The sequence below is a fragment of the Novosphingobium sp. genome (genome assembly GCF_036803765.1).
Classification (GTDB): domain Bacteria; phylum Pseudomonadota; class Alphaproteobacteria; order Sphingomonadales; family Sphingomonadaceae; genus Novosphingobium.
Window position 1 is genome coordinate 170,488 of the sequence record NZ_DAIRTS010000001.1, and the last position, 92,555, is coordinate 263,042.

76 protein-coding genes and 4 tRNA genes (1 of these 80 running past the window's edge) are annotated in these 92,555 nt (G+C 68.4%); 46 read left to right on the plus strand and 34 right to left on the minus strand.

Annotated elements, in window-relative coordinates:
- A protein-coding gene (locus V7Q48_RS00730) for a citrate synthase (RefSeq protein WP_333835666.1) crosses the window boundary here: on the minus strand, positions 1 to 563 show its 5' end (the start). 724 nt of this gene lie to the left of the window's left edge; only the first 563 of its 1,287 coding nucleotides appear in the window; the start codon lies at positions 561 to 563; its stop codon lies beyond the left edge, outside the window.
- A 44-nt stretch (positions 564 to 607) separates the two neighbouring features.
- Positions 608 to 2,086, minus strand: a complete 1,479-nt coding sequence (gene gltX, locus V7Q48_RS00735; RefSeq protein ID WP_333835667.1) for a glutamate--tRNA ligase — start codon at positions 2,084 to 2,086, stop codon at positions 608 to 610.
- A 245-nt stretch (positions 2,087 to 2,331) separates the two neighbouring features.
- Between gltX and V7Q48_RS00740 the strand changes: the two genes are divergently transcribed.
- On the plus strand, positions 2,332 to 4,398 hold the full coding sequence (locus tag V7Q48_RS00740) for a ComEC/Rec2 family competence protein (protein ID WP_333835668.1): 2,067 nt from the start codon (positions 2,332 to 2,334) through the stop codon (positions 4,396 to 4,398).
- Positions 4,399 to 4,506: 108 nt separating this feature from the next.
- On the opposite strand, the gene lexA is transcribed toward V7Q48_RS00740, so the two are convergent.
- Genes lexA through V7Q48_RS00785 form a run of 9 tightly spaced genes read right to left on the minus strand, consistent with a single transcriptional unit; the run spans position 4,507 to position 13,299 of the window.
- Entirely contained in the window at positions 4,507 to 5,208 is a 702-nt protein-coding gene (gene lexA / locus V7Q48_RS00745; protein WP_333835669.1) for a transcriptional repressor LexA, read from the minus strand.
- A 57-nt stretch (positions 5,209 to 5,265) separates the two neighbouring features.
- A complete protein-coding gene (locus V7Q48_RS00750) occupies positions 5,266 to 6,477 on the minus strand; it encodes a molybdopterin molybdotransferase MoeA (RefSeq protein WP_333835670.1) in 1,212 nt (403 codons plus the stop codon).
- Positions 6,474 to 6,947, minus strand: coding sequence for a cyclic pyranopterin monophosphate synthase MoaC (gene moaC, locus V7Q48_RS00755; protein ID WP_333835671.1), 474 nt, complete (start codon positions 6,945 to 6,947; stop codon positions 6,474 to 6,476). The genes V7Q48_RS00750 and moaC overlap by 4 nt, the downstream gene beginning before the upstream one ends.
- On the minus strand, positions 6,944 to 7,390 hold the full coding sequence (locus tag V7Q48_RS00760; RefSeq protein ID WP_333835672.1) for a reverse transcriptase-like protein: 447 nt from the start codon (positions 7,388 to 7,390) through the stop codon (positions 6,944 to 6,946). The genes moaC and V7Q48_RS00760 overlap by 4 nt, the downstream gene beginning before the upstream one ends.
- 12 nt (positions 7,391 to 7,402) lie before the next feature.
- Positions 7,403 to 8,188, minus strand: coding sequence for an indole-3-glycerol phosphate synthase TrpC (gene trpC, locus V7Q48_RS00765; RefSeq protein ID WP_333835673.1), 786 nt, complete (start codon positions 8,186 to 8,188; stop codon positions 7,403 to 7,405).
- A 9-nt stretch (positions 8,189 to 8,197) separates the two neighbouring features.
- Positions 8,198 to 9,196: an anthranilate phosphoribosyltransferase gene (gene trpD, locus V7Q48_RS00770; RefSeq protein WP_333835674.1), complete on the minus strand. Its 999-nt coding sequence runs from the start codon at positions 9,194 to 9,196 to the stop codon at positions 8,198 to 8,200.
- Entirely contained in the window at positions 9,193 to 9,777 is a 585-nt protein-coding gene (locus tag V7Q48_RS00775) for an anthranilate synthase component II (RefSeq protein WP_333835675.1), read from the minus strand. The genes trpD and V7Q48_RS00775 overlap by 4 nt, the downstream gene beginning before the upstream one ends.
- An 11-nt stretch (positions 9,778 to 9,788) precedes the next feature.
- Entirely contained in the window at positions 9,789 to 11,327 is a 1,539-nt protein-coding gene (gene trpE, locus V7Q48_RS00780) for an anthranilate synthase component I (protein WP_333835676.1), read from the minus strand.
- Positions 11,328 to 11,331: 4 nt separating this feature from the next.
- A complete protein-coding gene (locus tag V7Q48_RS00785; protein WP_333835677.1) occupies positions 11,332 to 13,299 on the minus strand; it encodes a peptidyl-prolyl cis-trans isomerase in 1,968 nt (655 codons plus the stop codon).
- A gap of 304 nt (positions 13,300 to 13,603) precedes the next feature.
- Here V7Q48_RS00785 and tpiA point away from each other — a divergent pair, with 304 nt between their 5' ends.
- The 3 genes from tpiA to V7Q48_RS00800 all read left to right on the plus strand — a co-directional run bounded on the left by tpiA (position 13,604) and on the right by V7Q48_RS00800 (position 16,692).
- Positions 13,604 to 14,374: a triose-phosphate isomerase gene (gene tpiA, locus V7Q48_RS00790; protein ID WP_333835678.1), complete on the plus strand. Its 771-nt coding sequence runs from the start codon at positions 13,604 to 13,606 to the stop codon at positions 14,372 to 14,374.
- A gap of 85 nt (positions 14,375 to 14,459) precedes the next feature.
- Positions 14,460 to 14,858: a preprotein translocase subunit SecG gene (gene secG / locus V7Q48_RS00795; RefSeq protein WP_333835679.1), complete on the plus strand. Its 399-nt coding sequence runs from the start codon at positions 14,460 to 14,462 to the stop codon at positions 14,856 to 14,858.
- A gap of 202 nt (positions 14,859 to 15,060) precedes the next feature.
- Positions 15,061 to 16,692, plus strand: a complete 1,632-nt coding sequence (locus V7Q48_RS00800; RefSeq protein WP_333835680.1) for a CTP synthase — start codon at positions 15,061 to 15,063, stop codon at positions 16,690 to 16,692.
- Between the two features lie 55 nt (positions 16,693 to 16,747).
- Here V7Q48_RS00800 and V7Q48_RS00805 read toward each other — a convergent pair whose 3' ends face one another.
- On the minus strand, positions 16,748 to 17,050 hold the full coding sequence (locus V7Q48_RS00805; protein ID WP_333835681.1) for a chorismate mutase: 303 nt from the start codon (positions 17,048 to 17,050) through the stop codon (positions 16,748 to 16,750).
- Between the two features lie 104 nt (positions 17,051 to 17,154).
- On the opposite strand from V7Q48_RS00805, the gene V7Q48_RS00810 reads away from it, so the two are divergent.
- Positions 17,155 to 18,168, plus strand: coding sequence for a polyprenyl synthetase family protein (locus V7Q48_RS00810; protein WP_333835682.1), 1,014 nt, complete (start codon positions 17,155 to 17,157; stop codon positions 18,166 to 18,168).
- Between the two features lie 45 nt (positions 18,169 to 18,213).
- Here V7Q48_RS00810 and V7Q48_RS00815 read toward each other — a convergent pair whose 3' ends face one another.
- On the minus strand, positions 18,214 to 18,426 hold the full coding sequence (locus tag V7Q48_RS00815; protein WP_333835683.1) for a hypothetical protein: 213 nt from the start codon (positions 18,424 to 18,426) through the stop codon (positions 18,214 to 18,216).
- Between the two features lie 150 nt (positions 18,427 to 18,576).
- Between V7Q48_RS00815 and hrpB the strand changes: the two genes are divergently transcribed.
- On the plus strand, positions 18,577 to 21,060 hold the full coding sequence (gene hrpB, locus V7Q48_RS00820; protein ID WP_333835684.1) for an ATP-dependent helicase HrpB: 2,484 nt from the start codon (positions 18,577 to 18,579) through the stop codon (positions 21,058 to 21,060).
- A gap of 3 nt (positions 21,061 to 21,063) precedes the next feature.
- Here the strand turns inward: hrpB and V7Q48_RS00825 are convergent, their stop codons facing one another.
- The 6 genes from V7Q48_RS00825 to V7Q48_RS00850 all read right to left on the minus strand — a co-directional run bounded on the left by V7Q48_RS00825 (position 21,064) and on the right by V7Q48_RS00850 (position 26,703).
- Positions 21,064 to 22,827 carry a cation:proton antiporter domain-containing protein gene (locus V7Q48_RS00825; protein ID WP_333835685.1) on the minus strand — a complete coding sequence of 588 codons (1,764 nt, stop codon included), beginning with the start codon at positions 22,825 to 22,827 and terminating at the stop codon, positions 21,064 to 21,066.
- Between the two features lie 101 nt (positions 22,828 to 22,928).
- The gene (locus V7Q48_RS00830; protein ID WP_333835686.1) at positions 22,929 to 23,807 is read right to left on the minus strand and encodes a helix-turn-helix domain-containing protein; all 879 of its coding nucleotides are present in this window, start codon (positions 23,805 to 23,807) and stop codon (positions 22,929 to 22,931) included.
- Positions 23,808 to 23,855: 48 nt separating this feature from the next.
- Positions 23,856 to 23,931: transfer RNA gene (locus V7Q48_RS00835), tRNA-Thr, on the minus strand.
- A gap of 21 nt (positions 23,932 to 23,952) precedes the next feature.
- A complete protein-coding gene (locus V7Q48_RS00840) occupies positions 23,953 to 24,822 on the minus strand; it encodes a hypothetical protein (RefSeq protein WP_333835687.1) in 870 nt (289 codons plus the stop codon).
- Positions 24,823 to 24,970: 148 nt separating this feature from the next.
- A complete protein-coding gene (locus V7Q48_RS00845; RefSeq protein WP_333835688.1) occupies positions 24,971 to 26,296 on the minus strand; it encodes a replication-associated recombination protein A in 1,326 nt (441 codons plus the stop codon).
- Between the two features lie 146 nt (positions 26,297 to 26,442).
- Positions 26,443 to 26,703: a hypothetical protein gene (locus tag V7Q48_RS00850; protein WP_333835689.1), complete on the minus strand. Its 261-nt coding sequence runs from the start codon at positions 26,701 to 26,703 to the stop codon at positions 26,443 to 26,445.
- 39 nt (positions 26,704 to 26,742) lie between these two features.
- Between V7Q48_RS00850 and V7Q48_RS00855 the strand changes: the two genes are divergently transcribed.
- Positions 26,743 to 27,207, plus strand: coding sequence for a PadR family transcriptional regulator (locus V7Q48_RS00855; protein ID WP_333835690.1), 465 nt, complete (start codon positions 26,743 to 26,745; stop codon positions 27,205 to 27,207).
- Positions 27,208 to 27,326: 119 nt separating this feature from the next.
- Here the strand turns inward: V7Q48_RS00855 and V7Q48_RS00860 are convergent, their stop codons facing one another.
- Positions 27,327 to 28,091, minus strand: a complete 765-nt coding sequence (locus V7Q48_RS00860) for an OmpW/AlkL family protein (RefSeq protein WP_333835691.1) — start codon at positions 28,089 to 28,091, stop codon at positions 27,327 to 27,329.
- 276 nt (positions 28,092 to 28,367) lie between these two features.
- On the opposite strand from V7Q48_RS00860, the gene ccoN reads away from it, so the two are divergent.
- From ccoN to hemN, 10 genes are read left to right on the plus strand one after another with little or no spacing between them, the layout of a single operon-like run.
- Complete coding sequence (gene ccoN, locus V7Q48_RS00865) at positions 28,368 to 30,026, plus strand: cytochrome-c oxidase, cbb3-type subunit I (protein WP_333835692.1); 1,659 nt, start codon at positions 28,368 to 28,370, stop codon at positions 30,024 to 30,026.
- 17 nt (positions 30,027 to 30,043) lie between these two features.
- Positions 30,044 to 30,790 carry a cytochrome-c oxidase, cbb3-type subunit II gene (gene ccoO / locus V7Q48_RS00870; RefSeq protein ID WP_333835693.1) on the plus strand — a complete coding sequence of 249 codons (747 nt, stop codon included), beginning with the start codon at positions 30,044 to 30,046 and terminating at the stop codon, positions 30,788 to 30,790.
- Positions 30,787 to 30,948 carry a cbb3-type cytochrome c oxidase subunit 3 gene (locus tag V7Q48_RS00875; protein WP_333835694.1) on the plus strand — a complete coding sequence of 54 codons (162 nt, stop codon included), beginning with the start codon at positions 30,787 to 30,789 and terminating at the stop codon, positions 30,946 to 30,948. Before ccoO ends, V7Q48_RS00875 begins: the two co-directional genes overlap by 4 nt.
- Positions 30,941 to 31,873 (plus strand): cytochrome-c oxidase, cbb3-type subunit III, encoded by a 933-nt coding sequence (ccoP, locus tag V7Q48_RS00880; RefSeq protein ID WP_333835695.1) that lies wholly within the window; start codon positions 30,941 to 30,943, stop codon positions 31,871 to 31,873. The genes V7Q48_RS00875 and ccoP overlap by 8 nt, the downstream gene beginning before the upstream one ends.
- Before the next feature lie 8 nt (positions 31,874 to 31,881).
- Positions 31,882 to 33,393, plus strand: a complete 1,512-nt coding sequence (gene ccoG, locus V7Q48_RS00885; protein WP_333835696.1) for a cytochrome c oxidase accessory protein CcoG — start codon at positions 31,882 to 31,884, stop codon at positions 33,391 to 33,393.
- Positions 33,394 to 33,407: 14 nt separating this feature from the next.
- Positions 33,408 to 33,875 carry a FixH family protein gene (locus tag V7Q48_RS00890; RefSeq protein WP_333835697.1) on the plus strand — a complete coding sequence of 156 codons (468 nt, stop codon included), beginning with the start codon at positions 33,408 to 33,410 and terminating at the stop codon, positions 33,873 to 33,875.
- Positions 33,872 to 36,028, plus strand: coding sequence for a heavy metal translocating P-type ATPase (locus tag V7Q48_RS00895; protein ID WP_333835698.1), 2,157 nt, complete (start codon positions 33,872 to 33,874; stop codon positions 36,026 to 36,028). Before V7Q48_RS00890 ends, V7Q48_RS00895 begins: the two co-directional genes overlap by 4 nt.
- Complete coding sequence (gene ccoS, locus V7Q48_RS00900; protein WP_333835699.1) at positions 36,025 to 36,180, plus strand: cbb3-type cytochrome oxidase assembly protein CcoS; 156 nt, start codon at positions 36,025 to 36,027, stop codon at positions 36,178 to 36,180. Before V7Q48_RS00895 ends, ccoS begins: the two co-directional genes overlap by 4 nt.
- Positions 36,177 to 36,491: a hypothetical protein gene (locus V7Q48_RS00905; protein WP_333835700.1), complete on the plus strand. Its 315-nt coding sequence runs from the start codon at positions 36,177 to 36,179 to the stop codon at positions 36,489 to 36,491. The genes ccoS and V7Q48_RS00905 overlap by 4 nt, the downstream gene beginning before the upstream one ends.
- Positions 36,475 to 37,902, plus strand: a complete 1,428-nt coding sequence (gene hemN / locus V7Q48_RS00910; protein ID WP_333835701.1) for an oxygen-independent coproporphyrinogen III oxidase — start codon at positions 36,475 to 36,477, stop codon at positions 37,900 to 37,902. Before V7Q48_RS00905 ends, hemN begins: the two co-directional genes overlap by 17 nt.
- A gap of 201 nt (positions 37,903 to 38,103) precedes the next feature.
- On the opposite strand, the gene chrA is transcribed toward hemN, so the two are convergent.
- Complete coding sequence (gene chrA, locus V7Q48_RS00915; protein ID WP_333835702.1) at positions 38,104 to 39,417, minus strand: chromate efflux transporter; 1,314 nt, start codon at positions 39,415 to 39,417, stop codon at positions 38,104 to 38,106.
- A gap of 296 nt (positions 39,418 to 39,713) precedes the next feature.
- On the opposite strand from chrA, the gene eda reads away from it, so the two are divergent.
- The gene (gene eda, locus V7Q48_RS00920) at positions 39,714 to 40,331 is read left to right on the plus strand and encodes a bifunctional 4-hydroxy-2-oxoglutarate aldolase/2-dehydro-3-deoxy-phosphogluconate aldolase (protein WP_333835703.1); all 618 of its coding nucleotides are present in this window, start codon (positions 39,714 to 39,716) and stop codon (positions 40,329 to 40,331) included.
- A gap of 67 nt (positions 40,332 to 40,398) precedes the next feature.
- On the plus strand, positions 40,399 to 43,185 hold the full coding sequence (locus V7Q48_RS00925; RefSeq protein WP_333835704.1) for a phosphoenolpyruvate carboxylase: 2,787 nt from the start codon (positions 40,399 to 40,401) through the stop codon (positions 43,183 to 43,185).
- A 27-nt stretch (positions 43,186 to 43,212) separates the two neighbouring features.
- Here the strand turns inward: V7Q48_RS00925 and V7Q48_RS00930 are convergent, their stop codons facing one another.
- A complete protein-coding gene (locus tag V7Q48_RS00930) occupies positions 43,213 to 44,118 on the minus strand; it encodes a LysR family transcriptional regulator (protein WP_333835705.1) in 906 nt (301 codons plus the stop codon).
- Between the two features lie 164 nt (positions 44,119 to 44,282).
- Between V7Q48_RS00930 and V7Q48_RS00935 the strand changes: the two genes are divergently transcribed.
- A complete protein-coding gene (locus V7Q48_RS00935; protein WP_333835753.1) occupies positions 44,283 to 45,452 on the plus strand; it encodes an MFS transporter in 1,170 nt (389 codons plus the stop codon).
- A 34-nt stretch (positions 45,453 to 45,486) separates the two neighbouring features.
- Here the strand turns inward: V7Q48_RS00935 and V7Q48_RS00940 are convergent.
- The 5 genes from V7Q48_RS00940 to V7Q48_RS00960 all read right to left on the minus strand — a co-directional run bounded on the left by V7Q48_RS00940 (position 45,487) and on the right by V7Q48_RS00960 (position 49,697).
- Positions 45,487 to 45,563 (minus strand) — tRNA-Pro (locus V7Q48_RS00940).
- A gap of 57 nt (positions 45,564 to 45,620) precedes the next feature.
- Positions 45,621 to 46,430 carry a GNAT family N-acetyltransferase gene (locus tag V7Q48_RS00945; protein WP_333835706.1) on the minus strand — a complete coding sequence of 270 codons (810 nt, stop codon included), beginning with the start codon at positions 46,428 to 46,430 and terminating at the stop codon, positions 45,621 to 45,623.
- A 186-nt stretch (positions 46,431 to 46,616) separates the two neighbouring features.
- Positions 46,617 to 46,692: transfer RNA gene (locus tag V7Q48_RS00950), tRNA-Ile, on the minus strand.
- Between the two features lie 72 nt (positions 46,693 to 46,764).
- Positions 46,765 to 47,760, minus strand: a complete 996-nt coding sequence (locus V7Q48_RS00955) for a polysaccharide deacetylase family protein (RefSeq protein ID WP_333835707.1) — start codon at positions 47,758 to 47,760, stop codon at positions 46,765 to 46,767.
- Complete coding sequence (locus V7Q48_RS00960; RefSeq protein WP_333835708.1) at positions 47,757 to 49,697, minus strand: histidine kinase dimerization/phospho-acceptor domain-containing protein; 1,941 nt, start codon at positions 49,695 to 49,697, stop codon at positions 47,757 to 47,759. The genes V7Q48_RS00955 and V7Q48_RS00960 overlap by 4 nt, the downstream gene beginning before the upstream one ends.
- Before the next feature lie 321 nt (positions 49,698 to 50,018).
- Between V7Q48_RS00960 and V7Q48_RS00965 the strand changes: the two genes are divergently transcribed.
- Complete coding sequence (locus V7Q48_RS00965; RefSeq protein WP_333835709.1) at positions 50,019 to 50,486, plus strand: Lrp/AsnC family transcriptional regulator; 468 nt, start codon at positions 50,019 to 50,021, stop codon at positions 50,484 to 50,486.
- Positions 50,487 to 50,565: 79 nt separating this feature from the next.
- Here V7Q48_RS00965 and V7Q48_RS00970 read toward each other — a convergent pair whose 3' ends face one another.
- Positions 50,566 to 51,030: an Hsp20 family protein gene (locus tag V7Q48_RS00970; RefSeq protein ID WP_333835710.1), complete on the minus strand. Its 465-nt coding sequence runs from the start codon at positions 51,028 to 51,030 to the stop codon at positions 50,566 to 50,568.
- A 192-nt stretch (positions 51,031 to 51,222) separates the two neighbouring features.
- On the opposite strand from V7Q48_RS00970, the gene grxC reads away from it, so the two are divergent.
- The 4 genes from grxC to V7Q48_RS00990 all read left to right on the plus strand — a co-directional run bounded on the left by grxC (position 51,223) and on the right by V7Q48_RS00990 (position 53,004).
- On the plus strand, positions 51,223 to 51,498 hold the full coding sequence (grxC, locus tag V7Q48_RS00975) for a glutaredoxin 3 (RefSeq protein WP_333835711.1): 276 nt from the start codon (positions 51,223 to 51,225) through the stop codon (positions 51,496 to 51,498).
- Positions 51,495 to 52,364 carry a carbon-nitrogen hydrolase family protein gene (locus tag V7Q48_RS00980; RefSeq protein WP_333835712.1) on the plus strand — a complete coding sequence of 290 codons (870 nt, stop codon included), beginning with the start codon at positions 51,495 to 51,497 and terminating at the stop codon, positions 52,362 to 52,364. The genes grxC and V7Q48_RS00980 overlap by 4 nt, the downstream gene beginning before the upstream one ends.
- A complete protein-coding gene (locus tag V7Q48_RS00985; RefSeq protein ID WP_333835713.1) occupies positions 52,361 to 52,870 on the plus strand; it encodes a DUF1178 family protein in 510 nt (169 codons plus the stop codon). The genes V7Q48_RS00980 and V7Q48_RS00985 overlap by 4 nt, the downstream gene beginning before the upstream one ends.
- Before the next feature lie 57 nt (positions 52,871 to 52,927).
- Positions 52,928 to 53,004 (plus strand) — tRNA-Arg (locus V7Q48_RS00990).
- Positions 53,005 to 53,048: 44 nt separating this feature from the next.
- Here V7Q48_RS00990 and V7Q48_RS00995 read toward each other — a convergent pair.
- Positions 53,049 to 55,352, minus strand: a complete 2,304-nt coding sequence (locus V7Q48_RS00995) for an FdhF/YdeP family oxidoreductase (RefSeq protein ID WP_333835714.1) — start codon at positions 55,350 to 55,352, stop codon at positions 53,049 to 53,051.
- A gap of 304 nt (positions 55,353 to 55,656) precedes the next feature.
- Between V7Q48_RS00995 and V7Q48_RS01000 the strand changes: the two genes are divergently transcribed.
- From V7Q48_RS01000 to V7Q48_RS01045, 10 genes are all read left to right on the plus strand, one after another.
- Positions 55,657 to 57,339 carry a M28 family peptidase gene (locus V7Q48_RS01000; RefSeq protein WP_333835715.1) on the plus strand — a complete coding sequence of 561 codons (1,683 nt, stop codon included), beginning with the start codon at positions 55,657 to 55,659 and terminating at the stop codon, positions 57,337 to 57,339.
- A gap of 265 nt (positions 57,340 to 57,604) precedes the next feature.
- Entirely contained in the window at positions 57,605 to 60,592 is a 2,988-nt protein-coding gene (locus V7Q48_RS01005; protein WP_333835716.1) for a TonB-dependent receptor, read from the plus strand.
- 135 nt (positions 60,593 to 60,727) lie between these two features.
- Positions 60,728 to 62,290, plus strand: coding sequence for a tryptophan halogenase family protein (locus V7Q48_RS01010; RefSeq protein ID WP_333835717.1), 1,563 nt, complete (start codon positions 60,728 to 60,730; stop codon positions 62,288 to 62,290).
- Positions 62,287 to 63,000 (plus strand): SapC family protein, encoded by a 714-nt coding sequence (locus tag V7Q48_RS01015; RefSeq protein ID WP_333835718.1) that lies wholly within the window; start codon positions 62,287 to 62,289, stop codon positions 62,998 to 63,000. The genes V7Q48_RS01010 and V7Q48_RS01015 overlap by 4 nt, the downstream gene beginning before the upstream one ends.
- Positions 62,993 to 64,018, plus strand: a complete 1,026-nt coding sequence (locus V7Q48_RS01020; RefSeq protein WP_333835719.1) for a cupin-like domain-containing protein — start codon at positions 62,993 to 62,995, stop codon at positions 64,016 to 64,018. Before V7Q48_RS01015 ends, V7Q48_RS01020 begins: the two co-directional genes overlap by 8 nt.
- On the plus strand, positions 64,015 to 65,544 hold the full coding sequence (locus V7Q48_RS01025; RefSeq protein ID WP_333835720.1) for a tryptophan halogenase family protein: 1,530 nt from the start codon (positions 64,015 to 64,017) through the stop codon (positions 65,542 to 65,544). The genes V7Q48_RS01020 and V7Q48_RS01025 overlap by 4 nt, the downstream gene beginning before the upstream one ends.
- The gene (locus V7Q48_RS01030) at positions 65,541 to 66,509 is read left to right on the plus strand and encodes a glycoside hydrolase family 16 protein (RefSeq protein WP_333835721.1); all 969 of its coding nucleotides are present in this window, start codon (positions 65,541 to 65,543) and stop codon (positions 66,507 to 66,509) included. The genes V7Q48_RS01025 and V7Q48_RS01030 overlap by 4 nt, the downstream gene beginning before the upstream one ends.
- Positions 66,510 to 66,515: 6 nt before the next feature.
- Entirely contained in the window at positions 66,516 to 67,592 is a 1,077-nt protein-coding gene (locus tag V7Q48_RS01035; protein WP_333835722.1) for a LacI family DNA-binding transcriptional regulator, read from the plus strand.
- Positions 67,582 to 68,817, plus strand: a complete 1,236-nt coding sequence (locus tag V7Q48_RS01040) for an MFS transporter (protein WP_333835723.1) — start codon at positions 67,582 to 67,584, stop codon at positions 68,815 to 68,817. Before V7Q48_RS01035 ends, V7Q48_RS01040 begins: the two co-directional genes overlap by 11 nt.
- Before the next feature lie 106 nt (positions 68,818 to 68,923).
- Positions 68,924 to 71,350, plus strand: coding sequence for a glycoside hydrolase family 3 protein (locus V7Q48_RS01045; protein WP_333835724.1), 2,427 nt, complete (start codon positions 68,924 to 68,926; stop codon positions 71,348 to 71,350).
- A gap of 78 nt (positions 71,351 to 71,428) precedes the next feature.
- On the opposite strand, the gene V7Q48_RS01050 is transcribed toward V7Q48_RS01045, so the two are convergent.
- The 3 genes from V7Q48_RS01050 to V7Q48_RS01060 are packed head-to-tail and all read right to left on the minus strand — an operon-like array spanning position 71,429 to position 74,714.
- Positions 71,429 to 72,109, minus strand: coding sequence for a hypothetical protein (locus V7Q48_RS01050; RefSeq protein WP_333835725.1), 681 nt, complete (start codon positions 72,107 to 72,109; stop codon positions 71,429 to 71,431).
- Positions 72,100 to 72,696, minus strand: coding sequence for a TadE/TadG family type IV pilus assembly protein (locus V7Q48_RS01055; protein ID WP_333835726.1), 597 nt, complete (start codon positions 72,694 to 72,696; stop codon positions 72,100 to 72,102). Before V7Q48_RS01055 ends, V7Q48_RS01050 begins: the two co-directional genes overlap by 10 nt.
- Positions 72,693 to 74,714 (minus strand): TadE/TadG family type IV pilus assembly protein, encoded by a 2,022-nt coding sequence (locus V7Q48_RS01060; protein ID WP_333835727.1) that lies wholly within the window; start codon positions 74,712 to 74,714, stop codon positions 72,693 to 72,695. Before V7Q48_RS01060 ends, V7Q48_RS01055 begins: the two co-directional genes overlap by 4 nt.
- Positions 74,715 to 75,084: 370 nt before the next feature.
- Between V7Q48_RS01060 and V7Q48_RS01065 the strand changes: the two genes are divergently transcribed.
- The 3 genes from V7Q48_RS01065 to folE all read left to right on the plus strand — a co-directional run bounded on the left by V7Q48_RS01065 (position 75,085) and on the right by folE (position 77,673).
- Positions 75,085 to 75,402 (plus strand): FtsB family cell division protein, encoded by a 318-nt coding sequence (locus V7Q48_RS01065; RefSeq protein WP_333835728.1) that lies wholly within the window; start codon positions 75,085 to 75,087, stop codon positions 75,400 to 75,402.
- Positions 75,403 to 75,508: 106 nt separating this feature from the next.
- A complete protein-coding gene (locus V7Q48_RS01070; protein WP_333835729.1) occupies positions 75,509 to 77,050 on the plus strand; it encodes a phospholipase D-like domain-containing protein in 1,542 nt (513 codons plus the stop codon).
- Positions 77,047 to 77,673 (plus strand): GTP cyclohydrolase I FolE, encoded by a 627-nt coding sequence (folE, locus tag V7Q48_RS01075; protein ID WP_333835730.1) that lies wholly within the window; start codon positions 77,047 to 77,049, stop codon positions 77,671 to 77,673. Before V7Q48_RS01070 ends, folE begins: the two co-directional genes overlap by 4 nt.
- A 62-nt stretch (positions 77,674 to 77,735) precedes the next feature.
- On the opposite strand, the gene V7Q48_RS01080 is transcribed toward folE, so the two are convergent.
- Entirely contained in the window at positions 77,736 to 78,215 is a 480-nt protein-coding gene (locus V7Q48_RS01080) for a peroxiredoxin (protein ID WP_333835731.1), read from the minus strand.
- Positions 78,216 to 78,485: 270 nt separating this feature from the next.
- On the opposite strand from V7Q48_RS01080, the gene ahcY reads away from it, so the two are divergent.
- The 8 genes from ahcY to trxA all read left to right on the plus strand — a co-directional run bounded on the left by ahcY (position 78,486) and on the right by trxA (position 91,615).
- Positions 78,486 to 79,892 carry an adenosylhomocysteinase gene (ahcY, locus tag V7Q48_RS01085; protein WP_333835732.1) on the plus strand — a complete coding sequence of 469 codons (1,407 nt, stop codon included), beginning with the start codon at positions 78,486 to 78,488 and terminating at the stop codon, positions 79,890 to 79,892.
- Between the two features lie 166 nt (positions 79,893 to 80,058).
- Positions 80,059 to 82,401 carry a sensor histidine kinase gene (locus tag V7Q48_RS01090; protein WP_333835733.1) on the plus strand — a complete coding sequence of 781 codons (2,343 nt, stop codon included), beginning with the start codon at positions 80,059 to 80,061 and terminating at the stop codon, positions 82,399 to 82,401.
- A gap of 64 nt (positions 82,402 to 82,465) precedes the next feature.
- Positions 82,466 to 82,912, plus strand: a complete 447-nt coding sequence (tsaE, locus tag V7Q48_RS01095; protein WP_333835734.1) for a tRNA (adenosine(37)-N6)-threonylcarbamoyltransferase complex ATPase subunit type 1 TsaE — start codon at positions 82,466 to 82,468, stop codon at positions 82,910 to 82,912.
- Entirely contained in the window at positions 82,909 to 83,901 is a 993-nt protein-coding gene (locus V7Q48_RS01100; RefSeq protein ID WP_333835735.1) for an aminoglycoside phosphotransferase family protein, read from the plus strand. The genes tsaE and V7Q48_RS01100 overlap by 4 nt, the downstream gene beginning before the upstream one ends.
- Positions 83,898 to 84,641 (plus strand): nucleotidyltransferase family protein, encoded by a 744-nt coding sequence (locus V7Q48_RS01105; RefSeq protein WP_333835736.1) that lies wholly within the window; start codon positions 83,898 to 83,900, stop codon positions 84,639 to 84,641. The genes V7Q48_RS01100 and V7Q48_RS01105 overlap by 4 nt, the downstream gene beginning before the upstream one ends.
- A gap of 13 nt (positions 84,642 to 84,654) precedes the next feature.
- Positions 84,655 to 87,663 (plus strand): double-strand break repair protein AddB, encoded by a 3,009-nt coding sequence (addB, locus tag V7Q48_RS01110; RefSeq protein ID WP_333835737.1) that lies wholly within the window; start codon positions 84,655 to 84,657, stop codon positions 87,661 to 87,663.
- Entirely contained in the window at positions 87,660 to 91,163 is a 3,504-nt protein-coding gene (addA, locus tag V7Q48_RS01115; protein ID WP_333835738.1) for a double-strand break repair helicase AddA, read from the plus strand. The genes addB and addA overlap by 4 nt, the downstream gene beginning before the upstream one ends.
- A gap of 131 nt (positions 91,164 to 91,294) precedes the next feature.
- Positions 91,295 to 91,615 carry a thioredoxin gene (trxA, locus tag V7Q48_RS01120; protein WP_333835739.1) on the plus strand — a complete coding sequence of 107 codons (321 nt, stop codon included), beginning with the start codon at positions 91,295 to 91,297 and terminating at the stop codon, positions 91,613 to 91,615.
- A 155-nt stretch (positions 91,616 to 91,770) separates the two neighbouring features.
- On the opposite strand, the gene V7Q48_RS01125 is transcribed toward trxA, so the two are convergent.
- The coding region (locus tag V7Q48_RS01125) for a methyltransferase domain-containing protein (protein ID WP_333835740.1) at positions 91,771 to 92,555 on the minus strand (785 nt) is incomplete at its 5' end.

A 92,555-nucleotide genomic window follows, 5' to 3' on the forward strand; every position in this document is an offset into this window, starting at 1 on the left:
GGGTAGAGGAACGGCTGGCCGACCGAATACTTGTACGCCATCGCCGCGATCGTGGGGATCTTGGCGATCAGGCGGTGCGAGCTGATCGTGCGGTTCTGCGGATCGGCGATGTCGGTCGAATCGTGATAGAACGCCGACAGCGCGCCGACGACGCCGCACATCACCGCCATCGGGTGCGCGTCACGACGGAAGCCGCTGTAGAACTTGGTCAGCTGCTCGTGCACCATGGTGTGGCGCGTGATCGTCCGGGTGAACGATTCCAGCTCCTCGCCGTTCGGCAGTTCGCCGTTAAGCAGCAGGTAGCTGACTTCCATGAAGCTCGAATGCTCGGCCAGCTGGCCGATCGGATAGCCACGATGCAGCAGGACGCCTTCGTCACCATCGATGTAGGTGATCGCGCTGTCGCAGCTGGCGGTCGAGGTGAAGCCCGGGTCGTAAGTGAACTTGCCGGTCTGGCCATAGAGCTTGCGGATGTCGATCACATCCGGGCCGATGGTGCCGCTCTTGACCGGAAGCTCGACGGTCTTGCCGTCGGTGGCCAAAGTAGCCTGATTGTCGCTCACGCTAGGCTCTCCTGTTACAAAATTGGTCGTGTCGTTGCTCGCCGTCATCCGGCGGCGTGGTCCTGCAGGCGGGCCAGCGCTTCCTCCTTGCCGAGGAGCGCCAGCACGTCGAAAATTCCGGGCGAGGTGGTCTGGCCGGTGAGTGCCGCACGCAGCGGCTGGGCGATCTTGCCAAGGCCCACGCCCAGTTCCTCGGCCATCGGCTTCACCGTGGCCTCGAGCGCGTCGGGTGTCCATTCGGGTGCATCCGCAAGACGGGCGACCACTTTGGCAAGAATTGCCCGCGCGTCGTGGGTCAGCAGGTTGGCGGCCTTCTCGTCGAGCGGCAGCGGCCGCTGCGCAAAGAGGAACACGGCACCCTTCGCCAGTTCATTGACGTCGGCGGCTCGTACCTTGAGGACGGGCATCGCCTTGGCCAGCTTGGCCTCGTCCACCGCCGGCACCAGCGCGGCGAGCCGGGGCGCCACGAGGCTGGCGAGCCGTGCATCGTCCGCCTCGCGGATGTAGTGGCCGTTGAGATTGAGCAGCTTCTTGAGGTCGAAGCGCGAGGCGCCCTTGTTGACATCGGCGATGTCGAACCATTCGATCGCCTGCTCGCGGCTGATGATTTCCTCGTCGCCATGGCCCCAGCCGAGGCGCAGCAGGTAATTGAACACTGCCTCGGGCAGCAGGCCCATGTCGTCGCGATAGGCATCGACACCCAGCGCGCCGTGGCGCTTGGACAGCTTGGCCCCGTCGGCACCGTGGATCAGCGGGATATGGCCATAGACCGGGTCGGGCCAGCCACCCTCGATCGCGTCCATCGCGCGGATCACCACCAGCTGGCGGAAGGCGTTGTTGATATGATCATCGCCGCGGATCACGTGGGTGACCCCCATGTCGTGGTCGTCGACCACCACCGCGAGCATGTAAGTCGGCGTGCCGTCGCTGCGCAGAATGATGAAATCGTCGATCTCGACGTTTTGCACCGTGATCGTGCCCTGGACGGCATCGTCGATCACCGTCTGGCCGTCGCGCGGCGACTTGACGCGGATCACGTAACCGCGGTCGGCGGGCCAAGTGTCGGGCGTGGCATCGCGCCATTCGCTGTCGAGGCGGAACGGGCGGCGTTCTTCCTGCGCCTTGGCGCGTCGCTCGGCCAGTTCTTCCTGGGTGAGGTAGCAGCGATAGGCATGGCCGGCGGCGAGCAACTGGTGCGCGACTTCGGCGTGGCGGTCCGAACGGGCGAACTGCATCACGGGTTCTTCGTCGCCGCCGAGGCCGAGCCAGTTCAGGCCGTCGAAGATCGCGTCGATCGCGGCATCGGTCGAGCGGGCGCGATCGGTATCCTCGATGCGCAGCAGATAGGTGCCACCATGATGGCGGGCATAGAGCCAGTTGAACAGCGCGGTGCGCGCGCCACCGATGTGGAGGAAGCCGGTGGGCGAGGGGGCAAAGCGTGTGACGACACGCGCCGCAGGCCGGTTGCCGGCGTCCGTTGCCGGGTTCGATCCTGCAGAAACGGTATCAGTCTCGCTTGCCATCGACGGCGCATTCCTTCCAGTTTCGGCGCATGGCCGGCTTTCCTGCAGCCCCCACATCCACTCGTGCGGACGACCTCGGCAGCCCCGCTGCGGGGGCGCAAGAGACCGGTCCTGATTGGGGACTGGTCGGGCTGTCGCGGCATTGGGCCAAACCTTTGCATTTGTCCAGCATGCTCGCGCATGCGAATGCGTGGCTCGAGCAACGCGGGACTGAACGTGGACCTTGGCTAAGTGTTTCCTTTGTCGTGGGAATCTCTGCATGGTTCGCCCTGCCGGGACTATACCAATGGCTGGCCTTCCTCGCCCTTTTGGCCGCAATTATGCTGCTGGTGCTGCCATTGGACCGGGATGGCCGACTCGCCCACCTGCGACTGGCCGTTCTGGGCGTGGGACTGATGGCATTTTCCGGCTGCGGGACGATCTGGATCAAGTCGGAATTGCTGGGAACGCCGCCCATCCCGCGGCCGATGGTCACGGTTGTCGAAGGCGTCATTACCGGGCGCGACGTCCGCCAGGCGGACGGCATCGTGCGCCTGGTCATCGCCACGCGGCTACGGATCGAAGCCCAGGGGGCGCCGGGGAGGGGGCATACGACACACCGTGCGCCAGCGCTCTTTCGCGACGGCTCGGTGCGCGTGAACCTTCCGCTCGAGCGGGATAATCCGCTGCTCACCGATGGCGCCCATGTCCGCCTGACCACCCGCCTGATGCCGCCAGCGCCGCCGATGGTGCCGGGCGCTTTCGACTTTGCGCGCACAGCCTGGTTTTCGGGCCTGATGGCGACGGGGAGCGTGACGGGTCCGGTGTCAATCCTGACGCCGCCGCCGCCCGGCACGACGCTGGACGCCGTGCGACAGAGGCTGGCAGACCATATTCGCACGCAACTGGCCGGCACCCCCGGCGCCATTGCCGCGGCCTTCGCCAGCGGGGACCGGGGCAGCATCGCCAAGGCCGACGAAGATGCCATGCGCGATGCCGGGCTCACGCATCTTCTGTCGATCAGCGGGCTTCACGTCAGTGCCGTGGTCGGTGCCGTCTATTTGATCGTCTCGCGGATGATAGCTTTGGTGCCATTTCTGGCGTTGCGGCTGCGCGTGCCGCTGGTGGCAGCGGCGGCGGGAGCTTTGGCTGGCGTTGCCTACACACTGCTGACCGGCGCCGAAGTACCGACGATCCGGTCGTGTCTCGGTGCCTTGCTCGTGCTGGCGGCGCTGGCGCTCGGCCGCGATCCGCTTTCGCTGCGCATGCTTGCCGTCGCCGCCTTCGTCGTCATGCTGTTCTGGCCCGAGGCGGTCGCGGGGCCGAGCTTCCAGATGAGCTTCGGCTCCGTCATGGCGATCATCGCGTTCGACGGCTCGGCGCCGGTGCGGCGCTTCCTCGATCATCCCGAGGAAGGCACCGTCATGCGCCTGGCGCGGCACCTTGCCATGGTGCTGGCGACCGGCCTCGTCATCGAACTGGCGCTGATGCCGATGGGGCTGTTCCATTTCCATCGCGCCGGCCTCTATGGGGCAGGGGCCAATGTCGTCGCGATCCCGCTGACCACCTTCGTCACGATGCCATTGATTGCGCTGGCGCTGCTGCTCGACCTCGCCGGCTGCGGGGCGCCTGCCTGGTGGGCGGTGGGCCGATCGCTCGATGCATTGCTGTGGCTTGCTCACGCGACTGCGCGCCAGCCGGGGGCGGTGACCTTGCTGCCGGGAATGCCCGCCTGGGTGTTCGGACTGTTTGTCGGTGGGTTGCTCTGGCTTGCGCTCTGGTCGGGGCGCGTCAGGCTCTGGGGCCTGTTGCCGGTCGCCGTCGCCACGCTCCTGGCCATTGTGCAGCCGGTGCCCGATATCCTCGTTACCGGAGACGGGCACCATGTGGCCCTGACGGGGCTGGGGAACGACCTGGTGATGCTACGGAGCACCCGCAGCGACTACACGCCCGACACGCTGCAGGAGACCGCAGGCCTGTCCGGCATCGTGCGGCCCATCGAAGAATGGCCCGGGGCGCGGTGCAATGCCGATTTCTGCCGGGCGATTTTGCTGCGCGGCGGGCGAACCTGGACGGTCCTGATGACCCGCAGCCGCGACTTGGCCGACTTTCCGGGCATGATCCGCGCTTGCGCCCAAGCCGACATCGTGATTGCCGACCGCACTCTGCCGCGCCGCTGCCAGCCGCGGTGGTTCAAGGCCGATCGTGCGCTGTTGCGGCGGACCGGCGGCATGGCGGTCTATCTGGCGTCGGGGCGGGTGGAGACGGTGGCCGACGCCGAGGGCGAACATGGCTGGTTTGGTGGTGGGAGGATCGGGCGCGGGGTGCCGTAGGTTGATTGGCGCGGACGCTCGAGGCGAGCGCCTTGCCCGTTACCCCTCCACCACCCGCTTTTGCGGGTGGTCCCCTCCCCACAGGGTGGGGAGGATCTGGGGGAGGGCTTAGTGGTAGCGGCGCAGGAGGCCGGCGAGCTTGCCTTGCACTTCGACTTCGTTGGCGTCGTAATACTGCGGGTCGTACGCGGCATTTGCGGGGTCAAGCCGCACGCGGCCTTTTTCGTGGCGCAGGTACTTCAACGTGGCTTCTTCCCCGCGGACCAGCGCGACGACGATCTCGCCATCGCGGGCGGTGTTGGTGCGGCGGACCAGCGCGAAATCGCCGTCGAGGATGCCGGCATCAACCATCGAGTCCCCGGACACTTCGAGCGCGTAATGCTCGCCGGCGCCGAGCAGCGCGGCGGGAACCGGCAGGATGGCGTTGGTCTCCATCGCCTCGATCGGAGCACCGGCGGCGATGCGGCCGTGCAGCGGGATCTCGACCACGTCGTTGGCAGCACGCGGCGCGGCACTGGGCGTCGGGGCCGGTGCGGCCGCACGGGCGGCAACGGTACGCGCCCCGTCGACACGGGCCGGTGCTTTGGCGCCGAGACTTTCCGGCTCCCGAATGACTTCCAGCGCGCGTGCGCGGTTGGGCAGGCGACGGATGAAGCCACGCTCCTCGAGCGCGGAAATCAGACGGTGCACGCCAGACTTGGACTTGAGGTCCAGCGCTTCCTTCATTTCCTCGAAAGACGGCGAGATGCCGGAATCATCCAGGCGGGTCTGGATGAACGAGAGCAGTTCGTGCTGCTTGCGCGTCAGCATTCGCAAGTCTCCTTTGGCGAACGAATGCGGAACGAATAAGCAACTAAACCGAACGCGTCAAGCAAATGCGCCGAAATCGAGCAGATAGATCGGTACTTCGCTCGATTTCGGACGAGCAGGGGCACCGGCCTCGCGGCGCACGAGGCAATTCGAGCGGGCGAGCGAGGACAACGCGCCGGAATCCTGCAGTGGATCGAGCGTGACGCGCGTGCCATCCCATTGCGCGCGCAGGAATTCGGTGCGCCCGCCACCGACCGGAAGATCGTGATCGAGGAGCGCCGACAAGGGGCTTTGCAGCGGCTGCGCGGCACCCAGCATCGCACGCAGCAACGGCAGCAGGAACAGCGTACCGGTCACGAAGGCCGAGGCGGGATTCCCGGGGAGGCCAAGGATGACCTGCCGATCGCGGCGGCCCACGAGCAGCGGCTTGCCCGGCTTGATCGCGACGCGCCAGAAATCGAGCGTGGCGCCGATCGCCTCGAGCGCGGGGCGGACAAGGTCATGGTCGCCGACCGAGGCGCCCCCGCTCGTCACCACGACATCGGCTTGGCGGACAGCGTCGAGCGCGGCGGTCAGTGCCTCCAGCGTGTCGGGCACGGGACCATGGCGGGTCACATCGACGGGCAGCGTTGCCGCCATGGCGGCAAGCATCGGGCCGTTGCTCGCGGGGATCTGGTGCGGCAGAAGCGGGTGGCCCGGAGCGCCGAGCTCGTCGCCGCTGTCGATCACTGCGACACGCAGCCGTCGGCGCACCGGCACATGCGCGTGGCCGGCGGCGATGGCGAGGGCGATCTGCGCGGGACCCAGTCGCGCTCCCGTGGCAATCAGCGGCTCCTGCACCGCGAAATCCATGCCCGCCGGGCGGATATGGCGGTCATGTGGAACCGGCGGGGTGCCGGTAAGAAGCAGCGTATCACCCTCGCGGCGCGCGTCTTCCTGGATCAGCACGGTGTCGGCACCGGCCGGAGTGGCGGCCCCGGTGCTGATGCGGACGGCCTCGCCCGACGCGACCGTGCCGTCGAAGGGATGGCCGGCTGCGCTTTCGCCAATGACATGCCAGGGTCCGGGCAGATCGGTGCTGCGCAGGGCATAGCCGTCCATCGCCGAGAGCGCGGTAGCAGGCTGGGTACGCGCCGCCACGACGGGCCCGGCCAGATAATGCCCGGCGCATTCGGCCGTCGCGCGATGCTCGATCGCGACCAGCGGTGCCTGCGCGATGAGACGGGCTTGCGCTGCCTCGAGCGGCAGGGGCGGGACGCGCCCGCTCATTCGGCGCGGACCCAGTCGCCCGACTTGCCGCCGCGCTTTTCGATGAGGCGGACGGCGTCGATCACCATGCCCTTGTCCACGGCCTTGGCCATGTCGTAGATCGTCAGCAGTGCCACGCTGGTCGCGGTCATCGCCTCCATTTCCACGCCGGTCTTGGCGGTAAGCGAGGCCGTGGCCGTGCATTCCACGCCTTCGTCCGTGAGGGTGAAGTCGACGCTCACGGCATCGAGCGCGAGCGGGTGGCACAGCGGAATGAGCTCACCGGTGCGCTTGGCCGCCATGATCCCGGCGATGCGCGCCGTTGCCAGGACATCCCCCTTGGGCACGGCCCCGTCGCGGATCGCGGCGCGGGCCGCGGCCGACATGCGGATCAGGCCGCGGGCGACGGCGACGCGCTGCGTCGGGGCCTTGGCGCCGACATCGACCATATGGGCATGGCCGCGGGCATCGAGATGGGTCAGTTCGCTCATGCCCCGCTCATGCCAGACCCGGGCTGCGTTGCAAGGGTGCCTGTGTGGAGGGGTTGCGGGGGCGCCAGGCCCGCCCGCAGGTATTCCAGCGCAATGCCCGCAAGGTTCTGCGACCGCCCGACATGGCGCAGGCGGACCCGCTCGAACCCCACGATGGCCTGCCGATAGCGTGCGAAGCAATCGGCGGTGGCGGGGTGGATCGTCGTCCGTCCCGCGATCTGGTCGAGCACGAAGGCGCTGTCCCCGCACAGGATCACGTCACGATCGCCAAGCGTCCGGGCCAGTGCGACGGCAGCCAGCAGCGCGCACCATTCCGCGCGGTTGCTGTCGCCCATGCCGGCTAGGGGATCGAACCAGGTCGCACCGCGCGTCACGACCGCGGTTTCCATGGCCCCCGGATTGGGCCGGCAGCCGCCGTCGAACCAGATCTTGCGCGCGGCCATGGCGCGAGGCCGTCAGCCGTTCAGCAGCGTGCGAGTTGCAGCCGCGACGTCGTCGTGCCGCATCAGGCTTTCGCCGACGAGAAACGTGCGCGCACAGGGGCTTAGGCGAACGAGATCGGCGTGATGATTGATGCCGCTTTCGGCCACCAGCAACGTACCCTCGGGCGCGAGCGGGGCGAGGCGTTCGGTGTTGCCGATGTCGGTGACGAAACGCTTGAGATCGCGGTTGTTGACGCCGATCAGGCGCGAGTGCAGCCGCGCCGCGCGCTCCATTTCGGCGGCGTCGTGAACCTCGACCAGCACGTCCATCCCGTGTTCGCGGGCGGCGGCCTCGATCTCGGCCATCTGTGCATCGTCGAGCGCGGCGACGATGATGAGGATGGCATCGGCGCCGATCGCGCGCGCCTCGGTTACCTGCCAGGGATCTACCATGAAATCCTTGCGCAGCACTGGCAGCGCGCACGCGGCGCGGGCGGCCACGAGATAGTCCTCGTGCCCCTGGAAATAGGGCGCGTCGGTCAGCACCGAGAGGCAGGCCGCGCCGCCCGCTTCATAGGCGCGGGCGTGCTCGGCCGGCTGGAAGTCGGGGCGGATCAGGCCCTTGGACGGGCTGGCCTTCTTGATCTCGGCGATCAGCGCGTAGCCATCGGCAGCGCGCGCGCGCAGCGCGGCCTCGAAACCGCGCGGGGCGGACCGCTGTGCAGCTTGCGCCGCCAGGTCGGCCAGCGAATGCGCGGCCTTGCGGGCTGCAACTTCGCCGCGCTTGGTGTCGCAGATTTCGGTGAGCTTGTCGGTCATCACGGCCCCTTATTGCAGCGCGTCGATCCAGCAGCGCAGCAGCGCAAAGGCCAGACCCTTGTCGATCGCCTCGGCCGCCTCCTCGACGCCCTCGTGCCAGTCTTCCACGGCGCCCGCGACGGTGAGGGCGGCAGCGGCGTTGAGCAGCACGGCATCGCGATAGGGGCCAGGCTCGCCCATCAGCAGCGCCTTGAGCGCGGCGGCGTTATGTGCGGCGTCACCGCCCCGGATCGCGTCGACGGGGGCTGCGGCAAGGCCGGCATCGGCCGCGGTCATCCGGTGGAGCAGCATGACATCGCCGTGGACGTCCGCCACCTCGTTGCCGCCGGCGAGGCTTAATTCGTCCAGGCCCTCGTCGCCCGAGACCACGAACGAGCGCGTCGTGCCAAGGCGCCGGATCGCGTCGGCATAGATTGGCACGTAGGCGGGCCGGGCAATGCCGACGAGCTGGCGACCGACGCGCGCCGGATTGGCGAGCGGCCCCATCAGGTTGAAGATCGTGCGGCGGCCGATGGCGCGGCGGATCGGCATGATCCGGGCCATGGCGGGATGGTGATGGCCGGCGAACAGGAAGCAGATGCCAAGATCCGCCAGCGTATGCTCCGCCGTCTCGACCGCGCGGTCGAGGTTCAGTCCCAGCGCCTCGAGCGTGTCGGCCGCGCCGGCCTTCGAACTGGCGGCGCGATTTCCGTGCTTGGCGACTGGCACGTCGCAGGCGGCAACCACGAGGCTGACTGCAGTCGAGACGTTAAGTGTGTGGTGCCCGTCGCCACCGGTGCCGCAGACGTCGATTGCGTCGTCCGGCGCATCGACCGCGATCATGCGGGCGCGCATGGCGCGCGCGGCGCCGGCGATCTCGGCAGCAGTCTCGCCGCGTTCCGACAGCGCGACGAGGAACGCAACGGTGTCGTCGTCGGCGACCTCGCCGTCGAGGATCGCGGCGAAGGCGGCCTCGGCGCTGGCTTCATCGAGGCCGGCCTCGTCGATCGACGGCAGGCTGGCACTCATGCCGGCAGCTTGGCGTCGATCCCGCACAGGCGCAGGAAATTGGCGATCATCGCGTGCCCGTGTTCGGTGGCGATGCTTTCAGGATGGAACTGGACGCCGTGGATCGGCAGCGTCTCGTGGCGGAAGCCCATGGTGTGGCCATCGTCGGACCGTGCATTGACGACGAGGCAGGACGGCACGTCCTCGACGACCAGCGAGTGATAGCGCGTGGCGGTAAACGGCGAGGGCAGGCCCGCGAACACCCCGGTGCCGTCGTGCGTCACCGGCGAGGTCTTGCCGTGCATCAACCCGCCGCGCACGACCTTGCCGCCGAAAAACTGGCCGATCGACTGGTGGCCAAGGCACACGCCGAGCAGCGGCACGCCTGCCTGCGCGGCCGCACCGACGAGATCGAGGCTGACGCCCGCCTCGTTCGGAGTGCAGGGGCCGGGCGAGAGGAGGAAGCCGCTTGCCCCCAGCGTCAGGGCTTCGGCTGCGGTGATCGCGTCGTTGCGCACGACTTTTACCTCGGCACCCAGTTCCATCACGTAGTGGACGAGGTTCCAGGTGAAGCTGTCGTAGTTGTCGATGACGAGGATCATGGAGGCGGGCCTTACTGTCCGAATTGCGGCTGCGCGGCGACGCGGATCGCCTCGCGTGCGGCGGCGAAGAGCGCACCCGACTTGTGCTCGCACTCGCGCTGCTCGGCGGCGGGGTCGCTGTCGGCGACGATGCCGGCGCCGGCCTGGACGTGCATCACGCCATCCTTGACCACGGCGGTGCGCAGCACGATGCAGCTGTCGACCGAGCCGTCGGGCGCGAAATAGCCGACGCCGCCGGCATAGGCGCCGCGCGTCTCGGGTTCGAGCTCCGCGATGATCTGGCAGGCGCGCACCTTGGGCGCGCCGCTGACCGTGCCCGCCGGGAAGCCCGCGAAAAGCGCATCAACCGAATCCGCGCGGGCGGTATCGAGCCGGCCGACCACGTTCGAGACGATGTGCATGACGTGGCTGTAGCGCTCGATCGTATAGCTCTCGGTGACCTTGACGCTGCCGGCGGCGGCGACGCGGCCGACGTCGTTGCGGCCGAGGTCGAGCAACATGAGGTGCTCGGCGCGTTCCTTGGGATCGGCGAGGAGGCTTGCCTCGTGCGCGCGGTCTTCCTCGGGCGTGGCGCCGCGCGGGCGGGTGCCGGCGATCGGGCGGATGGTCACTTCGCCATCGCGGATCCGCACGAGGATCTCGGGGCTGGAGCCGATCAAGCCGAAGCCTGGCATGTCGAGGAAGTAGAGGAACGGCGAGGGGTTGATGCGCCGGAGGGCACGATAGAGCGCCATCGGCGGGAGCGGGAAGGGCGCGGTGAAGCGCTGCGCCAGCACGACCTGGAAGATGTCGCCGGCGGTGATGTAGTCCTTGGCGCGCGCGACCATTTCGCCATAGCGGGCCGGGTCCATCACCGGCTCGCGGGCGAGGTCGACGGCCTCGGGCAGGCGCGGGTCGGCGGGCGCGGGACCCTGGAGACGGGCCAGCGCCGCGTCGATGCGGTCGGCGGCCTGAGCAACCAGCGCTACGGGCTCGCCCCCTTCGGCCCAGACCGGGGCGACGGCGGTCAACTCGTCCGACAGGCGATCGAACACCAGCAGCACGGTCGGACGCACGAACAGCATGTCGGGCAGCTCGAGCGGGCTTTGCGGCGCGCGCGGCAGGGTTTCGACCAGCCCGATGGTCTCGTAGCCGAAATAGCCCACAAGGCATGCAAGCGTCGGGGGCAGGCCCTGCGGCACGTCGATCCGGCAGCGTTCGACCAGCGCGCGCAGTTCGGCAAGGCTGTCACCGGCCAGCGGTGCGAAGGCCTCGCGGTCGGTCTGCCAGCTGGGATTGATCTGGGCGGCGGCGCCGGTTGCGCGGAAGACGAGATCGGGATCGAGGCCGAGCAGGCTGTAGCGCCCGCGCACTTCGCCGCCCTGCACCGATTCGAGCAGGAAGTCGCCGCGTTCGCCGGCCATGAGCTTGCGCGCGGCGCTGACCGGGGTCTCGCTGTCCGCGATCAGCTTGCGCCACACGAGCGCCGGCTTGCCGGCCGCAAGCGCGGCCAGGGCGGCGGAGCCGTTTTCCACAGACGGGCTGGCGGTGTCCGCGACGAGTCCGGTCATCGTCTTACTGGCCGCCGGCCTGGCCCCCGGCGAGCCGGGTGTTGAGTGCACGCAGCGCGGCTTCGTTACGGGTCACGCCGACTTCCTTGCGCATGGCGCCGCGCAGCTGCTCGGCCAGTTCGCGCCCGACGTCCTGGCCCATCTGCTGGCGCGCCTGGGCGAGGAAGGGATCGTTGGCGGCGATCTGTGCCGGGGTCACCGACTTGAGCGCGACGACATAGAACCCGGCGCGGTTGGGCGCCTCGAGCGGCTTGGCGGTACCCTTGGCCATGGCGAAGAGCAGGACTAGCGGCGGCGGCAACTGGCGGCCCGACTGCTGCATGGCGGCGAGCTGGTCGCGCGTCAGGCTGATCGGCTGGGCCGCGGGCAGGGCGAGCCCGAGGCCCTTGATGGCATCGGCCAGCGGCGTGCCCTTGGCGACGGCGGCAAGCACCTTGGCCGAGGCGTCCTTGGCGCGCGCGGCGCCCTGCTCGGTCGCATAGTCGCGCGCGACCACGTCCTTGATCTGGTCGAGCGGCGCGGGCGAGGCCGGGGTGATGCGGGCAACGTCGTAGATCGCGATGCGCTTGCCATCGGCGAGCGGTGCGACCTGCGCTTCGCCTTCACGCTCCATGCCGAAGGCGTTCTGCGTCAGCGCCAGCACGTCGGCCGAAGCCTTCTCGCCGGCCTTGCCGAAGATCGCGCCGTCCGAGGTGAGCGCCGGGGTGGTCACGACCTCGACGCCCTGCCCTTTGGCGACATCGGCGAGGCCGGTGTGATTCTCGAACTGCTCCTCAAGCTGGGCCGAGAGATCGAGCAGCGCGGCATGGCGCTTTTCCGCGGCGAGCGCGGTGGTGATCTCGGTGCGGGCCTGGTCGAGCGTCTTGCCCGGCTTGCGGGTCACGACATCGACGCGCACGACATGCCAGCCGAGGCCGCTCTTGGCGGGGGCGGCGAGTTTGCCCTGTGCAGTGGCGAAGACGGCGTCGGCCACGGCGGGCGAGGCCTGCGCGGCGAGCTTGTCGCGGGTGATGTCGGCGACCTTGCTGGTCGACAGGCCCTTGGCACGTACAGCGGCATCGAGTGCGGCACCGCCGGACACCTGGGCGGCCAGTTCGCGCGCTGCGGCCTCGGTCGGGACGACGACCTGCGTCACCGTGCGCATTTCGCTGGCGGCGTAGCTGTCGGCGTTTAGCTTGTAGCGCGCGGCGATTTCAGCCTCGGTGGGCGCGGCTACGGTCTTGAGGCCGGCCTCGTCGATGATCGCATAGCGCAGGACGCGACGTTCGGGCTGGCGGTAGCGTGCGGCGTTTGCCTTGTAATAGCTGGCGAGCACGGCGTCGGCCGGCTTGTCCTTGGGCGCGAAGGCCAGGCTCGGCAGGAAGCCGATCTCGCCGTCGCGCTTTTCCTTGAGCATCGCGGCATAGCGCGTGACGCCCGCGCCAGGCAGCGAGGCACCGATCGAGGCCGGGACCAGCACCTGACGCGCGATCAGGCCCTGGGCCAGGTCGGTGCGCACGGTGGTGTCGGTCAGGCCGCGCTGGGCGAGCAGAGCCTTGTAGGCGGTTTCGCTGAACTTGCCGTCGGGCCCCTGGAACGCGGGCTGCTTGGCGATCTCGCTGTCCACCAGCCGGTCACTGGCGCCCATGTCATGGGCGATGGCCCACTGCTGCATCGCAGTGCGATCGACCAGGCTGTCGAGCGCATCGTTCAGCACGTTCTGCGCCAGGAACTGCTGCATCGTCAGCGACGGGTTCGACTGGCGCTCCCGCTCGAACGCCGAGGTGATGATCCGGTAGAGGTCCGCCGAGGCGACTTGCCCGCGTCCGACCTTGGCGACCGTATCGCCGCCCGCGCTCTGGCCGAGGCGCAGGCCGGTGACGTCAGCGCCGGCAAAGGCGACGGCAAGGAGGCCGATGAACACGAGCGCGAACAGCGCGCCAAAGCGCGAGTGGATCAGTTTACGAAACAGCGAGAGCATGGATGCGATCAAATCCGCGATAGGGCCAAGGTCGCCTGCCTTAGGAGCCTTGGGCGCATCCCGCAATCCTTGCGCGTATGGCCATGCGCACAGGGCCGTGAGCCCAGGGGGGCAATCGACGGACGAAGCGCCGGGCGCTGCGCGCTTCGTCGCGAGCCGCTTGCGTTCCCCATGTGAAACGCCGCAAGGAAAAGCGCGCGGCGATTTTGCAATCTCGCCACAGCTTTGATACCGGCAACGCGACAACGGCCCACCGCTCCTGGCGGTACGAGGCCGGCGCAGGGACCAAGACAGGCACGAAGGGGCAAGGCCGACCATGGGGCAACGACCGTATATCGTCGGAAACTGGAAGATGCACGGCAGCCGGGCGATGCTGGCCGAGGCCCGCGCGATCGACCGTGCCGCCGCGCGTCATCCGCAGGTGGAGATCGCGCTGGCGCCGCCGTTTCCGCTGATCGGCGCGCTGCGCGAGGCGGTCTCGGGCATCGGCGTCGGCGGCCAGGATTGCCACACCGAAGTCAAGGGCGCGCACACGGGCAATGTCTCGGCCGCGATGCTGGCCGATATCGGTGCCGATTTCGTGATTCTCGGTCATAGCGAGCGTCGCCGCGACCACCGCGAGGACAATGCGCTGATCCGCGCCAAGGCCGAAACCGCGCTGGCGGCGGGGATCGGTGTCATCATCTGCGTCGGCGAGACGCTGGAAGAGCGTGACGGTGGTTCGGCCGAGGACGTCGTCGCGGCGCAGGTCGACGGCTCGCTGCCCACCGGCGATGCCGCGATCGAGGCCGTCCAGGCGGGCAAGGTCGCGATCGCCTACGAGCCGGTCTGGGCCATCGGCACCGGCCGCGTCGCCGATGTGGAAGACGTCGTCGCGATGCACGCCGTCGTCCGGGCGCGCCTGGTGGCGGCCTATGGCGAGGCTGGCGCACGTCCGCGCATTCTTTATGGCGGCTCGGTCAATGCCGGCAATGCGGCAGGCCTGCTGGGTGCTGAAGGCGTGGGCGGAGCGCTGGTGGGTGGCGCGAGCCTGACCGCGGACGCATTCCTGCCGATCGTGGCCGCAGCCGCCAACGGCGAGGAGTAAGCGCCGGGGGCCGCGTCCCCGCGTGCCTCTTGCTTATGGGCGATCTCGGCCCTAAGTGCGCCCCAACAGTTTCAGGCGGAACCTCATGTCGCTCTTTATCTTCCTCACCGTCGTCCAGGCGCTGATCGCAGCCGCGCTGGTCGGTGTGATTCTCATCCAGAAGTCCGAAGGCGGCGGCCTCGGCGTGGGCGGCAGCCCGGCTGGTTTCATGTCGGCGCGCGGCGCGGCGGACTTCCTGACGCGGGCTACCTCGATTCTCGCGGCGCTGTTCGTCGGGCTCAGCATCGTTCTGGCGGCTCTGGCCGTTGGCACGAGCGGGACGCGCACGATCGACACCTCGCTGCAGCGCACCGCCGATCCGCTGGCCGCCAGCCAGCCGGCGGCTCCTGCCGCGACTTCGCCCGCATCGGCGCCCACCGGCGCGGCGCTGCCGGCGTCGCCTGCCGCTCCGGCCGACCCGCTGCAGGGCGCCGCGAAGCAGTAACACCGTGAAAGCATGAAGCCAGGCGTTCCTGCCGCAGGGCAGGGGCGCCGGTTTTGTTTTACCCAACCTCCCACACCCTCGCCCGCGCCGGCTTAAAGCGCAGGCGCACGGTGCGGATCGTCGTTGCGCTGGCACCGGCCGTACGGAATCGTGCGGGCAACGCTTGCGTTCTCTCCCCTTCTGACGCTAAGGCCCAACTCCCATGGCGCGGTACATTTTCATCACCGGCGGCGTGGTTTCCTCGCTCGGCAAAGGTCTCATGGCGGCAAGCCTCGCGGCGCTGCTGCAGGCTCGTGGCTATCGGGTGCGGATCCGCAAGTTCGACCCCTATCTCAACGTCGATCCGGGCACGATGAGCCCGTACCAGCACGGCGAGGTCTTCGTGACCGACGACGGTGCGGAGACGGACCTCGACCTCGGGCACTACGAGCGTTTCACCGGCGTCTCGGCACGCCAGGCCGACAACATCACCTCTGGCCGCATCTACCGCGACATCATCGCCAAGGAGCGCCGCGGTGACTATCTCGGCGCGACGGTGCAGGTGATCCCGCACGTGACCGACGCGATCAAGGATTTCGCGCAGGCCGAGACCGACGACCTCGATTTCGTGCTGTGCGAGATCGGTGGCACGGTCGGCGACATCGAGAGCCTGCCCTTCATCGAGGCGCTGCGCCAGCTGCACAACGAGCTCGACCGCGACCAGACCTGCTTCGTCCACGTGACGCTGGTACCCTATATCGCGGCGGCAGGCGAGCTGAAGACCAAGCCGACCCAGCACTCGGTACGCGAGCTGACCGGGCTTGGCATCCAGCCCGACATCCTGCTGTGCCGCTGCGAAAAGCCGCTGCCCGACAACGAACGCGCCAAGATCGCGCAGTTCTGCAACGTGCGCAAATCGGCCGTGATCCCGGCGCTGGATGCCAAGAGCATCTATGCGGTGCCGCTGCAGTATCACGCCGAGGGGCTCGATTCCGAAGTGCTGCGCCACTTCGACATGACCGCGCCGCAGCCCGACCTTGCGGTGTGGGACGACATCGTCGATCGCCACCAGAACCCCGAGGGCGAAGTCACCATCGGCGTGGTCGGCAAGTATGTCGGCCTGCAGGACGCCTACAAGTCGCTCAACGAAGCGCTGGCGCACGGCGGCATGGCCAACCGCGTCAAGGTCAACGTCCGCTGGATCGACGCCGAACTGTTCGAGAAGGGCGACAGCGAGATCGCCGCACAGCTCGAGCCGATGCACGGCATTCTCGTGCCTGGCGGCTTCGGCGAGCGCGGGTCGGAAGGCAAGATCGCCAGCGTGCGCTTCGCGCGTGAACGCAACGTCCCCTTCTTCGGCATCTGCCTCGGCATGCAGATGGCCTGCATCGAGGGCGCGCGTAACACGGCCGGCATCGCCGAAGCCTCCTCGACCGAATTCGGCCCGACCAAGGAACCTGTCGTCGGCATCATCACCGAATGGATGACCGCCGAGGGCCTCGAAAAGCGCGAGGCCGGCGGTGACCTCGGCGGCACGATGCGCCTGGGCGCCTATCAGGCCGAGCTGGCCGGCAACAGCCACGTCGCCGCGATCTACGATGCGACCAGCATCAGTGAGCGGCATCGCCATCGCTACGAGGTCAACGTCGCCTATCGTGACGCGTTGGAGCAGGGCGGCCTGCGCTTCTCGGGCATGTCGCCCGATGGCCTGCTGCCCGAAATCGTCGAGCGGCCCGACCATGCGTTCTTCATCGGCGTGCAGTTCCACCCCGAGCTTAAGAGCCGTCCGTTCGAGCCGCACCCGCTGTTCAAGGGCTTCATCGCCGCTGCGGTGAAACAGGCGCGCCTGGTCTGACAAGGATCGCCCGCCCGGCAGCGCCTGAAAGCATGCTGCCGGGCCGGCTTGTGCCTCAGCGCGTTTCCTGTGCGCGCTGGTGGTGCCGGATCACTTCCTCGATGACGAAGCGCAGGAACTTCTCTGAAAATTCGGGATCGAGCCGGGCATCTTCGGCCAGCTTGCGCAGCCGGGCGATCTGGCGTTCCTCGCGGCCCGGATCGCTGGCGGGCAGCTGCTTGTCGGCTTTGTAGGCCCCGACGGCCTGGGTGATGCGGAAGCGCTCCGCCAGAATGTGGATCATCGCCGCGTCGATGTTGTCGATGCTCTGGCGATAGCCGGCCAGAACCGGGTCGGTGCCTTCGGCGGGTACGCTCATGCAGTTGATGCCTTTTGTCGAAGAGGGCCGCAATTGTCTCGCACTGCCGCTACCGCCCAACTTGCGACTTGCCAAGCCGTGCCCCACGCGCCAAGCGGGCAGCGATGACTGCAAGCCTCCACACGCTCCCCCGCAAGGCCGAACCCTCGCTGGCGCCGCTGATGGCGCTGGTGGCCGATGGCATGAACAGCGTCAACGCCGTGATCCTCGACCGGATGCAATCGCGCATTCCGTTGGTTCCCGCACTCGCCGGCCACCTCATCGGCGGCGGCGGCAAGCGCATGCGCCCGATGCTGACGCTCGCTGGCGCGGCGCTGCTGGGCTACGGTGGCAGCCGGCACTACAAGCTGGCCGCGGCGGTCGAATTCATCCACACCGCGACCCTGCTCCACGACGATGTGGTCGACGGGTCGGACCTGCGCCGCGGCAAGAAGACCGCCAACATCGTCTACGGCAATCCGGCCACCGTGCTGGTCGGCGATTTCCTGTTCAGCCGCAGCTTCGAGCTGATGGTCGAGGACGGCTCGCTGAAAGTCTTGCGAATCCTGTCGAATGCCTCGGCGGTGATCTCCGAAGGGGAAGTCGACCAGCTGGTCGCGCAGCGCCAGGTCGACACAACCGAGGAGCGCTATCTCTCGATCATCAACGCCAAGACGGCGGCGCTGTTCGCCGCGGCCTGCCGGATCGCCGCCGTGGTGGCCGAGCGGCCGGAGGCGGATGAACTCGCGCTCGATTCGTATGGTCGCTACCTCGGCATCGCGTTCCAGCTTGCCGACGATGCGATCGACTACGATTCGGATGCGTCCGAAATGGGCAAGGATCAGGGCGACGACTTCCGCGAGGGCAAGATGACCCTGCCGGTGATCCTCGCCTATGCCCGTGGCAGCGAGGACGAGCGCGCGTTCTGGCGCGATGCCATCGCCGGCAATCGCAATGGCGACGAAGATCTGGCGCATGCCATCGCGCTGATCCGCCGTCACGACGCCGTCAACGCCACGCGCGAACGGGCACGGCATTACGCACAGCGCGCCATCGATGCGATTGCCGGCTTCCCCAACAGCGAGGCCAAGGCAGCCATGACCGAGGCGGCTGAGTTTGCCGTAGCCCGGCGTTACTGACCAGGCAATCTGGGGCCGGGCAGCCTGGGGCGAGTCAGACCGGATCTAGGGCTGGAACAAGCGGACCAGGCCCGAGATCACCGACGAGCCGGCCAGCGGCCCCAGCAGCATCAGCAACAAGTTGAGCACGACGAACACCGCCAGCACGCCCTGGCGGCGTGGTGACAGCGTGGGTGCGGCCTTTGCGGGCGGTTCGTTGGGTGGCGGCGGCGGCCAGGGGTCTTTGAGGTCGAGGAACACGACAGGCTCTCCGGTCACTACCGGTCGCTTGGCCGGTATCTGCGCAAGATATCACGGAAAGATCGCTTGTGCAGGGGTCCTTATGGGCGGGGCCACCCATGCTTTGGTCCGGTTCGGACCTTCGCCGTCCGGTTGCGCAGAGGAAGCCTGCGCGCTTATGGCGGGCAGGTGACCAACCTGCCCATCCATGCCGTCCTGCCCGATCTTCTCGAAGCGCTTGCGCATCGCAACGGCGCGGTCCTGATCGCGCCGCCGGGCGCCGGCAAGACCACGGCGGTGGCGCCGGCCCTGCTCGATCAGCCATGGTGCAGCGGCAGCGTCATCGTGCTCTCGCCCCGGCGCGTCGCCGCGCGCGCTGCAGCCGAGCGTATGGCCCAGCTGCTGGGCGAGGAAGCCGGCGAGACGGTCGGCTATCTCACCCGCCTCGACAGCAAGCGATCGGCCCGCACCCGCGTTCTGGTGATGACCGAGGCGATCTTCGTCGCCACCATCCTTGGTGATCCCGAGTTGGCCGGCGTCTCGGCGGTGCTGTTCGACGAGGCGCACGAGCGCCATCTCGATTCCGATCTCGGCCTGGCCCTCGCGATCGAGGCGCAAGGGGTGCTGCGCGAGGATCTGCGCGTCGTGGTCATGTCGGCAACGCTCGACGGCGCGCGCTTTGCCGCGTTGATGGAAGGCGCACCGGTGATCGAGAGCGAGGGGCGCGCACACCCGCTGGCGATCCGCTGGATGGGTGCAAGCCTGCAGCTGCGTACCGAGCAGGCGGTCGCCAATGCCGTCGTCCAGGCCTGGAACGAGCAATCGGCCGATATCCTCGCCTTTTTGCCCGGCGTTCGCGATATCGACCGCACGGCGGATATCCTGGCCCAGCGGTTGCCGGGGGCGCTGGTCCTGCCGCTGCATGGACAGGTCGAGCCGGCCGGTCAGCGCGCCGCGATTCGCCGCGATCCCCAAGGGCGCCGCCGCGTGGTGCTCGCCACGGCAATCGCGGAAACCTCGCTCACGCTCGACGGGGTCGGCGTGGTCGTCGACGCGGGCCTGTCGCGCCGCGCCGAGTTCGACAAGGTGGCCGGGGTGACGCGGCTCGTCACCACGCGCGCCAGCCAGGCGGCGGCGGCACAGCGCGCCGGCCGCGCTGCGCGGCAGGGGCCGGGGGTAGCCTACCGCCTGTGGGAAGAAGCCGCGCATGCCGGCCGTCCCGCGTTCGACCCACCCGAGATGCTGACCAGCGACCTTGCTCCATTGGCGTTAACGCTCGCGCAGTGGGGCGCAGGCGATCCGGGGGCCATGGCGTGGATCGATGCTCCCCCAGCGCCGGCGATGGCGGCGGCGAAGGGCGGGCTGGTGGCGCTCGGTGCGCTCGATCCAGAGGGGCGCATCACCGCGCATGGCCGCGCCATGGCGCGTATGCCGATGGAGCCGGCGCTGGCGCACATGCTGTTGTTCGCGGCCGGGCATGGCGCTGCACCAGCGGCGGCGCGTCTGGCGCTGCTGCTGCAGGAACGCGGCCTCGGCGGCAGCGGCGAGGACCTCGCGCGCCGGCTCGAGCGCTGGGACCGCGAGCGCGGGGGCAGGGCGGATGCGTCGCGCAAGCTTGCCGCCCGCTGGGCTGCGTTGGCGAACAAGTCGTCGGCGGGTTTGGGGGCTGAGCCCGACGATGGGCGCCATGCCCAACGCAGCGGCTCACCCCCGCTCGCCGTTCTGCTGGCCGAGGCGTTCCCCGACCGCATCGCCCGCGCACGCGCTGCCAACGGCGAGGAATGGCTGTCCGCGGGCGGACGCGGATACCGGCTCGACCCCGCATCGCCGCTGGCCACCGCGCGCTGGCTGGTCATCGGCGATGCACAGGGCGAGGCGAAAGGCGCCCGGATCATGTCCGCGCTTGCGCTGGAACAAGGCGACGTGACGACTTGGCTCGCGCACCGCCTCGACCAGCGCCACGCGCTGACCTGGAACGCGCAGGAACGCCGGGTCGAAGCGCGCCTCGAGCGCCGCCTCGGCGCCATCGTGCTGACGCGCGTGCCTGATGCCAAGCCCGATCCGCTGGCCGTCGTCGCCTGCCTGCTCGACGTGGTGCGGCGCGAGGGGCTGCCTGCGCTTCCGCTTGGCCCCGCGGCGCAAGCCTTGCTGACGCGCGCCAGGTACGCAGGTCTCGAGGCGCTGGGCGAGGAAGCCTTGTTGGCCTCGCTCGACGAGTGGCTGGCGCCGCTGCTGACCGGCCGCCGTGATCTCGAGATCGCCGCCGGCCGGCTGCACGAGGCGCTGGAGAACCGGCTCGACTGGAACGAGCGTCAGCAGCTCGACCGCCTGGCCCCGGCGCAATACCGCTCGCCGGCCGGCACCGGCCACGCCATCGACTATGGCCACGAAGGCGGGCCGGCGGTCGAACTGCGCGTCCAGGCGCTGTTCGGACTGGATCGCCATCCGCAGATCGGCCAGCCACCGCGCCCGCTGTTGCTGTCGCTGACCTCACCCGCCGGGCGGCCGATCCAGACCACGGCGGATCTCCCCGCATTCTGGCGCGGATCGTGGCGCGACGTGGTCAAGGACATGAAGGGTCGCTACCCGCGCCACCGCTGGCCCGACCAGCCCTGGACCGAGGATCCCAGCCTCAAGACGCGCAATGCCTTCGAGGCGACGCGCAAGGGCTGACGGTCAGCTGGCCTGCGCGCCGGGGGAGTGCGGCACGGTGATGATGCGATCGCGCGCGGTGCGGATGTCGCCGCTCTCGATCTGCGCCTTCAAGCGCTCCTTGTCGCGCGCGCGGAACATGGCCTCGGCCCGGTTGATGGCCTCGTCGCTGACCCCGATGTCGTCGAGCGCGAGACGGGCCATGCGGATCGCCGATTCCATGACTTCGCGCACCACTGCGCGTGCGGGGCTGCCGCGCAGGCGTATGACCACGCGCCGGTCGAATGCGCGCACGAAGATCGAGGCGTCGGGGAAGGCGGTCTGCACGGCATCGAGCGTCGCCACGTCGAGCTGGTCGCCGTCGAGGCAGAACAGGATCAGCGCCGCTTCCTCCGCGCCGGCCTGACGCAGCAGGTCGAGCCGCGTGCCGTCCCCGAAATAGACCTTGGCGCCAAAGCTTTGCGCAACGTCGATCATCTCGACGTCGGTGTCGATCATCGTCACGGTCACTTCGTTGGCGAGCAGCATCTGCGCCACCGCCTGGCCGAAGCGGCCATAGCCGACGACGATGGCCTGGGCGTGATCGGCGACAGGGCCGGGGCGCTCGCCCTTGGCGGGCTTGACCGGATCGGCGCGCAGCGGCTTGGTCAGCGCCATCAGGAACGGCGTGGTGGCCATCGACAGCGTGACGATCGCGCCGAACAGGCTGGCGGCCTCGGGGGCGATGAGCTGGGCATGCTGCGCCTGTGCAAACAGCACGAACCCGAACTCGCCGCCCTGGCTGAGCAGCAGGCCGAGCGCCAGCGCACCGCGCCAGGTCATGCGGAAAGCCAGCCCGATCCCCATGATGACGGCGGTCTTCACCGCGACGAGCGCGGCGGCCATGCCGATCACGAACAGCGGGCGTTCGGCAATGGCGTGCAGGTCGATCATCATTCCCACCGCCAGGAAGAACAGCCCGAGCAGGATCGAGCGGAACGGTTCGACGTCGGCTTCGAGTTCGTGGCGATAGGGGCTGTCGGCCAGCATGACGCCGGCGATGAACGCACCGAGCGCGGTGGACAGGCCCAGCGCCTCCATCACCGCGGCCGAGGCCATGACCGTGAACAGCGCCGCGACGACGAACATCTCGCGCTCGCCAAGATTGCCGATCAGACGAAACAGCGGACGGATCACGTAGCGCCCCGCCAGGATGAGGCCGACGATGGCGGCCACGGTATAGACCGCCAGCAGCCATCCCGGCGGCCCGTTGGCATTGGCCGGATTGCGACTGAGCGCCGTGATCAGGGTGATCATCGGAATGATCGACAGATCCTGGAACAGCAGGATCGCGAAAGTCCGCTCGCCGAACGGGGTGCGCATCCGGCCCGAGGCCTGGAGCATCGGCAGCACCTGCGCGGTCGAGGACAGCGCCAACGGCAGGCCCAGCGCAACCGCGGCGACGAGGCTGAAATCGGTGCCGAAATTGATCACCGCGATGATCGCCGCCGCGCACAGCGACACCTGCAGCAGGCCAAGCCCCAGGATGTCACGCTTCATCCGCCACAGCCGCGACGGGTTCAACTCCAGCCCGACGAGGAACAGCAGCAGGGTGATCCCCAGCTCGGCGATGCCCAGCTTCTGCTCGGCCTCGCCGACCAGCCCCAGCACTTGCGGCCCGACCACGGCACCGGCGAGAAGATAGCCCAGCGTCGCACCCAGCCCGAGCCGGCGAAACACCAGCACGAACACCATGGCGAACCCGAGCAGGATGAAGCCGTCGTGCAGCATCGAGGGGGGATTGTTCATCCCCCCTGAGTCGCCGCTCCGTTGCAGTGCGTCAACCCGTCGCTGCGTATGACCCGTTGCTGCTTATGGGTTGCCACCCGATACCGTTTGGCAAGGACCTCTCAGTCGATGCGCTCGAACTGCGTTGTCTCGAGGCCGGGGAGGGCCGGGCCGCCCCAGATGATCGTCTCGGTCATCCGGCGCCGGTCGCGGCTGGCGGCATAGACCCGCGAGGATACCGTCTTGCCGGCCTTGCCCAGCGTCATCACCAGCGTTCCGGGCTCGGGCTGGCGGAGTGCCACGGTGTCAATGAAAGGCAGGGATCCGGCAATCGGCACCGGCACGCCGTCCGCCGCAGCATTGGACACACCGCGTTGCACCTGGCCATCGGCGCCGACGATCTCGACTTCGGTATTCCAGCGGTGCGCGGTGTCGAGGCGGAACGTGATCGTCACCCGCTGCGGGCGCTCGTCTGCCGGGATCCTGGCCGTGTCGAGTGCCCATCGCCCGACGAGGGGATCGGCCATGGCGTGTTGCGACGCGACGTTGTCAGCCGGGGCGGCCGGATGGTGGGCCGCAGGGTGAAGCCCGCCTCCGGTGGCGGTGGCGAGAAGGCCGGCAGCGGCCAGCGTTGCGATCAGGGTCATGGCGATCAGTCCTTTCCGATGGCGGCGCTCCTTCGTGGAGGGCCCGCTCGGATCAGGCACGCGCGGCGCCGGGGCAGACAGATCAGGATTTCTGGGACAGTTTTTCTGGGCCTCGACCAGCCGCGCCAGCTCGCGGCTGCTGCCGGCGCCGGTCTTGCGACGTGCTTCGCGCAGGCGCTCGTTGATCGAGGCTTCGGACCGGCCGAGATGCGCCGCGATCGACTTGATCGTATGGCCTGCGGTGAGAAGGTGCAGGATTTCCAGTTCCCTCTCGGTGAGGGAGGCCAGGGCGGCGGGCGCGATGTCCGGGGCAGGCATGGACCGTTCCCACCACAGGGCCCCGGCATCGTCCATCCCAAATTTCTTGGGGGTGTGCGACAAGCAGCGGTGGGTACGGGAAAATGGTGCCGGCTACAGGATTCGAACCCGTGGCCCCCTGATTACAAATCAGGTGCTCTACCAACTGAGCTAAGCCGGCGCCTTGTCGGAGCGCATAGCCTCAGCGGGCCCCGAACGTCCAGCCCTCCGTCGCAGCAATTTCGGGCGTCAGGCCATGAGGGTGCCAAAGCGCCTCGTCGTGGGCGACGCGGCGCAGCCAGGCGGCGGTGATCAGGGCGTCGCTCTGGTGATCGTCGATGGGGCCGTGATGGCGGAAAGGCGCGCTACCGAGGGCGGCGAGGGCGATGTCGAGTTCTTGGCCATCGCGGATCTTGGACCGGCTGGCGGGGCGGCCGGCGGCCATGGCGGCGATCGTGGTGTAGATTTCGCAGATCACGCTCCCGGTCTCGGGCAGCGGATCGATCGGCCAGACGGCAATGCTGGGTGGCAGGCGGTGAAGCAGGCGCATGCCGGTAAGGCTGGACTTGCCCACTTGCGCGGCGCCGACGAGATTGAAGTTGCTGTAGGGTCGGCAACCCATCGCTTCCTGCGCCCGTTCGCTCACGCGGAACCGCCCGCGCCCGCTGCCGAACCGGTCGCCGCAGCGCCCGCCGTGGCGGCGAAAATGGCGCGAGGCCTCGGGATGATCGACGAAAGCGCCGACGCCGAGATGCGGCTCGTCCGCACAGATCGCATCGACCAGCGCCCAGAGGCTGCGCGCATTGGCCGGGCTTTCCGGCCAGCCCGGGAAGAAGGCGCCGCAATCGGCAAAGGCGAGCGATTGGCCGAGGTCCATGCCGACGAGGCTGTCGGGCGGCAGGTCGTCGCACAGCCAGTCGAGCACTTCGGTTCGCGACCAGCGATGGCCGGGGCGTACCGGCTGGGGGGCCGCATCGCCGCGCGAACACTGGGCGAGCGCGATGCCCTTGTGGCGCTCGCCGGCTGCGCCCGACCAGTCGATCGCGACGAAGTGGGCGAAGCGGTGCTTCATGCGGGGAGTGTCGTAGCGGAGGGGAGGGGAAGGGGGCCTTGCCCCTCCACCACGCGCTGGGCGCGCGGTCCCCCTCCCCACCTGCGGTAGGGAGGATCGGGCAAGTCAGTGGCAGCGCGGTGCGGGCTGACGAAGGTGGCGGCTGTGCTCACGCCTCGTCGCGGCGTTCGCGGCGCTTGCGGTCCCACCATTCGAGGCGCTTGGCGATTTCGCGCTCGAAGCCGCGTTCGACCGGGCGGTAGAAGGTGCGCGGCCCCATTTCCTCGGGCCAGTAGTCCGCGCCCGAGAAACCGTCTTCGGCATCGTGGTCGTAGGCGTAGTCCTTGCCATAGCCGATGTCCTTCATCAGCTTGGTCGGCGCATTCAGGATGTGCGGCGGCGGGCTGAGCGAGCCGGTCTCGCGCGCCGCCTTCCAAGCCGATTTCATGCCCGCATAGGCGGCGTTCGACTTGGGCGCGGTGGCGCAATAGAGGCAGGCCTGGACGATCGCCAGTTCGCCCTCGGGCGAGCCGAGAAACTCGTAGGCGTCCTTGGCGGCGAGGCACTGCACCAGCGCCTGGGGGTCGGCGAGGCCGATGTCCTCGCTGGCGAAGCGCACCAGCCGGCGCAGCACGTAGAGCGGCTCCTCGCCCGCGACCAGCATGCGCGCCATGTAGTAGAGCGCGGCCTGCGGGTCCGACCCGCGCAGCGCCTTGTGCAGCGCAGAGATGAGGTTGTAGTGCCCGTCGCGGTCCTTGTCGTAGACCGCCACGCGCCGCATCAGGAATTTCGACAGGCCCTCGGGGTCGAGCGGCGCGGGCAGGTCGACGTCGAGCAGCGTCTCGACCTGGTTGAGAAGAAAGCGGCCGTCCCCGTCGGCCGAAGCGATCAAAGCCTCGCGCGCGGGTGGGGTGATCGGCAGGGTGAGGCCGGTCTCCTCCTCGGCGCGGCGGAGCAGCTCGCCCAGTGCTGCCGCGTCGAGGCGATGCAGGATCAGCACTTGTGCGCGGCTGAGCAAGGCGGCGTTGAGCGCGAAGCTGGGGTTCTCGGTCGTCGCGCCGACCAGCGTGATCGTGCCGTTTTCGACCACGGGAAGGAAGCCGTCCTGCTGCGCGCGGTTGAAGCGGTGGATTTCGTCCACGAACAGCAGCGTGCGCCGGCCGGCCAGCGCCATGGCATCGGCCTCGGCAAAGACCTTCTTGAGATCGGCCACGCCAGAGAAGATCGCGCTGATGGCGACAAAGCGCATGCCCACGGCATCGGCCAGCAACCGCGCGATCGAGGTCTTGCCGGTGCCCGGAGGCCCCCAGAGGATCATCGAAGAGAGCTTGCCCGCAGCGACCATGCGCCCGATCGCCCCTTCCGGGCCGGTGAGGTGATCTTGGCCAATGACGTCGGGCAGCGAGCGGGGACGCAGCCGGTCGGCCAGCGGGCCGTCGCTGCGCGCTGCCGGACGCGGCGTTTCCTGGGGAGTGGGCGCAAACAGGTCTGCCATGCAGCGTCAGATAAGATGCGCTGCGCCGATAATCCCGAAAATTTTGCGACGGGGCTTGTTTCGATGGCTCTAAGATATATCTTACTACTATCGAAACACGAGGTACAATCATGCGACATGGATACAACCGCCCTGAACGGGGCACTTTAGAACACAACGATGCCAGTCGGCAGGCCCGTCGGATGGCCCGGCATCTCGCCCGGATGACCGGACGTTTCGGAAACGGCGATGCCTTCGCCGGCGGCGGCCCCGGCTTTGGAGGCGGCTTTGGGAGCAGCTTCGGTGGCGGCTTCGGCGGAGGGCCCTTTGGCGGCGGGTTTGGCGGTGGGCCCTTCGGCGGCGGCCGTGGCGGACGCCATGGCGGTGGCCACGGCAGGGGCCATGGCGGCGGTCACGGCGACGGTCATGGTGGTGGCCCGGCAGGCCGTCGCGGTGGACGTGGCCGCATGTTCGCCGGTGGTGAATTGCGACTGCTGCTGCTCAGCCTGGTCGCCGAACAGGACCGCCACGGCTACGAACTCATCAAGGCGGTGGAAGAACTGACCGGCGGGCAATATGCCCCGAGCCCGGGCGTGGTCTATCCCACGCTGGCGCTGCTGGTCGACGAAGGCATGATCGCGGAAGCCGCAGGCGAGGGGGCGCGCAAGGCGTTCACCATTGCCGAGGCGGGGCGTACCGAACTGGCCGCGCGCGGCGAGGAATTGTCCGTCATCGTCGAGCGGCTGACCAGCCTGGCCAAGGCCGGTGCGCAGGCCGAGAGCCCTCCCGTGCGTCGCGCCTTCGCCAACCTCGGGCTCGCCCTGCGCCAGCGGGTCGAACAGGACGGGTTCGACGAGGAGACTGCGCACCGGATTGCCGACATCCTTGACGAAGCGGCGCGGCAGATCGAGCGTCTGCCGAAGCAGGCCTGAACAAAACCTACGGGCCAAAAGGAACGGGCGGGCCGCCCCCGGGGGATCCCAGACCCCGGTGTCGACCCGCCCGCGAACCCGGCGCACTGACGGATGCGCCGGGCTATTCGAACCTGGCGTCAGAAGCGATAGGCGACGCCCGCGCTCAGCACCCAGGGGCTGATGCGGTGGCGCGTGGTCAGCGCTTCGGCGCCGCTCGCGGTGAAAAAGTGTGCGGTCGTGTCGATCCAGTACTTCTTGGCGTCGAGCGTCAGGCCGAGCCCGGTCTTGGTAATCGGCACGTCGATGCCGCCCTGCACGACCACGCCGGCGTCGTTGTCCAGCTTGACCCGGGTGGCGCCCAGCGCACGCGTCGTCGCACCGGGGCGCTCGTCGATGTAGAAGAACCAGGCACCGCCCGCGCCGACATAGGGCTGGACCCCGCCCGGCAGCGTCAGGTGGTACTTCGCGGTCAGCGTCGCGGGCAGGATCAGCGCATGGTCGACGATCGCGGTGCCGGCGAGGGCCCCTGCGCCCGACACGTGGTGCGCGGTGAAGCAGCAGATCGTCTCGACCGACAGGTTGGGCAGGACGAAGTATTCGACCGCCAGCGTCGGCACGAACGAATTGTCGCTCGCCTTGGTCTGCGAGCCGGCCGGCAGGCCGATCAGGTCCTTGTCCACGCGGGTGATCTTGCCATCGGGCAGCACGGCGGTGCCGAGCACCTTGACCTGCCATTTGCCCGCGGGGGCTTCGTCCGCCGCGAGGGCAGGGGTGGTTGCAAAGGCCAGCGCGAGGGTAGCGGCCGCGGCGGCCTGTGCCAGCCGGCGCAATCCACGCCTGGCGCCGATACGCTTGCCATGGACATTCATGCCGTTGTCCACCTTGCCGAGAACCTTGGTCATACGGTTTTCCTTGCCTTGATCGCGCCGACGTTCGCGCCGGCGTCGGAACCGATGCGCGCGGCGCAGCGCCCGGGCGGCCTGCCCCTCGCAGGCTCCGTTCCCGGCAGCGCCCGATCATCCCTATGCAGCCTCCGGCACCCCGACATTGATGCAGCGCAAAAGCTAAAAGTCTCCCCGGATTATTTTACCAAACCGGTAATTTGATGCTGGTCAATGTGCCTATGCAGCGAAAGGCGCAGGGGCGAAACCTGATGATGGCATGGAAGGGAAGGGTCCATGGAACAGGTTTTGTTGCGCGCCGGGCTATGGTTCGGTGCGCTGGTGCTGGCGATCGTCGCCTGCGCCATGGCGGTCGACCAGGGGTTTGCGATCCACATGTCGCTCTTCGCGATCGCCGCCGCGATCGCGCTGTGGGTGACGATCAGCGGCAACCGCGTCGATGACGCCGTGCGTGGCATCCTGCGGATGCCCGATCCGGGCAAATACGATGACGATGTCATCCGCTGGGGTGTCATTGCCACTGTTTTCTGGGGGATAGCGGGCTTCTCCGCCGGTCTGTGGATCGCGCTGGAGCTGACCTGGCCGCAGCTCAATTTCGGGCTGGAATGGATCAATTTCGGCCGTCTGCGGCCGCTGCATACCTCTGCGGTCATTTTCGCGTTCGGGGGCAATGCGCTGATCGCCACGTCGTTCTACGTCGTGCAGCGCACCTGCCGGGCGAGGCTGGCCTTCCCCGGCCTCGCCCGTTTCGTCTTCTGGGGATACCAGCTGTTTATCGTGCTGGCGGCGACCGGCTACCTGCTCGGCATCACCGAGGGCAAGGAATACGCCGAACCGGAATGGTACACGGACTGGTGGCTTACGATCGTCTGGGTGGCGTACCTGGCGGTGTTCGTCGGTACGATCATCAAGCGCCACGAACCGCACATCTACGTCGCCAACTGGTTCTACTTGTCGTTCATCCTGACCGTGGCGATGCTGCACATCGTCAACAACCTCGACATCCCGGTCAGCCTGTTCGGCTCGCACTCGGTGCCGGTGTTCGCCGGCGTGCAGGGCGCGCTGGTGCAGTGGTGGTACGGGCACAACGCGGTCGGCTTCTTCCTGACCGCCGGTTTCCTCGGCATGATGTACTACTTCGTGCCCAAGCAGGCCGAGCGCCCGGTCTATTCCTACCGGCTGTCGATCATCCACTTCTGGGCGCTGATCTTCCTCTACATCTGGGCAGGGCCGCACCACCTCCACTACACCGCGCTGCCCGACTGGGCGCAGACGCTGGGCATGGTCTTCTCGGTCATGCTGTGGATGCCGAGCTGGGGCGGCATGATCAACGGGCTGATGACGCTCAACGGCGCCTGGGACAAGATCCGCACCGACCCGATCATGCGCATGCTGGTGATGAGCCTGGCGTTCTACGGCATGAGCACGTTCGAGGGCCCGATGATGAGCGTGAAGAGCGTCAACTCGCTCTCGCACTACACCGACTGGACCATCGGCCACGTCCATTCCGGCGCGCTCGGCTGGAACGGCATGGTGACCTTCGGCGCGCTCTATTACCTCGTGCCGCGCCTGTGGAACCGCGAGCGGCTCTACTCGCTGCGCATGGTCAACTGGCACTTCTGGTGCGCGACGCTGGGCATCGTGTTCTATGCCGCCTCGATGTGGGTGGCGGGGATCACCCAGGGCCTGATGTGGCGCGAATACGGGCCTGACGGCTACCTGGTGAACAGCTTTGCCGAAACCGTCGCCGCGCTGCACCCGATGTATGCCCTGCGCGCCTTTGGTGGCCTGCTCTACCTCAGCGGCGGCGTGATCATGGTGATCAACATCACCCGCACGATCCGCGGCCAGCTGCGCAGCGAAGCCCCGATGCACGACGCTGCCTTCGATCCCGCCCGGGACCGCCCGCTCGTCGCCGCCGGCCAGACCGCCTGACAGAGGAGACATACCCAATGTCCAGCATTGTAGAGCGTCACAAGACGCTGGAACGCAATGTCACCCTGCTGGCGGTTCTCGCCTTTGCCGCGGTGACGATCGGCGGGATCGTGGAGATCGCCCCGCTGTTCTGGATCGACAACACTATCGAAAAGGTGGAGGGCATGCGCCCCTACACCCCGCTCGAGCAGGCCGGGCGCGACATCTACGTGCGCGAAGGCTGCTACGTCTGTCACAGCCAGATGATCCGTCCGTTCCGCGATGAGACCGAACGCTATGGTCACTACAGCCTCGCGGCGGAATCGATGTACGACCATCCGTTCCAGTGGGGGTCCAAGCGCACCGGCCCCGACCTCGCGCGCGTGGGCGGCAAGTATTCGGATGAATGGCATGTCCAGCATCTGAAGGACCCGCGCTCGGTCGTGCCGGAATCGATCATGCCGACCTACCAGTTCCTGGCCGGGCGACCGCTGTCGAAGCCGAGCATGACGGCCGAACTGCAGACCCTCTACACCACCGGCGTGCCCTATACGAAGGCGCAGATCGCCAAGGCGGACGAGGACCTGAAGGCCCAGGCCGATCCGGAGAACGCGGGTGACTTCAAGACCCGCTGGCCCTCGGCGCAAGTGCGCGACTACGACGGCGACCCGTCCAAGCTGACCGAGATGGATGCGCTCGTCGCCTATCTCCAGATGCTGGGCACGCTGGTCGACGTCAACGCACCCGCCGCGCAGGAAGACCTGGCGAAGGAGAAGGGGCGGTGAGCACCTACGACACCTTGCGCCACTTCGCCGATAGCTGGGCGATCGCGGTCATGACCGCGGTGTTCCTGGCGCTGTGCATCTGGCCCTTCCGCCGCGGAGGCAAGGCCTCCGGCCGGGATGCGGCCAACTCGATCTTCACGGAGGATCACGATGGCTGATTTCCACAAGCCCGAACCCCGCGTCGACGAGGCGACGGGCGTCGAAACCGTCGGCCACGAATGGGACGGTATCGAGGAACTGAACACGCCGCTGCCACGCTGGTGGCTCTGGACCTTCTACGCGACGATCGTCTTCGCGGTCGGCTATGTCGTGGTCTATCCGGCAATTCCCGGGCGTCATGCGGCAACGGCCGGGACGCTCGGGTGGACCAGCCGCGGCGCGCTCGCAGCCGATCTCAAGGCCGCCGATGCCGCGCGCGCGCAGACCCGGGCGGCCATCGCGGCAACCCCGGTCGAAAAGCTGGCCGACAATCCGCAGTTGCTGCGCGCCGCGATCGAGGGGGGCAGCGCCGCCTTCAAGCAGAACTGCGTCCAGTGCCATGGCGCGGGTGCGGCGGGATCGAAGGGCTATCCCAACCTCAACGACGACGACTGGCTGTGGGGCGGCGACATCGCCACGATCCACCAGACGCTCGAACACGGCATCCGCTATCCCGGTGATGACCAGACCCGCAGCAGCCAGATGCCGGCCTTCGGGCGCGACGGCATCCTGACCGCGGCACAGGTGCAGGACGTGGTCAGCCACGTGCGCGTCATCAGCGGGCAGGAGAAGCCCAGCGCGTCGTCGGCGCGTGGCGCCCAGGTCTTCGCCGACAACTGCAGCGTCTGCCATGGTGCCAGTGGCGAGGGCAATCGCACCGTCGGCGCGCCGCGCCTCAGCGACCGGATCTGGCTCTACGGCGGCGATCGCGCGACGCTGACCGAGACCGTGACGTATGCCCGCCAGGGCGTGATGCCGGCCTGGGGCCACCGCCTCGACCCGGTCACCGTCAAGATGTTGGCGGCCTATGTCCACTCGCGTGGCGGCGGCGAGGCCAACCCGGCCCCCGACCCCGCCATCCCACCCGCAACCCCTGCGAAGTAGGCTAAACCATGCCCGGCGATCCCAAGCTCAAGCTGGTCCACAACCGCCCCGCCGCTGCGGCGAAGGGGAAGGGGGACACCCACGAAACGGCGCTTTACGCACGACGCGAGCCGGTCTGTCCCAGTAAGATCGACGGACGTTTCCGCCGGTTCAAGTGGGCGGTCATGGTCCTGTGCCTTGCGGTCTACTGGGGCACGCCGTGGCTGCGCTGGGATCGCGGGCCGTGGGCACCGAACCAGGCGGTACTGGTCGATCTTGCCCATCGCCGGTTCTACATGTTCGGCATCGAAATCTGGCCGCACGAGTTCTATTTCGTCGCCGGGCTGCTGATCATGGCGGGCATCGGGCTGTTCCTGGTGACAAGTGCGGTGGGCCGGGCCTGGTGCGGCTATGCCTGCCCGCAGACGGTCTGGACCGACCTGTTCCAGCATGTCGACCGCTTCATCGACGGTGACCGCAACGCGCAACTGGCCCTCGATCGCGCACCGTGGAGCCTTCACAAGCTGGTCAAGCGGCTGAGCAAGTGGGCGATCTTCCTGGCGATCAGCTTTGCGACGGGCGGCGCCTGGATCTTCTATTTCGCCGACGCGCCGACCTTGCAGCGCGAATTCTGGACCGGTCACGCGCCGGCCATCGCCTATGCCACCGTCGCGGTGCCGACCTTCACCACGTTCTGGCTCGGCGGGTTCATGCGCGAGCAGGTCTGCGTCTACATGTGCCCCTGGCCGCGTATCCAGTCGGCCATGCTCGACGAGAAATCGCTGATCGTCACGTACAAGGACTGGCGCGGCGAACCGCGTGGTTCGCTCAAGCAGGCGCAGCGGCTGCCGGGCGCGATCGGTGACTGCATCGACTGCAAGCAGTGCGTGGCGGTCTGCCCGACCGGGATCGACATCCGCGAGGGTGCGCAGATTGGCTGCATCACCTGCGGCCTTTGCATCGATGCCTGCGATCGCGTGATGGGCCAGGTCGGCCGTGCGCGCGGACTGATCGACTATTGCACGCTCGACGATGCCGAACATGAGCGCCGAGGCGGCGCGCCCAAGTCGCTGGTCCGCGCCATCTTCCGCCCGCGCACGCTGGTCTATCTCGGCCTGTGGAGCGCGATCGGCCTCGGCTTGCTGTTCATGCTTGGCCAGCGTTCCCGCCTCGACCTGTCGGTGGCACGCGATCGCAATCCCGAGTTCGTGCAACTGTCGAGCGGCGCGGTGCGCAACGGCTTCACCATCAAGCTGCGCAACATGGAAGACCGGCCCCGCCGGGTCGTCCTGGCGCTCAACGATCTGCCGCAAGGCGCGATCTACACCGACGAGATGGACGCCGCGCTCGCGCGTCCGTCGCTGACTTTCACCGTCCCGGCCGACACCACACAACGGCTGCGCGTCTATGCCGTCGTGCCCGGCGATGCGGCGCGCGAGCGGCGGTTCGCCTTCCGTCTCGCGGCGGCTGCAGGCGTCGGAGAGCGTCCGGCGCAGGATATCGTCACTACCGAATTTGCCGCCCCCGGCGACGCTGACTGAAAGGAACCCCCGCGATGACCGGCATCCGTAGCGCCCGCCCGTTCACCGGCCGGCACATGGCCGCGATCCTCGTCACGTTCTTCGGCGTGGTGATTACCGTCAACGTCATGATGGCGCGGCTGGCGACGTCGACCTTCGGCGGCGTGGTCGTCGAAAACTCCTATGTCGCCAGCCAGAAGTTCAACGGCTGGCTCGACGAGGCCCGCCAGGAACGCGCGCTCGGCTGGCATGCGGGAATCGCGCGCCAGGCCGATGGTGCGCTGTCCGTCGTGCTGACCGATGCCGCAGGCCATCCGATCGGCGATGCCACCGTAACCGCGACGGCGGAGCATCCGCTGGGCCTGCGTGGCGACGTGGCGCTAACCCTGCCGGCGCATGGGGCCGGCCATTATGGTGCGGCACTGCCCGAGGGGCGCTGGCGCATCAAGCTCGTCGCGCGCCGCGGTGGCCAGACCTGGCGTTCGGTCGGAGAGGTCGGATGACCCGCGCTGCGCGGCGCGACGCCGACCCTGTGGCGCAACCCCAAGACGCCCGGCTGGTGCACACGGCGCTGGCCGTTCCCGCGATGCACTGCGCCGGTTGCATGGGCAAGGTCGAGCGCGGGCTGGCGGCCCTGCCGGGCGTTGCGCAGGCCCGCGCCAACCTCACCGCGCGCAGCGTCGGCGTCGACCACACCGATGCGGTGACCGTGCCCGATCTCGTTGCGGCGCTGGCCCGCGCGGGCTTTGCCGCGCAGCCGCGCGCGAGCGTTCTGGTCGAGCCGGTTTCGGCGGTGCGTCCGCTGCTCGCTCCGCTGGCGGTTGCGGCGTTCGCCTGCATGAACGTCATGCTGCTGTCGGTCAGCGTCTGGTCGGGGGCGGACGGCGCAACGCGCGATCTGTTCCACTGGCTTTCAGCGCTGATCGGGGTGCCGGCCACCGCCTATGCCGGACGGCCGTTCTTCGCCTCGGCGTGGAGCGCGCTGCGCCACGGCCGCACCAACATGGACGTGCCGATCAGCATCGGCGTGACGCTCGCCACCGGGCTTTCGTTCTACGAGACGGTCACGCACGGGGCGGAGGCCTGGTTCGACGGCACGCTGATGCTGCTTCTGTTCCTGCTGGCCGGCCGCGCGCTCGATGCCATGATGCGGGACCGCGCCCGTGCCGGGGTCGATGCCCTGCTGCGGCAGGCGGCGCCGGGCGCGATGGTGGTGGCCGACGACGGCGCGACCGCCTGGTATGCCGCGACGGACCTGGCGCCCGGCATGGTCATGCGCGTGGCGGCCGGCGAGCGGCTGGCCGCGGACGGCGTGGTGCTGCGCGGCAGCAGCCGTCTCGACCGTTCGCTGCTGACCGGAGAGAGCGCGGCGGTTCCGGCAGCGGACGGGGACCGCGTCCTGGCGGGGACGCTCAACACCGACGCGCCGATCGACGTGCGCGTCCTGGCGACCGGTGAAGACACCGCATTGGCCGACATCGCCCGGCTGATGGAGGCCGCAGGCCAATCGCGCTCGCGCTACGTGCGGATCGCGGATCGCGCCTCGCGGCTCTATGCCCCGGCGGTGCACAGCCTTGCCGCACTGACCTTCGCCGGCTGGATGCTGGCCGGAGCCGGCATCTACAAGGCGCTGGTCATCGCCATCGCCGTGCTGATCATCACCTGCCCCTGCGCGCTCGGGCTCGCGGTGCCAGTGGCGCAGGTGGTCGCTGCGGGCGCGCTCATGAAGCGGGGCATCCTCGTCAAGGACGGGTCGGCGCTCGAGCGGCTGGCCGAGGTCGACCGCATGTTGATCGACAAGACCGGCACGCTGACCGAAGGGCGCCCCGTTCCCGACGCCGCGACGCTTGCTGCCCTCCGCGCCGACGAGGCGGCGGTCGGGCTTGCGCTGGCGAGCCACAGCCGTCATCCGCTGTCTCTCGGTCTGGCCGAGGCCTTGGGCGCGCGTGGCGTGCGCGCTGCCGAACTGAGCGACGTGCACGAGACGCCCGGTCGGGGAATGACCGCGCAATGGCACGATGTTCCCGTCTCGCTCGGCCGCCCTGCCGCAGCCTCCGGCGGGATGGCCGCGGCGCTCGCGATCGGAACCGCGCCGGTGCGCCTGATCGGCTTTGCCGATGCGCTGCGGCCCGATTGCACCGATGCCCTGGCGGAACTGGCGCGCCAGGGCATCCCGGCCTCGATCCTGTCGGGCGATGGAGTCGCGGCGGTGGCCACGGTGGCGCACCAGACCGGCTTGACGGCGCAGGCCAATGCCTCGCCGCAGGACAAGCACGAGGCGATCGAGCGCCTGTCCGCGGCCGGGCACCGCGTGCTGATGGTGGGCGACGGGTTGAACGACGGCCCGGCGCTGGCCGCCGCGCACGCCTCGATCGCGCCCGGCTCGGCCAGCGATGTCGGGCGACAGGCGGCGGACGTGGTGTTCACCGGCGCGTCGCTGCGGGCCCTGCCGCAAAGCGTCGCCATGGCTCGGCGGACGATGCGCGTGGTGCGCCAGAACTTCACGCTGGCGATCGGCTACAACCTCCTCGCCGTGCCGCTGGCGATGGCCGGTCTGGTGACCCCGCTGATCGCGGCGGTGGCGATGTCCACGTCTTCGCTGGTGGTCGTGGCCAATTCGCTCAGGTTGTCTTTCACCGATGGAGAGCGGGCATGACCTCGATCGCGGTACTCATTCCGATTGCATTGGGCATGGGACTGATCGGCCTTGCCGCATTCTTCTGGGCCCTGCGGCAGGGGCAGTTCGTCGATCTCGACGGCGCGGCCGCGCGCATCCTGATCGACGAGGGCGAGGATGCGGCGCCATGACCCGCCAGCAACGCCTGCGCATGGTGTCGGCGCTCGCTGGCCTGGCACTGGTGCGCTTTGTGGTACCCGCGCCCGCGCTGGCGAGTGGCCCGCGCGCCATGGCCGTTCCGATCTGCGGCGAGGCGGGCCATGTCCTGCTGCTGCCGATCGCGCCACCCCGGGATGGCCGGAGCGGACCGCGCAAACCGGGTGGCGAAAGCCCGGCGCCGTGTTGTGCAATTTGCCATAGCGCAATGCGCAAGCGTGCCGGCGCTGGTAGCTGCTGCGATGACGGGAGCGACGGCGGAGAGAACAATGACGATGGCAGGTGACGCGGCCGCGATCGCGGATCGCATCGGCAGGACGACGGCAGGGCTTGGCAAGGCTTCCGGTCGCAGCCTGCCTCGGCCGGTCGAAGGCGAACGGTTCGGCGCCTGGACTTGGTATCCAGAGCTGCTGGCACGCCCGGTGCCGCGCTATACCAGCTATCCCACCGCTGCCGAATTTGTCGACGCCCCCTTTGCCGAGGCACAAGCCGCGGCGCTGGCTGCGCTGTCGGGGCCGGTCTCGCTCTATCTGCACATCCCGTTTTGCGAGCAGATCTGCTGGTATTGTGGCTGCAACACCGGCGCGGCCAACCGCAGCCAGCGCCTGGCGGCCTATCTCGGCGCGCTGACCCGCGAGATCGAAATGGTCGCTCGCCATATCGGCTCCAGCGCGCGCGTCACTCGCATTGCCTTTGGCGGCGGTAGCCCCAATGCCATCGCCCCGACCGACTTCGTCCGTCTGATCGACGCGCTGACGCTCAATTTTCGGCTGGCGCGGCCTGTGCTATCGCTCGAACTCGATCCGCGCAGCCTGGCGCCGGCGTGGTTCACCGCGATCCGCGGCATCGGCGTGATCAAGGCCAGCCTGGGCGTGCAGACCTTCGATCCGCGCGTGCAGGCCGCGATCGGCCGCGTCCAGCCCGAGGCCGACATCGCCCGCGCCCTGGATGGACTGCGCAAGGCCGGGGTGGATTCCGTCAACTTCGACCTGATGTATGGCTTGCCGCATCAGGACGAGGCTGTGCTGGCGCAGACGCTGGAGACCGCCGTTGCCATGCAGCCCGATCGCGTGGCGCTGTTCGGCTATGCCCACGTGCCGGGCGTGATCCCGCGCCAGCGACGCATTGACGCCGCCAGCCTGCCCGGCCAGCGCACCCGCTTCGCCATGGCCGCGCAAGGGGCTGAGCGCCTCAAGTCCGCCGGCTATGCGACGATCGGCTTCGACCACTTCGCCTTGCCGCATGACGACATGGCCACGGCCCGCGCCGCGGGCACCCTGCGGCGCAATTTCCAGGGCTTTACCGACGACACCGCCCCCGCACTGATCGGGCTGGGCGCATCCTCGGTCAGCCAGTTCCCCGGCCTGCTGGTGCAGAACGACAAGAACGCCGGGCGCTATCGCACCCTCGTCGAAGCCGGCACATTGCCCGGCACGCGCGGCGTGGTGCAAAGCCCCGAGGACCGCCGCCGCGCCGCGCTGATCGAAACGCTGCTGTGCCGGGAGACGGTCGATCTGCCACCCGATCTGCTGGAAGACGCGGGCGAGGGATTGCTCCCGTTCGTCGAGCGGGGCCTTGCCCGGATCGAGGGCACCCGCCTCACGCTCGCGCCGCACAGCCAGCCCTATCACCGATCGATCGCGGCGCTGTTCGATCGCTGGCGCAACGGTGGGCACCAGTTCAGCTCGGCGGTCTAGGGTCGAGGCATGACAGATCCTCCCTGTGCTGCAAGCACGGGGAGGTGGCAGCGCGCGAAGCGCGCTGACGGAGGGGCCATTATTCTCAAGCAACCTCACGCCCCTCCACCACCGCTTCGCGGCGGTCCCCCTCCCCGTGCCTTCGGCACAGGGAGGATCCGGCGGTGTCGCTAGGATGGCGGGATCCCCTTCGCCGCAAACTCACACCGCCCAGCCCAGCATCAAGCCGGCCATCGCTGTCACGCAAAGCGTGCGCAACACGCTCCATCGCGCGCCGAAGATCAGCACGCCCGCCAAGGTCGCGAGGGCGGCGGCGCGCCAGTCGAAGCTGGCCCAGTCGGGCAGGGTGAGGTGCAGCGGCCCGACCGAGACCGACGACACGCGCGTGAACAGGACGTGGAGCGCGAACCACAGCGTGAGGTTGGCGATCACGCCGACGATCGCGGCAGTGAGCGTGGCGAGGCCGCCCTTGAGGCGCCGCGCGTGTTCGAGTCGCTCGATCCAGGGGGACAGCGCGAAGATCCACAGGAAGCACGGCGCAAAGGTGACCCATGTCGTCAGCAATGCACCGGCCACGCCGGCGACGAGCGGCGAGAAGGGGGCAGGGCTTCGCGCGGCGGCGAGGTAGCCGACGAACTGCGTGACCATGATGAGTGGTCCGGGCGTCGTCTCGGCAAGGCCGAGGCCATCGGCCATCTCGCCCGCGCTCAGCCAGCCGTGGCCCTGGACCGCCTGCTGCGCCATGTAGGCAAGAACGGCGTAGGCGCCCCCGAAGCTGACCACCGCCAGCTTGGAAAAGAACGTGGCGATCGTCCACAGCACATGATGCGTGCCGAGCGTTGCCGCAACGAAGGCGAGCGGGGCCATCCACAGGCAAGCGCCGATCGCAACCGCCCCCAGGCTCTGCCGCCATGGACGTGGGCCCGGGGGTGGGGCGGCAGGTGCGGGCTTGAGCGCCAGCCAACCCGGCCGCCGTGCCGCGACCGCGCTGCCCAGCAATCCTGCGCCAAGGACGATGACCGGAAAGGGCAGGCCGAACACGAAGAGCCCGGCGAAGGCGATTATCGCGATGGCCTGCTTGAACCGCGTATCGAGCGCCCGCCCGGCGACACGGCGCAGCGCCTGGACGACGATGGCCAGAACCGCCGACTTGATGCCCAGGAACACCGCGGCAAACCACGCAAGATGCGCGGCGGCGCCGTAAAGCACCGAGAGCGCGAGGATCAGCAATGCCCCCGGGATGACGAAAAGCAGCCCGGCGGCGAGGCCTCCGCGGGTGCCGTGCAGCTTCCATCCGATCCAGATGGCCAGTTGCTGCGCCTCGGGCCCGGGCAAGAGGTGGCAGAAATTGAGCGCATGGAGGAACTGGTCTTCGCTGATCCAGCCGCGTTCCTCGACGAGTTCGCGGTGCATCAGTGCGATCTGGCCGACCGGTCCGCCAAAACTGAGGCAGCCGATGCGGGCCGAGACGCGGACCAGTTCAGCAAAGGTCGGGTGATCGCTTGGTGTGGTCACAAGGCACGCCTCAATATCCGCAGGAGCGGAGGATCAAGGCAACGCTTGGCTCCAAGGGGTCGGCCTTAAGGAGCTTGGGCCATGAACCCGACCGGGAGGTTGCTTTGCCCCGGCGATCGTCGGGATACCGGCGAGCGCAACCAATGGCAATGCCCGCCAGCGCGGCGACGGAACGGCCGCGAAACGCGGCATGGCGCCGAAAGAGCGAGGAAATAGCTATGCGTCTTGCCCGTTGGCAGATGCACTGGCATCGGCAACTCGCTAGTCATTGCGCATTCAACCGCCGGAGAGACACCATGAAGCCGATCGAGATCATCATGCGCACCGCGCCCGTCATTCCGGTGCTGGTGATCGAGGATGTGGCCCATGCGCTGCCGATCGCCCGCGCGCTCGTCGCCGGGGGCCTGCGCGTTCTCGAAGTGACGCTACGCACGCCTGCCGCGCTCGAAGCGATCGCCGCGATGAAGTCCGTCGAGGGCGCGATCGTCGGCGCCGGGACCGTGACCAACCCCGACGAACTCAAGGCCGCGATCGACGCCGGCTCGGAATTCATCGTCTCGCCCGGCCTGACCGAGCGTCTCGGCCAGGCGGCTGTGGAGTCCGGCATTCCGTTCCTGCCCGGCACCGCCACCGCCGGCGACATCATGCGCGGGCTGGACCTGGGGCTGACTCACTTCAAGTTCTTCCCTGCCTCGACCTCGGGCGGGCTACCCGCGCTGAAGGCGCTGGCAGCGCCGTTCCATCAGGTGAAGTTCTGCCCGACCGGCGGCATTAATCTGGCGTCGGCGCCCGAGTGGCTCGCCGCCGATCCGGTGCTATGCGTCGGTGGCAGCTGGGTCGTTCCCAAGGGTACGCCCGACGAGGCGGAGATCGAGCGCCTGGCGCGCGAGGCCTCGGCCCTTTCCAACACCTGACGCATCGGGCATGGTGCAGCGCAGCAAGACCGTCCGGGCGACACGGACAAGCAAGGGGAACAGGGTGATGAAGACCGTTGCACAGCTGCGCGAGCGCCTCCAGGCGCTGCACCAGCGCACCACCGAGACCCCGCTGTTCAATCCGGTGTTCCAGCTCAGCCACGACCTGTCGCGCGAGCTGGAAGCGGGCACGCTCTCGCTCGACGATATGGCCGCACTCGTCGCGGAACTGGAATGCGAGGCGTTGCAGAGCCGGGCGGTGCGCCTTCGCCGTCTCGTCGCGCCGACCGTGGCCGAGGCGAACCTGTCGCGCATCGCCGCCCTGCTCAACGAGGAAGACGGTTTCGGCCAGTTCCGCGCGCGCTGGGAAAAGCCGCTGCTCCATGCGGTGTTCACCGCGCACCCGACCTTCCTGCTCAACCCGGCGCAGGCCGATGCCGTGGCCTCCGCCGCGCTCGCCGACGACCCGATGGCGGCGACGGTCTGCGCGCTGCCGGCCGAGCATCGCAAGATCACGCTCGAGTTCGAGCACGTCGAGGTGTGCAACGCGATCGAGCGCGCCGGCGCCGCACGCGACCGGATCAACGCGACGCTGCTGGCCCACGCGCGCGAGCGCTGGCCGACCCGCTGGCTCGACTTCCGCCCGCTGCCGTTCCGCTTCGCGACCTGGGTCGGCTACGACATGGACGGCCGCACCGACATCGGCTGGCACACCTCGATCGCGTTCCGCCTGCGCGAGAAGGCGCGCCGTCTGGCAAGCTATGCCGCAGGGTTGCGCAGCCTGGTCCCCGATCACGCCTTGCTGACGACGCTTGATGGTGCGGAAACCCATGCCTCGCAGATGGCCGAGGCCTTCTCGGTGCCACTCGATACGCCCGAGGCACTCGCCGCCGCCGCCAACAGCCTCACCGCCGATCACCCGGACAAGCTGCTGTCATTGAAGCCGCTGATCGCCACGCTCGAGGCGGATGCCGCCAGCGCCGCCGATGGCGATGTCGCGATCGGCCTGGCAACGCTCGCCGGTGCGATGCGCGCCGATGGCCTTGGCATGGGCTGGATCCATTTCCGGGTGAACACGTCGCAGCTGCACAATGCGCTGCGCCGCCGCGTCGACCCCGATGGCACGCTGGACATCGCCAGCAAGAGTGCGCTGTCGCGGCTGCGCGAACTGCTGGCCGAAGTGAAGCCGCTACGGGTCAACTTTGCCGCGCTGGCGATCGAGACCTCGACCGCGATCCGCCAGTTCCTGGCGATGGCGCAGATCATCCACCACATCGACGGCGACGCGCCGATCCGCATGCTGATCGCCGAGTGCGAGCAGCCGCAGACGGTGCTGGCCGCGCTCTATTTCGCCAAGCTGTTCGGGATCGACGACAAGGTCGATGTATCCCCGCTGTTCGAGACCGAAACCGCGCTCGAGCATGGCGGCCGCTTCCTCGAGGCACTGCTCGCCGAGGAGGCCTATCGCGATTACGCCCGCCAGCGCGGACGGGTCTCGATCCAGACGGGCTTTTCCGACGCCGGGCGCTTCATTGGCCAGTTGCCCGCAGCCCTGGCGATCGAGCGCCTGCAGGGGCGCCTGGCCGAGGCGATGGCAGCCCATGGCCTGACCGACGTGGCGGCCCTGGTGTTCGACACGCACGGCGAGTCGATGGGCCGCGGCGCGCATCCTTCCGGCTTTGCCGACCGCCTGACCTGGCCGCTCAGCGGCTGGGCGCGGCGCCGCTTCATGAAGGCCGGCATCGCGCTCGAGCCCGAGGCCAGCTTCCAGGGTGGTGACGGCTACCTCTTCTTCCGCAACGACGAACTGGCGCTCGCCACGCTGTCGCGCATCGTCGAGGCGGAGTTGTCGTTCGCGGCGCCGGTGCCGCGCGATCCGTTCTACGACCGGACCGACCTCAGCCTCGATTTCTATCGTGCGATCCGCCGGGTGCAGCGCGACCACCTCAAGAGCGCGACCTATGCCCGTGCGGTGACGGCGTTCGGTCTCGGCATGCTGACGGCGACGGGCAGCCGCGTGTCGCGCCGCCAGTCCGACATTTCGGCCGACCGGACGATGAGCCTGCGCCAGATCCGCGCGATCCCGCACAACGCTATCCTGCAGCAGATCGGCTATCCGGTGAACGTCATCGCCGGGGCAGGGACCGCCGCAGGCGACGAGATCGAGGCGATCGCCGAACTGCTCGGCCAGTCGGAACGCGGGATGCAGCTGGTGCGTCTGCTGCGCGCGGCCAACGGCCTTGCCTCGATCAAGACGGTCGGTGCTTATGGCGAGCTGTTCAATTCCGCCTATTGGGCCAGCCGGCCCTATCGCGGCACCGAAACTGCGCTCGAAGGCGCATGCATGGCGCTGGCGGAGTATCTGACCACGGACGATCGCGCCGGCGTGTTCCGTCGGCTGGTCTCGCGCCTGCGCGTCGACTGGATGAAGCTGCACCGCCTGCTCGCGCTCGTACCCGGGGCGCCGTCCGGCCGCGACCCGGTGCTGGATGCGGAGCGGCGCAGCATCGGTCTGCTGCAGGCGGTTCGCCTCGCGTTGCTGATGCACATGTTCCTGCGCGCCGTGCAAGTGCCGCCGTTCTCGCGCTCGAACGACGTCAGCCGCGACGACGTGCTGGAAATGGTCCTGTCGCTGCGGGTCGACGATGCATTGGCACAGCTGCGCCGCGCTTATCCGGTGGCGACCCCGCATCTGGCGGACTTCAGCGTCGACGAGCCGAGCGATTTCCCCGATCATGCCGGCGAGGACTATGGTGCGATCCGCGCGCGCTTCATCGATCCGATCGAGCGTTCGCACGCCCTGATGCTGCGCGTCACGGTCGCCATCGCCAACCACTTCGGCGCGCACGGCTGATGCGCTGAACGCGCCGCGCCGCCCGCTTCAGCGAAGATGGGTGGCGAGGAAGTCCACGAAGACACGCACGCGCGCCGGGGTGTTGGCACCGCCGACGAACACGGCATGGATCTGCTCGATATCGCCGGGATTGAATGCCTCGAGCAGCGGCACCAGCGCGCCCGACGCAATATCCTCGGCAACGCCGAAGGTCCCGACGCGCGCGATGCCGACCCCGGCGCGGGCCAGCTGGCCGAGGGTCTCGCCGTTGTTGGCCTCGATGTTGCCACGCACGGAGAGGTCAAATTCTGCGTCATCGCGGCGGAACGGCCAGACCGGCTCGGCGCGGCGGAAGCTGAAATTGAGGCAGTTGTGCGCGAAGAGGTCTTCGGGAGCCGATGGCGTGCCGTGCCGCGCCAGGTACTCGGGCGAGGCGACGATCACGCGCCGCGTCTCGCCGACCTTGCGCGCGGTCAGCGTGCTGTCGGGCAGGGGGCCGAAGCGCACCGCAACGTCGGCCTGGCCGCCGGCGATGTCGATCAGCGTATCCGTCAGCGAAACGTCGATGAGAATGTCGGGGTAGAGCGCGGCGAACTGCCCGAGCAAGGGCACGACGCTGAGGCGCCCATGCGCGAAGGCCGCGCTGATGCGCAGCCGCCCGCGCGGACTGCCCTGGTCGGCGATGCGTTGCTCCGCCTCGTCGAGGTCGGCCAGGATGCGCCGCGCCGCCTGAAGGTATGACAGCCCTTCTGCGGTCAGCGACAGGGCGCGGGTCGAGCGCAGCAGCAACCTGACGCCGAGCCGCGCCTCGATCCGGTCGACCGCGCGCGCCACGGCCGAGGGGCTCATTCCCAGCCGTCGGCCGGCGGCCGAAAAACTGCCCTGATCGACCACCGCGACGAACAGCGACATGGCATGAGCCCGGTCGGTTCCACCGGCAAGCTTTGCGTCCATTGCAAAAATCCTTGGCGTCGAGACCTGCTACACCGCGGGGGCGTCACAGTCCATCTACGCCGCAAGCAGATAGACAAGGATTGAAGCATGCCCATTGCGCCACGATCGGCGAAGATCGCCCTGCCTCCCTCGCGCCCGGTGATGAGCCGGGAGGTCACGCCATGATGAAGAACCAGCTCGGGCTGCTCGCCCTGGCGGTCGGCGCCTTCGGCATCGGCGTCACCGAGTTCGCGCCGATGGGCCTGCTGCCCGTGATCGCGCGCGACCTGCAAGTGTCGATCCCTGCCGCCGGCCTGCTGATCAGCGCCTACGCGCTGGGTGTCGTCGCGGGCGCACCGCTGATGACGCTGACCACGGGCCGGGTGCCGCGGCGCACGCTGCTCATTGCGCTCGCGGGCATCTTCACCGTGGGCAACCTGCTCGCGGCGATTTCCGACAGCTATGCCATGCTGCTCGTCGCGCGGCTGGTTACCTCCTTCAACCATGGCGCATTCTTCGGCGTCGGCTCGGTGGTCGCGGCGGGACTGGTCGCGCCCGAACGGCGTGCCAGCGCGGTAGCGTCGATGTTCATGGGCCTGACCATCGCCAACGTGGTGGGCGTTCCGCTGGCCACGTGGGCAGGCGAGCACCTCGGGTGGCGCGCCTCGTTCTGGGGTATCGCCGGGCTCGGCATGCTGACCATGACGGCCCTGCGCGCGACGCTGCCGGCATTGCCCGCGCCGACGGGCGGCAACGTCATGGCCGAGCTGCGGGTGCTGACCCGCCGGCCGGTACTGGGCGCGCTGGCGCTGACGGTGATCGGATCGAGCGCGATGTTCACCGTGTTCACGTATATCACCCCGATCCTGCGCGACGCGACGCACGCTTCACTAGGCTTCATCACCGCGATGCTGGTGCTCTATGGCCTGGGTCTGACCGCGGGAAACTGGCTCGGCGGCCGCTTCGCCGACCGCTCGGTCGATCGCACCCTGGCAATCACGCTGGCGGGCCTCGCCGCGATCCTCGTCGCCTTCGCGTTCGGCATGGGCCAGGCGATGACCAGCGCGGTGCTGATCTTCCTCTGGGGCGTCGCCAGCTTCGCTCTCGTGCCGCCGCTGCAGGTGCGCGTGATGACCGCCGCTGCCGATGCACCGAATCTCGCCTCGGCGGTCAACATCGGCGCGTTCAACCTCGGCAATGCGTTCGGCGCAGCACTCGGCGGCGGCGTGATCGCGGCAGGCCTAGGCTATCCCGCCGTGGCACTGGCCGGCGCGGCCACCTCACTGCTCGGCCTCGTCGCCCTCTGGGCCACCCGCGAACCGAAGCGGCGCGCGGCGGTGGCGCTGCCCGCCTGAGCGAGCTTGCGGGTTGCAGAGGTTGTGAGGAAAATGGTCGGGGAGACAGGATTCGAACCTGCGACCCTCTGCTCCCAAAGCAGATGCGCTACCAGGCTGCGCTACTCCCCGACTGGTCGCAGCGCCTTAGGAAGGTGCGGCGGTGCGCGCAAGCGTGAAGTGTGCCGGTCAGGCTGCGGCGCTGAAGCGCGTGGCATAGCGCTGCGAGATCTGCTCGACCGGCAGCACCACGCAGACATCGACCGTGTTGAATGCATGGTCGATGTAGGCGCCGTCGCCGAAACGGGCGCCGCAGCGCAAGTAGCCCTTGATGAGCGGCGGCAGGCACAGCATCGCCCGGCGTTCGTCGTACGTGCCGCGGGCCAAGCGTTCCAGCGCGGCGGCGCTGCGGGCATTGGGGCGGACGCTGGGGCGCTGCTCGGGCGCGGCGAGGAAATTGTGCGCTAGGAACGACAGCGCCTCGGCGTGCGCGTCGGGGTCGATGCCGGAAAACGAGGCGCACCCGAACATCAGGCCGATCTGGTGGCGCGCGATGTAGTCGGCGATCCCGCGCCACAGCAGCGAGATCGTCGCGCTGGTACGCCAGGCCGGGAGCACGCACGACCGCCCGAGTTCGAGCAGTTCGCCGGCCACGCGGTTGTCGCCGCCGATCAGCGGCGCCAGGTCGAATTCGCCGGCGCTGTAGAAGCCGTCGGCGGCGCGCGCGACGCTCTCGCGCAGCAAGCGATAGGTGCCGACGACCTGACCCTGCGCCAGCATGGTGCCCGGCTGGTCTTCGTCGATCACCAGCAGGTGGTCGCACAGCGCATCATAGGGATCGGCGTCGAGATCGCGCAGCAGAGTCTCTGCCTGCGCGCCCATCTCCTCGAAGAAGACCTGCCAGCGCAGCTTCTGGACCGCAAGCAGGTCTGCCGCATCGTGCGCCAGGCGCACCGTCAGCCGGCGTTGTTCTTTTCCGAGACCGATGACCTGACCCATGCCCGCGCCCTTTTGCCGTGTCGGGCAAGCGTAGCGGAGCGTCGTGACGCCGGTTTTGCAGAATTGTGATGCTGGTGCGTCAGATCAAGCAGTGCTGTCGCCGCTTTGTCGCATTGCCGACGCCGGTATGTCTTGCCGCAGGCCTGTCTTTCAGGCGGCTGTCTTGCAGGGTGGGGGGACGGGGGGTGGTAGGCCCGGCAGGATTTGAACCCGCGACCTAGCCGTTATGAGCGGCCAGCTCTAACCACTGAGCTACGGGCCCCCGTCACAAGCCGTTAGAGCGCGCGTGGCGGCTTGGCAAGATTGCCGCTTACCTCTTCAGGAGACTGGCCAATCAGGTGCTTGCCGCGGCGATGATCTCGGGCACGCGCACCGGACGCACGCCGCGCGATGCACAGTGCGCAAAGGCCGCTTCCCACCATTGCATCATCGCGGCGAGATCCTCGTTGGTGCGCACGTAGGGCGTGTGCCCGGGCACCAGCGAGGGGCTGTGGAACGAAAACACGATCACGGGTACGCCGTCGTCGATCGCGTGGTCGAGCGCGCGCAGCGCCTCGGGCAGGGGCACGCCCTCCGGTGTCAGCGGCACGCGGTTGAGCAACCCCATGCGCGCCAGCGCGCCGCGCAGGTGCGGGATCCGCTCGGCATGGCGGAACAGCGGCCCGCCCCAGCGGCGCAGCGTGCCGGTGAACATCGTCGTCAGCGGCAGCTCGATCAGCCCGCCCGGCCGGTCGACCCACCACGGCCTGACCGGCAGTCCGGTGAAATCGGGGCCGCCTTGTGCCGAATAGTCGAAATGCGAGCGCACCGAGGTGTCGATCGCGATGTCGGTATGGGCGAGCGCGTCGGTCGAGGCATGGCCGATGCCGTAGCGGCCGGCGCGATAGATCAGCGGTGCGGTTCCGAAGGCGTCGACAAGCGCCTGGTTGAGCGCGCAGAGTTTGGCCTGCTCCAGTTCCGGCGGCAGGTTGCCGGCAAAACTGTTGTGGACCGAGAGCGTCTCGCCGTGCGGAGGGCTGACCCACGGGTGCAACTGCACGCCGATGTCCGCGCGCCCCGCGGCCACCGCATCGCCCAGCGCCGTGCGAATCGCGCTATCGGTCGCGACCGGGTGGTCAATCAGGTACGTCGGCGCGACGCCATGGCTTTCGCAGAACGACTGGAACGCCGCGAGATGCGGGACGTGCGACAGCCCATAGCCGGTGCGGGCGAAGGGCTGCCCCCAGTCGAATTCCTCTTCGGTGTCGACGGTGACGAGAAACCGCTGCCCGAAATCGCGGGCAAAGCGTACCGGCGGGCCGGGGCGGGGCCGGAAAGGTCCGCGGCTCATCCCGCCGCTCCGGTGAGGGGCGCAGGCCCGGTGCCATGCGCGGTTCCGTGCTCGCCCGCCAGCGGCAGGTCGATGCGCAGCCGCGCCCCGTCGCGCCGCAACCGTCCGCCCATGGCGCGCACTTCCGCCGCGGCCAGACGCAAGGCGAAGCCGTTGCCGAGCATTCCGCCGGTCGCGGCACTGCGCGCGCTGTCGGCTGCGAACAGTGCGGCATCGTCGCGTGCGGCGAGGGCGGCGGGAAGGGGCAGGTCGAGCCGCGCCGTGGCGGCGGCACCCTGATGCAGCGCGATGGCCAGCCGCTCGCCCGGCGCGGCCGCGCTGCCGATCACGGCGAGCATGCGCCAGATCATGTGTTCGAGTTCGATCGCCGTGACCGCCACGGGCAGCCTCGCCGCGGGAGGGCCGGCTTGGGTGCCGCCGTCGCCATCGATCCAGCGCAGGCGCACCTCGCGCGGGCCGATCACCGGCTCGAGTTGCGCGATGAGCCGCACGACCATGGCGGTGAGGTCCGTCACCGCGTCCTGCTCGGCCAGCGGCTGGCCTTGGCCGCCCTCCAGCCGCGCAAGCCGCTCGAGATCTTCGAACCCGGCCAGCATCCGCGCCGCATCGGCCGCGATGCTGGCAGCCAGGCTGCGGTACTGATGCGGCGCTGCGCCGAAGACCTGCTGCTGGATCATCTCGGCAAAGCCCTGGATCGCGTTGATCGGCGTGCGCAGTTCGTGCAGCGTCTGGCGCAGGCGGTCGCTGCCCTCATCGGCCGGGGCGGCGGGCGCTGCCGGGACCTGCGCCGCGGCCTCTGCGGGCCGGCGCAGGCAGCCGCGATAGCCGGTGAAAGCGCCAGTGCCCGCGGCGAAGAGCGGCACGGCATCGACCTGCCAGTGCCCGGCCAGCGCAGCGGGGCCATCGAGCGTCAGCTTGCCTGCAATGATCGGCAAGCGCCCCGCGAAGGCCCGCTGGCTGGCATGATCGGTGCGGGCCGGGGCATCGGGCGCGCCGGAGAAGGGACGATAGCCGACCAGCATGGGCGCCCAATCGGCATCGGCGGTGACCACCGTGCCGCCGGCGTCGATCGCGATGTCGATCGACAGGGGCGTCGCGTGGCCAGAAGGCTCGTCCGCGAACGGCAGCCTGGGATGCGGGTCGGCCGTCGCCGTGATCGGCGGGGCTGCGAGGACGGGCGAAGCGGCAAGGCGCTCCTCTCGGTCGCGACGGAACGCCTCGATCCGCCGCACGATGGCACCAATGCCTTCTTCGGCGGGGGGCGGCGATGGTTCGATGCGCAGCGGGATCGGCTGGGGCGCTACCGGTGCAGCCTCGATCGGCGGCTTCGCAACCGTGGAGGGTTCGAGCGCGCTTGCGGAAACGGGCAACGCGGCGTCCTGCGCGGCGGGTGCCTCCAGCGCGAAGTCCTTGATGCCGAGCTGGTCGAGCAGCCGTTCCACCCGGGCGCCGAGGTCGCGCCGGTGCCGCAGGAACCCGCGCGCCTGGATCGGCAGGCGAGGGACCAGCTCGAGCCATTCGTCCTCGCGCAGCACGGCTCCGCGAATCGCGGCCAGGGCCACGCGTGGTGCCTTGTTCGCGAAATGCGCAGCGAGGCGGGGATGGCGAAGCGGGGTATGGGCCAGCAGCGTCGCTGCGCCCTCGATCCCGGCGGCACCGGCGCTGATCTCGTCATGCAGCGAATCGAGCCGGTCGAGCGCCTCGTCGTGCCGCCGGGTCCAGCCGCCGGCCGCGCCACGTCCGATAAGGTCGGCCAGCTGTCGGAATTGGACACGAAGGCCCGCAGGCCCCGCCGCACGGGTGCGCAATACGGTATCGAGCCGGTCATCGACGATGGTGGAGAAGGGAGACGACGCGCCGTGCGCCAGCCCGCCGTCGGCGTCTGCGCCAGCAGGACCTTCCATCTCGAAGAAGTCGGGATCGTCGTCGCGTGCCATGGGCTGGGGGCCGGTTCGTCCTTGTTCGCGCAGCGGCCGGCGGCCGGGTATGGCCTTCGCCACGCGGATTGATTACACGGCGCGGCCGCCACGCCAGACATGCGCTATCGCCGGGGGCGAGGCAAGCATGGCCAATGCTGGGGCTTTTTCCGTTCCTGGCGCGATCTTAGCGACCCGGGCCCTAATAAAGTGTGGCCAACCGCAAAAGCCATACGGAAGGTGCGTTGCATTGCATCACAATTGCGATATGACACAACAAAATTAGCCTGAGCGCCCCAACCGGCGCACATTCTTGCGGGTCGAGCGGTTTCAGAACACGACATGGCAACACTTGATGGAATCGACCGGCGTCTCCTGTCCGAGCTTCAGGACGAGGGGCGCGTCACCAATGTGGAATTGGCGCAGCGCGTCGGGCTGACCGCGCCGCCTTGCCTGCGCCGCGTACGCGCGCTTGAGGAGGCGGGCGTCATCCGCGGCTACCATGCCGATCTTGACCCGGCCAAGCTCGGATTCGCGATCACGGTCTTTGCGCTGGTCAGTCTCAAGAGCCAGGCCGAGGAATCGCTGCGCCAGTTCGAAGAGCATATGCGCACGCTGCCCGAAGTGCGTGAATGCCACATGCTCAACGGCGAGATCGACTTCATCCTCAAGATCGTCAGCCGCGATCTCCAGGCCTTCCAGGAATTCCTGACCAGCAGGCTGACGCCGGCCCCCAACGTGGCCAGCGTCAAGACCTCGCTGACGATTCGCACGGCCAAGCAGGTCCCGGGCGTTCCGTTCACGGATTGACCCGCCGGCCGAGCGGGGGCCAGAAAAAAAGGGGCGAAGCCGCGCGGCTCCGCCCCTTTGTCATGCCGAGTTGGCTGGATCAGGCCGCAGCGCTGGCATCGCCCGAGGGCACGACCGACAGCGCCTTCTGGTCGCCGATCAGCACCTTCTTGGGCTTCATCGCTTCGGGCACTTCACGCACGAGGTCGATGGTCAGCAGGCCATCGGCGAGATCGGCGGCTTCGACGCGGACGAAATCCGCCAGTTCGAAGCGGCGCTCGAAACCGCGGTTGGCGATGCCGAGATGCAGGTACTGCTTGTCGGCAAGGTCGGCCTTGCTGCCCTTGACCACCAGCAGGTTCTGCTGCGCGGTGATATCCAGCTCGTCCGCCTTGAAGCCGGCAACGGCCAGCGTGATGCGATAGGAATCGTCACCACGGCGTTCGATGTTGAACGGCGGATAATTGTCGCCGACGTTGGCGCGGGCCTGGCGTTCGAGCAGGTCGAACAGGCGGTCGAAGCCCACGGTGGTGCGGCGATACGGGGTGAAATCAAAACGGTTCATGGCAATATCCTCGTCTGAGCAATCTGCACATGCCCTGGCCCGGGAAACTCCGGCGCCGGGGCGGGTTGAAGGTGGCAGGCCCATCTTGTGGCGCCCGTCACAAAACCCCATGTGTGGCGCCGAAAGCCGATTTCAAGGCCTTGCACCGCCGGTCGTCCTGGCCGCCGGGAACCACCGATCGAAGGAGCCGACATGAGCGACGCCGCAACCCCCAAAGTCGAGATCTATACCAAGTGGGGCTGCCCCTATTGCGCCCGTGCCAAGCAGCTGCTTGGTGAGAAGGGCGTGGCCTACGAGGAATACGACGTGACGATGGGCGGCCCCAAGAAGGCCGAAATGGTCGAGCGCGTGCCGGGCGCCGCGACCGTGCCGCAGATCCTCATCAACGATGAAGCCATCGGCGGCTGCGACGATCTCCACGCGCTCGATCGCGCCGGCAAGCTCGACGCGCTGCTCGGCCGCGCATGACCCTGGCGGACGGCAGCCGGGACGCCGCTGCGACGCGCATCGCTGTCCTGCAGATGACCAGCGGGATCACCCCGCTGGTCAATGCGCGCACGATCACCGATGCCGCCGCGCAGGCATCCGATAGCGGGGCAGCAATGCTGTTCACGCCGGAAATGGCCGGTCTGATCGACCGCGACCGCGCAAGGGCGGCCGTGCACATCGTTGCCGAAGACGACAACCCCGTACTCGCCGCGGCACGCGAGACGGCCGCCCGCCATGGTTTGTGGATCCACCTGGGCTCGCTTGCGGTCCGGGCGGATGACGCAACGGGCGATGGCCGCTGGGCCAATCGCGGCTTCGTGATCGACGCCAAGGGCGCGATCGCGGCACGCTACGACAAGATGCACATGTTCGATGTCGACCTGGCCAGTGGCGAGACCTGGCGCGAGTCGGCCGCCTATCGCCCCGGCGAGGCTGTCGTCACCGTGGATTGTCCGGTCGGGCGACTGGGCCTGGCAATCTGCTACGACATCCGCTTTCCGGCCCTGTTCGAGGCATTGGGCCGGGCGAAGTGCGACTGCATCGCCATTCCGGCCGCCTTTACCGTGCCGACCGGTGCCGCGCACTGGCACCTGCTCCAGCGGGCCCGCGCGGTCGAGGCGAGCGCCTACGTCATCTCCGCCGCGCAAGCTGGCGTCCACGAAGACGGGCGCGAGACGTATGGCCACAGCCTCGTCGTCGACCCTTGGGGCGAAATCCTGCTCGATATCGATGGCGGCGCCGGCCTTGGCTTCGCCTCGATCGACCCGTCGCGCACGGCGGCGGTGCGTGCCCAACTGCCCAGCCTTGCCAACCGTCGCCCGGTCCCTCTATCGCCGGCCTCATGATTGTCTTCGATCTGCAATGCATGGCGGGCGGCCACCGCTTCGAGGGCTGGTTCGGCTCGTCGGAGGACTATGCCGCACAGGCCGCGCGCGGCTTGCTCACGTGCCCGGTCTGTGGCGCCGCCGAGGTTGGCAAGGCGGTGATGGCGCCGGCAGTCGGCCGCAAGAGCAACCAGCTGACGCCGGCGGCCCGACCTGCACCGCCATCCGTTGCAACCACGGCCGCGCCGTCGTCTACACCAGCCGCAGCCAAGCCAACCCCGCCGCTGCCGCCCGAGGCCGTCGCCATGCTCAAGGCTGTCGCCCAGGCCCAGGCCGAGGCGCTGCGTCATTCGACCTGGGTGGGCGATACCTTCGCCGACGATGCACGCGCGATGCATTACGGCGACAAGGACGTCGCACCGATACATGGCAAGGCAACGCCTGAGGAAGCACGCGAACTCCTAGACGAAGGCATTGCCGTCGCGCCGCTGCTGATCCCGGTCGTGCCGCCCGGCGAGGCGAACTGACGCCCCGTCGATGGACACCGTTGCCTTGCCCAGCGCGCGCCCTTAAGAGGAGCGCGGGCGCCCGTAGCTCAGCCGGATAGAGCACCAGATTCCTAATCTGGGGGCCATGGGTTCGAATCCCGTCGGGCGCACCACTCATGACCCGGTCCCTCTTAAGGGACCGGGTTTTTCTTTGGCCTCAGCCCTGCGAGGCGCGCAGGGTGACGGGGATCGACTTGTAGGACGGGGTGCCGCTGCGCTCGTCGTAGTCGTCGAGCGCGATCAGCCCGTTCGCCTCCGGATAGTAGGCCGCCAGCGAGCCACGGGCGATCGAGTGCGCGACCACGGTCTGCCCGGCGAGCACGCGGCCGGGTCCGGCTACCAGATCGACGAGGTCGCCATGGGCCAGGCCCATGTCGGCCAGGTCGTCGGCATGGGCGAAGACCACGTCGCGGCGCCCGGTGATGCCGCGATACCGGTCGTTCAGGCCATAGATCGTTGTATTGTACTGGTCGTGGCTGCGGATCGTGGTCAGCGTGAACGGACCGTTGTCCTTGTTGTCGTCCTCGTTGATGCCCTTGTAGACGAGGAAATGCGCCTTGCCGTCGGGCGTATCCCACTCGCGGTTCGATGCGCCGACGCGCAGGCGAAAGCCACCTTTCTGGCGAACCCGCTGGTTGAAGCCGGCGAAATCGGGGAAGACTTCGGCGATCTTGTCGCGGATCAGGTCGTAGTCGGCGACCATGGCGTCCCAGTCGATCGTGGTGCCGGGCAAGGCGGCTTTGGCGATTCCGGCGATGATCGCCGGCTCGGAGCGCAAGTCGGGCGAGGCGGGCTTGAGACGGCCATGCGAGGCATGGACCATCGACATCGAGTCCTCGACCGTCACGGCCTGTGCCACGCCGTTCTGCTCGTCCAATTCGGTGCGGCCGAGACAGGGTAGGACGATGCTTTCGCGGGCGGTGAGCAGGCAGGTGCGGTTCAGCTTGGTGCAGATCTGCACGTTGAGATCGAGCCGGCGAAATGCCGCGAAGCTCGCCTCGGGGTCGGACATCGCCACAGCGAGATTGCCGCCGAGGCCGATGAAGCCCTTGGCGGTGCCATCGCGCATCGCGGCCACGGCCTCGACCGCGTTGTGGCCCTTGTCGCGCGGGCTCTTGATCCCGAACGCGGCATCGAGCTTATCGAGCATCTCGGGCTTGGGCGCCTCGGTGATGCCGACGGTGCGGTCACCCTGCACGTTGCTGTGGCCACGCAACGGGCACACGCCGGCGCCGGGCTTTCCGATGTTGCCGCGCAGCAGGAGCAGGTTGGTCAGCTGCTGCACGTTTTCGGTGCCGTGGCGATGCTGCGTTAGCCCCATGCCGTAGCAGATGATGACATTCTCGGCGCGCCAGTAGGTCTCCGCCATGCCGGTGATTGCGGCCTGCGTCAGCCCCGAGCGGGCCTCGATCGACGACCACGACGTCGCTTCGATGTCTGCTGTCAGGTCGTCGAGCCCGGTGGTGTGTTCGGCGATGAAGGCGCGGTCGAGCAAGCCCTTGCCGCCGGCGGCCAGATCGGCAGCATCGGCGGCGAGCAGGGCCTTGATCATGCCCTTGAACACCGCGACATCGCCGCCCACGCGCACCTGGTGATAGGCCGAGGCGAGCTGGGTCGATTGCAGCGTCGCCATCTCAAGCGGGGCCTGTGGGTCCTGGAACCGCTCGAGTCCGCGCTCGCGCATCGGGTTGACGACGACGATCGGCGCGCCGCGCTTCGATACCTCGCGCAAGGTGCTGAGCATGCGCGGATGATTGGTGCCCGGGTTGTGGCCGACGCAGAACACCGCATCGGCATGATCGAAATCCTCGAGCGTGACGGTGCCCTTGCCGACGCCGATCGACTTGGGGAGGCCGACGCTGGTCGCCTCGTGGCACATGTTGGAGCAGTCGGGGAAGTTGTTGGTGCCGTAGCAGCGCGCCATGAGCTGGTACAGGAACGCCGCCTCGTTGGAGGCGCGGCCCGAGGTGTAGAATTCCATGCGGTCGGGCTTGTCCATCGCCTGCATGGCGCGGCCGATGCGCGCAAAGGCCTCGTCCCAACCGATGGTGACGAAGCGGTCGCTGCCGGCGTCATAGGCCAAGGGGTGCGTCAGTCGTCCGGCATTTTCCAGCTCGTAGTCGGACCAGCCCCAAAGTTCGGACGCGGTATGCGCTGCGAAGAATGCCGGATCGACGCGCTTGGCGGTCGCTTCCCAGGTGACGGCCTTGGCGCCGTTCTCGCAGAATTCGAACGAGGACGTGTGCTTGGGGTCGGGCCAGGCGCAGCCGGGGCAATCGAAGCCGTCTGGCTGGTTCATCTGCAACAATGCCCGCGTGTCGGCGCTGGCGCCCATCTGGTCACGCACGGCGGCGGCGACGGCGCGCAAGGCTCCCCAGCCGCCGGCCGGCCCATCGTAGGGCTTGATGCCCTCGGCGTTGTCGTGATGGGGGCTGTCACGCTCGAGATCATTGCTGGCCATGCGCCAGATCCTTTCGAATTCGCCCCGACCGGGGCGGTGCTGGTGCCGCCGGGTGCGCCCGGGCGAGCTGTGTCCGACAGGTCGCGAGGGTAGGCCCGGGCGGACGTCAGTAAAGGCATACCAAGGGGTCGTTCGGGACCGGCCCCTCCTGAACGCTGCAACCGCAACGTCGCCGGGGCGTTTGTGATCCCGTATTTCGCAGCTGTAACATAAGGTGGTCGAAAGACCGGGTCGATCCTCGCGACCGGGCGGGGGGACGCGGAAAACATGGGCGAATTGTGCGCCTCCGCGCTAGGCTTGCATGATGATTCGTCGCACCCTCTGCTCGCTGGCGCTTGCCGCCCTGTGTTCCACATCGCTGTCTGCTACGGCCCAGGGCACCGAAACCTCTGCCAAGGCGCTTTCCGACGACGTGCGGGTGCTGGCCTCCGACCCGTTCGAGGGGCGCGGACCGGGGACGCCGGGCGAGACAAAGACGATCGACTGGCTGGTCACGCAGCTCAAGACCATTGGCCTCGAGCCGGCCGGGCCCGACGGCGCCTGGACCCAGGCCGTGCCGCTGGTCCACACGCGTCTCGGCGCCGGAACCATGGAGGCGGCGATCAAGGGGCGCGCCATGCCGCTGGCGCAAGGAACCGACATCTATGTCAGCACGGTGCGCGCCGCGGACCGCATCGCGATCGCCAAGGCACCGCTGGTCTTCGTCGGCTACGGCGTCTCGGCGCCCGAACAGGGCTGGGACGACTTCAAAGGCCAGGACCTCAAGGGCAAGGTCGCGGTGTTCCTCATCAACGACCCCGACTTCGAGGCCGCCGCGGGAGAGCCTGCCGCTGGCAAGTTCGGCGGCAAGCGCATGACGTACTACGGGCGCTGGACCTACAAGTTCGAGGAAGCGGCCCGGCGCGGCGCGATCGGTGCGCTGATCGTCCATGACACGCCAGGGGCGGGCTATGGCTGGTCGACGGTGACGGCCTCGGGCGGCGAGAATTACGACGTGGCGGATGCGCCTTATCGCCTTGCGCTGCAGGGCTGGCTCGAAGGCGGTGCCGCGACGCGGCTGTTCGGTGCGGCCGGACTGGACCTTGCGAAACTGCGGGTTGCGGCGCGCCGTCCGGATTTCCGCCCGGTAGCATTGCCGGCGACGTTCAGCGCCGATCTCGCGGCAAGCCATGAAGCCGTGCTCAGCCACAATGTGCTGGCTCGCCTGAACGGCAAGGACCGCCCCGACGAAGTGGTGATGTACGGCGCGCACTGGGATGCCTACGGGCAAGGCAAGCCCGATGCCCAAGGGCGCACGATCCGTCCGGGCGCCAACGACGATGCCCTCGGCGTTGCCGGCTTGCTGGAAATCGCGCGGGCGTTGAAGAAGGGGCCTGCCCTGTCGCGCAGCGTGCTGTTCGGGTTCTGGACCGCGGAGGAGCGCGGGCTGCTCGGCTCCGAGACCTATGCCCAGCATCCTGTCGTCGCCCCGGCCAAGACGGTCGCGAATATCACGCTCGACATCCTGCCCACCGGCGGTGCGTCGCGCGACGTCATGCTCGTCGGCCAGGGACAAAACACGCTGGAGGACGACCTTGCGCGCGCCGCGGCCGGGCAGGGGCGGACGGTCACGCCCGAGACCTTGCCCGAACGCGGCCTGTTCTATCGCGCCGACCATTTCCCGATGGCGCGGCGCGGGGTGCCGACGTTGCTGTTCATGGCGATCAGCGGTGTGCCCGATCTGGTCGACGGTGGGCGCAAGGCAGGACAGGAATGGCTGGACGGCTACATGCGTTGCTACCACCAGACCTGCGACGCGTGGGACGCCAGCTGGAATTTCGCAACCGCAGCGGCAGACGTTGATCTGGCGCTGACCATCGGTCGCGATCTCGCCAACGGCACGGGCTGGCCGCAATGGCGCAATGGCAGTGAATTCCGGGCGGTGCGGGTTGCCGATGGAGTCCCGGGCGGACAGGAAGCCTCCGCTTCACCATCTGGCAAGCGCTGAGACCACACGACTGCCGGCGCCGTATCGCCAGCAATAACCCGTGACGAGTCGCAATCCAGCGGGCGGTGCATTGGTTTATTTGCCAACGCGCCGCTCGTGCGCTGCCCTGCGCGCGGATGGTTGCGCTAACGTGCATGCTGATGCGGGAATTGTGTCCAAAGCGTAGCCGGACCGGCGACCTCATCTTGACGAGGTGAACGTTCTCATTTAGGTGAACGTTCACAAGCGGCGCGTGACGCCGTGTGATTTGTCAGGGGGAGAGGATATGTCGACACCCAAATTGCGCCGTTTCGCGCGTTCGGCTGCCAGTCTTGGCGCCGTAGCGATCGCGCTGTCGGGCCACGCGTCGCTGGCGCAGCAGGCCGCGCCGGCGCAGGCCGCTGAATCGGCCGATGTCGATGGCAACGCCATCGTCGTCACCGGTATTCGCGCATCGCTCCAGCAGGCGATGGACATCAAGCGTAGCGCGCAGGGCGTGGTCGACGCGATCTCGTCCGAAGACATGGGCAAGTTCCCGGACACCAACCTCGCGGAATCGCTCCAGCGCATCACCGGTGTGTCGATCGACCGCTCGAACGGTGAAGGCTCGACCGTCACGGTCCGCGGCTTCGGTCCCGAATTCAACCTCGTGCTGCTCAACGGGCGCCAGATGCCGACCTCGTCGCTGGGCGACGGTGCCAGCGCACCGGCCTCCCGCTCGTTCGACTTCGCCAACCTTGCCTCCGAAGGCATCGCCGGCGTCGAAGTCTACAAGTCGGGCCGCGCCTCGCTGCCGACCGGCGGCATCGGTTCGACCATCAACATCAAGACGCCGCACCCGCTCGACAAGCCCGGCCTTGCCGGCAGCCTTGCGGTCAAGGGCGTGCTGGATTCCTCGCGCAACCAGGGCAGCCCGATCACGCCGGAAGTGTCGGGCATCGTGTCCGACACCTTCGCCGACAACCGCCTCGGCATCATGATCGCGGGCTCGTGGCAGAAGCGCAAGGCCAGCGTGAACCAGGCCAACGTCGGCTGGCGCGACGGCTATCTCGGTTCGGAAAACAACTGGGGTTCGCTGCCGATGCAGGGCGATCCGCGATATGCTGCGATCACCAATCGCCCCGGCCCGAACGATGTCTATCAGGTCCAGCAGAACGCCAGCTACGACCTCAATGACATCGATCGCGAGCGCCTCAATGGCCAGGTCGTGCTGCAGGCCCGCCCGACCGACACGCTGACCGCCACGCTCGACTACACCTATTCGCGCAACACCGTGCGTGTGCGCAATTCGAACGTCGGCATCTGGTTCAACTTCAACGACGTATCGAGCGCCTGGACCAACGGTCCGGTTGCAGGTCCGATCTTCTATTCGGAAAAGTTCGGCGCCAACGAGGGCAAGGACCTGTCCTACTCGGGATCGCTCACCGAGAATCGTTCGGAAAACAAGTCGATCGGCGGCAACCTCAAGTGGGATGGCCCCGGCGGCCTGACGCTGGAGCTCGACGGTCACCACTCGACCGCCGAATCCGGCGCCAACAACCCTTACGGCACCAGCACGTCGGTCGGCACGGCGGTGTTCGGCATCCGCCAGCAGACGGTCAACTACAAAAACGACCTGCCGATCATCTCGGTCGACATGTACCCCGGCAGCGACGCGCTCAACGCCGGCAACATCCAGGCGACCGGCAACGCGTTCCGCAACGCCTACTTCAAGGACACGATCAACGAGGCGCAGCTGCGCGGCAGCTACGACTTCGACAACTCGATCCTCGACAGCCTCGATTTCGGCGTGACCTATATCGAGAACAAGGTGCGTTCGGCCTACGGCTACATCCAGAACGACACCTGGGGCGGGTCGACCACCAAGGCGCAGATGCCTGACGACTTCTTCACGCTGCAGTCGCTGCCCGACAAGTTCAAGGGTCTGTCGGGTGCCGGCGATCCGGCGATGCTGCAAAAGTTCTACACCTTCAACTTCGAGAAGATGGTCGGCTTCCTCGACAAGCTGAACGGCATCTGCGGCGGTGACGGCAACTGCCTGTCCAAGTTCACCGTCGATCGCCGCATCCGCGAACGGACGGTGGCGCCCTACCTCCAGGCGAACATGCAGTTCGACCTGTTCGACAACCCCGCGCACCTGCGCGCCGGCATCCGCTATGAAAAGACGCGGATCACGTCCTCGGCGCTCGTGCCGATTCCCACCGGCACCCAGTGGGTTTCGGCCAACGAGTTCAACCTGGTCTACGGGCCGAATTCGGACTTCACGACCTTCAAGGGCAGCTACGACAACTGGCTGCCGGCGTTCGACTTCGACATGGCGCCGACCGACAACCTCAAGCTGCGCGCCAGCTACAGCCACACGATCACGCGCCCCGACTATGCCTCGATGCAGGGTGGTCGCACGCTCGACCAGCTGTTCCGCATCGGCGGCGGCTTCGGCAGCCAGGGCAACCCGGGGCTGAACCCGTACCTGTCGAAGAACATCGATGTCTCGGCCGAGTGGTACTACAACCGTTCGAGCTACCTCTCGATCGGCTTCTTCGACAAGCGGGTGAAGAACTTCATCTCCTCGTCGCGGATCGACTCGACCGCGTTCGGGCTGACCAATCCCGCCAGCGGCCCGCGCTATGCCGCCGCCGTCGCCGCGCTGGGCGCCAATGCCAGCACGACCGACATTCGCAACTACATCTTCGCGAACTATCCGGGCTCGGTCATCGTCGACAGCTTCGATCCCGCGACCGGCAACTACACCGGCAAGATCCTCGGTACGCCGCAGGACAACCCCGTCAACTTCCAGATCACCACGCCGGTCAACTCGTCCCAGACGGCCCACCTCTATGGCTTTGAATTCGCCATCCAGCACACGTTCTGGGACACCGGCTTCGGCACGATCCTCAACTACACGGTCGTGCGCGGCGATGCGAAGTACAACAACGCGCTGCCCTCGAGCGTCACGCAGTTCGCGCTGACCGGCCTGTCCGACAGTGCCAACGCGGTGTTGTTCTACGACAAGAACGGGCTGCAGGCGCGCGTCGCTTACAACTGGCGCGACCAGTTCCTGGCCGGCACGGGTCCCAACCCGTTCTATGTCCAGGCCTATGGCCAGGTGGACGCCAGCGCGAGCTGGGAGTTCAAGAAGGGCTACACGGTTTTTGCCGAAGCCATCAACCTGACCGGGTCGAGCCGTCGCGGCCACTTGCGCAGCGACAACAACGTGTCGTTCGCATCGCCCGGCTTCGCCCGCTACGCCGCCGGCTTCCGCGTCAATTTCTGATGCGGATGGCTTGAACCTGCTCCCTCGCGGTGGAACAAGTCGGCCGACGGCCAATCGTCCGGCTTGTTCCCCGCACCCCGGCGCGGGTATGAGGCGATAACAACAAGAATGAACCGGCCCGGAGGGAGGGACACGATGGGCGAGGCGGAAATCCGGCGGATCGTGATCCTGGGCGGCGGCACCGCCGGCTGGCTCTCGGCCTGCTATGTGTCCGCCCGTCTTGCCGCCCTTGGCCAAAGGGTTGAGGTCACGCTCGTCGAGGCGCCCGACATTCCCACCATCGGCGTGGGCGAGGGCACCTGGCCGACGATGCGTGGCACGCTGGCCGAAATCGGCATCGACGAAGCCGCGTTTCTCACCGCCTGCGATGCCAGCTTCAAGCAGGGCTCCCGCTTTGTCGGCTGGACCGACGGTAGCGCCGCCGATGCCTACTTGCACCCATTCACCGCCCCGCGCGAGGCCGAGCTCGCCGATCTGGTCGCCGCCTGGGCTGCGGATGACGCTTCGGGATTTGCCGCGGCGCTGACCGCGCAGGATGCGGCCGTGGCGCATCATCTCGCCCCGCGGCAAGTCGCGATGCCCGATTACGCCGGTGCGCTCAATTACGGCTATCATCTCGATGCCGGCAAGTTTGCCGCGCTGCTCGCCCGCCATGCCGTGGAGCGCCTCGGGGTGATTCACCGCCGCGAGCGCATCACCCCGGCATCGCCACGGCCCGATGGCACGCTCGCGTCGCTGGTGACGGCCAGTGGCGAGGCCATTCCGGGCGACCTTTTCATCGATTGCTCGGGCCTGACCGGGCTGCTCGTCGGCGGGGCGCTCGGCGTCCCCCTCGTCGATCGCAGCGATGTCCTGCTAAACGATCGCGCGCTGGCGGTGCAGGTGCCGGTCCAGCCGGGCAGCCCGGTCGCTTCGGCGACGGTGGCGACCGCCCATGCGGCCGGGTGGATCTGGGACGTCGGACTACCCAACCGCCGCGGGATCGGCTGCGTCTATGCCTCGCGCCATTGCGACGACGACGAGGCACTCGCGACGCTTCGGGATTACGTTGCACGCGCGGTTCCCGGTGCGGATGCTGCGTCGATCGAGCCACGCCGGCTGGCATTCCCGACCGGGTACCGCGCCGCGCCGTGGACCGGCAACTGTGTTGCGATCGGGCTGTCTGCCGGTTTCCTCGAGCCGCTCGAGGCATCGGCCATCGTCATGATCGAGCTGTCGCTACGCGCGCTGGTCGAGAGTTTTCCGCAGCGGCGCGCGACGATGCCGTTCCTGGCCGAGCGGTTCAACGCGCTGTTCACCTATCGCTTCGAACGCATCGTCGAGTTTCTCAAGCTGCATTACCTGCTGTCGCGCCGTACCGAGCCGTATTGGCAGGCGCAGCGCGCGCCCGAAACGGTGCCGCCGCGACTGGCCGCAATGGTCGAGCTGTGGCGCGACCAGGCGCCGGGGCCGGCAGATTTTCCCCACGCGGATGAGATATTCTTCGCGCACAGCCATGCTTTCGTCCTTTACGGCATGGGCTTTTCCGCGCCGCGCCGCAGCGTCGGCGACGAAAGCCTGGCCCAAGGGCGTCGCGCGCTTGGCGAAGTATCCCGCCGCACCCGTGCCCTCACTTCGGCGCTGCCGCCGCATCGCGCCTATCTTGATACCCTCGAACCGGGCCGCGCCGCCGCCCATGGAGCCCTTGCCCGATCATGAACCAGCATCATGTCCTCGATTCCCTTGCGCACCGCGACCTTCGCGTGCGCACCGATGCTGGTGCCGAGCTGGGCGACGCGGTCATGGCGTGCCTGGTGATGCCGGCCGAATTCCGGCAGGCGCAGGCGCACTATCCCATCGTCTTCCGCCGTGACCTCGAGAGCGGGACCTTCAGCGCCCTGGCGCTGTTCGGGTTCGACAATGGCGAGAACCTGTTCCTCGACGCAGATCGCTGGGACGCGGCGTGGAAGCCACTGGCGCAGGCGGTGCAGCCCTTCCTGATCGGCCGCGCCGAGCCCGGTGGCCCCGCAACGCAGGTCCACGTCGATCTCGCCAGCCCGCGTCTCGTCACCGACGGTGCTGATGGCGTGCGTCTTTTCGATGCAGCCGGTCATGCCAGCCCTTATCTCGAGGATATCGCCCAGAAACTCGGCGATCTCGATGCCGGCTATCGCGCATCGACCGCGTTCTTCGCCGCGCTCGAACGGCATCGGCTGCTCGAGCCATTCTCGCTCGACGTGCCATTGGCCGATGGGACGCAGCACCAGCTGGTCGGCTTCCACATCATCGACGAGGACCGCCTGCGCGCACTCGACGCCGCAGCCCTTGGCGAGCTGCACGCCGACGGCCATCTTCTGCCGCTGTTCATGGCCGTGGCCTCGGTCGGCCGCTTTGGCGATCTCATCGCGCGCAAGAACCGCCGTGCCTGAGACCGCGGCGACGCGTCCCGCTTTGCCGCCGGTGATCGCGCTGTCCGCCGAGGAGGCGATGGCGCGGGTGCAGAACGCGGATCGTCCGTTCATCGTGCGGGGGCTGGTGCAGGACTGGCCGCTGGTCCAGGCGGGCCTTGCCTCGCCACGGGCGGCGCGCGCGCATCTGGTCGATCACGCGCGGCCCGTCGATCTTCCGGTCTCGGTAGCCGAACCCGCCGTGGGCGGGCGGCTGGCCTATGACGAGGCGATGGCGATCAACTTCCGCATGGGGGAAGGGCGGCTTGCCGACATCATGGCCGGCTTCGACGCGGCGGAGGCGCATGATCCGGCCCTTGTGCCGACCGTCTATCTTGGCTCGATCGACATTGCGCAGTTCTTCGATGGACTGACTGCGGCCAATCCGGCGCCCCTGGGGCGCGAGGCGGCGCTGGCCTCAATCTGGATCGGCAACGCCACGAAGATCGCCGCCCACAACGACTTTCCGCGCAATCTGGCGTGCTGCGCCGTGGGCCGGCGACGCTTCACGCTGTTCCCGCCCGACCAGTTCGCCAACCTCTACCTTGGCCCGATCGACATCACCCCGGCGGGGCGCCCGATCGCGCTGCCCGACCTCGAGCGTCCCGACTTCGAACGGTATCCCAGGTTACGCGAGGCACTGGCCAGCGCGTCCGTGGCGGAGCTGGCGCCGGGAGATGCCCTGTTCATCCCCTCCCTTTGGTATCATCAGGTCGAGGCGCTCGATCGCTTCAACGTCCTCGTCAATTACTGGTGGCGCGATACCCCGCGCTATCTCGGCCAGCCCCAGACGGCGCTGACTCACGCGATCATGGCGATCCGCGACTTGCCCGAGAACGAGCGGGCCACCTGGCGCGCCATGTTCGAGCATTATGTGTTTTCCGGCGGCGCTGACGCCCGCGCGCATGTGCCCGAGGCAGGGCAAGGCATCCTGGCGCCGATCGATGCGGCCAGCGCTGCCCGCCTCCACCAATTCCTGCTGAGGAGCCTGACGCAATGACCTGGTCCCCGCCGACGCCGCAGCCCGCTGCCTTTGCCGGCCCGCGCCGCATCGTAATCGCGGGCGGCGGCACGGCCGGGTGGATGACGGCCGCCGCGCTCGCTCGCACGCTGGGGGCGGTGGCGGAGATCACGCTGGTCGAGAGCGAGGAGATCGGCACGATCGGCGTCGGCGAAAGCACGATCCCGCCGCTGGTCGCCTACAACCGCATCCTCGGCATTGACGAGGCCGAGTTCATGCGCGCGACGCAGGCTACCTTCAAGCTGGGCATCAGCTTCGAGAACTGGCGCGTTGCGGGTGAGAGCTATTTCCATTCGTTCGGTGGCACGGGGCGCGATCACTGGTCGGCCGGTTTCCAGCATTTCTGGCTGCATGCGCTGACGCAGGGGTATGACGTGCCCTATGGCGAGCACTGTCTCGAACTGAAAGCCGCCGAGGCCGCCCGCTTCGCGCATCTGCCCGACGACACGATGAATTATGCCTACCAGCTGGATTCGGCGCGCTATGCCGCGTTCCTGCGCACCATGGCCGAGGCCGATGGTACGACGCGCGTGGAGGGACGCATCGCCGCGGTCGAACTGGATACGGTGAGCGGCGACATCGCCGCGCTGCAGCTGGCAGACGGGCGGCGCATCGCGGGCGACCTGTTCATCGACTGCACCGGCTTTCGTGCCCTGCTGATCGAGGGAGCTCTGCACGCGGGTTATGACGACTGGACGCACTGGCTGCCCTGTGACGGCGCCATTGCGATCCAGACCGGCAGCGTGCGTGCGCCTTTGCCGTACACGCGCGCGATCGCGCACGATGCCGGCTGGCAATGGCGCATCCCCCTGCAGCACCGCCAAGGCAACGGCATCGTCTATTGCAGCGCCTATCTGGACCACGACGCCGCGCTGCAGCGGCTGCTCGATACCGTCGAGGGGGACAAGCTGGTGCGGCCCAATCCGATCCGCTTCCGCACTGGGGCGCGGCGCCGGCAGTGGCACCGCAACTGCGTGGCGGTCGGCCTGTCGGGCGGGTTCATGGAGCCGCTCGAGAGCACGTCGATCCACCTGATCCAGCGCGCGATCCTGCGCATCGCCCGGATGCTGCCCGCCGGCCGCGTGAGTGCGCGCGACATCGCCGAATTCAACGAGCAGCAGTTGCTCGACATGGAGCAGATCCGTGATTTCCTGATCCTGCATTACAAGGCGACGGACCGCCGCGACAGCGCGTTCTGGCGCCATTGCGCGGCGATGGAGGTGCCCGATACGCTCGCCCACCGCATCGCCCTGTTCCGCGAGACCGGTCGCGTGTTCCGCAAGAATGAGGAGCTGTTCGCCGAGAATTCGTGGGTCCAAGTCATGATGGGCCAAGGCATCCTGCCGCAAAGCTATCACCCCGTGGCGGCCAAGCTGCGCAAGGACGAACTGGAGCACTTGCTGCGCACCGTGCGCGAGTCCGTCGCGCGCACCGTCGCCGCCTTGCCGGCCCATGGGGACTACGTCGCGCGCTATTGTGGCGCACAGCAGCCGGTGGCGGCGTGATCGTGCGGCATGCCCTCTCCACCCTGCTGGCGGCCGTGCTGGTGCCACAGGTCGCGACGGCGGCGCCTGCCGCGACAGGAGACGAAGCCTGGACGCTGGCGTGGTCCGATGGGTTCGACGGTGATCGCCTCGACCCTTCGCACTGGACCCTGGCGGACGACTGCTTCGGCGGGGGCAACGCGGAACGACAGTGCTACACGCCCGATGCGCGCAACCATTCGGTGGCCGATGGCATGCTGACTATCACCGCGCGGGCCGAGACGCACACGGGGCCGGCCTGGACTGCGGACCAGCGCACCACGCCCGAAAAGCGCGCGGCCACGCGCACCGGGGAATATACCTCGGCGCGGTTGACCACGGCCGGGCATGCCGCGTGGCGCTATGGCAAGGTGCAGGTCCGCGCCAAGCTGCCGACGGGGCAGGGCACCTGGCCGGCGATCTGGATGCTCCCCGAAGGCTGGGACTATGGCCCATGGGCAAAGTCGGGCGAGATCGACATCATGGAGGCGGTCAATCTCGGTACGCCGTGCGCGGCTTGCGCCGGCGGCGTCGAGAACCGCGTGCTCGGCACGATCCATTTCGGCGGCGAGCCGCCGCGCAACCGCTACATCGGCACCGATACCCCGCTCGACGGCGCGATCGACGGATTTCACGTCTACGAGATCGAATGGGACGAGACGGGCATCGTCTGGCGCGTCGATGGTCGCCTCTACGAGCGCCGCGAGCCGCACGAATGGCACACCTTGTCCTCGGACAAGTCGGGTGCGCCGTTCGACCGGCCGTTCCACCTCATCCTCAATCTTGCCATCGGTGGGCATCTGCCCGAGGGGCGCAACCTCGGCGGCGTGGAAAAGGCCGGCTTTCCCAAGACGATGCAGGTCGATTGGGTCAAGGTATGGCAAAAGCGCGGCCCAGCGGATAGGGCAGCGCCGGGCAATGGCGCCGCAGGTGGCAAGGGACACTGACACGAGATGGCGCGTCGGCGGCAAGCGGTAACGATCCGGCACGTGGCGGCGGACGCGGGCGTCTCGCTCCAGACGGTCAGCCGCGTCATCAACAACGAGCCCAATGTCCGGCCCGAAATGCGCGACAAGGTCCAGGCCTCGATCGACCGGCTGGGTTACGTGCCCTCGATCGCCGCGCAGCGCATGAGCGGATCGCGATCGTACCTGATCCTCGCGCTCAACGATCGGGAACGCACGATCGCGGACTGGCGCGCGCGCCAGGGCACGGACTGGGTGGACCAGATGCTGCTGGGCGGCATGCTGGAATGCGGGGAGCAGGGCTATCGCCTGATCTTCGAGCTGGTCGACACGCACAACGACCATGTCGAGCGCGAACTGGCGGCTGCGATCGCCGCGCTCCAGCCCGATGGCGCGATCCTCACGCCCCCGCATTCGGACAATCCGAAGATCATCCGCACCTTGGCCCACCACGGCATTCCGCTGGCGCGGATCGGCGCACAGGCCGATGCGGCCGGCGACGACCTGCCCGGCACGATCGTCGTCACCATGGACGACGAGGGCGGTGCCCGCATCGCCACGCGTCATCTTCTCGAGCTTGGCCATGCGCGCATCGGCTTCATCGCCGGGCCGGCGGAGTACGCGCTCTCTGCAAGGCGCGTCGCGGGTTGGGAAGCGGAGCTCGCGGCTGCCGGGCATGCGGTCGACGGACTGCTAGCCGAAGGCGATTTCACCTATGCCTCGGGCGCGAAGGCGGCGCGGGCCCTGCTGGACCGAGCGGGGCGCCCGACTGCCATCATCGCCAGCAACGACCAGATGGCGCTGGCCACCGCCGACGTCGCGCGCGATCTTGGCCTTGCCATTCCCGATGCGCTGTCGCTGGTGAGCTTCGACAATACGCCGCCGGTCCGCTTCACCCGACCGGCGCTGACGGCGATCGATCAGCCGATCGCGGAAACCACGGCGACCGCAGTCCGCCTGCTGATCGCCACGCAGCGCGACGGCGGAATGCCGACGGAGCCGGTGCTGATCCCGATGGGGTTCGAGGTGCGCGCATCGACCGGCCCGGCGCCACGTGCGACCTGAAGCGGCCGGTCGCGCCGAGCGCGGCTTCCTGGCCTTTTATGCGCTGGCCTGGGCGGGGTCGGTGATCGCCTACATGCCGTTCCTGACGCTGCTGCTGCCGGTTCGCATCGAGCGGCTGGCGGGCAATCAGGCCGTCGGTTGGCTGGCGTTGATCACGCTGCTGGGGGCCGTCGCATCGAGCCTGTCCAATATCGCCTTCGGGTGGCTCAGCGACCTTTCGGGCCGGCGGCGCCCGTGGGTGCTGGGCGGGCTGGTCGTCTCGTCCACGCTTTTGTTGGCCGCGCCACGGGTCGAAAGCTTGTGGGGGCTGTGTGCGCTGGTGGTGGCCTGGCAGGCCGGCGTCAACATGATGATCGGGCCGCTATCGGCCTGGGCCGGCGATCAGGTGCCCGATGGCTACAAGGGCCTGCTCGGCGGTTTGCTCGCATTGGCGCCTGCCTCGGGCGCGCTGGCTGGCGCGTTGGTGACGATGCCTTATTTCGGGCCCCAGATCGGAATTGCGAGTGCGGCAGCGAGCGGGTTCGCCCGCCATGCCGTCGTCGTGTTGCTGGTCGCCGCGTGCCTCGCGCCGCTGTTGCTGTTTGGGAAGGACGGCGGCTTCCGGCCTGCCGTTGCGGCGGTCCGGGTCGAACGCCAGGTCACGCAGGCCTGGCTCGGGGCGATGGCGACCAGAATGTGGCTGGCGCGTCTGATGGTGCAGATCTCGGAAGCCCTGCTCTTTGCCTATCTCTACCTGTGGCTGCGCAGCGTCGATCCGATGCTCGGACCCGCGGGGATCGCCCGTGTGCTGACGCTCGCCGTCGTGCTCGGTGCGCCGAGTGCGTTGCTGGCCGGGCGCTGGGCTGATCGCCATGGCCGCCCGGTCGCGCCGCTGATCGCAAGCGCGCTGGTAGCCGCACTGGCGCTGGTCGGCATGGGCTTGTCGCAAACCCCGGCGCAGGCGCTGGCAAGCTATCTGGGCCTGGGCGTGGCGACATCGGTATTCCTGGCCCTGCACAGCGCACAAACGCTGCGGGTCCTGCCCGATGGTGCCCGGCGCGGGCGCAATCTCGGGTTGTTCAACCTGACCAATACCTTGCCCTCGCTGCTAACCCCGGCGCTGACGGTGATGCTGGTGCCGCGCATCGGGTTTTCCGGGCTGTTCCACCTGCTGGCCGTCTTGGCGCTGGGCGCGGCGGCCCTGCTTGTCCGCTGGCCGCGGCACGACCGGAAAACGATGGCTTGATTTCCGCCTTCATCCATGAGAACGATCACATGAGAACGTTCTCATATCTTGTTTTTGATGGATGGCACGTCGCCGACAGAGCGACGCGTATGGGGAAGAGATGAACATGCCTGCCCAAATTCGTACCCGTGTCGCTCTCCTTCTCGCCGGAACGCTGCTGGCGATGCCTCTGGCAAGCCACGCGCAGGACGCCGCCGCGACGGCGCACCCTGCGGCCTGGCCGATCGCGCACAGCCCGGCGGCGATCACCGATCCCGCGACCGAAAAGGCGATCGACCGGTTGATGGCGCGCATGACGCTCGAGCAGAAGGTCGGGCAGGTGATCCAGGGCGACATCAGCGCGATGACGCCGGCTGATCTCGCCCGCTATCCGCTCGGCTCGATCCTGGCGGGTGGCAACAGCGGCCCCTATGGCAACGAACGCGCGGATGCCGCGACCTGGGCCAAGCTGGTCGGCGAGTATCGCGCCGCCTCGCGCAAGGCCGGGGCGGGGGTGCCGATCCTGTTCGGCGTCGATGCCGTGCATGGCCATTCGAACCTGCCCGGTGCGACGATCTTCCCGCACAACATCGGCCTGGGCGCCGCGCATGATGTCGACCTCGTCCAGCGCATCGGCGCGGCGACGGCGGCGGAGATCGCCGGGTCGGGCATCGAGTGGACGTTCGCGCCGACGCTCGCGGTGCCGCAGGACTTGCGCTGGGGCCGCAGCTACGAAGGCTATGCCGCCGATCCCGCGCTGGTCGCCGCTTACGGCAGGGCCATGGTCGACGGGCTGCAGGGCAAGCTCGTCCCCGGCAAGCCGCTCGGCCCCCTCAACGTCGCGGCGACGGCCAAGCATTTCCTCGCCGATGGCGGCACGCATGATGGCAAGGACCAGGGCGATGCGCAGATCCCCGAGGCGGAACTGGTGCGCACCCACGCTCAAGGCTATCCCGCCGCGATCGATGCCGGCGCCTTGACTGTCATGGCCAGCTTTTCCAGCTGGAACGGCGCCAAGAACCACGGCAACCGCAGCCTGCTCACCGACGTGCTCAAGGGCCGGATGGGCTTCCGTGGCCTCGTGGTCGGCGACTGGAACGGCCATGGCCAGGTTCCCGGGTGCTCGCCCACGGACTGTGCCGCCTCGATTAACGCAGGGCTCGACCTGTTCATGGCGCCCGACAGCTGGAAGGGGCTGTTCGACAGCACCTTGCGCGAGGCGCGCGACGGCACGATCCCCATGGCCCGGCTCGACGATGCCGTGCGCCGCGTGCTGCGCGTCAAGTTCAAGCTCGGTCTGATGGGCCCCACGCTGGTGTCGCGCGGCGATCCGGCGCAGGTCGGCGCCGATGCACACCTCGCCATCGCCCGAGAAGCCGTGGCGAAGTCACTGGTCTTGCTCAAGAACGAGAATGGCGTCCTGCCCATCCGCGCGGGCGCCAAGGTGCTGGTGACCGGACCGGGTGCCGATAACATGGCCATGCAGGCCGGCGGCTGGACGATCACCTGGCAGGGGACCGACACGACGGCAGCCGATTTTCCCAAGGGGCGCACGATCGGGCGTGGCATCGTCGATGCCGTCCGGGCTGCGGGTGGCGAGGGCACCATCGCTCCGGCGCTTGGCGCCGATACTCCGCGGCCCGACGTGGCGGTCTTCGTGTTCGGGGAGCAGCCCTACGCCGAGTTCCAGGGGGATGCCGCGCACGTGGCCTTCGTGCCGCGAGAAGGCGAGCTTGACCAGCTGCGCGCGCTCAAGGCGAGGGGCGTGCCGGTCGTGGCGGTGTTCCTCTCGGGCCGGCCGCTGTTCGTCGGCGCAGAAATGAACCTGGCCGATGCCTTCGTCGCCGCCTGGCTTCCCGGCTCGCAGGGCGAGGGTGTGGCCGACGTCCTCGTCGCCGGGCGCGGCGGCAAGGCCGTGCGCGACTTCACCGGGCGCCTGCCGTTCGCATGGCCGCAGGATGCCCGCTCGCCGGTGGTCGCGCCGCTTTTCCCCGCAGGCCACGGGTTGTCCTATGCGGCGCCGGCCAGGGTTGGCCCGGTCAACGAAGACCCGCGCATGGATCTCGGCGCCGCGGTCAGTGACAACGTGTTCATTCGCAGCGGCAAGGTCCTCGATCCCTGGCGCCTGGGGCTCGACAATGCCGTGACCATGCGCAGCGTCGACATTGCCGCCCAGGAAGACGGGCGCCAGTTCCGTTGGAGCGGTGCGGGCGATTTCGCGATCAACGGGCCGGCGGTGTCGATGCACCGGCAACTGGACGAAAGCTTCGCGCTGCGCCTCGACTTGCGGGTGGATGCCCCGGCAAAGGCGCCGGTCACCGTCGCGTTCGCGGGCAAGCGCCTCGACGTGACGCCACTGCTGGTGGCGCTCCCTGTCGGCAAGGAAGGCACGGTGCAAATCCCGCTTCGCTGCTTCGTCACCCAAGGCGCGTCGGTCGAGGCGGTGGGCGAGCCGCTGCGCGTGGGGGCGCAATCCGGCTTCGCCGTCAGCCTGCGCAATGCGCGCATCGAGGGGGTCGGCGTCACCCTGCCGTGCCCGGCGCCGGCCCGCTGACGCAACCATAACAATCGACAGGGCGCGTCCGGATCGCAGCCGGACGCATCCTGTCGATGACGCCTTTCGTGGCCGTGATCAGCAGCTGGCGACGGTCGCGGTGGGCGAAGGGTTGTAGATCTGCGTCAGGTCGCGGTCGTCGCGCACGTACATCGCCGCGTCCTTATGGATCAGCTTGCTCTTGAACAGCGAGCCGAAGAACAGCGGCTTGTACTGGTAGGCGATCTCCACGAACATGATCGCATAGGGCGATTCCACCGTGATCTTGTTGCCGGCGAGTCCCATGCCGGCAAACGAGGTCCCCGTGGCGCCGGTGCCTTCGACACCGTAACGGGAGGCATAGGCCTTGTTGCCCCAGCAGCGTTGCCAGTGAATCCACTGGCCGCCCGAGGAATTGGTTTCGAGGCTCGACAGGATCACGCGGCCGTTCGTGGCGAAGTTGAGATCCTCGACCGACAGCGCCGCCCCGGTGAAGACCTGGTTCACGTCGTATTCGCGGAACATCGGCGCGCCGCCGACCACCGACTGTTTGGCGCGCGAGGCGTTGTCGGCGACGGAAATCGCCAGCTGGTTGAGCCGGACATGGAGGATGCCGAGATTGACCATCTCCATCGAGCCGAGCGCCATGAGCATCAGGAATGGCATGCTGACCGCGAGTTCGACCACGGTGATCGCGGCCGTATCGCGGCGCAGCCGGCGGACGAGCCGGCGCAGGCGCGACATGGCGCGGGGCGGCAGGCGCGGCGGCATCAGGTGCATATCTTCGTGACGGTGCGCGTCGCCTGCGTAGCGAAAGGCTGATTGCGCATGACCGTGCTGGCGGATGCGGACATTTTGGTGGGCAGGCCGAGCACCGAGTTGAGCTTGAAGAGCGGGCGATAAGTGACGGTCACGGTATAGAGCACGACGTCGTTGGCGCCGCCGAGACCCGTCTTGCCCATGTCCGCGTCCCAGACGCCGTTGCCATTGGCATCGTTGAAGCACTCACCCTTGTCGTAGACACCGTTCTTGTTGGTGTCGGTGAAGTCCTCGGGCTGGCCGACGTTGCTGAAATCCTGGTAGTTGCGCCGGGTTGGGGTCACCGTCGCCCAGGGCACGACATGGTGGATGCGCGTCGTCACTTGCGCGTCGATGGTGTTGTTGCTCTGCGCGGACTGGAGCGAGGAGGCGCGCCCGGCGGCGTTGATGGTGCCGGTGAGCACGACCTGGACGTAATAGGCCAGGCCCATCTCGATCGCGACGGCCATGACGCCGAGCAGCACCGGCGCGACCAGCGCGAATTCGAGCGTGGTGACGCCGCGCCGGTCGCGCCGCAGGCCGGCGAGGAAGGATCGCCGCTGGTTCACTTGTTGATCCGCAGGTCGGCGACCTGACCGGCGATGTACTGGAACGTCGTGGTCAGGGCAGAGGTGTCGGATGCGTAGTAGGCGCGGTTGGCCGTGGCGCAGGACTTCATCTGCGTGGTCAAGGTCTGGCCGAAGCCGATGACCCAGATGGTGTAGCCCATGTTCTTGGCCATGGTGCAGGCCGCGAGAAAGCGGTTGTTGTGATAGTTCACCAGGGTGGTGTCCGCGGTCGAGGTGGGCGCATCGCGGCCGTCGTACTGCGTCACGCCCCAGGCGGTGTAGTTGCTGGGATAGTTCTGCATCGTGCCGTCGGTCATGAAGATGATGTGCCGGCTTACCGAAGGCAGGCTGCCGGCATTGACGTTGGCCGAGAACATGCCGAGCGGATTGCCCAGGCGCGTCCCCCACATCATGCCGATGTCGTGATACGTGCCGCCATTGGGCACCAGCGTATTCACGTAGCTGTCCAGCCATGACGGCACGGTCTTCGGATCGTTGGTGTCGACCGTCGTGAACTGCATCATCGGCTGCGGGCAGTAGTTGGTCTGCGTCGATGTCGCCGTGGTCGTGTCGACCGAGGTCGTATAGGACCCACGCCAGTATTCGAGGTCGGCCAGGTACGGGCGCCACCGCGTCGCGTCGTTCGACGTGTTGGGCGCATTGGTCAGGTCCATGTCGTAGGCATTCGCCGGAATCGTCGTCCAGGTCAGGTTCGGCTGCGTGCTGCGCTCCTCGATGCAGCCGCCCCACGTCGTGTTGCTCGTCGAGACGTTGCCGATCGCTCCGGTCGCGGTCGTACCGGTTGCTAGATCCCGGATGTCGTAGAACGGGTTCGCTGATGACGGCTGGTTGCTGACGTAGCTTGCGGTGGCGGCATTGCAGCACCCGTCGTAAAGCGTGATGCCGGTCGCGACAGGTACGGCATTGAAGCCGGGAAACGTCTTCGCCGACGTGTCGTAGGCCTTGAACGGACGAACGTCGTAAGTGTCCTGGATGTAGCGATAACTGGTCGCGAGATAGCGCGTCACGTACGTGGTGGTGACCACCGACTTGTTGCGCACGCAAGTGCCGGTCGTGCTGCCGGACTTCGTCGCCGTCCAGGATTTGGCCGAATACGTCGTCGACGTGGTGTTGGCGGGGGCGGTCCCGCTGTTCACCGGATTGCTGCCCGCGGTGGGGTAGGCGTTTTTCTGGTAATTCGTACAGTCGCTCTGCGTGATGGCCGACGCGTAAGTCTCGGTCGAATTCACCGGCGCCCCGGGCGTGCCGATGTACGTGGGCGTGGTGCTGAACTTCACCAGCTTGGACTGATAGGGCCAGCTGTCCACGAAGTTGTTGGTCGGCAAGACGCCGCTGGATATGAGGTTGGTGGCGTTGACCGTCATCGCATAGGGCACGAAGCCGAAGCGGATGCGCGTGTTGGCCTTGTCGGTCACCGCCCCGGCGACTGTTGTGTAGAACGAGCGAATGGCGCTGCGCAGGCCAGCGATCTTCGATGTCGTGCAGGTGCCGGTGCAAGCGGTGCCGTCGGCGTTGTCGGCCATCGACCCGGTGGTATCGAGGACGAACATCACGTCGGCGTTGGCCATCTGCAGTTCGGCGCTGCAGTTCACCGACAGGGGCAGGCTGGTATAGCCGAACAGCTTCATCAGCGTCGTCGGCATCGTCGTCGTCGCCGTGCCGTTGACGTGGCCGGTGGTGTCGGCGCTGCTCGTGAACGTCGGGGTCTGGGTCTCGGTCTCGCCCTTGTGGTAGTTGAAGTTGAACATCTTGACGGCCTTGGCCGTCTCGGTCGTGCTGTAGGCACCGGTCGCAGCCATCGCCTTGCGGCCTGCCAGGACGCCGGCGTCGCACGCGTTCTGCAGGCTGGTCTTTGCAAGGTAGGCGCGCGACATGTCGGTGCCGAGGCCGGCGAGTGTGATGACCATGAACATTGTCAACGTGACGATCGCCATGGCGTTGCCGGCGCGGTCAGCGAGCAGGCGGGCGAGTATCCGGATCGACCCGGCACGGCACACCGCTAGACGGCGCCTGCCGGCGTGACGCACCAGTCCTTCTCGCAAGCTACTCCGACGCATGGCTGGACAGAAACCTTCCCGTGATCGCGGCGCACCACCCGCGCCGATGATCGCTGTTCATGCACCGCCAAGTGCTGCCGACCGGTTAATGCCCGCCCGATTCCGCATCGGGATTGCCCCGTAGGACACGCGCGGGCGTCGGAATGCCCAAGTGTTTGGCGGCAGGATGCAGCGTGGCACATGGTTAATTGCATTGCTGCGCTACAACGGAGGTGGCGGCTAGGGCACAGGGCGGCAGAGCCATATTTGCGGTGAGTCGTGGCCGTGTCGTGCTTGCAATGTCGAATCAAATATGATCCCTGATGCAACCATGAAGCGGCGTCGTCCCAACCTCAAACTGCCTCGAAACGGCGTGACCGAAAGCCTGGCGCTCGTCACGCTCCTCGTCATGGGTGCCTTTGCCGTCGCAGGGCCGAGCGGCGTTCTTGCGTGGAGCGAGAACGAGAGGATGCTCGAGGAGCGGCAGAAGGAAGTCGCGGTGCTGACCGCCGACCGTGACCGTCTGCAGAACCGCGTCAACCTGCTCGATCCGCGTCATGCCGATCCCGACCTCGTCGGCGAGCTGTTGCGCTCCGATCTCAACGTCGCTCACCCCGACGAGCTTGTGATTCCGCGCCAACCGCGTTGAAGCAAAAGGCTTTTACCGGGCAGTGGAACCACTGCTGCGGCAAGGCGTTGCGCCGGGTATGACGGAACACCAGGGGGCCAGACCGGACACGAGTGCCGCGACGGAAATGTCCGAAGATGCCAGCATCGAGCCGGGCGTATGGCGATATGCGCGGGCGAGCCGTGCGCACGCGGTTGTCGACGCCGCCGACTACTTCGCATTGATGCGCGATGCCATGCTGGCGGCGCGGCAGCGCATCCACATGATCGGCTGGGATTTCGATACGCGCATCCTGATCGGCGATGGCCGGCGCTGGTGGAACCTGCCGCGCAAGCGCATCGCCCCGGCGCGGCTCGGCGCCTTTGTCGTCTGGCTCGCCAACCGCCGCAAGGGTCTCGAGATCCTCGTGCTCAAGTGGAATTTCGGCGCGATCAAGGCGCTGCTGCGCGGGTCGATGGTGCTTGATCTCATCCGCTGGTGGCGCCATCCACGGATCGGCTACAAGCTCGATGCGGCGCATCCGCTGGGCTGCAGCCATCACCAGAAGGTCGTGGTGATCGACGATCGCTTTGCGGTCTGCGGCGGCATCGACATGGCGGGCGATCGCTGGGACACGCGTGCGCATCTCGATGGCGACCCGCGCCGCCGCCGGCCGGGCGGCCAGCCCTATGGCCCCTGGCACGACGTGACCATGCTGCTCGAGGGCGATGCGGCCGGACAACTCGGGGCATTCGGACGGGCGCGCTGGCACCAGGCAGGCGGAAGGCCGCTCCAGCCATGTGCGCCACAGTCGGAAACCGCCTGGCCCAACGGGATCGTCGCGCAGTTCGAGGACGTCGAGATCGGCATCGCACGGACGCGCTCGCAATATGGCGATCATGACGAGATCCGCGAGATCGAGACGCTGTTCTGCCGCCAGATCGCCTCGGCCAAGCACTTCATTTACGCCGAGAATCAGTACTTCGCGTCTCGCCGCGTGGCCGAAGCGCTCGCCGAGCGGCTGGCCCAGCCCGACCCGCCGGAAGTCGTGCTGGTCGTGCCCGAGGCATCCGATGGCTGGCTCGAACAGGCAGCAATGGACTTGGCGCGCATCCGGCTGTTCCACGCCGTCGAGGCGCAGGATGCACACGCGCGCTTCTCGATCTGGCACCCGATGACGCAGGGCGGCACGGCCATCTACGTCCATGCCAAGCTGCTAATCGTCGATGACATGATCCTGCGCATCGGTTCGGCCAACATGAACAACCGCTCGATGGGTCTCGACAGCGAATGCGACGTGTTCATCGATGCGCATCGCCCCGGCAACGGTCATGCCCAGCCGGGCATTACCGCGCTTCGCCTGTCGTTGCTGGCCGAGCATTGCGGACTGTCGGAGGAGGCTGTAGGGCCTGCCCTGGCCGAGGCCGGTTCGATGGCCGCGCTCGCTGCCGCGTCGCAGGCGCGCGGGGGGCGCAGCCTCAAGCGCTTCGTGCCGCGCCAATTGAGCGATGCCGAGCAGGCACTGGCGGATTCCGAGGCGCTCGACCCCGAGCATCCCGAGGAAATGCTGGCGTTCTATCGGCGTGGCGGGCTTTGGCGCGGAAGCCTGGGGCGCGGCGCCCTCGGCGCCAGACTGCGGAAGGGGATGACGCGCTTGCGGCACCCCAAGCGAGGACGACATCACGAATGACCGATCTGCCGGGCTGCGGCCATGACCATGACGACGACGAGGACCTGGCGCGCGGCAAGGCGCCCGTGCCGGAGCATGTGCAGGCCGCGATCCGCACCCTGATCGAATGGGCCGGCGACGATCCGGCGCGCGAGGGACTGATCGACACGCCCAAGCGGGTCGCGCGTGCATGGCTGGAATATTGCCAGGGTTACCAGGAAGACCCTTCGGTCCACTTGACGCGCACCTTTTCGGAGGTGGGCGGCTACGACGAGATCGTCGTTCTCAAGGACATCCCGTTCCAGTCGCACTGCGAACATCACATGGCGCCGATCACCGGCAAGGCGGCCATCGCCTACCTGCCGCAGAAGCGTGTCGTGGGCATCTCGAAGCTGGCGCGCGTGCTGCATGGCTATGCGCAGCGGCTGCAGATCCAGGAGCGCCTGACTGCCGAAGTTGCGCAGTGCATCTGGGATCACCTGCATCCGCAAGGGGTGGCCGTGGTGATCGAGGCGCAGCACGGCTGCATGACCGGGCGCGGCGTGCGCACGCCGGGCGTCGGCATGGTGACGAGCCGGCTGCTGGGCTGCTTCCTGGCGGACTCGCGGAGCCGCAAGGAAGTGATGAGCCTGATGGGCTATTGATGGCTTGACGGAGAACCGGGGCAACCGGCGCGAGGAAAGCGCCGGCTGCCCCGAAACCTGCCTCAGAGCTGCTCGAGCATGTGCTCGGCCGAGCTGACCTTGAAGTCGCCCGGGGCTTCGACGTTGAGCTGCTCGACCACGCCATCGTTGATGACCGCCGAGAAGCGCTGGCCACGCGTGCCCATGCCGAAGCCGGTGCCGTCCATGGTCAGGCCCAGCGCCTTGACGAAATCGGCATTGCCGTCGGCCAGCATGGTCACGGCCGGCGAGCCGTTGGCCTCGCCCCAGGCCTTCATCACGAAAGCATCGTTGACGGCGGTGCAGGCGATCTCGTCGATGCCCTTGGCCTTCAGGTCCTCGGCCTTTTCGGCAAAGCCCGGGAGGTGCTTGGCCGAGCAGGTGGGGGTGAAGGCACCCGGCACCGAGAACAGCGCGACGCGCTTGCCCTTGAAGAAATCGGCGGACTGGACGGCGTCCGGCCCGTCCTTGGTGGCCTTGACCAGCTTCACGTCGGGCACGGTCTCGCCTACGTTGATCGTCATCCCCAAATTCCTTTCAATGTCCGGTCGCCGCGAGCGGAGCGGCAACTCGCGCGGGATATAGGTCGGCGGCCTTGGCGAACAACCGGCGCGGGCTGCAGGACGTGGTCTTTTTGCGCGCGGCCGAAAACGCTTGCCCAACGTGCGTGGGAAAATACCGATATAAAGACTTCTTTATGTTAACATTGCCCTTGGCCACGGGACCGGCTAAGGGCAGCCCATCCGCGATCCGCCGCCGGCGGGTCCACTGCTGCTATTGAATGGAGATGCCTCGTGGCCAGCGCGCTCGAAGCGAACAAGGACTATGTCATCGCCGACCTCGGCCTCGCCGATTTCGGCCGCGCGGAAATCGCCATCGCCGAGACCGAGATGCCGGGTCTCATGGCGCTGCGCCAGGAATTCGGCGCGTCGCAGCCGCTCAAGGGCGCGCGCATCACCGGCTCGCTGCACATGACGATCCAGACTGCGGTGCTGATCGAAACGCTCGTCGCGCTGGGCGCCGAGGTGCGCTGGGCGACCTGCAACATCTATTCGACGCAGGATCATGCCGCTGCCGCCATCGCCGCCAGCGGCATCCCGGTCTTCGCGATCAAGGGCGAGAGCCTGGCCGATTACTGGGATTATGTCGGCCGCATCTTCGACTGGGGTGACCAGCCCTGCAACCTGATCCTCGACGACGGCGGCGATGCCACGATGTTCGCGCTGTGGGGCGCGCGCGTCGAAGCGGGCGAGACGCTGTTCGAGCCGAGCAACGCCGAGGAAATCGAGTTCGTGCGCGCGCTCAAGGCGTTCCTCGCGGCGAAGCCCGGCTACCTCACTGAAACGGTCAAGGCGATCAAGGGCGTCTCGGAAGAGACCACCACCGGCGTCCACCGCCTTTACCAGATCGCCAAGGAGGGCAAGCTGCCGTTCCCCGCGATCAACGTGAACGATTCGGTGACGAAGTCGAAGTTCGACAATCTCTACGGTTGCAAGGAATCGCTGGTCGATGCGATCCGTCGCGCGACCGACGTGATGCTGGCCGGCAAGGTCGCCTGCGTCGCCGGCTTCGGCGATGTCGGCAAGGGTTCGGCCGCATCGCTGCGCAATGGCGGCGCGCGCGTCATGGTCACCGAAGTCGATCCGATCTGCGCGCTGCAGGCGGCGATGGAAGGCTATGAAGTCGTGACGATGGAAGAGGCCGTGACCCGCGCCGACATCTTCGTCACCGCCACCGGCAACGAAGACGTCATCACCGCCGAGCACATGAAGGCGATGAAGCCGATGAGCATCGTGTGCAACATCGGCCACTTCGACAGCGAGATCCAGATCTCTGCGCTGTCGAACTACAAGTGGACCGAAGTGAAGCCGGGCACCGACCTCGTCGAATTCCCCGACGGCAAGCAGATCCTGATCCTCGCCAAGGGCCGCCTGGTCAACCTGGGCTGCGCCACCGGCCACCCCAGCTTCGTGATGAGCGCCAGCTTCACCAACCAGACGCTGGCCCAGATCGAGCTGTTCACCAAGGCCGACGAATACAAGAACGAGGTCTATGTCCTGCCCAAGCACCTCGACGAGAAGGTCGCGGCGCTGCACCTGGAAAAGCTGGGCGTGAAGCTGACCAAGCTCAGCGAGCGTCAGGCCAGCTATATCGGCGTGACGCCGCAGGGGCCGTTCAAGCCGGACCACTACCGCTACTGAGCCTCAAGGCCCGGATAACGGACGCCAAGCGCCCTGCATTCGCAAGAATGCGGGGCGTTTTGCTTGGGGGAGCCAAGGCGACCGGTCCGTTTTCGCAGCGATGTTCGTGCGCAGCCTTGCGGATGACCCGTTGTCATTCGCGCCCGCGCGGCCTAGCCAAGGGGCGATGTGGGCCAATTCCCTTGCACTGCTGGCGATGGCGCTGCTGCTGTCCGTGTGGACGCTGGCTGCGGCATGGGCCGTGCTGGCGGCGCGGGGCAGGGTCCGGCGGGCCGAGGCGGCGGAGCGGCAGGCCCGGCGGCTGGGCCGCATGGTCGAGGACGCCCCTGCGTTGCCGCTGCTGGTGCGCGGCGATGGCCGGATCGAAGGCCCCTCGCGGCTGGCGGACTGGCTGGGCCTTCCCGCCGTGCCGGGCTTTCTGACCGAGCTTGACGACGGGCAGGGCGGACTTCCCGCCGATGCGCTCACCGCGCTTGCCGAGGCGGTCCGGCATACCCAGCGCACGGGCGCGCCGCTGGCGCTGTCGCTTTCGCCGCGTGGCGGGACGCGGACCCTGGCGGTGCGCGGCAGCCTCGCCGACCCGCAGATCGCCCCCGCTGGCGCCGCGCTGCTGTGGTTCTTCGATGCCTCGGCCAGCGAGGCGGAGATCCGCGCGCTGCGGGCCGAGGCGACGCAGGCCCATTCCGACTTTTCGGGTCTGGCCGGGCTGATCGAGGCGGCGCCGCTGCCGATGTGGTTTCGCGATGCGCAGATGCGGCTGCGGCTGGTGAACAGCGCCTATGTCCGCGCGGTGGGGGCACAAAGCGCGGCCGAGGTCGTCGATCGCGGGATCGAACTGGTCGAGCCGGTCGAGGGCAGCACGCCGGCCCATATCGCCGCGGACGTCTTTGCCCAGCGCCGCCCCCGCGAACGCACCGTGCCGGCCACGATCGACGGGCAGCGCCGGACCATGCGTGTCAGCGACCTGCCGATCGGGGACGAGGGCGTCGCAGGCTATGCCATGGACGTCGAGCAGCTGGAGGAACTGGCCCGCCAGTTCCGCCGCTTTCGCGATGCGCAGTTGCAGATGCTCGACACGCTGTCGGCCGCGATCGCGCAGTTTGATGCCGCGCGTAATCTGGTCTTCGCCAACCAGCCGTTCCTGCGCATTTTCGGCATCCCGCAGGCCTGGGTCACCGATACGCCGCCGTTCGACCGCGTGCTCGACCGCCTGCGTGATGGCGGCAAGTTGCCGGAAGTGCGCGATTTCCCTGAATGGAGGCGCGAGCGGCAGGCCTGGTTCCTGGCGCGCGAGCCGCGTGAGGAACCCTGGCACCTGCACGATGGCACGCATCTGCGCGTCATCGCCCAGCCCATGCCCGATGGCGGGCTGCTGCTGATCGTCGAGGATAGGACCGAGCAGCTGCAACTCTCCGCGACGCGCGACACGCTGCTGCGCACGCGCACCGCCACCTTCGACAACCTGTTCGAATCGCTCGCGGTGTTCGGTCCGGACAGCAAGCTGCAGCTGTGGAACCGGCGGTTCGCCAGCGACTGGGGTCTCGACGAGGATTTCCTCGTCACGCATCCGCGCGTCGACATGCTCCTCTCGCGGCTCGCGGGGCGGCTCAAGCGCCCAGCGCAGGTCGGCACGATCGGTCAGGTGATCCAGTCCGCCACGCTCGAGCGCAAGCAGACCAGCGGGCGCCTTGCCCTTGCGGATGGCCGCCACCTCGAATTCGCGGGCGTGCCGCTGCCCGACGGCAACGGCCTGCTGACGGTGCTCGACATCACCGACTCGCAGAAGGCCGAGGCCGCGCTGCGCGAGCGCAATGCTGCGCTGATCGAGGCCGATGCGGTCAAGACGCGCTTCATCGCCAACATGAGCTACGAATTCCGCAATCCGCTCAATGCCATCGGCGGGTTTGCCGAGATGCTCGACAGCGGGCTGGCGGGCGAACTGCCACCGACGGCGCGCGAATATGTCGGTGCGATCCTCTCCTCGGTCGAGCGGCTGGGCGAGCAGATCGAGAACGTGCTCGACCTGTCGCAGAGCGAGGCCGGCATGCTGCCGCTGGCGCGCGATGCGGTGGACATCTTTCCGCTGCTTTCCGACGTGGTCCGCGAACGGGCCGAGCGGATCTCTGCCGCCGGCCTCACGCTCGACCTGCGCGGGACGCAGGCGGTCGGCAAGGTCACCGGCGACGCGCGGCGCCTGCGCCGGGTGTTCGGCCAGCTGATCGACAACGCGATCACCGCGACGCCCGAGGGCGGTCGTATCCTGATCGAATGCACCCGGCGTCCGCGCGACCTGCGCGTAGTCATTTCCGACAATGGCAAGGGCATGGATGCCGCCGCGCTGGCGCGGGCGCTGGAGGGTCTCAAGATCGGCGCCGACGGCCAGTCGGTGGAGCGGCGCCAGGGTCTCGGCCTGCCGCTGGTCCGCCAACTGATCGACGCACATGGCGGGCGGTTCGAGCTTTTGTCCGAGCCCGGCGGCGGGACCAGCGCGATCGTCACGTTGCCCTGAGGCCGGGGTCTTGCCTCCCGACCCCCTTGATCCGCCGACGGGCTTGGCCCAAGCCTTGGAAACGATGACCACGATCCCGCTGCCCGATCTTGCCGCGACGCAGGCGCTTGCCGCGCGCATCGCCGTGCATTTGCGCCCCGGCGACGTCCTCGCCCTCGAAGGGACGCTGGGCGTCGGCAAGACCACGCTGGCGCGCGCCTTGCTGCATGCGCTGGGCCATGAGGGAGACGTGCCGTCGCCCAGCTTCACCATCATCGAGATGTATGACCCGCCCGGTGTGCGGTTGCCGGTGGTGCATGCCGATTTCTACCGGCTCGACGACCCCGCCGAGGCCGAGGAAATCGGCCTTGACGACTATCGCGACGGCGCCGTGCTCATCGCGGAGTGGCCCGATCACGCCGGCGGTTTTGCGCAAGAGCCGGGCTGCCTCACGCTGCGGCTGGAATTGTCGGATAACGGGCGGCAGGCCATTGTCTTGCCCGGCAAGGGATGGTTAGAGCGCCTGCCATGAGCACCCAACTTCCCGAGGGCATCGAGACGTTCCTGGCCGAGGCCGGCTGGGCCGGTGCAGCGATCGATCCGCTGCCGGGCGACGCCTCGTTCCGGCGCTATTTCCGTATCGTGCGGGGCGAGGCCAATGCGATGCTGATGCACGCGCCGCCGCCGCAGGAAGACCCGCAGCCGTTCCTGCGCGCCGCCCGCTGGCTCGATGCCAATGGCCTGCGCGCGCCCGCCGTGCTGGCGGAACGCGCGGCTGACGGCTGGGTCCTGCTCGAGGATTTCGGCGACGTGCGCATGCGCGAGTATCTAGACGCCTGGCCGCAGGACGAGGACGCGGTCTATCGCAGTGCCATCGACGCGTTGGTGCGGCTGGGTCAGCTGCCCGCCGGCCCGTTCACCGCCTACGGCATGAGCGAATACCTGCGCGAGGTGCGGCTGTTCACCGAGTGGTTCTGCCCGGCGCGCGGCCTGCAGGTCGATGGTGCGGGCTGGACGCGCGCGTGGGAAGAGGTGCTCGCGCCGCTGCTTCCCGGCCAGCGCCCCGGCGTGACCGTGCTGCGTGACTATCATGCCGAGAACATCATGCTGCTGGGCGGGCTGGACAACCAGGGCCTGCTCGATTTCCAGGATGCGCTGACCGGGCATCCGGCCTACGATCTGGTGTCGCTGCTGCAGGATGCACGGCGCGACGTGGCGCCCGATCTGGAGGCGCGGATGTTCGACTATTACTGCGAGCAGGCGCAGCCCAAGGGCGATTTCTTCGCCGACTATGCGCGGCTCGGCGCGCAGCGCAATGCCAAGATCGTCGGCATCTTCGTGCGGCTGTGGAAGCGCGACGGCAAGCCGCGCTATCTCGACTACATTCCGCGCGTGTGGGCGCTGCTTGAACGCGATCTGGCCCATCCCGCGCTGGCGCCGGTCGCGGCGTGGTTCGATGCCAACATTCCGGCCGAGTTGCGCGACCCCGCGCAGCGTCTCGGCGGGAGTTTCGCGGCATGAGCGAGGGTCGTCACGACCCGCGCAAGCCGCTGGTTTCCGACACCGCGATGGTGCTCGCCGCCGGGATCGGCAAACGCATGCGCCCGCTGACCGCCAGCCGTCCCAAGCCGTTGGTGCGCGTGGCGGGCAAGGCGCTGGTCGATCACGCGCTCGACAAGCTGGCCGAGGCCGGCGTCACCCGGTCGGTGGTCAACGTGCACTACCTGGCAGACCAGCTCGAGGCGCATGTGGCCTCGCGCGCCGTGCCGCAGGTGACCGTGTCGGACGAGCGCGACCAGTTGCTCGAGACGGGGGGCGGCCTCGTCCGCGCACTGCCGCTGCTCGATCGCGACACGTTCTTTTGCCTCAATAGCGACAACATCTGGCTCGACGGGCCGCGCAACGTCTTCGGCGCGCTCAGCGACTTCTGGGACGAGGAGCGGATGGACGCGCTGCTGCTGCTGGTCAGCCATGCGCAGGCGTTCAACTACACTGGGCTCGGCGATTTCCACATCGACCAGATGGGCCGGATGACGCGGCGCAAGGCCGGCCGGGTAGCGCCTTACATCTTCACCGGCATCCAGATCGTGTCGCGCCGGCTGTTGCGCGATGCGCCCGAGGGCAGCTTCTCTACCGGGCGCCTGTGGGATCGCGCCATCGCCGAGGGGCGTGCCTATGGCCTGCCGCACACCGGCTACTGGTTCGAGGTAGGCGCGCCCGAAATGATCGCTCCGACCGAATACGCGCTCGCAAACCTGTGACGGCGGGGATCCGGTGACTGCGGGCAGGGACCGCCCCCGTATCTACAGCATCGCCGCGCACCGGGGCTTTGCCGACGCGCTGGTGGCCGGGCTGATCCCGCGATACCGCGAGGAGACCTTCGGCCTGGCGCGGTTGACGCTGCTGCTGCCCAGCCAGCGCGCGGTTCGCAACCTGACCGAGGCCTTCATCCGCGCCTCGGGCGGTGGCCTGCTGCTGCCGCGCATGGTCGTGGTGGGCGACCTCGACCTCGACGAGACGCTAGGCGCGCTGCTCGATCCGCTCGGCGGTGGCACGGTTGCCCCGCCCGCCTGCGACCCCGTGCTGCGCCTGCTCCGCCTGGCCGAGATCCTGCGCGTGCAGCTGGCGGCGCTGGGCATCGTGCGCGGCGAGGCGGGGCTCGTGCGCCAGGCTCGCAGCCTGGCGCAGACGCTCGACCGGATGAGCGCGGAGGGCGTGACCTTCGAGCAGTTGCTGGCGATCGACCTGCTGCCCGAACTGGCGACGCACTGGCAGGACAGCCTGCGCCTGTTCGCGACCGTGCGCGCGTACTGGACCAGCGAACTGGCCGAACGCGGCATGGTCGACGCACCAGAGCGGCGCAATCTGTTGCTCGCCCACGCCGCCGCCGCGTGGCGGGCCGATCCGCCCGAGAGGCCGATCGTGGCCGCCGGCGTAACGTCGGCATCGCCGGCGATCGCGGGTCTGCTGCGCGCCGTCGCCGACCTGCCGCAAGGCGCGGTGGTACTGCCCGACCTCGACCTGGCGCTCGACGACGGCGTGTGGGATGCCTTGGGACAGGCGGGGGCGCCCGACGAGGCCGATGACGTGCCGTTCGGCCGCGGCGACCAGGTCACGCATCCGCAGTACCACCTCAAGCTGCTGCTCAACCGCATGGGCATCGCCCGCGGCGAAGTGCGCCCATGGCACCGTGCCGGTATCGCCGCGGCGCCGCCGGCGCGCAGCCGGGCGATCTCCAACCTGTTCCTGCCGCCCGAGGCGAGTGCCGCCTGGGTTGACCTGCCCCCGGCAGACCGGCGGCTCGCTGGCGTGCGGCTGATGCAGAGCGCCAATCCCGAGGAGGAGGCGCAGGCCATCGCCATCCTCGTCCGCCAGGCGCTGGCGATCCCCGAGCACCGCGTGGCGCTGGTGACGCCAGACCGCGGGCTGGCGGCCCGTGTGATCGCTCATCTCGGCCGCTGGAACATCGCGGCGGATGACACCGCCGGCCGCCCGCTGCCCCAGACGGTGGCGGGGCGGCTCTTCCTCCAGCTCGCGGCAGCGCGGGCGGAGCGGGCGGCGCCCGTGCCGCTGCTGGCGCTGCTGGGCCATCCGCTGGTCATGGCCGGCGCGCCGCGCGCTGCCTGGCTCGAGCGCGTGCGCCAGCTGGACCTCGTGTTGCGCGGGCCGAGGCCTGGCCCCGGCCTTGCCCCGATCCGCGATGCCGTGCGCGCGCAGGAGCGCCGCTACCCTGGCCTGTCGGCCTGGTGGGACGAGGTCGAGCTGCTGCTCGCGCCCCTGCTTGCCGGGCATGACGCGCTGCCGCTGGCCTCGACGCTCGCCCTGCTCGCCGAGGTGGGGGAGGCGCTGTGCGGACCGGCGCTTTGGGCCAACGCCGATGGGCGATGCTGTGCGCAGTTCGTCGAAAGCTGGCGTGAGGCGGCGGGGCAGGCCGGCGGGCTGCCGGTCGATCCTCTGGAAATCCCGGCGCTGCTGCGCGACGCGATGGACGAGGTTGCGGTGCGCCCGCCCTATGGCGGCCATCCGCGTCTGGCGATCTACGGCCTGCTCGAGGCGCGGATGAGCCGAGCCGACCTCGTCATCTGTGGCGGCATGACCGAGGGGTCATGGCCGGCATCGCCCGCGCCCGACCCGCTGCTGGCGCCGCCGGTCCTGCGCGCGCTGGGCATTCCCGGCGCGGATTTCCGCATTGGCCTTGCCGCGCACGATCTCGCCGCAATGCTCGGCGCGCCCGAAGTCGTCCTGTCGTACGCGGAGCGCGATGCGGCTGGCCCTGCCATCCCCTCGCGGTTCCTGCTGCGCATCCGCGCGATGCTGGGCGAGGATGACGTCGCGTACGAGACGGATGCCGTCCTTCTTGCAAAAGCGCTCGACCAGACGCCGCCCAGTGCCATGGCGCCGGTCTATCCGCGCCCGCGTCCCCTGCCGTCGGCCGAGCAGCGACGCGTGGCGATCGCGGTGACCGCGCTCGATCGCCTGCGCTCCGATCCCTACCAGTTCTATGCCTCTGCCATCCTCGGCCTGCGCACGCTCGACCCGCGTGATGCCGATCCCTCGCCGGCGTGGCGCGGCACCGCGGTTCACGCCATCCTCGAAGGCTGGCACGCGGCGGGCGCGCCGCCGGGCGAGCTGGTGCCGCTGGCCGAGCGCGCGCTCGATGCGATGAGCGCGCACCCGTTCATGCGCAGCTTGTGGCGCCCGCGCCTGCTGGCCGCGCTCGCGTGGGTCGAGCACGAGCAGGACGAATTAGCCGGGCAGGGCCGCCTGGTCGCCGCGTTCGAGTGCAAGGGCGAGACGCGGGTCAACGGCGTGCGTATCCACGGCCGCGCCGACCGCATCGATCGGCTGCCTGACGGCACGCTGGCGATCATCGACTACAAGACCGGAACGCCGCCCTCGGGGCGCATGGTGCAGGAAGGCTTCGCGCTGCAACTCGGCCTCATCGGCCTGATCGCACAGGATGGCGGCTTTCGCGACAAGGACGGGCGCGTTCTGGTGGAGGGCGAGCCGACGCGCTTCGAATACTGGTCGCTGGCCCGCAACAAGGAGCGCGGCTTCGGCTTTCGGGACGAGCCCATTCTCGAAGGCCGCAAGAAGTCGGGCATCCCGCGCGAGGATTTCCTGCCCGAGACCCGGCGCTTCCTCGACGAGGCCATCTCGCGGTGGATCCTGGGCAACGAGCCGTTCACTGCGCGGCTCAACCCGGACTTGCCCGGCTATGCCGATTACGATCAGTTGATGCGCCTGGAAGAGTGGCAGGGCCGCGACGGGGAAGGGGCATGAGCCGGGTCTTTCCGCTTCAGGGCAACCAAGCCCTTGCGGTGGCGCCGCAGCGCACCGTGTGGCTCAGCGCCTCGGCCGGGACCGGCAAGACGCAAGTGCTTTCGGCGCGCGTGCTGCGCCTGCTCCTGCAGCCCGGTGTCGAGCCCGAGAACATCCTGTGCCTGACCTTCACCAAGGCCGGCGCGGCGGAAATGGCGACGCGCGTCAACGACGTCCTCGCGCGCTGGGTGCGCCTGCCCGACATCGAGCTGTTCAAGGACCTCGAGGCGATCGGCGCCGACGGTGGCCCGGATGTCCTCGCCCGCGCGCGCAGCCGGTTCGCCGCCGTGCTGGATTGTCCTGGCGGTGGCCTGCGCATCGAGACGATCCACGCCTTCTCGCAATGGCTGCTGTCGGCATTCCCGATCGAGTCGGGCCTGCTGCCGGGCACGCGCGCGATGGAGGACCGCGACCGCGAACTGCTGGTGCGCGACGTGCTGGCGCAGATGTTGGTCGAGGCCGAGGAGTCCGGCGACGAGCGCGTGCTCGATGCGCTCGCCGAACTGGCGCTGCGCATGGACCAGGGCGCTGTCATCGGCTTCCTGCTGCGCTGCGCGAGCGCGATCGACCTGTGGCAAGGGTCGGGGGCGTGGCAACCGCCACTGCGGCCGCGCATCAATCGCCTGCTCGGGCTGGATGCAGAGGAAGACGGCAGCGGTCTTGCCGCGCTGTGCCGCGACGACGCCTTCGACGTCGCCTCCGTTCGCCGGTGCATGGACGCCAACGCGGCGTGGGGCACCAGGACCGGCATCGATGCCGCCAACATGATGGGCGACTGGCTTGCTGCCGACCCGCAGGCGCGGCTGGCCGGTATCGACGGGTTCGCCAAGCTCTTCCTCACCGACAAGGGCGAGGCGCGCTCGGCGCGCAATCTCGACAAGCATGAGCCGGCCTATGGCGACTATCAGGCGCGGGTCATCGCCGGCATCACGGCCCTGCGCGAGGCGATGGCGCTGGTCGCATTGGCGCAAGTGCTCGAACCGGCGCTCACCGTCGGGCGGCGTTTCGCGCTGGCGTGGGACGCGGCCAAGGCGCGCGAGGGGTTCATCGACTTCGACGACCAGATCCGCACCGCCGCCGCATTGCTGACCGAACGCACCACGGCGGAGTGGATCCGCTACAAGCTCGACCGGCGTTTCGACCATATTCTCGTCGACGAGGCGCAGGACACCAACGAGGCGCAATGGCGCATCGTGCTCGACGGGCTGGTGCAGGACTTCTTCAGCGGCGAGGGGCAGCGCCCCGGCGTGCCGCTCGACCGCGCGCGCACGCTGTTCGTGGTGGGGGACTACAAGCAGGCGATCTTCCGCTTCCAGGGCACCAGTCCCGAAAACTTCGCCCGTGCGCGCGAGCGGGTGCGGCGCGACCTGGCCGGTCTGGCACAGGCGGCGGGCAACGACGACCTGACGCTGCTCTCGCTCGGCCTCGGGCAGTCCTATCGCACCGCCATGCCGATCCTGGCCTTCGTCGATCGCGCCATCGCCGCGATCGGGCCCGATCGCTTCGGCCTGCCCGAGGCACCCGAACCGCACGAGGGCGCGCTGCGCCCCGGTCTAGTGCGGCTGTGGCGCCCGGTCGGTGATACGTCGGGCGAGAGCGAGGACCTGCCCGAGACGGGTGAGGACGGCGCCGAGAACTGGCTGTCGCGCCCCGATCGTGATCTCGCCGACCGGCTGGCGCGTCAGGTGCGGCTGTGGCTCGATACCGGGTTTCCGCTGCACAAGAATGCCGGGGGTAGCGTCGGGCCGCGCAATGCCAGCGCCGGCGACGTCATGGTGCTGGTGCGCAAGCGCAAGGACCTGGCCGGCCTCATCGTCGCGCGGCTCCATGCCCATGGCGTGCCGGTGGCAGGCGTCGATCGCCTGCGCCTCGGCGCTCCACTCGCGGTCAAGGACCTGATGGCGGCGCTGCGTTTCTGCGCGCAGCCGCTGGACGACCTCAACCTTGCCAACCTGCTGGTCTCGCCACTGGTGGGGTGGAGCCAGGAGGACCTGCTGGCGCGCGGCTATCGCCGCGAGGGCGCGAGGCTCTGGCCGCATCTGGCCGCCTCGCGCGAGCCTGAAACCGTTGCGACGGTCGAGCAGTTGCTCGAGCTGCTGCGCCGTGCCGATTTCGAGCCGCCGGCGCCGCTGCTGCACTGGCTGCTGGTGGGGCCGTGGCGCGGCCGCTTCCGGCTGGTCCAGCGGCTGGGGCGCGAGGCGAACGACCCGATCGACGAACTGCTCAACGCGGCCATGGCCTATGCCGGCGGGCAAGTGCCCAGCCTGGTCGGCTTCATCCAGTGGTTCGACAGCGGCGATGGCGAGTTGAAACGCGAGGCGGGGCAGGCGGCCGATCTCGTCCGCGTGATGACGGTCCACGGCTCGAAGGGCTTGCAGGCACCGATCGTCATCCTTGCCGATGCCGCCGACGATCCCGACGCGGCGATGGCGCGTGGCGGCGAACTGGAGGAGCAGGTTCTAGGGTCTGATCGTGCGCGAAAAGTGCCGTTGCCGCCGCTGCGCAAGGCCGAAAAGGCCGGCCCGGTGCGGGCCGCCGAAGAGCTGGCATCGCGCGAGGAACGCGCCGAGCACTGGCGCCTGCTCTATGTGGCGATGACGCGGGCCGAGGAAGCCCTGTTCATCGCCGGTACGCTGCCGCGCACGCGCAAGGAATTGCCGGCAGACAGCTGGTATGCACAGCTGCAGCCGCTGTTCGGCGACGACGAGGCCTGGCTGCCCGACGCGATCTGGGACGGCGCGCGCGACATCGGCGCCCTTGGCCCGCCACTTGCACCGGGTTCAGGTTCGGCAATGGCGCAGTCGATGCCGCAGCTGCCGTTGCTGCCCCCTGCGCTGACCACGCCGATCGGCCCCGAACCGCGGCCGCCGCGCCCGCTGGCGCCCTCGGCGCTGGGCGATGACGAAGCACCCGATCCGCCGACCCGCCCCGGCCCGGGCGCGATGGAGGCCGCACGGCGCGGGACGCTGATTCACCGCCTGATCGAGCGCCTGCCCGATGTCGCCCCGCACGATCGCGCCTTTGCCGCTGAGGCCTGGCTGGCGCGGCAGGCGGGTGACCTCGCCGACGACGCGCGCGACGACATGGTGCGCGCGGCGCTGACCGTGCTCGACCATCCCGACTGGCAATCGGTGTTCGGCCCGGATTCGCTGGCCGAAGTGCCGGTGGCCGCCGTCGTTGCCGGCCGGGTGGTGGCGGGCACGATCGACCGCCTGCTGATCGAGGGCGAGCGCGTGCTGATCGTCGATTTCAAGACCGCGCGGCGCCCGCCAGCGCGGCTGGAAGAGGTGCCGCTGGCGACGCTGCGCCAGATGGCCGCCTATGCCGCCGCGCTCGAGGCGATCCATCCCGGCAAGCGAATCGAGGCCGCGCTGCTTTACACGCATGCGCCGCAGCTGATCGCGGTGCCGGCCGACGTGCTGGTGGCGCATCGCCCCACGGCTCCGGTCGGGGTGGCGTGAGACCGGCGCTTATAGCTGGGCGTGGGGCGGGTGCAGCAAAGCTATTGCCGCGCGCCAGTTGTCAACGCGCCCCGAGCCCTTAGATAGCGTTCGCAAGGCCATATGGCCGAACCTGCATGGAGTACCGTTTCATGTCCACCAAAGCCGTCACCGACGCCAGCTTCGCTGCCGATGTCCTCCAGTCCGACAAGCCTGTCCTGGTAGACTTCTGGGCCGACTGGTGTGGCCCCTGCAAGATGATCGCCCCGGCGCTCGAGGAGATCTCGGAAGAGCTGGGCGACCAGGTGACCATCGCCAAGGTGGACATCATGGAAAACACCACCATCGCCAGCGATTTCGGGGTGCAGTCGATCCCGCTGCTGATCCTGTTCAAGGACGGCAAGCCGGTGGCACAGAAGCTCGGCGCCGCCCCCAAGAGCCAGCTCAAGGGTTGGCTGGAAAGCGTTCTCTGAGCGCAGCGGTCCGGTCCCGGCGGGCATTGACGCCCCCCGGGATCACGGACCGTATCAGAGTGCGATGACAAAAAGTGGGAACCGGTTTTTGTCAGAAATCGCGCGATCACTCATATCTTGAGCGTGATGGCGTTTCATAGAAACGTCATCACGCTCTAAAATTTCGGCGCGCGCAGCGGCTTGGCCCAGCCGCTCAGCGTCAGGATCTCGAACGTCTCGGTGACGCGCCCGTCCGCGTCGGAGACTTCCGAAAAGGCCGCCCGGGCCCGCGCCAGCGCCGCCTTGCCAAGGCCGCTGCCATGGCGCGCCAGGCTGTTGCCCAGCCCTTGCGCGCGCAAGTCCCCCACCAGTCGCTCCATGGTGCCATAGCGCACCCGGACCGTCCTGCTGTCGATCACCGGGTCGGCAAAGCCGGCACGCTGCAGCAACTGGCCACCCGCCCGTACGTCGACCATCGGATGCAGGCGCGGGGAGGGGCGTTCGCCGTCTGCCGCCAGCATGATGCCGCGCAACGTGTCGAGGCTGCCCGCGGCCATGAAGCTCATCATCGCCAGGCCATCGGGGCGCAGCGCGCGGCGGATATGCACCAGTGCGCCGGGCAGGTCGTTGACCGTGTCGAGTGTGCCGAGGCTGGCGATAAGGTCGAAACCCTCGTCGAATGGCAAGGGTTGTTCCTCGTCGATCGCGACCTCGCCCGCGCGCGGGGCAGGGTCGGCGCGCGTCACGACCACGCCGTCTGCCGCGAGCGCCGCGGTCAGCGCGCCCGTCGTGTCGCCGATGACAAGCGCGGTCGCGGGCTGGTGCCGCAGGAACGACAGCCGGTCGAGCATGTCCTCGACCATGTCGTCCGCCAGGAAGCTTGCGGCATCGGGCTGCTGCTCCAGCCGCCGCATGCGTTCGCGCCGGGCGCGGCGGCGGACGGGAGAGAAGATGACGGGCG

Coding starts and splice junctions, on each gene's coding strand:
- gltX (WP_333835667.1), bottom strand. CDS start 2,086: ATGGCAAGCGAGACTGATACCGTTTCTGCAGGATCGAACCCGGCAACG.
- lexA (WP_333835669.1), bottom strand. CDS start 5,208: ATGCTGACGCGCAAGCAGCACGAACTGCTCTCGTTCATCCAGACCCGC.
- V7Q48_RS00750 (WP_333835670.1), bottom strand. CDS start 6,477: ATGAGCGGGCGCGTCCCGCCCCTGCCGCTCGAGGCAGCGCAAGCCCGT.
- moaC (WP_333835671.1), bottom strand. CDS start 6,947: ATGAGCGAACTGACCCATCTCGATGCCCGCGGCCATGCCCATATGGTC.
- V7Q48_RS00760 (WP_333835672.1), bottom strand. CDS start 7,390: ATGGCCGCGCGCAAGATCTGGTTCGACGGCGGCTGCCGGCCCAATCCG.
- trpC (WP_333835673.1), bottom strand. CDS start 8,188: ATGACCGACAAGCTCACCGAAATCTGCGACACCAAGCGCGGCGAAGTT.
- trpD (WP_333835674.1), bottom strand. CDS start 9,196: ATGAGTGCCAGCCTGCCGTCGATCGACGAGGCCGGCCTCGATGAAGCC.
- V7Q48_RS00775 (WP_333835675.1), bottom strand. CDS start 9,777: ATGATCCTCGTCATCGACAACTACGACAGCTTCACCTGGAACCTCGTC.
- trpE (WP_333835676.1), bottom strand. CDS start 11,327: ATGACCGGACTCGTCGCGGACACCGCCAGCCCGTCTGTGGAAAACGGC.
- tpiA (WP_333835678.1), top strand. CDS start 13,604: ATGGGGCAACGACCGTATATCGTCGGAAACTGGAAGATGCACGGCAGC.
- secG (WP_333835679.1), top strand. CDS start 14,460: ATGTCGCTCTTTATCTTCCTCACCGTCGTCCAGGCGCTGATCGCAGCC.
- V7Q48_RS00800 (WP_333835680.1), top strand. CDS start 15,061: ATGGCGCGGTACATTTTCATCACCGGCGGCGTGGTTTCCTCGCTCGGC.
- V7Q48_RS00805 (WP_333835681.1), bottom strand. CDS start 17,050: ATGAGCGTACCCGCCGAAGGCACCGACCCGGTTCTGGCCGGCTATCGC.
- V7Q48_RS00810 (WP_333835682.1), top strand. CDS start 17,155: ATGACTGCAAGCCTCCACACGCTCCCCCGCAAGGCCGAACCCTCGCTG.
- V7Q48_RS00825 (WP_333835685.1), bottom strand. CDS start 22,827: ATGAACAATCCCCCCTCGATGCTGCACGACGGCTTCATCCTGCTCGGG.
- V7Q48_RS00830 (WP_333835686.1), bottom strand. CDS start 23,807: ATGGACGATGCCGGGGCCCTGTGGTGGGAACGGTCCATGCCTGCCCCG.
- V7Q48_RS00840 (WP_333835687.1), bottom strand. CDS start 24,822: ATGAAGCACCGCTTCGCCCACTTCGTCGCGATCGACTGGTCGGGCGCA.
- V7Q48_RS00845 (WP_333835688.1), bottom strand. CDS start 26,296: ATGGCAGACCTGTTTGCGCCCACTCCCCAGGAAACGCCGCGTCCGGCA.
- V7Q48_RS00850 (WP_333835689.1), bottom strand. CDS start 26,703: ATGACCGTCGCCGTGACCGCCGCCATGGCCCCTGCCGTGGCCACCGCC.
- V7Q48_RS00855 (WP_333835690.1), top strand. CDS start 26,743: ATGTTCGCCGGTGGTGAATTGCGACTGCTGCTGCTCAGCCTGGTCGCC.
- V7Q48_RS00860 (WP_333835691.1), bottom strand. CDS start 28,091: ATGACCAAGGTTCTCGGCAAGGTGGACAACGGCATGAATGTCCATGGC.
- ccoN (WP_333835692.1), top strand. CDS start 28,368: ATGGAACAGGTTTTGTTGCGCGCCGGGCTATGGTTCGGTGCGCTGGTG.
- ccoO (WP_333835693.1), top strand. CDS start 30,044: ATGTCCAGCATTGTAGAGCGTCACAAGACGCTGGAACGCAATGTCACC.
- ccoP (WP_333835695.1), top strand. CDS start 30,941: ATGGCTGATTTCCACAAGCCCGAACCCCGCGTCGACGAGGCGACGGGC.
- ccoG (WP_333835696.1), top strand. CDS start 31,882: ATGCCCGGCGATCCCAAGCTCAAGCTGGTCCACAACCGCCCCGCCGCT.
- V7Q48_RS00890 (WP_333835697.1), top strand. CDS start 33,408: ATGACCGGCATCCGTAGCGCCCGCCCGTTCACCGGCCGGCACATGGCC.
- V7Q48_RS00895 (WP_333835698.1), top strand. CDS start 33,872: ATGACCCGCGCTGCGCGGCGCGACGCCGACCCTGTGGCGCAACCCCAA.
- ccoS (WP_333835699.1), top strand. CDS start 36,025: ATGACCTCGATCGCGGTACTCATTCCGATTGCATTGGGCATGGGACTG.
- V7Q48_RS00905 (WP_333835700.1), top strand. CDS start 36,177: ATGACCCGCCAGCAACGCCTGCGCATGGTGTCGGCGCTCGCTGGCCTG.
- hemN (WP_333835701.1), top strand. CDS start 36,475: ATGACGATGGCAGGTGACGCGGCCGCGATCGCGGATCGCATCGGCAGG.
- eda (WP_333835703.1), top strand. CDS start 39,714: ATGAAGCCGATCGAGATCATCATGCGCACCGCGCCCGTCATTCCGGTG.
- V7Q48_RS00925 (WP_333835704.1), top strand. CDS start 40,399: ATGAAGACCGTTGCACAGCTGCGCGAGCGCCTCCAGGCGCTGCACCAG.
- V7Q48_RS00930 (WP_333835705.1), bottom strand. CDS start 44,118: ATGGACGCAAAGCTTGCCGGTGGAACCGACCGGGCTCATGCCATGTCG.
- V7Q48_RS00935 (WP_333835753.1), top strand. CDS start 44,283: ATGAAGAACCAGCTCGGGCTGCTCGCCCTGGCGGTCGGCGCCTTCGGC.
- V7Q48_RS00945 (WP_333835706.1), bottom strand. CDS start 46,430: ATGGGTCAGGTCATCGGTCTCGGAAAAGAACAACGCCGGCTGACGGTG.
- V7Q48_RS00955 (WP_333835707.1), bottom strand. CDS start 47,760: ATGAGCCGCGGACCTTTCCGGCCCCGCCCCGGCCCGCCGGTACGCTTT.
- V7Q48_RS00960 (WP_333835708.1), bottom strand. CDS start 49,697: ATGGCACGCGACGACGATCCCGACTTCTTCGAGATGGAAGGTCCTGCT.
- V7Q48_RS00965 (WP_333835709.1), top strand. CDS start 50,019: ATGGCAACACTTGATGGAATCGACCGGCGTCTCCTGTCCGAGCTTCAG.
- V7Q48_RS00970 (WP_333835710.1), bottom strand. CDS start 51,030: ATGAACCGTTTTGATTTCACCCCGTATCGCCGCACCACCGTGGGCTTC.
- grxC (WP_333835711.1), top strand. CDS start 51,223: ATGAGCGACGCCGCAACCCCCAAAGTCGAGATCTATACCAAGTGGGGC.
- V7Q48_RS00980 (WP_333835712.1), top strand. CDS start 51,495: ATGACCCTGGCGGACGGCAGCCGGGACGCCGCTGCGACGCGCATCGCT.
- V7Q48_RS00985 (WP_333835713.1), top strand. CDS start 52,361: ATGATTGTCTTCGATCTGCAATGCATGGCGGGCGGCCACCGCTTCGAG.
- V7Q48_RS00995 (WP_333835714.1), bottom strand. CDS start 55,352: ATGGCCAGCAATGATCTCGAGCGTGACAGCCCCCATCACGACAACGCC.
- V7Q48_RS01000 (WP_333835715.1), top strand. CDS start 55,657: ATGATTCGTCGCACCCTCTGCTCGCTGGCGCTTGCCGCCCTGTGTTCC.
- V7Q48_RS01005 (WP_333835716.1), top strand. CDS start 57,605: ATGTCGACACCCAAATTGCGCCGTTTCGCGCGTTCGGCTGCCAGTCTT.
- V7Q48_RS01010 (WP_333835717.1), top strand. CDS start 60,728: ATGGGCGAGGCGGAAATCCGGCGGATCGTGATCCTGGGCGGCGGCACC.
- V7Q48_RS01015 (WP_333835718.1), top strand. CDS start 62,287: ATGAACCAGCATCATGTCCTCGATTCCCTTGCGCACCGCGACCTTCGC.
- V7Q48_RS01025 (WP_333835720.1), top strand. CDS start 64,015: ATGACCTGGTCCCCGCCGACGCCGCAGCCCGCTGCCTTTGCCGGCCCG.
- V7Q48_RS01035 (WP_333835722.1), top strand. CDS start 66,516: ATGGCGCGTCGGCGGCAAGCGGTAACGATCCGGCACGTGGCGGCGGAC.
- V7Q48_RS01045 (WP_333835724.1), top strand. CDS start 68,924: ATGCCTGCCCAAATTCGTACCCGTGTCGCTCTCCTTCTCGCCGGAACG.
- V7Q48_RS01050 (WP_333835725.1), bottom strand. CDS start 72,109: ATGCACCTGATGCCGCCGCGCCTGCCGCCCCGCGCCATGTCGCGCCTG.
- V7Q48_RS01065 (WP_333835728.1), top strand. CDS start 75,085: ATGAAGCGGCGTCGTCCCAACCTCAAACTGCCTCGAAACGGCGTGACC.
- V7Q48_RS01070 (WP_333835729.1), top strand. CDS start 75,509: ATGTCCGAAGATGCCAGCATCGAGCCGGGCGTATGGCGATATGCGCGG.
- folE (WP_333835730.1), top strand. CDS start 77,047: ATGACCGATCTGCCGGGCTGCGGCCATGACCATGACGACGACGAGGAC.
- V7Q48_RS01080 (WP_333835731.1), bottom strand. CDS start 78,215: ATGACGATCAACGTAGGCGAGACCGTGCCCGACGTGAAGCTGGTCAAG.
- V7Q48_RS01090 (WP_333835733.1), top strand. CDS start 80,059: ATGTGGGCCAATTCCCTTGCACTGCTGGCGATGGCGCTGCTGCTGTCC.
- tsaE (WP_333835734.1), top strand. CDS start 82,466: ATGACCACGATCCCGCTGCCCGATCTTGCCGCGACGCAGGCGCTTGCC.
- V7Q48_RS01100 (WP_333835735.1), top strand. CDS start 82,909: ATGAGCACCCAACTTCCCGAGGGCATCGAGACGTTCCTGGCCGAGGCC.
- V7Q48_RS01105 (WP_333835736.1), top strand. CDS start 83,898: ATGAGCGAGGGTCGTCACGACCCGCGCAAGCCGCTGGTTTCCGACACC.
- addA (WP_333835738.1), top strand. CDS start 87,660: ATGAGCCGGGTCTTTCCGCTTCAGGGCAACCAAGCCCTTGCGGTGGCG.
- trxA (WP_333835739.1), top strand. CDS start 91,295: ATGTCCACCAAAGCCGTCACCGACGCCAGCTTCGCTGCCGATGTCCTC.